122 protein-coding genes (2 of these 122 only partly in view) are annotated in these 109,952 nt (G+C 59.4%); 46 read left to right on the plus strand and 76 right to left on the minus strand.

The features are described from left to right. The 4 genes in view from AABB31_RS11075 to AABB31_RS11090 are tightly spaced (each overlapping or abutting the next) and all read right to left on the minus strand, a layout consistent with a single transcriptional unit that may run on beyond the window. On the minus strand, positions 1-161 hold the start of the coding sequence (locus AABB31_RS11075) for a pyridoxamine 5'-phosphate oxidase family protein (protein ID WP_342078081.1). Its footprint begins 445 nt before the window's first position; 161 of the gene's 606 nt are visible here — the first part of the coding sequence; its start codon is at positions 159-161; its stop codon lies beyond the left edge, outside the window. Further along, entirely contained in the window at positions 154-882 is a 729-nt protein-coding gene (locus tag AABB31_RS11080) for a lysophospholipid acyltransferase family protein (protein ID WP_373635754.1), read from the minus strand. Before AABB31_RS11080 ends, AABB31_RS11075 begins: the two co-directional genes overlap by 8 nt. Next, positions 879-1,766, minus strand: coding sequence for a cell division protein FtsX (locus AABB31_RS11085; RefSeq protein ID WP_373635755.1), 888 nt, complete (start codon positions 1,764-1,766; stop codon positions 879-881). The genes AABB31_RS11080 and AABB31_RS11085 overlap by 4 nt, the downstream gene beginning before the upstream one ends. Beyond that, positions 1,763-2,437: a cell division ATP-binding protein FtsE gene (locus AABB31_RS11090; RefSeq protein WP_373635756.1), complete on the minus strand. Its 675-nt coding sequence runs from the start codon at positions 2,435-2,437 to the stop codon at positions 1,763-1,765. Before AABB31_RS11090 ends, AABB31_RS11085 begins: the two co-directional genes overlap by 4 nt. Positions 2,438-2,606: 169 nt before the next feature. On the opposite strand from AABB31_RS11090, the gene AABB31_RS11095 reads away from it, so the two are divergent. Then, complete coding sequence (locus AABB31_RS11095) at positions 2,607-3,431, plus strand: zinc-ribbon domain-containing protein (protein ID WP_342078080.1); 825 nt, start codon at positions 2,607-2,609, stop codon at positions 3,429-3,431. A 20-nt stretch (positions 3,432-3,451) separates the two neighbouring features. On the opposite strand, the gene AABB31_RS11100 is transcribed toward AABB31_RS11095, so the two are convergent. From AABB31_RS11100 to argH, 6 genes are all read right to left on the minus strand, one after another. Next, the gene (locus AABB31_RS11100) at positions 3,452-6,085 is read right to left on the minus strand and encodes a DUF4175 domain-containing protein (RefSeq protein ID WP_373635757.1); all 2,634 of its coding nucleotides are present in this window, start codon (positions 6,083-6,085) and stop codon (positions 3,452-3,454) included. Between the two features lie 33 nt (positions 6,086-6,118). Then, the gene (gene lysA / locus AABB31_RS11105) at positions 6,119-7,387 is read right to left on the minus strand and encodes a diaminopimelate decarboxylase (RefSeq protein ID WP_342078078.1); all 1,269 of its coding nucleotides are present in this window, start codon (positions 7,385-7,387) and stop codon (positions 6,119-6,121) included. A gap of 69 nt (positions 7,388-7,456) precedes the next feature. Next, positions 7,457-8,659, minus strand: coding sequence for a sugar-transfer associated ATP-grasp domain-containing protein (locus AABB31_RS11110; protein ID WP_342078077.1), 1,203 nt, complete (start codon positions 8,657-8,659; stop codon positions 7,457-7,459). 24 nt (positions 8,660-8,683) lie between these two features. Beyond that, positions 8,684-9,019, minus strand: coding sequence for a DUF2834 domain-containing protein (locus AABB31_RS11115; protein ID WP_342078076.1), 336 nt, complete (start codon positions 9,017-9,019; stop codon positions 8,684-8,686). Next, positions 9,019-9,192 carry a hypothetical protein gene (locus tag AABB31_RS11120; protein ID WP_342078075.1) on the minus strand — a complete coding sequence of 58 codons (174 nt, stop codon included), beginning with the start codon at positions 9,190-9,192 and terminating at the stop codon, positions 9,019-9,021. Before AABB31_RS11120 ends, AABB31_RS11115 begins: the two co-directional genes overlap by 1 nt. Beyond that, positions 9,189-10,577 (minus strand): argininosuccinate lyase, encoded by a 1,389-nt coding sequence (gene argH, locus AABB31_RS11125; protein ID WP_373635758.1) that lies wholly within the window; start codon positions 10,575-10,577, stop codon positions 9,189-9,191. Before argH ends, AABB31_RS11120 begins: the two co-directional genes overlap by 4 nt. Positions 10,578-10,591: 14 nt before the next feature. On the opposite strand from argH, the gene AABB31_RS11130 reads away from it, so the two are divergent. Beyond that, complete coding sequence (locus tag AABB31_RS11130) at positions 10,592-11,146, plus strand: TlpA disulfide reductase family protein (protein ID WP_342078074.1); 555 nt, start codon at positions 10,592-10,594, stop codon at positions 11,144-11,146. A gap of 223 nt (positions 11,147-11,369) precedes the next feature. Here AABB31_RS11130 and AABB31_RS11135 read toward each other — a convergent pair whose 3' ends face one another. Continuing rightward, the gene (locus tag AABB31_RS11135; RefSeq protein ID WP_342078073.1) at positions 11,370-11,939 is read right to left on the minus strand and encodes a YqgE/AlgH family protein; all 570 of its coding nucleotides are present in this window, start codon (positions 11,937-11,939) and stop codon (positions 11,370-11,372) included. 154 nt (positions 11,940-12,093) lie between these two features. On the opposite strand from AABB31_RS11135, the gene AABB31_RS11140 reads away from it, so the two are divergent. Further along, entirely contained in the window at positions 12,094-12,846 is a 753-nt protein-coding gene (locus tag AABB31_RS11140) for a protein-disulfide reductase DsbD domain-containing protein (RefSeq protein ID WP_342078072.1), read from the plus strand. 8 nt (positions 12,847-12,854) lie between these two features. Here the strand turns inward: AABB31_RS11140 and AABB31_RS11145 are convergent, their stop codons facing one another. From AABB31_RS11145 to AABB31_RS11165, 5 genes are all read right to left on the minus strand, one after another. Next, complete coding sequence (locus tag AABB31_RS11145; RefSeq protein ID WP_373635759.1) at positions 12,855-16,250, minus strand: efflux RND transporter permease subunit; 3,396 nt, start codon at positions 16,248-16,250, stop codon at positions 12,855-12,857. Further along, positions 16,250-17,704: an HlyD family efflux transporter periplasmic adaptor subunit gene (locus tag AABB31_RS11150; protein WP_342078071.1), complete on the minus strand. Its 1,455-nt coding sequence runs from the start codon at positions 17,702-17,704 to the stop codon at positions 16,250-16,252. The genes AABB31_RS11145 and AABB31_RS11150 overlap by 1 nt, the downstream gene beginning before the upstream one ends. A 73-nt stretch (positions 17,705-17,777) precedes the next feature. Then, positions 17,778-18,320, minus strand: a complete 543-nt coding sequence (gene moaB, locus AABB31_RS11155) for a molybdenum cofactor biosynthesis protein B (protein ID WP_342078070.1) — start codon at positions 18,318-18,320, stop codon at positions 17,778-17,780. Between the two features lie 10 nt (positions 18,321-18,330). Continuing rightward, positions 18,331-18,897 (minus strand): hypothetical protein, encoded by a 567-nt coding sequence (locus AABB31_RS11160; protein WP_342078069.1) that lies wholly within the window; start codon positions 18,895-18,897, stop codon positions 18,331-18,333. Beyond that, a complete protein-coding gene (locus AABB31_RS11165) occupies positions 18,894-19,688 on the minus strand; it encodes a uracil-DNA glycosylase (protein WP_342078068.1) in 795 nt (264 codons plus the stop codon). Before AABB31_RS11165 ends, AABB31_RS11160 begins: the two co-directional genes overlap by 4 nt. Positions 19,689-19,976: 288 nt before the next feature. Here AABB31_RS11165 and AABB31_RS11170 point away from each other — a divergent pair, with 288 nt between their 5' ends. From AABB31_RS11170 to AABB31_RS11195, 6 genes are all read left to right on the plus strand, one after another. Continuing rightward, positions 19,977-20,558 (plus strand): hypothetical protein, encoded by a 582-nt coding sequence (locus AABB31_RS11170; protein ID WP_342078067.1) that lies wholly within the window; start codon positions 19,977-19,979, stop codon positions 20,556-20,558. Between the two features lie 49 nt (positions 20,559-20,607). After that, on the plus strand, positions 20,608-21,564 hold the full coding sequence (locus AABB31_RS11175; protein ID WP_342078066.1) for an aspartate carbamoyltransferase catalytic subunit: 957 nt from the start codon (positions 20,608-20,610) through the stop codon (positions 21,562-21,564). Beyond that, positions 21,561-22,082, plus strand: coding sequence for a hypothetical protein (locus tag AABB31_RS11180; protein ID WP_373635760.1), 522 nt, complete (start codon positions 21,561-21,563; stop codon positions 22,080-22,082). Before AABB31_RS11175 ends, AABB31_RS11180 begins: the two co-directional genes overlap by 4 nt. Beyond that, entirely contained in the window at positions 22,083-23,366 is a 1,284-nt protein-coding gene (gene pyrC / locus AABB31_RS11185; RefSeq protein WP_342078064.1) for a dihydroorotase, read from the plus strand. It abuts the gene before it with no gap. Position 23,367: 1 nt separating this feature from the next. Beyond that, positions 23,368-23,982 (plus strand): glycerol-3-phosphate 1-O-acyltransferase PlsY, encoded by a 615-nt coding sequence (plsY, locus tag AABB31_RS11190; protein WP_342078063.1) that lies wholly within the window; start codon positions 23,368-23,370, stop codon positions 23,980-23,982. Positions 23,983-24,201: 219 nt separating this feature from the next. Next, entirely contained in the window at positions 24,202-24,915 is a 714-nt protein-coding gene (locus AABB31_RS11195; protein WP_342078062.1) for a hypothetical protein, read from the plus strand. 91 nt (positions 24,916-25,006) lie between these two features. Here AABB31_RS11195 and AABB31_RS11200 read toward each other — a convergent pair whose 3' ends face one another. From AABB31_RS11200 to AABB31_RS11220, 5 genes are read right to left on the minus strand one after another with little or no spacing between them, the layout of a single operon-like run. Continuing rightward, positions 25,007-26,377 (minus strand): glutamate--cysteine ligase, encoded by a 1,371-nt coding sequence (locus tag AABB31_RS11200; protein ID WP_342078061.1) that lies wholly within the window; start codon positions 26,375-26,377, stop codon positions 25,007-25,009. A gap of 60 nt (positions 26,378-26,437) precedes the next feature. Beyond that, positions 26,438-26,956, minus strand: a complete 519-nt coding sequence (locus tag AABB31_RS11205; protein ID WP_342078060.1) for a hypothetical protein — start codon at positions 26,954-26,956, stop codon at positions 26,438-26,440. Next, positions 26,949-27,785: a GNAT family N-acetyltransferase gene (locus AABB31_RS11210; RefSeq protein WP_373635761.1), complete on the minus strand. Its 837-nt coding sequence runs from the start codon at positions 27,783-27,785 to the stop codon at positions 26,949-26,951. The genes AABB31_RS11205 and AABB31_RS11210 overlap by 8 nt, the downstream gene beginning before the upstream one ends. Next, positions 27,782-28,621, minus strand: a complete 840-nt coding sequence (locus AABB31_RS11215; RefSeq protein ID WP_342078057.1) for a GNAT family N-acetyltransferase — start codon at positions 28,619-28,621, stop codon at positions 27,782-27,784. The genes AABB31_RS11210 and AABB31_RS11215 overlap by 4 nt, the downstream gene beginning before the upstream one ends. Beyond that, a complete protein-coding gene (locus AABB31_RS11220; protein ID WP_342078056.1) occupies positions 28,618-29,340 on the minus strand; it encodes a 16S rRNA (uracil(1498)-N(3))-methyltransferase in 723 nt (240 codons plus the stop codon). Before AABB31_RS11220 ends, AABB31_RS11215 begins: the two co-directional genes overlap by 4 nt. 12 nt (positions 29,341-29,352) lie before the next feature. On the opposite strand from AABB31_RS11220, the gene ubiA reads away from it, so the two are divergent. From ubiA to AABB31_RS11240, 4 genes are all read left to right on the plus strand, one after another. Beyond that, on the plus strand, positions 29,353-30,321 hold the full coding sequence (gene ubiA, locus AABB31_RS11225) for a 4-hydroxybenzoate octaprenyltransferase (RefSeq protein ID WP_373635762.1): 969 nt from the start codon (positions 29,353-29,355) through the stop codon (positions 30,319-30,321). Positions 30,322-30,377: 56 nt separating this feature from the next. Further along, entirely contained in the window at positions 30,378-32,276 is a 1,899-nt protein-coding gene (locus AABB31_RS11230) for an OmpA family protein (RefSeq protein ID WP_342078055.1), read from the plus strand. Positions 32,277-32,286: 10 nt separating this feature from the next. Continuing rightward, complete coding sequence (locus tag AABB31_RS11235; protein WP_342078054.1) at positions 32,287-32,613, plus strand: hypothetical protein; 327 nt, start codon at positions 32,287-32,289, stop codon at positions 32,611-32,613. Between the two features lie 131 nt (positions 32,614-32,744). Next, positions 32,745-33,314, plus strand: a complete 570-nt coding sequence (locus AABB31_RS11240) for a hypothetical protein (protein WP_342078053.1) — start codon at positions 32,745-32,747, stop codon at positions 33,312-33,314. Positions 33,315-33,331: 17 nt separating this feature from the next. Here AABB31_RS11240 and AABB31_RS11245 read toward each other — a convergent pair whose 3' ends face one another. Continuing rightward, positions 33,332-34,018, minus strand: coding sequence for a hypothetical protein (locus AABB31_RS11245; protein ID WP_342078052.1), 687 nt, complete (start codon positions 34,016-34,018; stop codon positions 33,332-33,334). Positions 34,019-34,259: 241 nt separating this feature from the next. On the opposite strand from AABB31_RS11245, the gene AABB31_RS11250 reads away from it, so the two are divergent. The 3 genes from AABB31_RS11250 to AABB31_RS11260 all read left to right on the plus strand — a co-directional run bounded on the left by AABB31_RS11250 (position 34,260) and on the right by AABB31_RS11260 (position 37,078). Continuing rightward, on the plus strand, positions 34,260-35,282 hold the full coding sequence (locus AABB31_RS11250; protein WP_342078051.1) for an aspartate-semialdehyde dehydrogenase: 1,023 nt from the start codon (positions 34,260-34,262) through the stop codon (positions 35,280-35,282). Positions 35,283-35,408: 126 nt separating this feature from the next. Next, positions 35,409-36,311, plus strand: a complete 903-nt coding sequence (locus AABB31_RS11255) for a mucoidy inhibitor MuiA family protein (RefSeq protein ID WP_373635763.1) — start codon at positions 35,409-35,411, stop codon at positions 36,309-36,311. Then, positions 36,308-37,078, plus strand: coding sequence for a DUF4139 domain-containing protein (locus tag AABB31_RS11260; RefSeq protein WP_373635764.1), 771 nt, complete (start codon positions 36,308-36,310; stop codon positions 37,076-37,078). The genes AABB31_RS11255 and AABB31_RS11260 overlap by 4 nt, the downstream gene beginning before the upstream one ends. Positions 37,079-37,091: 13 nt before the next feature. On the opposite strand, the gene AABB31_RS11265 is transcribed toward AABB31_RS11260, so the two are convergent. The 4 genes from AABB31_RS11265 to AABB31_RS11280 all read right to left on the minus strand — a co-directional run bounded on the left by AABB31_RS11265 (position 37,092) and on the right by AABB31_RS11280 (position 40,841). Next, complete coding sequence (locus AABB31_RS11265; protein WP_342078049.1) at positions 37,092-37,400, minus strand: DUF3240 family protein; 309 nt, start codon at positions 37,398-37,400, stop codon at positions 37,092-37,094. Positions 37,401-37,403: 3 nt separating this feature from the next. After that, positions 37,404-38,381 (minus strand): sodium-dependent bicarbonate transport family permease, encoded by a 978-nt coding sequence (locus AABB31_RS11270; protein WP_342078048.1) that lies wholly within the window; start codon positions 38,379-38,381, stop codon positions 37,404-37,406. Positions 38,382-38,522: 141 nt separating this feature from the next. Beyond that, the gene (locus AABB31_RS11275; protein ID WP_373635765.1) at positions 38,523-40,157 is read right to left on the minus strand and encodes a leucine-rich repeat domain-containing protein; all 1,635 of its coding nucleotides are present in this window, start codon (positions 40,155-40,157) and stop codon (positions 38,523-38,525) included. A gap of 36 nt (positions 40,158-40,193) precedes the next feature. Beyond that, positions 40,194-40,841 carry a carbonic anhydrase gene (locus tag AABB31_RS11280; RefSeq protein WP_373635766.1) on the minus strand — a complete coding sequence of 216 codons (648 nt, stop codon included), beginning with the start codon at positions 40,839-40,841 and terminating at the stop codon, positions 40,194-40,196. 111 nt (positions 40,842-40,952) lie between these two features. On the opposite strand from AABB31_RS11280, the gene AABB31_RS11285 reads away from it, so the two are divergent. From AABB31_RS11285 to AABB31_RS11295, 3 genes are all read left to right on the plus strand, one after another. Beyond that, positions 40,953-41,375, plus strand: coding sequence for a hypothetical protein (locus AABB31_RS11285; RefSeq protein ID WP_342078046.1), 423 nt, complete (start codon positions 40,953-40,955; stop codon positions 41,373-41,375). Between the two features lie 121 nt (positions 41,376-41,496). Further along, positions 41,497-42,867, plus strand: coding sequence for a leucyl aminopeptidase family protein (locus tag AABB31_RS11290; protein ID WP_342078045.1), 1,371 nt, complete (start codon positions 41,497-41,499; stop codon positions 42,865-42,867). Then, positions 42,864-43,679 carry an NlpC/P60 family protein gene (locus AABB31_RS11295; protein ID WP_342078044.1) on the plus strand — a complete coding sequence of 272 codons (816 nt, stop codon included), beginning with the start codon at positions 42,864-42,866 and terminating at the stop codon, positions 43,677-43,679. Before AABB31_RS11290 ends, AABB31_RS11295 begins: the two co-directional genes overlap by 4 nt. A gap of 44 nt (positions 43,680-43,723) precedes the next feature. Here AABB31_RS11295 and AABB31_RS11300 read toward each other — a convergent pair whose 3' ends face one another. Beyond that, complete coding sequence (locus tag AABB31_RS11300) at positions 43,724-44,041, minus strand: DUF2794 domain-containing protein (protein WP_342078043.1); 318 nt, start codon at positions 44,039-44,041, stop codon at positions 43,724-43,726. Positions 44,042-44,355: 314 nt separating this feature from the next. After that, the gene (locus AABB31_RS11305; protein ID WP_342078042.1) at positions 44,356-44,625 is read right to left on the minus strand and encodes an I78 family peptidase inhibitor; all 270 of its coding nucleotides are present in this window, start codon (positions 44,623-44,625) and stop codon (positions 44,356-44,358) included. A gap of 99 nt (positions 44,626-44,724) precedes the next feature. On the opposite strand from AABB31_RS11305, the gene AABB31_RS11310 reads away from it, so the two are divergent. From AABB31_RS11310 to AABB31_RS11320, 3 genes are read left to right on the plus strand one after another with little or no spacing between them, the layout of a single operon-like run. After that, complete coding sequence (locus AABB31_RS11310; protein WP_342078041.1) at positions 44,725-45,837, plus strand: S-(hydroxymethyl)glutathione dehydrogenase/class III alcohol dehydrogenase; 1,113 nt, start codon at positions 44,725-44,727, stop codon at positions 45,835-45,837. A 31-nt stretch (positions 45,838-45,868) separates the two neighbouring features. After that, positions 45,869-46,849: a serine hydrolase domain-containing protein gene (locus AABB31_RS11315; RefSeq protein ID WP_373635767.1), complete on the plus strand. Its 981-nt coding sequence runs from the start codon at positions 45,869-45,871 to the stop codon at positions 46,847-46,849. A 3-nt stretch (positions 46,850-46,852) separates the two neighbouring features. Further along, complete coding sequence (locus AABB31_RS11320) at positions 46,853-47,587, plus strand: NYN domain-containing protein (RefSeq protein ID WP_342078038.1); 735 nt, start codon at positions 46,853-46,855, stop codon at positions 47,585-47,587. Positions 47,588-47,589: 2 nt separating this feature from the next. Here AABB31_RS11320 and AABB31_RS11325 read toward each other — a convergent pair whose 3' ends face one another. Then, positions 47,590-48,207, minus strand: coding sequence for a TetR/AcrR family transcriptional regulator (locus AABB31_RS11325; protein ID WP_342078037.1), 618 nt, complete (start codon positions 48,205-48,207; stop codon positions 47,590-47,592). Between the two features lie 114 nt (positions 48,208-48,321). Continuing rightward, complete coding sequence (locus tag AABB31_RS11330; protein ID WP_342078036.1) at positions 48,322-48,510, minus strand: hypothetical protein; 189 nt, start codon at positions 48,508-48,510, stop codon at positions 48,322-48,324. Between the two features lie 149 nt (positions 48,511-48,659). Here AABB31_RS11330 and mbfA point away from each other — a divergent pair, with 149 nt between their 5' ends. Further along, the gene (gene mbfA / locus AABB31_RS11335) at positions 48,660-49,637 is read left to right on the plus strand and encodes an iron exporter MbfA (protein ID WP_342078035.1); all 978 of its coding nucleotides are present in this window, start codon (positions 48,660-48,662) and stop codon (positions 49,635-49,637) included. Here the strand turns inward: mbfA and AABB31_RS11340 are convergent. The 5 genes from AABB31_RS11340 to AABB31_RS11360 are packed head-to-tail and all read right to left on the minus strand — an operon-like array spanning position 49,634 to position 54,286. Continuing rightward, positions 49,634-50,212, minus strand: a complete 579-nt coding sequence (locus AABB31_RS11340) for a GNAT family N-acetyltransferase (RefSeq protein ID WP_342078034.1) — start codon at positions 50,210-50,212, stop codon at positions 49,634-49,636. The two genes, mbfA and AABB31_RS11340, sit on opposite strands and share 4 nt — an antisense overlap. Then, positions 50,209-52,305, minus strand: coding sequence for a gephyrin-like molybdotransferase Glp (gene glp, locus AABB31_RS11345; RefSeq protein WP_342078033.1), 2,097 nt, complete (start codon positions 52,303-52,305; stop codon positions 50,209-50,211). Before glp ends, AABB31_RS11340 begins: the two co-directional genes overlap by 4 nt. Further along, positions 52,302-52,793 (minus strand): molybdopterin-guanine dinucleotide biosynthesis protein B, encoded by a 492-nt coding sequence (gene mobB, locus AABB31_RS11350; RefSeq protein ID WP_342078032.1) that lies wholly within the window; start codon positions 52,791-52,793, stop codon positions 52,302-52,304. Before mobB ends, glp begins: the two co-directional genes overlap by 4 nt. Then, positions 52,790-53,377 (minus strand): molybdenum cofactor guanylyltransferase MobA, encoded by a 588-nt coding sequence (mobA, locus tag AABB31_RS11355; protein ID WP_342078031.1) that lies wholly within the window; start codon positions 53,375-53,377, stop codon positions 52,790-52,792. Before mobA ends, mobB begins: the two co-directional genes overlap by 4 nt. A 45-nt stretch (positions 53,378-53,422) precedes the next feature. Further along, the gene (locus tag AABB31_RS11360) at positions 53,423-54,286 is read right to left on the minus strand and encodes a formate dehydrogenase accessory sulfurtransferase FdhD (protein ID WP_342078030.1); all 864 of its coding nucleotides are present in this window, start codon (positions 54,284-54,286) and stop codon (positions 53,423-53,425) included. A 78-nt stretch (positions 54,287-54,364) separates the two neighbouring features. Between AABB31_RS11360 and AABB31_RS11365 the strand changes: the two genes are divergently transcribed. Then, positions 54,365-55,084, plus strand: coding sequence for an AzlC family ABC transporter permease (locus AABB31_RS11365; protein ID WP_342078029.1), 720 nt, complete (start codon positions 54,365-54,367; stop codon positions 55,082-55,084). Continuing rightward, a complete protein-coding gene (locus AABB31_RS11370) occupies positions 55,081-55,416 on the plus strand; it encodes an AzlD domain-containing protein (protein ID WP_342078028.1) in 336 nt (111 codons plus the stop codon). The genes AABB31_RS11365 and AABB31_RS11370 overlap by 4 nt, the downstream gene beginning before the upstream one ends. Here the strand turns inward: AABB31_RS11370 and AABB31_RS11375 are convergent. From AABB31_RS11375 to AABB31_RS11390, 4 genes are all read right to left on the minus strand, one after another. After that, the gene (locus AABB31_RS11375) at positions 55,400-56,014 is read right to left on the minus strand and encodes a hypothetical protein (protein WP_342078027.1); all 615 of its coding nucleotides are present in this window, start codon (positions 56,012-56,014) and stop codon (positions 55,400-55,402) included. The two genes, AABB31_RS11370 and AABB31_RS11375, sit on opposite strands and share 17 nt — an antisense overlap. A gap of 9 nt (positions 56,015-56,023) precedes the next feature. After that, positions 56,024-56,158: an aa3-type cytochrome c oxidase subunit IV gene (locus AABB31_RS11380; RefSeq protein ID WP_342078026.1), complete on the minus strand. Its 135-nt coding sequence runs from the start codon at positions 56,156-56,158 to the stop codon at positions 56,024-56,026. Positions 56,159-56,223: 65 nt separating this feature from the next. Further along, positions 56,224-56,703, minus strand: coding sequence for a DUF6173 family protein (locus tag AABB31_RS11385; protein WP_342078025.1), 480 nt, complete (start codon positions 56,701-56,703; stop codon positions 56,224-56,226). Continuing rightward, positions 56,700-57,161 (minus strand): Lrp/AsnC family transcriptional regulator, encoded by a 462-nt coding sequence (locus tag AABB31_RS11390; protein ID WP_342078024.1) that lies wholly within the window; start codon positions 57,159-57,161, stop codon positions 56,700-56,702. The genes AABB31_RS11385 and AABB31_RS11390 overlap by 4 nt, the downstream gene beginning before the upstream one ends. A gap of 103 nt (positions 57,162-57,264) precedes the next feature. Between AABB31_RS11390 and AABB31_RS11395 the strand changes: the two genes are divergently transcribed. Then, positions 57,265-57,504, plus strand: a complete 240-nt coding sequence (locus AABB31_RS11395; protein ID WP_342078023.1) for a DUF6356 family protein — start codon at positions 57,265-57,267, stop codon at positions 57,502-57,504. Here the strand turns inward: AABB31_RS11395 and AABB31_RS11400 are convergent. Further along, positions 57,501-58,538: an MBL fold metallo-hydrolase gene (locus AABB31_RS11400; RefSeq protein ID WP_342078022.1), complete on the minus strand. Its 1,038-nt coding sequence runs from the start codon at positions 58,536-58,538 to the stop codon at positions 57,501-57,503. The two genes, AABB31_RS11395 and AABB31_RS11400, sit on opposite strands and share 4 nt — an antisense overlap. Then, entirely contained in the window at positions 58,538-60,241 is a 1,704-nt protein-coding gene (locus AABB31_RS11405; RefSeq protein WP_342078021.1) for an acyl-CoA dehydrogenase, read from the minus strand. Before AABB31_RS11405 ends, AABB31_RS11400 begins: the two co-directional genes overlap by 1 nt. 115 nt (positions 60,242-60,356) lie before the next feature. Between AABB31_RS11405 and AABB31_RS11410 the strand changes: the two genes are divergently transcribed. Then, the gene (locus tag AABB31_RS11410; RefSeq protein WP_342078020.1) at positions 60,357-61,304 is read left to right on the plus strand and encodes an L-threonylcarbamoyladenylate synthase; all 948 of its coding nucleotides are present in this window, start codon (positions 60,357-60,359) and stop codon (positions 61,302-61,304) included. A 40-nt stretch (positions 61,305-61,344) separates the two neighbouring features. Continuing rightward, positions 61,345-62,562 carry a Coenzyme F420 hydrogenase/dehydrogenase, beta subunit C-terminal domain gene (locus AABB31_RS11415; RefSeq protein ID WP_373635768.1) on the plus strand — a complete coding sequence of 406 codons (1,218 nt, stop codon included), beginning with the start codon at positions 61,345-61,347 and terminating at the stop codon, positions 62,560-62,562. Here AABB31_RS11415 and AABB31_RS11420 read toward each other — a convergent pair. The 3 genes from AABB31_RS11420 to AABB31_RS11430 all read right to left on the minus strand — a co-directional run bounded on the left by AABB31_RS11420 (position 62,559) and on the right by AABB31_RS11430 (position 65,380). After that, positions 62,559-63,377 (minus strand): transferrin-binding protein-like solute binding protein, encoded by an 819-nt coding sequence (locus tag AABB31_RS11420; protein WP_342078019.1) that lies wholly within the window; start codon positions 63,375-63,377, stop codon positions 62,559-62,561. The genes AABB31_RS11415 and AABB31_RS11420 overlap by 4 nt on opposite strands. Further along, the gene (locus AABB31_RS11425; protein WP_342078018.1) at positions 63,374-64,756 is read right to left on the minus strand and encodes a matrixin family metalloprotease; all 1,383 of its coding nucleotides are present in this window, start codon (positions 64,754-64,756) and stop codon (positions 63,374-63,376) included. The genes AABB31_RS11420 and AABB31_RS11425 overlap by 4 nt, the downstream gene beginning before the upstream one ends. A gap of 165 nt (positions 64,757-64,921) precedes the next feature. Further along, positions 64,922-65,380 carry an Lrp/AsnC family transcriptional regulator gene (locus AABB31_RS11430; RefSeq protein WP_342078017.1) on the minus strand — a complete coding sequence of 153 codons (459 nt, stop codon included), beginning with the start codon at positions 65,378-65,380 and terminating at the stop codon, positions 64,922-64,924. A 137-nt stretch (positions 65,381-65,517) separates the two neighbouring features. Here AABB31_RS11430 and ald point away from each other — a divergent pair, with 137 nt between their 5' ends. Continuing rightward, positions 65,518-66,636: an alanine dehydrogenase gene (gene ald, locus AABB31_RS11435; protein WP_373635769.1), complete on the plus strand. Its 1,119-nt coding sequence runs from the start codon at positions 65,518-65,520 to the stop codon at positions 66,634-66,636. An 18-nt stretch (positions 66,637-66,654) separates the two neighbouring features. Here ald and AABB31_RS11440 read toward each other — a convergent pair whose 3' ends face one another. Continuing rightward, complete coding sequence (locus tag AABB31_RS11440) at positions 66,655-67,494, minus strand: N-acetylmuramidase domain-containing protein (protein ID WP_342078016.1); 840 nt, start codon at positions 67,492-67,494, stop codon at positions 66,655-66,657. Between the two features lie 112 nt (positions 67,495-67,606). Continuing rightward, positions 67,607-68,035, minus strand: coding sequence for a large conductance mechanosensitive channel protein MscL (gene mscL, locus AABB31_RS11445; RefSeq protein WP_342078015.1), 429 nt, complete (start codon positions 68,033-68,035; stop codon positions 67,607-67,609). 156 nt (positions 68,036-68,191) lie between these two features. Here mscL and AABB31_RS11450 point away from each other — a divergent pair, with 156 nt between their 5' ends. Next, positions 68,192-68,887, plus strand: coding sequence for a glutathione S-transferase N-terminal domain-containing protein (locus AABB31_RS11450; RefSeq protein WP_342078014.1), 696 nt, complete (start codon positions 68,192-68,194; stop codon positions 68,885-68,887). Between the two features lie 23 nt (positions 68,888-68,910). On the opposite strand, the gene AABB31_RS11455 is transcribed toward AABB31_RS11450, so the two are convergent. From AABB31_RS11455 to AABB31_RS11470, 4 genes are all read right to left on the minus strand, one after another. After that, on the minus strand, positions 68,911-69,147 hold the full coding sequence (locus tag AABB31_RS11455) for an Lrp/AsnC ligand binding domain-containing protein (RefSeq protein WP_342078013.1): 237 nt from the start codon (positions 69,145-69,147) through the stop codon (positions 68,911-68,913). Between the two features lie 94 nt (positions 69,148-69,241). Next, positions 69,242-69,688, minus strand: a complete 447-nt coding sequence (locus AABB31_RS11460) for a YtoQ family protein (RefSeq protein ID WP_342078012.1) — start codon at positions 69,686-69,688, stop codon at positions 69,242-69,244. 12 nt (positions 69,689-69,700) lie between these two features. Continuing rightward, complete coding sequence (locus tag AABB31_RS11465; protein WP_373635770.1) at positions 69,701-70,141, minus strand: GNAT family N-acetyltransferase; 441 nt, start codon at positions 70,139-70,141, stop codon at positions 69,701-69,703. Between the two features lie 38 nt (positions 70,142-70,179). Continuing rightward, positions 70,180-70,824, minus strand: a complete 645-nt coding sequence (locus tag AABB31_RS11470; protein ID WP_342078010.1) for a methyltransferase domain-containing protein — start codon at positions 70,822-70,824, stop codon at positions 70,180-70,182. A gap of 83 nt (positions 70,825-70,907) precedes the next feature. Between AABB31_RS11470 and AABB31_RS11475 the strand changes: the two genes are divergently transcribed. Then, on the plus strand, positions 70,908-71,789 hold the full coding sequence (locus tag AABB31_RS11475) for a LysR family transcriptional regulator (protein ID WP_342078009.1): 882 nt from the start codon (positions 70,908-70,910) through the stop codon (positions 71,787-71,789). A gap of 10 nt (positions 71,790-71,799) precedes the next feature. Here AABB31_RS11475 and pheT read toward each other — a convergent pair whose 3' ends face one another. The 10 genes from pheT to pyk all read right to left on the minus strand — a co-directional run bounded on the left by pheT (position 71,800) and on the right by pyk (position 80,641). After that, entirely contained in the window at positions 71,800-74,196 is a 2,397-nt protein-coding gene (gene pheT / locus AABB31_RS11480; RefSeq protein WP_342078008.1) for a phenylalanine--tRNA ligase subunit beta, read from the minus strand. Between the two features lie 85 nt (positions 74,197-74,281). Further along, positions 74,282-75,112 carry a polyhydroxybutyrate depolymerase gene (locus tag AABB31_RS11485; protein WP_342078007.1) on the minus strand — a complete coding sequence of 277 codons (831 nt, stop codon included), beginning with the start codon at positions 75,110-75,112 and terminating at the stop codon, positions 74,282-74,284. 79 nt (positions 75,113-75,191) lie between these two features. Further along, entirely contained in the window at positions 75,192-75,620 is a 429-nt protein-coding gene (locus AABB31_RS11490) for an ASCH domain-containing protein (RefSeq protein ID WP_342078006.1), read from the minus strand. A 172-nt stretch (positions 75,621-75,792) separates the two neighbouring features. Further along, entirely contained in the window at positions 75,793-76,254 is a 462-nt protein-coding gene (locus AABB31_RS11495) for a hypothetical protein (protein ID WP_342078005.1), read from the minus strand. 4 nt (positions 76,255-76,258) lie between these two features. Beyond that, positions 76,259-77,332, minus strand: a complete 1,074-nt coding sequence (pheS, locus tag AABB31_RS11500) for a phenylalanine--tRNA ligase subunit alpha (RefSeq protein WP_342078004.1) — start codon at positions 77,330-77,332, stop codon at positions 76,259-76,261. 60 nt (positions 77,333-77,392) lie between these two features. Further along, positions 77,393-78,094 (minus strand): hypothetical protein, encoded by a 702-nt coding sequence (locus tag AABB31_RS11505; RefSeq protein ID WP_373635771.1) that lies wholly within the window; start codon positions 78,092-78,094, stop codon positions 77,393-77,395. Between the two features lie 153 nt (positions 78,095-78,247). Next, positions 78,248-78,610 carry a 50S ribosomal protein L20 gene (rplT, locus tag AABB31_RS11510; RefSeq protein WP_342078001.1) on the minus strand — a complete coding sequence of 121 codons (363 nt, stop codon included), beginning with the start codon at positions 78,608-78,610 and terminating at the stop codon, positions 78,248-78,250. A gap of 12 nt (positions 78,611-78,622) precedes the next feature. Beyond that, complete coding sequence (rpmI, locus tag AABB31_RS11515) at positions 78,623-78,823, minus strand: 50S ribosomal protein L35 (RefSeq protein WP_108386363.1); 201 nt, start codon at positions 78,821-78,823, stop codon at positions 78,623-78,625. Positions 78,824-78,934: 111 nt separating this feature from the next. After that, on the minus strand, positions 78,935-79,159 hold the full coding sequence (locus AABB31_RS11520) for a hypothetical protein (protein WP_342078000.1): 225 nt from the start codon (positions 79,157-79,159) through the stop codon (positions 78,935-78,937). 36 nt (positions 79,160-79,195) lie between these two features. After that, the gene (pyk, locus tag AABB31_RS11525) at positions 79,196-80,641 is read right to left on the minus strand and encodes a pyruvate kinase (protein WP_373635772.1); all 1,446 of its coding nucleotides are present in this window, start codon (positions 80,639-80,641) and stop codon (positions 79,196-79,198) included. Between the two features lie 111 nt (positions 80,642-80,752). On the opposite strand from pyk, the gene AABB31_RS11530 reads away from it, so the two are divergent. Next, on the plus strand, positions 80,753-81,490 hold the full coding sequence (locus AABB31_RS11530; RefSeq protein WP_342077999.1) for an N-formylglutamate amidohydrolase: 738 nt from the start codon (positions 80,753-80,755) through the stop codon (positions 81,488-81,490). Between the two features lie 10 nt (positions 81,491-81,500). Next, positions 81,501-81,794 (plus strand): DUF1244 domain-containing protein, encoded by a 294-nt coding sequence (locus AABB31_RS11535; protein ID WP_342077998.1) that lies wholly within the window; start codon positions 81,501-81,503, stop codon positions 81,792-81,794. 2 nt (positions 81,795-81,796) lie between these two features. Here the strand turns inward: AABB31_RS11535 and AABB31_RS11540 are convergent, their stop codons facing one another. The 11 genes from AABB31_RS11540 to AABB31_RS11590 all read right to left on the minus strand — a co-directional run bounded on the left by AABB31_RS11540 (position 81,797) and on the right by AABB31_RS11590 (position 93,588). Continuing rightward, positions 81,797-83,038, minus strand: coding sequence for a CoA transferase (locus tag AABB31_RS11540; protein WP_373635773.1), 1,242 nt, complete (start codon positions 83,036-83,038; stop codon positions 81,797-81,799). Beyond that, positions 83,038-83,874: a MaoC family dehydratase N-terminal domain-containing protein gene (locus AABB31_RS11545; RefSeq protein ID WP_373635774.1), complete on the minus strand. Its 837-nt coding sequence runs from the start codon at positions 83,872-83,874 to the stop codon at positions 83,038-83,040. The genes AABB31_RS11540 and AABB31_RS11545 overlap by 1 nt, the downstream gene beginning before the upstream one ends. Positions 83,875-84,447: 573 nt before the next feature. Further along, complete coding sequence (locus AABB31_RS11550; RefSeq protein WP_342077994.1) at positions 84,448-85,017, minus strand: prolyl oligopeptidase family serine peptidase; 570 nt, start codon at positions 85,015-85,017, stop codon at positions 84,448-84,450. A 48-nt stretch (positions 85,018-85,065) separates the two neighbouring features. Next, entirely contained in the window at positions 85,066-85,935 is an 870-nt protein-coding gene (locus tag AABB31_RS11555; protein WP_342077993.1) for a LytTR family DNA-binding domain-containing protein, read from the minus strand. Positions 85,936-85,993: 58 nt separating this feature from the next. Beyond that, positions 85,994-87,223 carry an alpha/beta hydrolase gene (locus AABB31_RS11560; protein WP_342077992.1) on the minus strand — a complete coding sequence of 410 codons (1,230 nt, stop codon included), beginning with the start codon at positions 87,221-87,223 and terminating at the stop codon, positions 85,994-85,996. A gap of 102 nt (positions 87,224-87,325) precedes the next feature. After that, a complete protein-coding gene (locus tag AABB31_RS11565; RefSeq protein ID WP_373635775.1) occupies positions 87,326-88,198 on the minus strand; it encodes a hypothetical protein in 873 nt (290 codons plus the stop codon). Between the two features lie 598 nt (positions 88,199-88,796). Then, positions 88,797-89,663 (minus strand): D-amino-acid transaminase, encoded by an 867-nt coding sequence (locus tag AABB31_RS11570; RefSeq protein ID WP_342077989.1) that lies wholly within the window; start codon positions 89,661-89,663, stop codon positions 88,797-88,799. Then, the gene (gene dgcA / locus AABB31_RS11575; RefSeq protein WP_342077988.1) at positions 89,660-90,619 is read right to left on the minus strand and encodes an N-acetyl-D-Glu racemase DgcA; all 960 of its coding nucleotides are present in this window, start codon (positions 90,617-90,619) and stop codon (positions 89,660-89,662) included. Before dgcA ends, AABB31_RS11570 begins: the two co-directional genes overlap by 4 nt. A gap of 42 nt (positions 90,620-90,661) precedes the next feature. Further along, a complete protein-coding gene (gene dgcN / locus AABB31_RS11580; protein WP_342077987.1) occupies positions 90,662-91,663 on the minus strand; it encodes an N-acetyltransferase DgcN in 1,002 nt (333 codons plus the stop codon). A 238-nt stretch (positions 91,664-91,901) separates the two neighbouring features. Continuing rightward, positions 91,902-93,227, minus strand: a complete 1,326-nt coding sequence (locus AABB31_RS11585; protein WP_342077986.1) for an ammonium transporter — start codon at positions 93,225-93,227, stop codon at positions 91,902-91,904. A 22-nt stretch (positions 93,228-93,249) separates the two neighbouring features. Beyond that, the gene (locus tag AABB31_RS11590; RefSeq protein ID WP_342077985.1) at positions 93,250-93,588 is read right to left on the minus strand and encodes a P-II family nitrogen regulator; all 339 of its coding nucleotides are present in this window, start codon (positions 93,586-93,588) and stop codon (positions 93,250-93,252) included. Positions 93,589-93,991: 403 nt separating this feature from the next. Between AABB31_RS11590 and AABB31_RS11595 the strand changes: the two genes are divergently transcribed. Then, positions 93,992-96,151 (plus strand): transglycosylase domain-containing protein, encoded by a 2,160-nt coding sequence (locus AABB31_RS11595; protein ID WP_373635776.1) that lies wholly within the window; start codon positions 93,992-93,994, stop codon positions 96,149-96,151. Positions 96,152-96,199: 48 nt separating this feature from the next. On the opposite strand, the gene AABB31_RS11600 is transcribed toward AABB31_RS11595, so the two are convergent. Next, on the minus strand, positions 96,200-96,523 hold the full coding sequence (locus tag AABB31_RS11600) for a hypothetical protein (RefSeq protein ID WP_342077984.1): 324 nt from the start codon (positions 96,521-96,523) through the stop codon (positions 96,200-96,202). Positions 96,524-96,802: 279 nt separating this feature from the next. Between AABB31_RS11600 and AABB31_RS11605 the strand changes: the two genes are divergently transcribed. The 7 genes from AABB31_RS11605 to AABB31_RS11635 are packed head-to-tail and all read left to right on the plus strand — an operon-like array spanning position 96,803 to position 103,403. Continuing rightward, positions 96,803-98,467, plus strand: coding sequence for a type I secretion system permease/ATPase (locus AABB31_RS11605; protein ID WP_373635804.1), 1,665 nt, complete (start codon positions 96,803-96,805; stop codon positions 98,465-98,467). Continuing rightward, the gene (locus tag AABB31_RS11610; RefSeq protein WP_342077982.1) at positions 98,464-99,777 is read left to right on the plus strand and encodes an HlyD family type I secretion periplasmic adaptor subunit; all 1,314 of its coding nucleotides are present in this window, start codon (positions 98,464-98,466) and stop codon (positions 99,775-99,777) included. The genes AABB31_RS11605 and AABB31_RS11610 overlap by 4 nt, the downstream gene beginning before the upstream one ends. A 53-nt stretch (positions 99,778-99,830) precedes the next feature. Then, positions 99,831-100,292 carry a RidA family protein gene (locus AABB31_RS11615; protein WP_342077981.1) on the plus strand — a complete coding sequence of 154 codons (462 nt, stop codon included), beginning with the start codon at positions 99,831-99,833 and terminating at the stop codon, positions 100,290-100,292. After that, entirely contained in the window at positions 100,289-101,041 is a 753-nt protein-coding gene (locus AABB31_RS11620) for a glycerophosphodiester phosphodiesterase family protein (RefSeq protein ID WP_342077980.1), read from the plus strand. The genes AABB31_RS11615 and AABB31_RS11620 overlap by 4 nt, the downstream gene beginning before the upstream one ends. A gap of 31 nt (positions 101,042-101,072) precedes the next feature. Then, positions 101,073-102,257: a GNAT family N-acetyltransferase gene (locus AABB31_RS11625; protein WP_342077979.1), complete on the plus strand. Its 1,185-nt coding sequence runs from the start codon at positions 101,073-101,075 to the stop codon at positions 102,255-102,257. Beyond that, the gene (locus tag AABB31_RS11630) at positions 102,254-102,553 is read left to right on the plus strand and encodes a 4a-hydroxytetrahydrobiopterin dehydratase (RefSeq protein ID WP_342077978.1); all 300 of its coding nucleotides are present in this window, start codon (positions 102,254-102,256) and stop codon (positions 102,551-102,553) included. The genes AABB31_RS11625 and AABB31_RS11630 overlap by 4 nt, the downstream gene beginning before the upstream one ends. A gap of 1 nt (position 102,554) precedes the next feature. Next, positions 102,555-103,403: a mechanosensitive ion channel domain-containing protein gene (locus tag AABB31_RS11635; RefSeq protein ID WP_342077977.1), complete on the plus strand. Its 849-nt coding sequence runs from the start codon at positions 102,555-102,557 to the stop codon at positions 103,401-103,403. Between the two features lie 54 nt (positions 103,404-103,457). Here AABB31_RS11635 and AABB31_RS11640 read toward each other — a convergent pair whose 3' ends face one another. Continuing rightward, positions 103,458-103,949 (minus strand): peroxiredoxin, encoded by a 492-nt coding sequence (locus AABB31_RS11640; protein WP_342077976.1) that lies wholly within the window; start codon positions 103,947-103,949, stop codon positions 103,458-103,460. 88 nt (positions 103,950-104,037) lie between these two features. Here AABB31_RS11640 and AABB31_RS11645 point away from each other — a divergent pair, with 88 nt between their 5' ends. The 4 genes from AABB31_RS11645 to AABB31_RS11660 are packed head-to-tail and all read left to right on the plus strand — an operon-like array spanning position 104,038 to position 106,659. Beyond that, complete coding sequence (locus AABB31_RS11645; RefSeq protein WP_342077975.1) at positions 104,038-105,252, plus strand: FAD-dependent oxidoreductase; 1,215 nt, start codon at positions 104,038-104,040, stop codon at positions 105,250-105,252. Continuing rightward, positions 105,249-105,806 (plus strand): 16S rRNA (guanine(966)-N(2))-methyltransferase RsmD, encoded by a 558-nt coding sequence (gene rsmD / locus AABB31_RS11650; protein ID WP_342077974.1) that lies wholly within the window; start codon positions 105,249-105,251, stop codon positions 105,804-105,806. Before AABB31_RS11645 ends, rsmD begins: the two co-directional genes overlap by 4 nt. Next, positions 105,796-106,440: an HAD family phosphatase gene (locus AABB31_RS11655; RefSeq protein ID WP_342077973.1), complete on the plus strand. Its 645-nt coding sequence runs from the start codon at positions 105,796-105,798 to the stop codon at positions 106,438-106,440. Before rsmD ends, AABB31_RS11655 begins: the two co-directional genes overlap by 11 nt. A 9-nt stretch (positions 106,441-106,449) precedes the next feature. Then, positions 106,450-106,659 (plus strand): hypothetical protein, encoded by a 210-nt coding sequence (locus tag AABB31_RS11660; RefSeq protein WP_342077972.1) that lies wholly within the window; start codon positions 106,450-106,452, stop codon positions 106,657-106,659. 111 nt (positions 106,660-106,770) lie between these two features. Here the strand turns inward: AABB31_RS11660 and AABB31_RS11665 are convergent, their stop codons facing one another. The 3 genes from AABB31_RS11665 to sfsA all read right to left on the minus strand — a co-directional run bounded on the left by AABB31_RS11665 (position 106,771) and on the right by sfsA (position 109,532). Further along, complete coding sequence (locus AABB31_RS11665) at positions 106,771-107,802, minus strand: TRAP transporter substrate-binding protein (protein ID WP_373635777.1); 1,032 nt, start codon at positions 107,800-107,802, stop codon at positions 106,771-106,773. 162 nt (positions 107,803-107,964) lie between these two features. Further along, positions 107,965-108,777, minus strand: coding sequence for a type I methionyl aminopeptidase (gene map / locus AABB31_RS11670; RefSeq protein WP_373635778.1), 813 nt, complete (start codon positions 108,775-108,777; stop codon positions 107,965-107,967). 53 nt (positions 108,778-108,830) lie between these two features. Then, positions 108,831-109,532, minus strand: coding sequence for a DNA/RNA nuclease SfsA (gene sfsA, locus AABB31_RS11675; RefSeq protein ID WP_342077970.1), 702 nt, complete (start codon positions 109,530-109,532; stop codon positions 108,831-108,833). A 44-nt stretch (positions 109,533-109,576) separates the two neighbouring features. Between sfsA and AABB31_RS11680 the strand changes: the two genes are divergently transcribed. Beyond that, positions 109,577-109,952: the 5' portion of a molybdopterin-binding protein gene (locus AABB31_RS11680; RefSeq protein ID WP_342077969.1), read on the plus strand. The gene runs 347 nt beyond the window's last position; the window shows 376 of its 723 coding nt (coding positions 1-376); it begins with the start codon at positions 109,577-109,579; its stop codon lies beyond the right edge, outside the window.

Genomic DNA, 109,952 nt, shown 5'->3' on the forward strand with positions numbered 1-109,952 from the left:
CCATCCGCGCCCACTGTCGACACGACGCAAAATCGTGACGCAAATATCCATTTTGCATAGAGCGGTGTCAGATGGTCAGCGACCTTGACCAGGGATGCATGCCCTGGGGTGCCATAACGGGCCTCGAGTGTCGCGATATCGGCGATGATGTGATCAGCCATGAAAACCCGCCTCGGCATTCAGCCGGTCACAGGCGGTTTCGATATCGGTCTCAAGCTTTGCCATAAACGCATCCACCTCTAATCCCGGCGCGATCGGCGGCAGAAATTCGAACACCGCTGTTCCGGGCTTGCGGTAGACCCCGCGCTTTGGCCAGAACACACCGACATTTGTCGCAACCGGCACAACAGGCTGGCCCAATTCGCGATAAAGCAGACCGGTCCCGATCTTGTAGGGGCGCTTTTCACCCGGTGGAATACGGGTGCCTTGTGGGTAGATAATCAACTGCCCCGGCAGGGCCCGGCCTGATTTGACATCGGCTAGCATTTTTTTGATGGCCACGCCCCGTTTGCCCCGGTTCACCGGAATACACCCAATCCGCAGCCCGAACTGCCCGATGATTGGCGCGTACTGCAAGATCGCCTTCATGATGAATTTACCGCGCGGGATCGCCCCGTAGATCATCAATACATCCATAAACGATTGGTGTTTCGCGGCCACCATCACCTCTTCTGTCGGGGGGGTGCCGCGGATCTCGCATTTTAGCCCCATGATCCAGCCCGCGCTCCATCGGATATAACGGCAGTATTGGTGACACCCGGCAATGGCCCCGCGACGCGAAATGATTGCTGCCGGCAGATAGGCCACGCCGATCACTAGCATCGCCACATACATCTGGCCGTTGAAGATCAGGGATCGCACCCATTGGATCGCATAACTCATGACTGCTCCCTCAACTTGGTCAACGCCGCATGGCGTGTCGCCAGAAACGACACAATAGCGGCCAGAACCGGGACCGCAAAGGGCCAAACCCAGCTGGCCCCGGCATAGCCCACATCCGTCATGAACCCGCCAACCTGCCCAGCCCCGGGCATCAGCGTCAACGCCAGAACGCCCAGGATGCTGCCACCTGCGGCCCCGGCTGCACTGCGTACCGTAAAGCGGCGCACAAAGGCCCGTGCGATGTAGATATCGCGCGCACCTACCAGCCGCAGCACCTTGATCACAGGCGTATTGGCGGCAAGCGCGGCCTGTGCCGCAAGGGTGATCGTCGCGGCCATCGCGGCCCCGATCAACAGCGTCACAGTGGCCCCCAGCCAACGCAGCCGCCGCGCGGCTGATGTCAGCGGTTCTGTCCAGCGGCCATGATCATCCAGCACGGCCTGCGGCATTTCGGCCGCAAGACGGGCGCGCAACCCGTCCGGGTCATAACCATCATCGGTCGCCACCACCTCGACAAGTTGCGGCACGGGCAAGGCATCAAGCGACATGTCGGCCCCAAGCCAGGGCGACAGCAAGGCCTGCTGTTCGGCATCATCGAGAACCCGCGCATCCGCGATGCCGGGCGTCTGCGCCAGGATTTGCAGCACCCTGTCCAACTCATCCGCGCTGGTCTGCGCAGGCAGACGCAGCGTTGCTGCCTGAGCCAGTTCATCCGCCCATCTGTCCGCAACGCGCCCCGCCGTGCCACCCAAGGCCAGCGAGATCACCGCGAGAAATGCCATCGCGCCCGCAACAAAGATCACCATACGCGCCGTGATCCCCGTGGGCGGGACAACCCGGTCTGCCTGCGGGTCGCCCATCAAAAGATCCAGCGCGCCCTTCACAATGCCGCCCCCGCCTGAACAAGCTGGCCGTCTTTCAGGCGCAAGACCCGGGCCTGCACATCCGCTTTCAACGCCCGGATCATCGGCAGGTCATGTGTGGCGATCAATATCGTCTTTCCCATCTTGTTCAGTTCCACCAGCAGCGCCAATAGCCGCTGGGACATGTCGTCATCCACATTGCCTGTTGGTTCATCTGCGATAATCACGTCGGGTGCCATGATCACCGCGCGCGCAAGTGCCGCGCGTTGCCGTTCGCCGCCCGAAAGCGACGGGGGCAGCTGCCCCGCTTGGGGCCCAAGCCCGACCCAGGACAGCAGTTCCGGCAGATTGCCCGCCGCCTCGGCGACGCGGTCTGCGACGGTCAGCGGCAGAGCGATGTTTTCCGCAACCGAAAGGTGGTCGAGAAACTGGCAATCCTGATGCACAACCCCGATCCGTCGGCGGGTCATTGCCACTGCGTCCCGGTCCAATGCCGCCGCATCCCGCCCAAACAGCCGCACCTGCCCCGATATCGCGGGCAAATCGGCGTAGCACATCCGCAACAGCGTCGTTTTGCCTGCACCTGACGGCCCCGTCAGAAAGTGGAACGATCCCGGCTCAAGTGCCAGCGAAAGCCCTGAAAACAGCAGTTTATCCCCATAGCCGTACGACACATTGTCCAATTCAATCACGGTAGGTCTTCCTTTGCCTTTGGGCGTGTTCTGCCCAAAACTGCAACAGGTTACAATGATCCGGCCCGCCACCTAGGTGCAAATCCTTGGCGTTTCGTCTTCCCCTTGCTAAATTGCCCAAAATAAGACAGGAAAAACTGTTGCTTGACGGGCAGAAGGAAGAACATCAATGCGGCTGATTTGCCCAAATTGCGATGCGCAATATGACATCTCTGATGATGTAATTCCTGAAGGTGGCCGGGATGTGCAATGCTCCAGCTGCGCGCATACATGGTTTCAGACCGACAAACCCAAAGTGCCGGGTCGTCCGACACCGCCGCCCATGCTGGACATGGCCGATGGCCCCAAGCGGGTCAATCTGGCTGACCGCCCCCGTCACAGACCTGTCGAAGACGCCCCGACCCGCAAGCCGCTGGAAAGCTCGATCGCGGATATCCTGCGCGAAGAAGCCGCCCGCGAAAACGCCATGCCTGAGACCCAGGGATCAGCCCCGCATCCGTCCGAGATGGGCAAATCTTCGGAAACGCGCGCCGCCGAAACACGCCGCCGGATAGCCGAGATGACAGATGGTGCGGCCACCCCAGCCGCAATTGCCGCCGCCGCAACCGGGGCTGTTGCGGGCCGTGACGTGCATACCGTTCCAAGTATTGACGAGATCAACGCCACGCTCAGTGCCCGTGCACTGGCGAGCGATCGGTCCGGCCTGACAGAGGAAGAACATTACGAAGTCGTGCAACGGCGTGGCTTCCGGCGTGGGTTCTTTCTTATGCTGCTTTTGGTTGCCCTGCTGATTACGCCCTACTTTTTTGCAGATCAGATCACGCAGAACCTGCCCCAGACCAGCGATGTCATGGCCCAGTATGTCAGCACGGTGGATCAGATACGCGTCTGGCTGAATGATCAGGCTGATACGATACGCGGCATGATCGACAATGCATTGAATGGCGATCCTGCAGCGGCAGACCCATCTACGGCACCAGCCGCAACTGAATAATTTGCCTTAGCGTCAGGACCCTAGAACTGGTCGAGTAACCGGCGCAGGTAATCCCGTTCAACTTCGGGACGGTCCTGTTCGGCAGAGCGCCTGCGGATTTCACCCAGAAGTTCCTCGGCACGGCGGTTGATGTCTTCGCGGCCCAAAAGCTCCTGATCAGTGCCAAGCTGACCTGTATTGCCCATTTCCCGGCCCAAAGGATCGCGCGCGCCGGGGGTCGGACGCCCGCCAGCATCGCCTTGTTCGGTCCCCTGACCCGGCTCGGCCTGATTTTCCGCCAAGGCCTGGCCCAGCTGCCGCATACCGTTGCGCAGCGCATTCATTGCCTCGGCCTGCCGGTCGATGGCTTCGGCCAGATCACCATTTCTAAGCGCATCTTCTGCGCCCTCCATGGCCCCCTCGGCCCGTTCAAGCGATTGGCGTGCAATCTCGCCCGCCTCACCGCTGAGGTTGGGTAGCCCGTCACGCTGGCGCTGCAATTCCTCGCGCAGGGCTTGCTGACGTTCTGCAAGGCTGCGTTCATCACCCTCGCCGCCCGCACCATCACCACGTTGCTGGCCGCTTTGGCCGTCTTCACCAAAGCCCTGACCTTGGCCTTGCTGCCCGTCCTGGCCAGGCTGTTGTCCGTTTTGCCCCTGTTGGCCCTGCTGCCCTTGCTGTTGGCCTTGCTGACCCTGTTGCCCCTGCTGGCCTTGTTGACCCTGCTGGCCGGGCTGTTGCTGGCCCTGCTGGCCATCGCCGGGATCGAACTGGTCCTGCAAATCGCGGAACGCATCGTCTGACAGTTCCTCCTGATCGCGCAATGTCTCGGCAAGGTCTTGCATGGATTGCTGCCCTGGGGTTTGCGGGCCATCGCCGCCTTCGCCCTGGGTCACCTGCATGTTTTCCATCAGCTCGTTGAGTTGTTCCATCAACTCTTGCGCCTCGGCCATGCGGCCTTCCTGCATCAGCTCTTCGATGCGATCCATCAGGGCCTGCAGCTCATCCTGTGAAAACTCGAACGATTCCTGTCCGCTATCGGCCTGATCGGTGCCGTCCTGCGGTTCGGCCTCCTGTGCCAGCATCCGCATGTAATCGTCGGTTGCCTCGCGCAGTTCCTGCATCAGTTCTGCGATTTCCTCGTCAGATGCGCCGTCGCGCATCGCCTCGGCAAGCCGTTCCTGCGCGCGGCGCAAACGCTCGCGCGCATCGGCAAGCCGCCCGTCTTCCAATTGGACCGCCAAATCCCACAATGCCTCGACAATTTCGGCCTGACCGTCATCTGTCATGCCGAACTCTGCCATTGCATCCAGCCTGCGGATAATTGTGCGCAGCCGCAGATAGGTCGTCTCGTTCGAAAACAGCCCCTCGGGCCGGTTCGAGATGGCCCGCAGGACCTGGGTGATCCGCGGGGCGTTCGCCTTGGTCCACATCAGATCGCGCCGCTGTTCAATCACGGCCTTTGCAAATGGCTGAAAGAACCGCCGGCCGGGCAGCACAAGCGCCTCGGGCGGTGTTGATGCGGTCTGACCCGCCGCGTCAAGGACGGTCAATTGCAGGGTCACAGGCAAATTGGCCAGTGGGTGTTCGCTCAGGTTTTCGATCAGAAACTCATCGAAATCCGATCTGTTGCCCGTGAAAGGCATCGGCAAATCCAACACAAGCGGCTCGCGCGGGTCAGGTTCTGCCGCCAGACCAAAAACGCGGTCGACTGCTGCCAGATCCAACGCAATTGTCGCCGTGCCGGTCTCGACCCCGTAGTCGTCGCTGGCATTAAATGGTTGTGACATCTCGCCATAGGCGTCGGCCTCTATAGGGCCGGTCAGTTCGACCATTGGGGCCTGATCGGCGATGGCCGTGATGTTCCAGCTGATGCCGTTCTCGCCCTCAACCGCCAAGGTGCCGGATTGTGCGATCTCGAAATTCTGTTGGGCGTCCGATGCGGGGGTGACCTCACCGGTGCGGCCAGATACGGTTTCCGCCACCGTCAGCGCACCAACCTCGCCATAGAGCCGCAAGGTGATCGTACTGCCAACCGGGACCTGCAGGCCACCTGCCGGGATATCGTTAAGGTATAAAGACGGCTTGCCCGTATAGGCAGGCGGTTCGACCCAGCCTTCCCAGACCGGCCCGGTTGCAAGGGTCTGTTCACCGCCCGCAACAATATCGCCCACCGATCCAACCCGCAAAAGCGATCCAAACAGCAGTGCGGTCACAAAAAACAAAAGCGCAATAAACCGCAAACCGTAGGGGTCGCGATCCGAAATGCGCAAATCCGGCTCAACCGGTCGGGCGGCCTTGGTCTGTTCTTCCATCCGGGCGACATGGGCGCGCCAGACGGCCTCTGACGCGGGGTCGCCGCTGCCGATGGCCTGCGTGTCGGCGATGGCGGCAATCGGGCGTCCGGGCAAGGCCGCATCGACCCGCGCCACTGCCGCCGCATGGCTGGGCATTTTAAACCGCCGGATGCCCCAGATCGCCGTCGCAACAATGGCAAGTATGGCGATCACACCGCCGCCCCAGAGGGCCTCTACCGGCAATTCATCCTGCCAGCCCATCATCAAGGGTGCGAGCGCAACAAATACAGCTGTCCACAGCGGCCAGAAGGCCCGCACCACCTGTTCGGCGACCATACCCGCCCGGGTGCCAAAGACCGGCAGCCGCAGGTGTCGCATCTGGTCAGGTGTCTGGGTCAGAACATCACTCCCTCATTCGAGCCATACAGGGACTGTATCGCGCGCAATCATCTCTTCATAGGTAGGGCGTGCGCGAATAACTGCAAATTGATCCCCGTCGACAAGCACCTCTGGAATAAGCGGGCGCGAGTTATATTCGGAAGACATCACCGCCCCATAGGCCCCGGCAGAGCGGAAAGCGACCAGATCGCCGGGGGTCACCGGCGGCATCTCGCGCGCTTTGGCAAAAGTGTCCCCACTTTCGCAGATTGGTCCGACGATATCATATTTCGCAGGCGTCGCCCCCGGCGCAGGCTCGACCACGGGTACGATATCATGCCAGGCCTCATACATGGCGGGACGGATCAGGTCATTCATCGCCCCGTCAATGATCAGGAAGTCGCGATCCTCGCCGGATTTGACGTAAATCACCTTGGATACCATCAGCCCGGCATTGCCGGAAATCAGGCGCCCGGGTTCAATCTCGATCTCGCAGCCCAGATGGCCAACCGTCCGTTCAATCAACGCGCCGTAATCCGTGGGCAAAGGCGGGGCCTCGTTGGACCGGGCATAGGGAATTCCCAGCCCACCCCCCAGATCGAGGCGGGAGATCTCGTGTCCATCGGCGCGCAACGCCTCGGTCAGTTCAGCCACCTTGCGATAGGCGGCCTCGAACGGGGCGAGATCGGTCAGTTGCGATCCGATATGCACGTCGATGCCGATTACCTTGAGGCCGGGCATCTTTGCCGCCATCGCATAGACCGCGCGGGCGCGGCTGATCGGAATGCCGAATTTATTCTCGGATTTGCCGGTCGCGATCTTGGCATGGGTCTTGGCATCCACATCCGGATTGACCCGGACGGTGATTGGCGCAACCATGCCCAGCGATTGCGCGACCTGATCCAGCACGATCATCTCGGGCTCGCTTTCGACGTTGAATTGGCGGATGCCCCCCTGCAATGCGGTGCGCATTTCGTCAGCCGTCTTGCCCACGCCGGAAAACACGATGCGGTCGCCGGGAACACCTGCGGCACGGGCGCGCATATATTCACCCACCGACACCACATCCATGCCGGCACCGGCATTTGCCAACACCTTGATCACCGCCTGATTGGACAGCGATTTCATCGCGAAGCAGACCAAGTGGTCGGCCCAGTCCAGCGCATCATCAAACAGTTTGAAATGCCGGGTCAGGGTGGCGGTGGAGTAGACGTAAAACGGGGTTCCCACTGCGGCGGCAATATCTGCCACCGGCACATCCTCGGCGTAGAGCGCGCCGTTGCGATAAAGAAAATGATCCAAAGCGATTGATCCTTGTCCGAAACCAGCCACCGACATACCAGATCAGCGGCAAAGACCAACCCTGCCGCGTCAGGTTTTCGTATGCCGTTCCAGATAGGCCTTTTGGGCGGCCGCCTGCACTTTCAGCTGGTTCGCCTGATGTGCTCTTATCTGGTCGAAGACCGCGACAAATTCAGGGTTATTGACCCCGCGCCCGGTGGCGATCTGATAAAGCGTATGGAACGGGTTGAGGTTGCCCTCGATGATCACGGGGCCATCGGCGCTGATGCCCACATCCCATCCGATCACCCCCAGATCGGGAAAGACGCTATGGGTGTCCATCACCAGTTTGCGCGCGGCCTCCCAATGGGGCAGCTTAAATCCGACGATGGGTTGCGCCGATACCGGGTGGGTTTCGATATCTTCCGCGTTCAGCCCAACACCGCGACGGCATTGCGTGACCTTCCCCGCGTTTGCGTCGATATGGGCCAGCATGCTGCCATCCTGCCAGAAATTGTCTGACATCGCAGCGGGGGACGGGATTTTCCACAACGTGTAAAGAACATGGGCGCCTGTGGCGTCATGCACCGTCACCATGCGCACCGATCCCACCGCATCGCCAGCCAGCGCACGCATATCGCCGTGCTGCGTCACCGCATCCTGCAGCAGATACCCTTCGGGATAATCGTCAAAGATTTCCTTGGCCAGCGCCGCGGCATCATGTGTCTGCCCGTTGCCAAACGTGATCAGCCCCGTTTCCGGATCATGAGACTGGAACAGGGCGGAGCCTACGCTTTTGGATCCCTCAACCGGCTTGCCGAATACGGGGTAGCGGGCGTCGTCACGCAAGAAGGCTGCGACATCTTCAGCGGTGCGCAATGTGCGCATGTCGCCAAAGGCGGGCCCGTGGCTGACAACCGCCTGCATCTTTGTCATGGCAAGGCCAAGCCCGTCCATCAACGCGGAAAAAAGCGCCTTTTGTTCAATGATCGCGCCATTGATCCGGCCCCGGTTGTTCGACAGGGACTGGTTCAGAACAAGGTTGCTGTCATTGCCGATAAATTCCAGCCGTTCTGCGGCCGTCAATTCGGGCCGGTAGAGTTGATATTCGTAATATTCGATGGACCGCAACTTGGATTTCTTGGGGCCATACATCCGCTTGAGCTGGTGGCCAAATTGCTTGACCGGGCTGACACCATGAGTTTTTGCCACGCTGACCAATGCCTCGGCTGCAACGGGTTTCTTGGCCGGTGGCGCACCAAGCAGCGCCTTTTTCGGGGTGGAAACAGCCATCCTGCGATCCTTCAAGTTGTCGCGCTAGACGCGGACTGTGTGCTTGTCAGGCGTATAGACGACCCGCGTGCGCAAAAACAGATAAAGTGGCAAACCGCAGCTGACACCGATACAGAACGTGGCCGGGATCGCCAGCAGGCTCAGATAGTTCCGCGATTTGCTGACCTCGGCGATAATCCAGATCGTCAGGGCGATCGCGGCGATGGTCAGATCCCAGACAAGACCGCTGCTGGCCGCATTCGCATGCCAGGCATCAACCATGTTCATCAGGTCCCAGCCTTCGGCCTGAAACCACGTGATGAAATAGTACATCGGATGAATGGCACCCCAGATCGCCAACAGCAAATAGACGACGCGCATCAGAAACCCAGCCCGACCGAAACTGTCCCATTGCTAGCGCCAATGCTGGTTGACGTGCTGACCCCGCCTGACCCAACGCTCAGCCCGACATTTGCGTTTGGGGTAAATGGTGCGCTGTTCGCGCCGCACCCTGCCATCGCCATCACGCCGAGTATCAAGACAATCCGTGTCATTTCAAAACCTCTTTCCAATGCGCCACCTGGGCGCGGACCTGCACCGGTGCCGTCCCGCCAAAGCTTGTCCGGGACGCGACCGAGTTTTCAACCCCCAACACATCAAACACATCATCCCGAATGTCCGCATGCACCGCCTGCATGTCGGCCAGTGTCAGGTCGGGCAGATCGCACCCCTTGTCTTCGGCAAGTGCAACCAGCGTGCCGGTGACGTGATGCGCCTCTCTGAACGGTAACCCAAGTTCGCGCACCAGCCAATCGGCCAAATCAGTTGCGGTCGAAAATCCGGTTGCGGCCGCAAGGCGCAATGCATCCTGATTTGCGGTCATATCACCGACCATGCCGGCCATTGCAGCAAGGGCCAGCATAAGGTTATCGGCCGCATCAAAGGTCTGTTCCTTATCTTCCTGCATGTCCTTGGAATAGGTCAGCGGCAGCCCCTTCATCACGGTCATCAACGCGACATTCGCCCCGAAAATCCGGCCGATTTTCGCCCGGATCAGCTCGGCTGCATCCGGGTTGCGCTTTTGCGGCATGATGGATGATCCGGTCGACCATTTGTCGGACATTTTCACGAACCGGAACTGGGCCGAGGACCAGATGACCAATTCCTCGGCAAGGCGCGACAAATGCATCGCGCAGATGCTTGCCGCGGCCAGATATTCAAGAGCGAAATCCCTGTCCGCCACCGCATCTAATGAATTTGCCATCGGGCCATCAAACCCAAGCGCATCTGCCGTCATCGCCCGGTCAATCGGGAATGATGTTCCCGCAAGGGCCGCAGCACCCAGGGGCGAAAGGTTCATCCGTGCGCGCGCATCTGCAAACCGCGACCGGTCGCGCGCAAACATCTCGACATAGGCCAGCATGTGATGCCCCCATGTCACCGGCTGCGCGACCTGAAGGTGAGTAAAGCCGGGCATCACCCAATCCGCGCCCGCCTCTGCCTGCCCGACAAGTGCTGCCTGCAACGCCGCAAGTGCCGCGTCAGCCTGATCACATTGATCCCGCACCCAAAGCCGGAAATCCACAGCAACCTGATCATTGCGCGACCGGGCCGTATGCAACCGGCCGGCAGGCTCGCCAATCAGGTCCCGCAATCGGGCCTCGACATTCATGTGAATATCTTCAAACGCGGTCGAAAACGGAAATTCCCCGGTTTCAATCTCTGACAACACCGTGAGCAGGCCTTCCCTGATCACCTCTGCATCGTTATCGCTGATGATGCCTGTCGCAGCCAGCATGGCGGCGTGGGCACGCGAACCTGCGATGTCCTGCGCGGCAAGGCGTCGGTCAAACCAGATTGAGGCGTTGATCGCCTCCATAATCGCGTCTGGTCCGGCGGCAAAACGCCCGCCCCACATTGTGTTTGCGGATTTTGTCATAGAGGAAGTCGCCCATGCGGAAATTGAAATCAGCCCTGCTTTATACGGCCCTCGCTGTGGTTGCAAATATGGGTTCGGCACAGGATATCGCAGCGCTGCGCGAAGGCGATATGCGCAAGCTTGCCGTGCACAGCACCCCCATTGCACCGGTGGATACACCGTTTGTCAGCGAGACCGGCGAGGACATGACCCTGGCCGCCTATGAGGGGCAATATGTGGTGCTGAATTTCTGGGCAACATGGTGCGCCCCGTGCCGCAAAGAGATGCCGCATCTGTCCGAATTGCAGGCCGAACTGGGCAGTGACAAAATGTCGGTTGTCACGGTTGCAACCGGCCGCAATCCGGTGCCTGCTATGCAACGTTTCTTTGCCGAGATCGGTGTCGACAATCTGCCGCTGCACACGGATGCCCGCCAGACACTGGCCCGGAATATGGGTGTGTTGGGCCTGCCAGTGACCATCATTCTGGATCCACAGGGGCAGGAAATCGCCCGTCTTCAGGGTGATGCCGATTGGGCAAGCGACAGCGCCAAGGCGATCATGCGCGCACTGGTCGAGACTTTGTCCTAGGCTGTCCAGCTTCCCTGATATAGAAGCTGGCAGAGCGATTTCGGCGCTTGGTCCTTTTATCACCGCGCGTGGGCACATCGGGATGTCTTATCGGCACACCTGCGTCGCATCGCACGGGCACATTTGGCGGGTCTGTTGCCGCACCAATGACGGATGTCAGGCTGTTTGATAACTCTGTTTCGGATGAAAGCCTGTACGTCGAGGCTTACAAATAGGCGCAGGCCTAGGCGCGCCCGGCAGTCGAGGACAACAGGATGGGGTCGATGCCAAGAACCCCCAACGCAGCCTTCCACTTGTGCTCATTGGCGCGACCAAAGAGGATATCTTCACTGGGGTCGCAAATCAGCCAGCCGTTCTGGGCGATCTCATCCTCCAGCTGCCCCGGCCCCCAGCCTGCATAGCCCAGCGCCAGTATCGACGTGTCTGGTCCAACACCTCTGGCAAGGTCCTCGATCACATCCATCGTGGCTGTCATGCCGATATTGTCATCAACCTGCAGCGTGCCCATTTCGGATCGGTAATCAGCCGTGTGCAGCACAAAACCCCGCGCATGATCAACCGGTCCGCCGAAATGGACCCGGATGTCGCGCAGACCCTTGGCCGGCTCGATCCCCAGCTGGTCAAGCAATTCGGAAAACCGAACCTCCATCTGCGGTTTGTTGACGATCAGCCCCATACCGCCATCGTCAGAATGGGCACACATATAGACAACCGTCTGCGCAAACCGCGGATCGGCCATATCTGGCATCGCGATCAATAGCTTGCCTGTCAGGTCTATGGGATCAAAGCTCATGTTTTCCATTATTTGCGAGTGTTAGCCCTGACGCAAGGGAAAGGACAGGCCCGGCTCGCCCAAACGTGACTTCCCATTACAACCCTTCTGTTCCAATACGGTTTCCATGATCAGAAAGTCGCTCATACCTCTTGCTTTGGCCTGTCTTCCGGCCTTGTCTGCCGCAGATCCCTTTAGCGATCTGGCGGAAGTCGAGGTGTTGCCCGGCTGGCGGACAGCGCAAGGCGATCACGTGGCAGGTCTGCGGATCACGTTGGCCGACGGCTGGAAGACCTATTGGCGGGCCCCCGGCCATGCCGGTATTCCGCCCCAGTTTTCATTCACCGGATCCGCGAGCATCGGCTCGATCACCCCGCATTGGCCAACACCGGAAGTCTTCGATCAGGATGGGTTTCGGTCGGTTGGTTATATCGACAGTGTCGTGATTCCCCTGACGCTTGACCATGCCAGCCACGCAGAACCCATCGCGTTAAGCGGCGAGATTTCGATTGGGGTATGCGAAGAAATCTGCATTCCCGTTCATCTGGATTTTGAAGCCGTCCTGCCCCCTGACAGCCAGCGGGATACCTCGATTGCAGCGGCCTTGATTGATCGCCCTCTCAGCGCTGCCGAAGCAAATGTAGGTGCTGTGACCTGCCGCATCGCGCCCATCAGCGACGGTTTGCAGGTCACTACCCAAATCGGCCTGCCAAGCACCGGCATGTCCGAGCATGTGGTGATTGAAACCGGCGATCCGGATATCTGGGTGTCCGAAGCCGACGTGGCCCGCAGCGGCAATCAACTCAGCGCGACCGTCGATATGGTTCATAGCAGCGGCAGCGCATTTGCGCTGGATCGCTCGGCGTTGCGCATTACCGTTTTGGGCAGCGATCAGGCCGTCGATATCCACGGCTGCTCAAGAAGCTGATCCAATACTTACCGGGGTGACCTGCGCATCCCAAAGCTGACCAGCGTCACCGCATAGATCACCAGCAATATCACCATCAGCCCGGCGGCAAAGATGCCCATGGCCGGCCCGATACCGCCTGCCAATGCGGGCAAGGTGGCGGCCAAGGCGCCCCATGGTTCACCATTGATCAGCAGCGGCCCGAGTGTTGCGGCAAACAACCCTGCCGCCAGCGCGGCACCGATAGCGGCAGGCAGGAGCATGGCCGCCCGCCTTCCCCGCAAGGCGCGCTTGGCCGATTGTATCTGCCGGCCCACATCTGCCTGCATCGCCATCAACGATGGCACCACCAACAGCACAAGGAACATTCCCGCCCCCAGACCAAAGACGAGGGTGATCACTGTGGGTTTGAGGAACTCCGCCTGATTTGATCCTTCGTACAACAGCGGCATCAAGCCCAGGACGGTGGTCAGCGTGGTCAACATCACCGGGCGCAACCTGTCAGCCGCCCCGTCAATGATCGCGGGGACAAGTCCCCGATCCTGCGCATATTCATCAATCGTCGTGACCAGCACGATACTGTCATTGATGATGATCCCAACCATGCCGATCATGCCCACAACGGTAAACATGCTCAGCGGAACGCCCCAGACATAATGCCCATAGATCGTGCCGATCAGGCCAAAGGGGATGATGGCCATCACCACAACCGGGCGGGTCCAGCTGCTGAAAATCCACGACAATGTCAGGTAAATCCCCAGCAATACCAGGATCAGGCCCGTGCGTGCATCGTCCAGAAAGGCGCGCTCTTGCTCGCTTTGGCCCGATAGCTGACTTTCGACGGCAAAATTGCTTTCGATTTGCGGCAGGATCGTTTCGTCGATGATCTGCTGGATTTCAGTGGCGCGGGCTGCATCCTCGTCATCCAGATCACCTTGCACGGAAATCAACTGAATGCCGTTTTCGCGGATCACCGAGGAAAAGCCTGTACGGGTCTGCACGGTGACCACATCAGCCAGTGGCACATAGACCCCGTCGCCCGTTCTGATCCGGGTCCGATCAAGAAAGTCAGCAGACAGTTCGGCCTGCGGCAGTTCCACCCGGATCGCGGCAGAGCGGGGACCGTCAGGATAGGTCGCGGCCTCAATCCCCCCCAGACGGTCGCGCAAGACCCGCCCAAGACCGTCAATACCAAGGCCCAGCGCCTGTCCTTGCGGGGTCAGCTCCAGGATCAGCTCTTGCTTGTCATACGACAACGAATCCTCAAGCCCCGAGATTTCAGGGAATTGGCCCAACTCGGTCTTCAGCGCCTCGGCGGCGGCCTTGAGCGTATCACTGTCAGCGCCATAAAGCTGGATATCCAGACTGTCCCCGCCGGGGCCGGAGCCCCAGCTGCGGAAACTGACCGTTTCGGCCATCGGGTGCTGCACGATGGCGTCCTGCAGCGCGCTGACAAAGGCGAAACTGGAATAGGGACGGCTATCAGCGTCAATCAGTTCGATGGTGATGGACCCAAGCTGATCGGCATCCTTGGTTTCGGACCCCGACAAGGCCCGGCCGGAATTCCCGCCGATTTCAGCAACCACAAATTTCAGCGGATTGGCCCCGTGTTCCTGTTCAAACTCGGCCCCCAGCGCCTCGGCCGCGCGCTGCATTTCGCGCATCATCTCAAACGTGTCTTCCCGGGTGGCACCGGGCAGCATCGCGAAATTGCCCGTGACCTGCGACTGCTCTGGCGCATTGAAAAAGCGCCAATTCACATCGCGCTGGATGAACAAAGAGACGGCCGAGGCCAGCGCCAACAGGGCCAGGGCAAAAACCGGATACCGGGCCGTGATGACGACAGACATGAACGGCCGAAAGACCCGGTCACGGAAGCGGTCAAACCCGCGATTGACCAGTTTGGATGGCAGATCATACCAGTGATCCTTGGCCGAATGCGCGATTGCGTGGGACAGGTGGTTCGGCAGGATCAGGAAGCATTCCACAAGACTGGCTGCCAGAACAACAATCACCGTGAATGGGATATCGGCAATCAGATCGCCAAAGCGCCCCCCAATCACGACAAGTCCGAAAAACGCAATGATCGTGGTCGTCGTGGCAGAAAATACCGGGCTGAACATGCGCTTGGCTGCATTTTCGGCGGCCACGGTTGGATGCTCGCCCAATTGCCTGACCCGAAAATCGGCGTGTTCGCCCACGACAATGGCATCATCAACCACAATGCCCAATGTGATGATCAGCGCAAAAAGCGAGATCATGTTGATCGTAATGCCGAATGCAAACATCAGCGCCACGGCGGCCAGCATCGCAACAGGAATGCCCAACGCCACCCAGAACGCCGTGCGCGCATTCAGAAACAGGAACAGCAGCCCCACCACCAGCAACAGGCCGGTCAGCCCGTTATCGAGCAGAATATCCAGACGTCCGGTGATCAGTTCGGCGCGCGCATTTGTCAATTCGATGGAAACGCCCGCAGGCAATGTCGCAGATAGCTGGTCAGCCACCTGTTCGACCGTTTCCTGCATGCCAATCGCATCCCCCTGCGCGGACCGTTGCACGCGGATCTTGATGGCCGGATCATCGCCCACAAAATAGGCCCGGTCGCGATCTGTGCCCTCAACCCGGACAGATGCGATATCCGCAATCGTCAGTTTCGAGCCGTCAGCGTTGGATCGCAGCACAATCGCACCGATATCCTCGGCGCTGCGCTTGGCCACGCCGGTGCGCACACGCGCGCTGGACGATACATCACCCGCCGGATCGGCGTCAGCCTCTTCGCGGATGCGCGCGGCGATGTCGGCCATGCCGATATCATGTTCGATAAGCGACAGGGACGGCACCTCGACAATTGTTGACGGGGCCGCCACACCCTGGATCAGCACCTTGGTCACGCCCTGGGCAAACAACCGTGTGGACATCTCATCGGCGAACCTGCCCAGCTGATCCACGTCGACGGGGCCACTGATGATGACATCCGTGACCCTGTCCGACCAACCGCCGCGCCGCACGGTTGGATCATCGGCATCTTCGGGCAGGTTGGTCGTACTATCCACGGCCAGTTGAACGTCTTCAGCCGCGCGATCAATGTCATAGCCAGGTTCAAATTCCAGCCGGATAGAGGCCCGCCCCTCGGTCGAGCGGGCGGAGGATGACGTCACCCCTTCGACCCCCAGCAAGCTGGGTTCCAGCACCTGCACAATCGCGGCATCCACGTCTTCGGCACCGGCACCCTGCCAGCCAACCGAAACCGTCAGGTCATCTACAACAACATCGGGGAAGAATTGCGCCCGCATATTTGGAAAGGCAAAAAGCCCCGCTGTGATCATCAGCACCAAGACCAGATTGGCAGCGGTGCGATGCCGGGTGAAATAGGACAGGATCCCACCAGCGCCCGCGTTCAATCTGTCAGCCCCGGTTGCCATCAGCTGCCCATCCGGCTTTCAAGACGTGCAATTGTCTCTGACGGGACTTCGTCTTGTTCAAGTTGACCGATAATGCGGGCTTTAACCTCGTCCGGCATGCGGCTTTCGGTGACAAAACTCACCAGTTTCGCCCGCCGGTCCGGGTCAAGCGTGACCATTTCGGGCACGTCCGGCTCTGCGGCCTCGCCCGGCACAATCGGGCGCACTTTGATGCCCGCACCAAGCAGGGGCGAGCGTTCGGCGACAATTGTCGCACCTGCCAACCCGTCAATGCCGATAATGACATCATCGCCCTGCCTGCGCTGCAAAGTGACCTGCGCTGCCTCCAACCGGTCCTCGGCACCGACGACAAGAACTGTTTCATCAGCGGCCACTGCCGTCGCAGGGACAAGTGCGACGCCGTCCAGCATCGGCTCGTCAATGCTGACCGTGACAAAATCGCCGGGTCGAAAGCCGGGTGCGGCGTCAAGTGAGGCAAAAAGCAACCGGCCTGTCTGTCCGTCGCCCACCGTCGCCCCCTCGCGCGTGATCTGCCCCTTGGCGGACAGGTTCACGCCCGAAACATCCAGTGCCACGCGGATGGGGGCATTGATCAGGCTGCCCGAACCATCCAAAAGCCGGGCATATTGCGATGTCGAGACACGAAAAGCGACCTCTAGCTGGGTGGGGTCAACCAGTTGGGCGAACCGTTCGTTTGATGTGACCCGGCCGCCCGGACTGACCGTCACATCGGCAATTGTGCCGTCAAAGGCTGCAAAAACTTCCGTATCAGCGACATTCCGTTCGGCCTCCGATACGTTGATCCGCGCGCGGGCCAGACGGGTATTGGCCTGGTCTATCCGCGCCTCGGCCGACGCCAGGGCCTGCCGCCGGGTCAGCACCGCAGCCTGTGCAGATGATGCAGCAAGTTCCGCCGTTTCAACCGCCGCTGCCGTACCCACGCCCCGATCTGCCAGATCGCGGGCGCGCGTCAGCGCCTGATCGCGCAGGTCGGCCTGCGCCTGTGCGGCGGTCAATTCATCAGCCTCAAGGCCCAGCGATCTTTGTGCATCGCGCAGCTCGGCCTCTGCATCCTGCAGATCCGCCCGCACACGGTCCAATGCGGCCTGCGCCTCGGCCGGGTCAATGCGCAGCAATAGCTGCCCTTCATTGACGGATCCGCCCTCGATCAGATCTGCACTGGCTTCCAGTACCGTACCGCCTGTGGCGCTGCGCAAATCCAGACTACGGCGGCTGCGAAGTTCGCCGAAGACGGTCAGTTCAGGGGTCAGGCTTTGCGGGGTCAGCGTGACGACGTTGACCGCCAGAACGCGTTCGCGCTGCGGAAAGCTGCGCGGCTCCTCGTTCATTCTGGCAACAACCGCCGTGCGCACCGTGTTCGCCGCAATCGCCACAATCGCGATCGTGACGGCCAGCAGGAACACACCCATCAGGCTCCGACGCAGAAAACGCATGTCAAAAATCCTTGATCATCCCGCCCTGAAGTAAGCCAAAAACAGCCTACGTCCAGTTTAACGCACTGAAACGTTATTTCCGGCGCAGATGTTCGTCGAGACGCGGCATTATTTCCACAAAATTGCAGGGCCGGTGCCGATAATCGAGCTGTTTGCAAAGGATTTCGTCCCATGCATCCTTGCACGCCCCCGGGCTTCCGGGCAGCGCAAACAGGTATGTGCCCTGCGCGACGCCCGCAGTCGCCCGGCTTTGCACCGCAGATGTGCCGATTTTCTGCATGCTGACGATGGTAAACACCGTTCCGAATGCATCAATTTCCTTCTCATAGACGTCGCGATGCGCCTCAACCGTGACATCCCGGCCCGTTAGGCCTGTCCCGCCGGTTGAGATGATCGCATCCACCGCAGGGTCAGCACACCAGTCACGCAGCTGTGCGGCGATCATCGCACGTTCATCGGGCAGGATCTTGCGGTCTGCCAAATGATGCCCGGCCGCGCCAATCCGGTCCACCAGCGTCTGACCCGATTTGTCATCTGCCATCTGCCGGCTGTCACTGACAGTCAGAACCGCGATGCGGACGGGCATGAATGCCGTACTTTCGTCAATTCGGCTCATCTGGTCCTCTTCAAAAGCAGGGGTCTGCAACGGGCAGGCGGGGCGCTGATATTGAGGCTGCGAGGGCGGCCCGCCCATCTGGTGCCAAAACCTGTGCGGCATGCGCATCAAACGCGTCAGCGGCCTGACAGGAATTCCCGGCGTCAGCCGCAGATGTCGCAACCAGTGCCGCATACCGCGCATGCACCGCGTCCAGCGTGGTGGCAGGCTGCACATTGCGCCCGTATGCCACCAGCGCGATCCGGCGGTAGGCCTCCAGGCTGGTCTGCTGGCTGGGCGACAATGCGTGCCCGCAGGCACGTTCTGCCGCTTCGATCTGTGCGATGATATCCACAAAACACCCGATAGCGACATGTCCGCTATTGTCCCGACCGACATAGCTTTGCGGGGTGCCATCAATGCGGGTGATGCTGATATCGCCAAGCCGCAGCACGGATCGGGTCGCATCAATCGGCTGAGCCTGTGCCGCATGTTGGGCAAACAGGGCGTCATAGTCGATCAGGCCCAGCGGGTCGGCTCGCCCGGCCCCGCCAGTCACACAGCCTATCACGGCCAGATAACGCCAAACCGTTTTCATGCGCCCGCATCACCCCGCAACCGCGCCTTGAGCGCCAGAAGATCGGCCCAGGCCTCGCGCTTGGCCGGTGGATTACGCAACAGATATGCCGGGTGAAACATCGGCATGCAGGGTTTGCCCAGAACCTCGACCCAGCTCCCGCGCATCCGGGTGATGCCGGTCCGGCTCAGCAAGGCCTGACAGGGTATGTTGCCCATCAACACAATCACATCCGGATCAGCCAGCGTGATATGACGTTCAAGAAACGGCAGCATCATGGCGATTTCGGCCTTGTCCGGCGCACGGTTTGAGGGTGGCCGCCACGGAAGAACATTGGTGATATAAACCGCCTGTGCGGGGTCCGCGTGGGCGCGGTCAAGGTCAATTGCGGCCAGCATCAGGTCCAGCAATTGCCCGGCCCGTCCGACGAACGGTTTGCCGGCACGGTCCTCATCGCGGCCGGGTGCCTCGCCCACGATCATGACCCGGGCCGATGGCTGGCCGTCGCAGAACACGAAACTGCGCGCGCCCTGCTTGAGGTCGCAAAACTCAAAAGCCTGCATCGCGCTGGACAGCGCGGCCAGGTCAGTTGCCGTCGCCGCGGCCTGGGCGGCCAGCGCAGGTGCATCAATCTCGGCCGGTTGCGGGACGGGCGGGGGTGTTTTTGGGGCTGCCGGCGCCTTTGGCTTTGGTGCGGCCACTTCAAGCGCATAGCGATCAACGGGCGCATCCCCAATCGCATCCGTAGCGCCCAGTTCGACCTGCCATTCCAGCGCAGATCGGTCCGCCCAATATGTGTTCGCCGATTCCATATCCCATAAATAGGCCGCTTTGCGCCGGATGTGCAGTGCGGACTGCGAAACAACTGCACAACATGCCCGCAAAAAACCAGTGCCCCGGCCAAGAAAGAGAAGGCGACCTGAAACAGGGTGGCAAACTTGACGTATTTATTCACCTTCGTGCTGTTGACCGTTGGACCTATGGTGGCCTTACCCACCGGCGCCTTGATAAGTTGGCTAAACCTGCTTGTCCTGATCGGCCCGGCAATCTGGATTGCGACACCACGCATTCCGGTAAGCGGACACAGTTTCGCTGACACAATGATGCTGCTCGCGTTCTTGACGACTGTAATGCTGACGGGGGTAGGTCTGATGTTGCGGGCGTTCGTTTATTGGCTATGCGATTGGCCACTATGCGACCCGGACCCATTCCAGATAGGTTCGGTCCTGAAGATATCCAACGGTGTTGCAGCCGGCGTGATCATCGTCGGGATCATCGGCTTACTCAACGCACACAGCGAGCATGCGATCCTTGTTCACGCCAGCCTCGCGGGTCTGAGCGTGGTGGCGTTCCAGTTTCAGCTTGCCGGACGGGCGTGTGCCGTAACAATGGCGCTCCTGACTGCGTATAGCGCGCTTTATCCCTTGCAGGTCATCCACATGGCGCGGGTCGCGGCAGCCGGGGCACCCCACTGTATCTACCTGAATCAGCGCCATCGGATCGCCGATGGTCCAGGTGATCTGACATTCATGACGTTCGACAAAGGCGATTGGACGGCACATGCCATCCTGATCGTCGGCGAAGGGGATAACCGGCGCTATGGCAACTGGTCGTACAGAAAGGGGCAGTTCATGCTGCCATGGGATCTGTGGACGGAACAACCTGATCTGCATTGCCATTGATGCGCCAAGATCGGCTGCTATAACCGGCCAAACAGTCACAGGGCGGCGCATGACATTCCGGCAACAACATCTTTTGGGTATCGAGCAGCTGCACCCGACCGAAATCAGCGCCATCCTGGACCTTGCAGATAGCTATGCCGAACATAACCGGCAGGGCCGCGCCCATCGCGATGTGCTGGCCGGGCTGACCCAGATCAACATGTTCTTCGAGAACTCCACCCGCACGCAGGCAAGTTTCGAACTGGCTGGCAAGCGGCTTGGGGCGGATGTGATGAATATGGGGATGCAGGCCTCTTCCATCAAAAAGGGCGAGACGCTGATCGACACCGCCCTGACCCTCAATGCGATGCGCCCTGATCTGCTGGTGGTGCGACATCCGCAATCAGGCGCGGTCGATCTGCTGGCCCAAAAGGTCAATTGCGCCGTCCTGAATGCAGGCGATGGCCGGCACGAGCATCCGACACAGGCGCTGCTGGACGCATTGACGATCCGCCGGGCCAAGGGACGCCTGCATCGTCTGTCCATCGCCATCTGCGGTGATATCGCACATTCCCGCGTCGCGCGTTCCAACATCATGCTGTTGGGGAAGATGGAAAACCGGGTGCGCCTGATCGGGCCCCCAACCCTGATGCCATCGCGCATCGCCGATTTCGGCGTCGAGGTTTTTGACGATATGCATGCCGGGCTGGAAGATGTGGATGTTGTGATGATGCTGCGCTTGCAGAAAGAGCGCATGGATGGCGGCTTCATCCCTTCCGAGCGTGAGTATTTCCATCGCTACGGACTTGATGCCGCCAAGCTGCGCAATGCCAAGCCGGACGCCATCGTCATGCATCCCGGCCCGATGAACCGGGGCGTCGAAATTGACGGAAATATCGCGGACGACATCAACCGCTCCGTCATTCAGGAACAGGTCGAGATGGGGGTTGCGGTACGTATGGCTGTTATGGATCTACTGGCCCAGAACCTGCGCCGGGCCCGCGGCCCGCAGGAGGTGATGACGTGACCCTGACCATCCCCGCCAATGATTTTGGGCAGATCCGCGTGTTCGAGATGCGCGACCAGCCAAGTGACGCCATCCTGTCCAAATCCTCGGACGGTCTGTTGCAGCTCTTTGGTACGGACGCGCTGGACCCGACCTATGTGGACATCATCAAGATCGCCGATCTCAGCTCTATGCAGCTGACCGACTATATCACCCAAGGCTATGACATGGAGCCCGCGCCGCATGACGTGCAGGCCGTCAACGGGATCGAGGGCTATGCTATACTGGTCATGTCAAGCGCGACCCGCGGGCAGGAGGTCAGCTTGACCCTGCCTGCATCCGTCCGCCACGTGACAACCTACGTGCCAGAGGCGCAGATCACTGTTGTCGAACCCCTTCGCAGTGACGCCGCAGATGGGGTGATCGCAGATCCCCCTGCCAAGCCCGCCAAGTCCGACGCGCGCGTCGGCGGAATGGTTGCCACACTGGCGCTGATTGTCCTGTTTCTACTGGTCGCATTGATGATCTGGGTGGCGTGAATGACTGATACATTCTTTGCAAATGCGCGCGTGATTGATCCGGTCACGCTGACTGACAGCCCAGGCGCGATCCTGGTCCGCGACGGGGTGATCGCCGAGGTTTTTGACCAGCCGACTGCCGCCCCAAAAGAGGCAGCCATCGTTGATTGTGGCGGCATGTGTCTGGCCCCGGGGATCATCGACATCGGCGTGAAAGTCTCTGAACCGGGCGAGCGGCACAAGGAATCCTTTCGCTCTGCCGGGCGCGCTGCCGCCGCTGGCGGGGTCACCACGATTGTCACCCGCCCTGACACATTGCCCGCCATCGACACACCCGAGACGCTGGAATTTGTGGAACGGCGCGCGCAACTCGACGCGCCGGTCCACGTATTGCCGATGGCCGCCCTGACCAAGGGCCGCGAAGGGCGCGAAATGACCGAGATCGGTTTTCTGCAGGATGCCGGTGCGGTCGCATTCACTGATTGCGACAGGGTTGTCAGCGACACCAAGGTGTTCAGCCGCGCATTAACCTATGCGCGCAGTCTGGACGCGCTGGTTATCGCACATGTGCAGGAACCTATCCTGTCAGACGGCGCGGCGGTGACATCGGGCAAATTCGCCTCACTCCGCGGGTTGCCCAGCGTATCCCCCATGGCAGAGCGTATGGGGCTGGACCGCGATATCAGCCTGCTTGAGATGACAGGCGCGCGTTATCACGTGGATCAGATCACCACCGCCCGCGCCCTGCCAGCGCTCGAGCGGGCCAAACGCAACGGGCTGCAAATCACCGCCGGGGTCGGGATCCACCACCTGACGCTGAACGAATTGGATGTGGCCGACTACAGAACATTCTTCAAACTCAAACCGCCCTTGCGCAGCGAGGATGACAGGATCGCGGTTGTGCAGGCCGTCGCCGACGGGCTGATCGACATCATCAGTTCCATGCACACCCCACAGGATGAGGAAAGCAAGCGCCTGCCCTACGAGGAGGCCGCAAGCGGCGCGGTCGGTCTGGAAACGATCCTGCCGGCGGCATTGCGGCTGTATCATGCCGGGATGATTGATCTGCCCCGGCTGTTTCGGGCCATGTCCCTTAATCCGGCCCGGCTGCTTGGCCTTGATGCCGGGCGCCTTCTGCCTGATGCGCCTGCGGACCTGATCCTTTTTGACCCTGATGCGCCGTTTCAGCTCGACCGCACCAAATTGCATTCGAAATCCAAAAATACCCCCTTTGACGGCGCCCGGTTACAAGGCAAGGTGCAAGGCACCTGGGTGAACGGGCAACGGATTTGGGAAGGCGCGTAACATGCCGATGATTGAAAGCACGGGGCTGGTGCTGCTGCTGTGGGCCGCGATGGGGTATCTTTTCGGGTCCATCCCCAGTGGCGTGATCCTTGCGCGTGTCATGAACCTTGGAAATCTGCGCGACATCGGGTCCGGCAATATCGGGGCCACAAATGTCCTGCGGACCGGCAACAAAAAAGCGGCGGCGCTGACTCTGATCTTTGATGCGCTCAAAGGGGCGATTGTCGTGCTGCTTGCCCGCAGCTTTGCCGCCGAAGATGCCGCACAGCTGGGTGCGCTGATGGCGTTTCTGGGTCATTGCTTTCCGGTCTGGCTGGGTTTCAGAGGGGGCAAGGGGGTTGCCACCTATTTCGGGATCATCCTTGCGATTGCCTGGCCCGTTGGGCTGGTGGCATGCGTGCTTTGGCTGCTTGTGGCTGCGATTTCGCGCTATTCGTCAATGGCCGCATTGATCACTGGTGGATGGATACCAGTGGTCTTCATGTTCCTTGGGCTGCCCGGCGGCTTTGTTCTGAGTGCGGTGCTGGGATTGCTGATCTATTGGCGGCATTGGGGAAATATCCAGCGGCTCAAGGCGGGCACGGAAAGCAAGATCGGGGCGGCCGCCAAAACCTGAGCCGCGATGCTTGCCCGGACCGCGCATGTTTCCTAGGGTCAGGACCCATTAATTCCACGCCGCCAGCGCAGATTTCGCTTCATCTCAGCGGCGCGGGCCGCTTGTCCGTAGAAGAACTATGGCCTACGCGTCCCGAACCACTGATATTTCGCGAAATCTGCGCTGGCGGCGTGGAATTAATGGGTCCTGACCCTAGGCTTGGCCAAAAGGAGACAGGTCATGTTATCGCTTCTGCCGGTCTATCGTTTCAGCGCGCTGGTGCTTGCGCTTTGCTGTGGCACCGCCGGTTCCGCACAGGAACTGGTCTTTTCGATCACGGTCGACAACACCATGAGCGGCGCGCGTCCATGGGACGGCACGGGCGTTTCATCTTCCGCACTCGACGGCACTGTCGAGGAAGCGGTGGACAGCGTCGGCCTTGGTGCTGTCGGCGGCCTGCTGCGCGGGGCGCTTGATGCAGGTGGTCAGGTCGCAATCGACGAGGTGAACAGACGCGTCTCGCCCCCTGATCCAATCGTCTGCATTGTTGATCCCAATGCGTCCCCGCAAGATTTCTGTGCCAATGACATCGCCCGGCCCGATACCATAGATTTCTCGTTCACCGTCCCCGAAACTGTCCGAAACGCGCCCTCTTTGGGAATTGTGCTGCTTGATTCCGACGCAGGAAATGTGACCGGCAATGGTGCGCATGACATGATCGGCTACGGTGTTTTCCTTGATGCGCAGACCTATGATGCGCTGATTGCCGGCGATCCGACATCCCGCCTGCTTGCGGCGTCAGCCGAGGCTTATCTTGTCGATTGGGTCGGCAGGCAGGGTTGGGAACGGACCGATCAGGTTGAGGTGGCAAAACTTTCTGCAGCGCGCTGTGACCCGTCTTGCCGGATTGGCAGCGCCACCATTTCCATCCGGCGCAGCGTGGACGGATGGTAGGCTAGCCAGCGGCGTCCTCAGCACTTTGGTCATCCGCGCGTTCAGGGCCTGATCGTCATCCCACGCATCAAATACGCGCCAAAACAACCGATCAGTAGCTGTATTCTGCGTATATCCGGGTCAGATCGCCCGACCAATCGCCGTGATATTGCGCCAAAAGCTCATCCGCAGGCGTGCGGCCGGTTTCGATTGTTTCCTTCAGCGCATTCAGGAAATGTGTTTCATCCGGGACCAAACCGCCCGCACCGGGCATTGCCCGCGCTTTCAGACCAGCCTCGGTGATCGCCACGACCTCGCGGGCCAGATCATGCATGTTGATCCCGTCAACCCGCGCCTGCAACCCATCAACAGAGGCACCCACCCGAAGCGCCTCGCGCTGTTCGGCGGTCCAGCCCTTGCAAAGGTCCCACGCCGCGTCCAGCGCCGTCTGATCATAAGTCAGCCCGACCCAGAAAGCCGGCAGCGCGCATAGCCTGCGCCACGGGCCGCCATCGGCACCGCGCATCTCGATGAACTGCTTGACCCGGGCCTCGGGGAAGACGGTGGTCAGGTGGTCAGCCCAATCCGACAATAGCGGTTTTTCACCCGGTAGCGCCGGCAATTCCCCTTTCAGAAAATCCCGGAAAGACATGCCCAGCGCATCAATATATTTGCCGTCGCGATAGACGAAATACATTGGGACATCCAAAACCCATTGCACCCACGCCTCAAACCCGAACCCATCTGCGAAGACGAATGGCAACATGCCTGTCCGATCCGCGTCCAGATCCCGCCAGATACGGCTGCGCCAGGACTTATGCCCGTTGATCTTGCCCTCAAAGAAGGGCGAATTGGCAAAAAGCGCGGTGGCCACGGGCTGCAATGCAAGTGCTACGCGCATCTTTTGCACCATGTCGGCCTCTGACCCGAAATCAAGGTTCACCTGAACGGTGCAGGTCCGCCGCATCATTGCGGTCCCCATGCTGCCCACTTTTTCCATGTAATTATTCATCAGCTGATAGCGCCCCTTGGGCATCAGCGGCATTTGTTCGTGGGTCCATTCAGGGGCCGCGCCAAGGCCGATGAACTTGACCCCGATCTCGTCGGAAACGGCTTTGACCTCGGCCAAGTGGACATTCACCTCGTCGCAGGTCTGATGAATGCTTTCCAGCGGGGCGCCGGACAGTTCCAGCGCGCCACCGGGTTCCAGGCTGACATTGGCCCCACCCTTGGTCAGGCCGATGATCTTGCCATCCTCGGCCACCCGGTCCCAGCCGAACCGGGTTTCCAGCCCTTCCAGAACGGCCCGGATCGACCGGTCCCCCTCATAGGGCAGCGGTTTCAGCGTATCCTGACAATATCCGAATTTTTCATGTTCGGTTCCGATCCGCCAATCGGCTTTGGGCTTGCACCCTTTGGCAAGCAGTTCGGCCAGCTGATCATGATGCTCAATCGGCCCACCGCCGGACTGGGGAATAGACATGATCGCTTGCTCCGTGTCGCAGATCTGAAGTGTCTTGGGTGACCTGAACCAACAGGGGTGTCAATGCAAGACCGGACGGGTCCGCGCCCAAATGATAACATGCGCATCAGGTGTGCGTGATAACACATCCAGCATCTTGTGCGTGTTGATCCCCGGCAGACTGGCAAAGACGTCAAAAAGGTCATCAGACCCGGCCGCATTCACCGGGATCGCAAGCCGTTGCCCACCGGCGCCGGTGATCACCCAATGCGGCGCGGGGTACCCCGACGGATCAAGCGCAAGGCTGATGACGTCCTCGACATCCATCACACCGCCATCGAGGGGGCCAAAATAGGCCAGCCTGCGCTCGCGGATCTGGACCACCCCGGGTCCATCCGCACCTTGTGCAAACCGCACCCGCTGCACCCCGGCAAAGCCCCAGGCGGCCCCGATTGCGATGCACAGAAATCCCAGCCACCGGGTGATCCCGACGCCGGTCGCCCCCCACCAGACACCCAGCACAGCCAGACCGGTGGCAAGCAACACCTCGCGCCAGCGCCAAAAGAAGGCCCGAACCTCGGGGCGGAGAAAATCAGTCACGTCGCACCTGCGGTTCTTCATACATGGCGATGGCATAATGGCCGATATGGGCAAAGCCGATGGCCTGATATGCTTTCTCGGCTGCCGGGTTGGCGGCAAACAAAAGTGCATCCGTCACCCCCTTTTCAGCGGCCTCGGCCAGATGCAGCGCAACAGCCCGGCGGGCCAGACCACCGGATCGCGCTTCGGGCGGCGTATAGACACCGCCGATCTGGACAACATGGGGAAGTTCCGCGTTGAAACCGGTCATCGCGACGGGTTTGCCATCTTGCATTAACACCCTGTGACTATCCTTTGCGATGTAGCCCGCGATATCGCGAGCGGCCTGCGCGGCGGCGCTATCCTTGGGATAAGCGAGAAGTTCAATATTATAGGCCGCCCGCCACCCTTCGATCAGGTCGCGCGGCGCATCTTGCAATTGGCGTAATTCGGTCAGCCCGTCCGGTATCTGCAGGTTCATGAGTGACAGATGGTAAAGCGGCTCGACCACATCAAGGTCGGGGGACGCCGGCAGTCGTAATGTCCCACGCAGGCTTGCCACCTGATCTGCAGCCCCCAGAATACCCTTGATGCCGATATCGGACAAAACGGTCACCACATCCCCCCATGGCCCGGTGGGGCATTGGGGAAAGATCATTCCTTCATCACTGACGGTCAGCACGTCTGTGATCTGTCCGGCTTTCCAGCGGATCCAGCATGTCACCGCGCGTGGATGCCCGCCCGACATGCCGTGGTTGATCAGATTGACCAAGGGAAACATCGAGGTTTCGATATGTTTGGCCAAAAACGCCTCAATCGCGGGTTGGTCGGTTGCAACGGCGCGTATCATGATGTGATGACCTGCGGGGCTGGCGCCAACAGGATCAGGCTCCAGGTTCCGATCTGCTGAAAGCCGATTGCGCGATAGACGCGTGCCGCCGCAGCGCTGGCCGAAAACAATGTTGCCTGCCTCACGCCCCGGGCGGCCGCATGTGCCAAATGCAGACCAACGGCGCGCCGTGCATGCCCCCGACCGCGCATGGCGGGTGGCGTGTAGACCCCGCCGATCTGGACGATATCGGGCAGTTGCGCGTTAAAGCCGGTCATGGCGAGCGGTGTGTCCCCATCCATCAGCACAACATGGCTGCCGGTTTCGATATAGGTGGCATACGTGCCGTCCACCTGCGCCCGCGCGATGTCGGGGGATGCGTTCAGCGTGTTGACATCATAGTCATAGATCCAGCCTTTGATCAGATCGGCGGGCGCGTCCTGCAGTGGCCTGATCCGGCCCGGCCCCTGCGGGACGACAAGGTCGGATATATCCAGCCCGAATTGCGGCTCATCCTTGTCAAAGCTTGGCGTCCGATCTGCCAGACAGATCACGCTCAACCCGCGCACATCCCGTTGCGGCCCAGCCATACCGGTCACGGTCACATCCCGCAGCAGATCTGCGGCCTTGGTAAATTCACCAGATGGCAGCAGCGGCATCACCATGCCCCCATCTGTCACCGTCAGGACATCGGTGGTTTTCCCGGCCTTTCTGGAGATCCAGAACCGGACCGCATAGTGATGCCCGCCATCCATCCCATATTTCGACAGATTACTAAGCGGGAACATCGCCTGCATGATGCGGGCGCGCAGGAAATCTGCGATCTCTGGCCGGTCGGTTGCGGTGGCGGCTATCATTTCCAGTCGCCCAGCGCCTGTTGCCACATCGTCAGTGCCGCAACCGCGGCGGTATCCGCCCGTAAAATTCGCGGCCCAAGGCTGACCGGGTGGGCGAATGGTAGGTCTTGTAACGTGGCACGCTCGGCGTCGGAAAACCCGCCTTCGGGCCCGATCAGAATGGCCCAGGGACCCGGTAGCGCCGGCAGGGTTTGGGGTTTGTCCAGCAGCATCTCGTCACAGAACATCAATTGCCGGTCATGGGGCCAGTCCGCCAGGACCTGGTCCAGCTTGTGCAACCCGTCCACCGGCGGCAGGAATGTCCCGCCACATTGTTCGGCAGCCTCGACCGCATGCGCGCGAAGCTTGTCGATCCGCAGCCGGTCGGCATTTTGGGTATAGGCTGTTTGCACAGGGCAAAGACGCGCCGCCCCCATCTCGACCGCTTTTTCCACGATAAAGGCGGTCCGTTCCTTGCGGATGGGTGCAAAGAGCAGCCACAGATCAGGCGGCTGTTGCAGGGGTCTTGTCTGCACAACGCATTGCAACAGGCCTGCCTTCTTTCCGGCCTTGATGACGGCGGCATCCCATTCGCCATCAGTGCCGTTTATCAAGGACAGTACGGCGCCTTCTGCCAGCCGCATGACACCAAACAGATAATGCGCCTGTTCCCGCGACAGCGGAACAGATTGCCCTTCGCCCAGTGCATGATCTACATAAAGCCGAACCTTGGATGCCATAAGGCGGACCATATGACCGAGAATGCCCAGATGCCAGAGCCTACAGACAGCGTCGCGGATGCTGTGAAAGGCAATTGGGTCGACCGGTTCGCGCCCGGCCCGACCCGGCCCTTTCTGCGGCTCAGCCGCGCGGACCGGCCGATTGGAACATGGCTGTTATTCCTGCCATGTATGTGGGGGCTGGCGCTGGCCATTCTGGCCACAGACCGGTTTGCCAACCACGACCTGTGGACGATTGTCGGCTGCGGGATCGGCGCGTTTTTGATGCGTGGTGCGGGTTGCACATGGAATGACGTCACCGACCGACATATCGACGGGAAAGTCGCCCGCACCCGATCCCGGCCTATTCCGGCAGGACAGGTCACGGTCAGGGGGGCAATCATCTGGATGATCGTCCAGGCGGTGTTGGCGTTCTTTATCCTGATCACCTTTTACCCCACCGCGATCATTCTGGGGGTCGTGGCCCTTGCGCCCGTCGCCATATACCCGTTTGCAAAGCGGTTCACGTGGTGGCCGCAGTTGTTTCTGGGGCTGGCATTCAATTGGGGGGCGCTGCTAGCTTGGGCGGCGCACACGAACAGTATCGGGCCTGTCCCGCTGGTTCTTTATATGGCGGGTATTGCCTGGACCCTGTTCTATGACACGATCTATGCGCATCAGGATATCGAAGACGACGCACTGATCGGGGTACGCTCGACCGCCCGGCTGTTCGGGGACGACACGCACCGGTGGCTGCGTCTGTTTCTGACCATCATCGTGATCCTGTTCGGGGTTGCGGTGGTTCTGGCCTGCTGGAACCGGTCGATCCTGTCACTGGTCATCGCGCTAGGCGGGCCATGGGCGATGGGCTGGCACCTGACATGGCAGCTCAGCCGCTTTCGGGCCGACGGGGATGGCGACAATCTGTTGCAGCTGTTTCGGTCGAACCGGGATGCGGGCTTAATTCCCCTGCCGTTTTTCGCCATTGCACTATTGGTATGATTGAACCCCGCTGGCTGAGCGCCTATGCAAAGGGCCAGCTTTAAACACGGATCCGCATGCGTCTGTCATCATTACTCATTCGATTGGTTGTCTTTGCAATTGCGGCTTTCGGGGCGTTCTTTGCCAGCCGCGCCGCCGTCACCGTGGTTGAGACACGATCCGTGATTGCAGTGCAGGAAACCCTTGTAGATCAGGGCTATGAATGGGCATCCGTTCTGGGTGACGGTCTGCAGGTCATTCTGGAAGGACAGGCGCCAACCGAAGCCACACGTTTCCGCGCGATCTCGGCCGCGGGTGAGATGGTGGATGCCAGCCGGGTTATCGACAACCTGTCCGTCGCCGATTCGGCTGTCCTTGCCCCGCCGGAATTCGCGATTGAGATTTTGCGCAATGACAGCGGTGTCTCCCTGATTGGTCTGATCCCCGCTGAAACCAACCGAACCGATCTGGCCGCCCGGATCGCCGACATCGCCGACGGCCAGCCCGTCACCGATCTGCTGGAACAGGCGGACTATCCCGTCGCACCCACATGGCGTTATGCGTTGAACTATTCGCTTCGCGCGCTTGAGATGCTGCCACGCTCCAAGATATCGGTGAACGCAAACCGGGTGCGTGTCAGCGCGATCTCTGACAGTCCCGAGGAAAAACGTCGGCTGGAAACCGCATTGGCCCGCAACACACCCGACGGCGTGTCGCTTGCGGTCAGCATTTCGGCACCGCGACCGGTGATTTCGCCCTTCACGACCCGTTTCGGGATTGATGCGGAAAACGGCGCGCATTTTGACGCCTGCGCAGCTGACACGGAACAATCGCTGCGCATGATCCTTGCGGCCGCCTCGGATGCGGGCTTTACCGAACGGGCCAATTGCACCATGGCATTGGGCGCGCCGTCACGCACCTGGGGTGATGCTGTTGCACTTTCGATCAGCGCGATTGGCGAACTGGGTGGCGGCACGGTCACGATTGCCGATACCGACGTGATGCTCGTCGCCCCCCTCGGCACCGGGCAGGGCACATTTGATGACGTTGTGGGCGAGTTGCAGAATGCGCTGCCTGACGCCTTTGCACTTGCCGCCGAATTGCCCGAGCAACCGCAGGTGTCCACAGAAGGCCCACCGCAGTTTACCGCAACGCGCAGCCCGGAAGGCGAGATCCAGTTGCGCGGGCGGGTCCCTGATGCGGTCACCAACACGGTTGCAGCCAACTATGCTATCGCCAAGTTCGGCCAACGCAACCTGACCATGGGCACACGCGTGGCCGAGGGGCTGCCTGCTGGCTGGTCCGTCCGGGTCCTCGCCGGGATCGAGGCATTGTCCGAACTGTCCAATGGTGCTGTGATCGTGCAGCCCGACAAAATCCAGGTGCGCGGCAACACAGGCAATCAGGATGCCAGCGCCGCGATTTCGCGCCTGCTGATTGACAAGCTCGGGCAAGGTGCGGATTTCGAGATTGATGTGACCTATGTCGAACAGCTTGACCCGATTGCCGGGTTGCCGACACCCGAAGAATGCGTCGCGCAAATCAAGGTGGTCACGGAAAACCGCAAGATCACTTTTGACCCAAGCTCGGCCGATATTTCCGCGTCAGCCCAGGCTGTCGTTGATGATATCGCCGAAATTCTCAAACGTTGTGGCGACCTGAAAATCCGTGTTGCAGGCTATACTGACAGTCAGGGGCGCGAGGAAATGAACCTGAACCTGTCGCAGCAGCGCGCCGAGGCGGTTCTGGCCGCCTTGCGCACACGACGTGTCCCTGTCGGAACCTTTGAGGCAATTGGCTATGGCGAAGCCGACCCAATTGCAGATAATGACACCGACGCGGGGCGCGAAGCGAACCGACGGATTGAGTTCAGCCTGATCGTTCCTGAACCAGTGGTCGAAGAAGAAAGCACGCTTGACGCGATCGCAGACGACGTACCGATCGAAGACAGCGCTGACGACAGCGAGACAGAGTGAAGGCAAGACCGTGAATAGAACCGAATTCATCATTGCGACCGCCATCATCCTGTTTGTCGCCTTCATGCTGGGCTGGTTTGCCAGCTGGCTGGTCAACCGGTTTACCCGCGTGACCAAGGCCGAAATCGGCGAATTGGACAAAATGGCCCAGGCCCTGCACGAGGCCGAAGAAACCCGCGATCAGGCGATCACCTATCTGCAGCAGCGCGAGGCTGAGATGACAAATCAGCTGTCGCAAACCGAGGCAGAGTTGCGCGCCGCCATGGACGGTTTGCGCGAGGCCCGGCACGAAACCGAAGAATTGCGCGCCTATATCGAACGCCAAAACGTCGGCTGACCTGCCCTATCTGCCTGAATTTATGGTGGAATACCCGCCTTGCGCTGGTCCATGCGGTCAAAATGCTTGCATCATACGGCGATCACGCCCAGCCTCGTCGCATTTGAAACAATGACCGGGCGGTATTGGCAGTGATTAACAGTATTATTCTTCATGACAGCCGATTGGAGGGGACCATTCGCGTCGACGATGAACGGCGCGTCTACAGGGTTGGCCCATCGGCCAGCGTCCCGACTTTGGCCCGCCATGTCTGGGCGGGCACACAGGAAAACGGGGGCAATCCGGTGCCGGTGCTGAGCATCGCAGCCCATGGCACAACGCATCCCGAACCAGGCCACCGGGTCGCCGGGCCGCAGGGCAGCTATGATTTTGTCATTCAGCTGGGCGAAACCCTGCACCCCGACAATGCCGCGCAATTCGGGCGGCTGATCAATGGTCGCATCTCGGACCGGATCAGGCTTTTGGTGTGTAGTCCGGTCCGGTATCGCGACGGGATCCGCACCTGCGGTGCTCTGGCGGTCAGCGCAGGCGTTCCCGTCTACGCATCAAGCATGGTGCAGGACTATGACCATGACCGGCTCTTTGGCATCGGTCAGCCGATGAACTTCGGCGCCTGGGAAGGCATGGTCTACCGCTTTTCGGAACGGGATGGCAGTTACACACATTGCTTTACCGGACCGGATTCAACAACCTTCGACTGAATGCCAGGGTCAGGACCCTAATCCGGCAGTCCCGCCGGTGCCGCCGCTGCAGCAGCCATCATATCGGGTGGGGCGGGCATGGTGCCGCCGCAAAACGCCCGAAAATGGGCATCTGCGGCAAGCGTCGGGTCAGCCATCGGATCACCATTGGCATAGGCCACATTCCGTTGAATAATCCCGTTAAAGGATGGCCGATCCGCCTGCGCCTCGTATTTGACAGGCCGGGCCGCATAAATATGGGACCCGGGCAGTGCCAGCCCCCCGTCAGGACCGCGCAGCATGATCTCGCCCTGATAGCGTGACATCGTCCAACCGCCCTTTTGTGTCATGTTGCGTTCGCCCTCGGCAGCCCAGGCGTAATTTTCCAGAACAATGCAATAAACCCATCCTTCACCAGCGGAGCCATCGCGGTTCACCGCCGCCCAATGCGAGGCCATCGTGACCCCCAGGCCGGTTGAGATCACCCCGCGTGTGGTCCCCTCTTCGGAATTTACAGCCGGTACGGTGGTCTGCTGACGGCCATTGATCACCTCTTGTGCCTCGCGGATGACAAATCCGCGGGTAAACACGGTGCCGGGGCCGGTTTTGCTGCCGCGGTAGACGATGCCGCTAAATGACGCCTGGCTTCCGTTTCGGTGAAATCCGGATGTTCCGCCGCCCCGTTGATGTCCCAATCCAAAATGAATGCTCTGATCCCATGCCATAATCTCATACCTCCTGATAATCGGGCGATGCCGGTCAAATCGGCGAAAAATGTGTAAGCTGTGTGTAAACCGGCGATCACAACCCGCGCAGTGCCGATCCGCACAGAAAAGGTTAATTGTCCGCCTTGTGAGGATCTGCGCGGGCGCGAGGGTCACACAGCTGTCAACCGGATCGCGCGCCCCCTTTCCCTTACCCGCCGCCGGGTGTAACAGGCCCCATCTGAAACCAAGGAGTCAGCCAATGGGCTACAAAATCGTCGTCGTTGGCGCCACAGGCAATGTGGGCCGCGAAATGCTGAATATCCTCCACGAGCGGGCTTTCCCCGTGGATGAAATCACCGCACTTGCCAGCCGGAAATCGCTGGGCACGGAAGTCAGCTTTGGCGATACCACCCTGACCACCAAGGATCTCGATACGTTCGACTTTGAAGGCTGGGACATCGCCCTGTTCGCCGTCGGTTCGGACGCAACAAAAATCTATGCGCCCAAGGCCGCAGCCGCAGGCTGTGTGGTCATCGATAACTCGTCGCTTTATCGCTACGACCCCGATGTGCCGTTGATCGTCCCCGAGGTGAACGCCGACGCGATCCATGGCTACACAAAGAAAAACATCATCGCCAACCCGAATTGTTCGACAGCGCAGATGGTCGTGGCACTCAAGCCGCTGCATGACCGCGCCCGGATCAAGCGGGTTGTGGTCAGCACCTATCAGTCCGTCTCTGGTGCGGGCAAAGGCGGCATTGATGAGCTGTGGGACCAGACAAAGTCGATGTACAATCCCACCGACGACAAGCCGCCCAAGCAGTTCACCAAGCAGATCGCCTTTAACGTGATCCCGCATATCGACAAGTTCATGGATAGCGGCGAGACCAAGGAAGAATGGAAAATGGTCGCCGAGACCAAAAAGATCGTGGACCCCGCGATCAAGGTCACCGCCACCTGCGTACGTGTGCCCGTTTTTGTGGGCCATTCCGAGGCGGTGAACATCGAATTCGAGGACTTCCTTGATGAGGATGAGGCACGCGATATCCTGCGCGAGGCACCCGGCGTGATGGTCATCGACAAGCGCGAGGATGGCGGCTACGTCACCCCCGTCGAATGCGTCGGCGACTTTGCCACATTCATCAGCCGCATCCGGCAGGACAGCACAATTGATAACGGGCTGAACCTATGGTGCGTCTCTGACAACCTGCGCAAGGGCGCCGCCCTGAACGCGGTACAGATCGCCGAGACCCTTGGCCGCGAGTGTCTCAAAAAGGGATAGGCCGCTCTTAGGGTCAGGACCAAGGGGCGCATCATTTGCGCCCCTTTTTTGTTGTCCGCGCCAAGGATACCCTCCCCCGATCCGTCAAACAGATATAGGCTAAGGCAAAACAGCAGGAGAGCCGCCATGTTTCGTCCCTTTCTGACCGCCAGCCTGATCACATTCGCCAGTTCGGCGCTGGCCGACACATTTGTGGGGCAAGCCCGGGTTGATACCGTCACCATCTATCCCGGTGTCGCGACGGTCAGCCGTGAAATCACGCTGACCCTGCCTGCCGGCCAACACGACATTATCGTGCCCGACCTGCCCCAAAACCTGCGCGCGCAGGGCATGCGCCTTTCGGCGACGAATGATGCGGTGATTGGTGCCGTCAATTTGTCCGATGGCCGGTTGCCCGTAACCCCTGACCAATCCTCGCCTGATATCGTCGCCGCCAAGGCCGAGATTGAGCGGCTCGAGGCCGTGCTGCGCGAAAGTGCGGCAACGGTGGAGCGTATCAAGCTGCGGGTCAAATCCGCCGAGGAGCAGATCACGTTCCTGCAAAACCTGTCACAAGCCAGCGTGGGTGAGGCGCTGGATGCCGATAGCATTGCCCAAATTCAGGCCATGGCCCAGATGGTCGGCGCAGAAACACTCGCCGCACGTCAGGCCGCATTTGCAGCCCAGCAAGAGGCCGACGCAGCCGAGCGCGCGCGCAAGGATGACATTGATGCGCTGGCGGACGCCCGCAAGGCGCTTGCCGCACTGATGGCCCCGCAGACAGATGGTGCTGCGCTGAACTTCACACTGACGGTCCCGTCACCGGGCGATTATGCCGTGACGGTCAGCACCCTTGAAGGCTTTGCCAATTGGTCCCCGGTCTACGATATGCGCCTTTCAACTGCTGACACCGCGACACTGGACGTGGATCGGTCGGTTGTGGTCAGTCAGGAAAGTGGACAGGACTGGCTGGATATCAATCTGATCCTGTCGACCGCCCGTCCGGGCGAACAGATTACCCCGGGGGACGTGTTCCCCCCCGTCGCGTGATCATTTCCCAAGAAGAGCTGGAGCGGCAAAATCTGCAGAACTTTCAGGCCCAGACGCGCGGTCTGAGTCTGGAAATGGCGGAAGAGGCAGACATGATGGCGGCGCCTGCCGTCATGGCCGAAGCGCCAGCCGCGATGACAGCCGATTTCAGCGGTGCGACCGTGACCTATCGCTATCCCGTCAAGGTCGATATCCGCAACGGCGTCGATGATCTGCGGCTGCCGCTCGACACGTTGCGTTTCGATGCGCGAGTCTGGGCGCAGGCGGTTCCAAGCCGGGATCAGATCGCGTACCGGATGGTCGAATTTACCAATGATGGTCAGGAAATCCTGCTTCCGGGTGAGGCGTTGATCTTTGCCGACGGAACGATGATCGGGTTTTCATGGCTTCCCTTGCTGGCTGCCGGGGCCGATACGGAACTAGGCTTTGGCCCGCTGGACGGGTTGCGGCTGACCCGCCGTACCCCCAACCGGTCAGAGGGTGATACGGGCGTCTTCTCCAGCAGCAATCAGTTGCGTGAAGCGGCCGTGATTGAGGTTGAGAACCTGACCGGGCAAGACTGGGATGTGTTGCTGCGCGACGCGATCCCGTTTTCAGAACAGGACGATCTGGAGGTCAGCTTTGAGGCCACGCCAAACCCGGCCCGTGTCGCACCGGACGGCAAACGCGGTGTTCTGGAATGGGATCTGGATGTAAGTGCGGGTGCAACGCAAACCATCCAGCTTGATTACACGCTGCGCTGGCCGAACGGGTACGTGCTGCGCTAGACGACGGTGCCGTCTAGAACCGCTCGGCGCGTAACACTTGCGCATCGGTGATGCTGACGACACCGATATGTTTTTCAACCACCGCAAATGCGGCCTCAAGAAGCGGATCAAGGCGTTCGGGTTTGATCAGGCACACAACGGCAACCATCCCCGCACGACCGACCTGCCCTTCGCGCGTCCATTTGCCGGACCGACCGGACCCGCCCCGCACGGGCAGCACGGTGTAGCCGGTCACCCCCGCCTCTGTCAGCGTGTCGGTCAGGCGGCGTTCCAACGGGGCCTCGATCACGATTTCCACGCGTTTTGCGATATGGGTCTGCATGGCTCAGCCTCCGGTCATCATTTGAGCAAGGGCAAGGTAGATCGGAATGCCCAAGGTCAGGTTAAACGGAAATGTCACCCCAAGCGAGAGGGTCAGATAGACCGACGGGTTCGCCTCTGGCAGCGCGACCCGCATGGCGGCAGGCACAGCGATATAGCTGGCCGAAGCCGACAGGATCATCAACAAAACGATCCCGCCCAGTGAAAGGCCGATCATCATGCCAAGACCCAACCCGATCAATGCGCTGATCAGCGGCATCACAATGGCAAAGCCCACAGCCCCCAGACTGACCACCCCTTTTGACTGCCGCAGGCCCCGCCCGGCGATCAGCCCCATATCCAGCAGGAACAGGCACAGCACCCCTTTGAACGGGTTGACGATGAATGAACTGATCTCTTCCAGCCCCTTTTCGCCAGTAATCGCCCCGATCGCAAAGGACCCCACCAGCAAGACAATGGACCCGTTCAGCAGGATTTCCCGCATCAACCCGTCTTCCATCTTGCCGCCGCCCCCGCCGCGAGCCACCAACCACAGGGCGGACAGGATCGCGGGTGCTTCCATCGCTGCGGCGACGGCCACCATGTAGCCTTCGGCGTCGATCATGCGGCCTTCCAAAACGGAGGTCCCCGCCACAAAAGTCACAATGCTGATAGAGCCGTAATGCGCCGCGACCGCCGCCGCATCCGTGCGCGACAGCCCGGTCATCACCTTGAGCAAAGCAAAGGCGATCAGCGGCAGACCAAAGGACAAAACAATCCCCGCGATCACCGTGAGGATCAGGGTCGTATCCACCCCATGGGCGCTGACGGCCACACCACCCTTGAACCCGATAGCAAAGAGCAGATAGATCGACATCCCCTTGGCCACGGCTTCGGGAATTGTCAGATCAGATCGGGCCAGCGCCGCCGCCAGTCCCAGCGCAAAGCTAAGAATAATCGGAGAGATCAGGTTCGATCCGGCAAGTGAAAGTATCTCGTTCATATGCTGCCCCTACGTCATTTAGGCTTAATTAGCTGCGCAGGCGTATTTTGCAAGTGCAGCATTTGCTCGGGTTACCAACAGCGCGCGTCGGCTGGCGTCGGTAAGGCAAGGCACCACCCGGCGCAGCCATCTGAAATGGCACTAGAAGGGGAGTGGTAAGTTCCCGATCAGTCGCCACAACTTTTCAAAGACCGGTCCGATCTGCGCGACGACCCAGATTGCCGCCGGCACCAATGTGGCGACGGTCGCAGCACTTGTCGCCGGGTTTTCTTTTACATGATCACCCTGCTTGGCAACCCATTGGGTGAGACGCCCCTTGATCCGGCCCAGATATGATGTGACCAGCACTGCGGTACGGCGCAATTCGGCGACCGCCGCATCCCGCTCTGGCCCGTCCGGCAATGTGATCAACCCCTTGCGCGCGCCTTCTGCACGGCGGTGCAACATCTCGAGCGCGTCGCTGACCGAAGGGGCAAAGAGGCCTGCATCTGCATCGGCGAGTATCTTCGAAGCAGCATCTAATTGAGGGAAGAGTTCGCGCGCCAGCATGTCGGGGTCTGTATCTATTTCAAAGGATGGCGGCGCGATGGAATGGGCGAAATACCCATTCAGAAGGGCGTCATTTTCCTCAAGAAACCCGTTGATCAACGGCAGATCAAATCCGTCCAACGCCTCGACAGTATCGGCGCTTGAAATCGCGCCGCGAATACTATCCGACAGATATTTAAGAATGCGAGGGTTCAGCGCCTCTTGCCGCACGAAGTTACGATATTCGCGGAAACTCTCGGCAACATCGCGCCCCAGCCTGTTTTGCACATCCGTCGCGCCCAGTTTTCGGGATGCTAACTGTAGCGTTTCGACAATTGATTGGAATTTCTCGTCGGGGTCTTTGTCGGGACGCTCGGTCAGTGTTGTTGCTTCGAAATGATCCTGTTGCTTTGTGACATCTGCCAGCGTGTCAGACAGGATGGGTCCGCGGAGAATGCCATCAATGCTCAAAGCTTTTGGTGGATTTGTCCGGTTTTCCCAATCTGGGTCCAGGTAGTCGAATAAGGCACGGGCACGCTCAGCGTTGTTTGGGATCTCGGCAATTTTAGCGATGCGCGGATCAGAGTCCGCGGCAGGAGTTCTGGAAAAACTTAGTCCAAATATTTTAGGGTTGAGTACTAGTTCTTCCAAGCCGAGAAGTGGCGCCAGATCGCTCACCTGCGTGTCGTCGAGTTCGAGCACCCTCAAACCTCTCAACCCGGCTAAATGCGTCAGATCGCTCACCTGCGTGTTGTTGAGGTAAAGTTCCGTCAAGCCTTTCAGTCCCGCGACATGCGTAAGATCGCTCATTTGCGTGTTTGCGAGGCCTAGCCCCATCAAGCCTTTCAGCCCAGCAACATGCGTCAGATCGCTCACCTGCGTGTTGTTGAGGCCTAGCCCCGTCAATCCCGTTAATCCAGCAATATGCGTCAGATCGCTCACCGGCGTGTTGTTGAGGTTGAGCTCCGTCAACCCAGTCAGCCCCGCGATGGCGGAGAGGTCGGTGACAGGCGTGTTGCTGAGGTGAAGCTTCGTCAACGCGGTCAGTCCCGCGATGGGGGACAGGTCGCTGACCTGCGTGTTGCTGAGGTCAACCCCGGTCAAATTTGTGAGGTCGGCGATTTCTGGCGGTACCGTAGTCAGGGCGTGTGTTTCATGGGTGTCGAAGTCTAGTTCGTCCAATCCATCCTGCTTCGCCCGCGCGATCATCTTTTGCGCCCGCGCGTAGGCCTTGTCTGCGTCACTCATCACACCGCCCCTTGCGCCCTAGATGAGCACCCAAAATCAGATCGCCACAAACCCGTCGCTGGCGGGGTCGTAGGCCTCTAGCCCGCCTTCACCGATATTGTTCCACAGCCCGTGCAATGCCAGCATGTCATCCTCGACCGCCTTTTTGACAAAAGGGAAGCTCATCAGGTTTTCCAGCGAGATCAGCACCGACGCCTTTTCCAGCGCCCGTTTGCGTGTAGCGTCATCGCCCTGGGGCAGGTCTTCAAAGCCCGGGCGCAGGATATCCATCCAGCGGCCGATAAAGCTTGCACTTTCTTCCAGATGCGGGGCGTTGCCGGAACACATGTCATAGCAGCCTTCCACCCCGCCGCAGCCGGAATGGCCCAGCACCACCAGATGCGCGACCTTCAGCCCCGTCACCGCATATTCAATCGCCGCCGACGTGCCGTGATGATGCCCGTCGGGGTTAAAGGGCGGGACAAGATTGGCGATATTGCGGTGAATAAAGACCTCGCCCTGATCCGCCCCGAAGATCGAGGTGACATGCACCCGGCTGTCGCAGCAGGAAATCACCATTGCGCGGGGGTGTTGCCCGTCTTCGGCCAAACGCCTGTACCAACCCTTGTCCTCGGCATAGGTAGTGGCCTTCCAACCATGATAGCGTTTGGTCAGATAGGCAGGCAGCGGACGGGCGTATTTCATCACTTTTCCTCTTGTATTACCCCCGTAGATACGTCGCATTTTCCAGAATTTCGAGCGATTTTTGCTATTGGCCTCAACCTTCTGGGAACCTTGTTGCGGTAGTTCGGGGTCATGGAAAATATCACGCATCTCCGGCCTGCGGCCCCCGAACCCGATTTTGATGTTGTTGTCCTGTGCTGTCCTGACAGGCTGCATTTTGACCCGGCACCTCTGACCCGTCTTTTCAGTGAACGGGATTTCGCCGAAGCGGAGGAGGTTGTTTGCCGCGCGCTAGAGGATATCGCCCTGCGCCTGGAAATGCTGCAGAACTATCTGGCGGCGTCCGACTTCGACAATATGGCCAAACCGGCCCGCCGGATCGGGCTGGTCGCCGATCAGATCGGCCTGATGGAAGTATCCATCGCCGCCCACCATGTGGCAATCTGCCTGCATCAACGCGAAGGCGTGGCACTTGAGGCGACGATGGCCCGTCTTGAACGCAGCTTTGACGTGGCCGTGGCCGAGGTCTGGAATTTCCGCGAATATGAGGACTAGGGTCAGGACCCTAAGAATACCTTGCGCGACTGGCCGATATTCCAGGTCGCGCCGATCACTGCTTGCGGGCAGCATCAGGCAAGATAGTCTAGCGGTCGATGATCTCTGACAGGACTTGCCGATGCCCCTTGCCTTTGCGACCGACACTGATGCCGCCATCCCGATACATGTGATTGACGCCGATAAGGCCGATAGCGCCATCCCTGCGGCGGCCAAGGCATGGGCCGCAACACATGGCTTCAAAGGGGGCCTTGGTAAGGTCCTGACGGTTCCCGGCGCCGATGGACAGATCGCGATGGCGCTGGTCGGCTATGGCACAGCCGCAAAACGGGCGCGCGGGCGTTTTCACATGGGCACGGCAGCCGCCCGGCTTCCCAAAGGCGTGTACCGGATCGCAGCGGGACTGAATGACGCGGATCTGGAAGAGGCGGCACTCGCCTGGCTACTGGCGGGCTACAGCTTTGACAGATATCGCAAACCCAAGGATCCCATTGCCGCCCTCGTCCCGCCTGAGGGAATTGATGCCGAAAGGATCGCGACAATCGCCAATGGCGAGGCACTGACCCGCGATCTGATCAACACGCCGGCCTCTGACATGGGCCCGGACGAGCTGGAAGAAGCCGTGCGCGCCCTGACGGCAGATCACGATGCGACGCTGAATGTGATCACCGGCGACGATCTCATACCGGCAAACTTTCCCATGATCCACACGGTTGGCCGTGCCTCGACCCGCGCCCCTCGCCTGCTGGATATGCGCTGGGGGGAGACCGGGCCACAGCTGACCCTTGTCGGCAAAGGTGTGTGTTTTGATACCGGCGGGTTGAACATCAAGCCGGGCGGATCAATGGGGCTGATGAAAAAGGATATGGGCGGGGCGGCGACGGTGCTGGGGCTTGCGCATATGATCATGGGGCTGAACCTGCCCATCAGGCTGCGCGTTTTGATCCCGGCTGTCGAAAACAGCATTGATGGGAACGCGTTCCGGCCGCAGGACATCCTGACATCGCGCAAGGGGCTGACGGTCGAGATTAACAATACCGATGCCGAGGGCCGGTTGGTACTGGCCGATGCCCTGACCCTGTCGGATGAGGACGATCCGGATCTGGTAATTTCGATGGCCACGCTGACAGGTGCTGCAAGGGTTGCGGTCGGCCCGGATCTGTCGCCCTTTTTCACCGACAATGACGCGCATGCCGCCGCGATTGCGGCGGGCGGCGCGCAGGTCGCTGACCCGGTCTGGCGCATGCCGTTCCATGACCCTTACGAAGCGATGATCGAACCCGGGATCGCTGATCTGGACAATGCTCCAAAGGGCGGTTTTGCAGGTTGCATTACCGCTGCCCTGTTTCTGCGCCGTTTCGTTGAAAGCCCCTATGTCCATTTTGATATCTACGGCTGGCAGCCCAAGGCCGCCCCTGCCCGCCCGGCTGGCGGCGTTGGGATGGGGGCAAGGGCGGTGTTAGCGGCACTTCCCAAGCTGCTATCGCTATGACGGACCGGCGACTGACGCCCGCCAATGGCAGGGTCGCGGCGCTGCATCTGGCCGGACAGGTCGCGGCCGAAAAATACGTTGCAGGCACGGCAATGCAGATCGCAACGCCGGTGACTGATCTTTGCGCAGCACCCGAAGGCGCACGGGATCGGCAACTGTTGCTTGGTGCCGATGTCACCGTTTTCGAAGACCGGGATGGGTGGTCCTTTCTACAGGCCACCGACAATTATGTAGGCTACGTGCGCAGCGCTGATCTGGGACAAGTGCAGCCCGTCAGCCATTTCGTCGCAACCATGGGGACACATGCCTACAGCGCCGAGGATTTCAAATCACCCCAAGCACAGGCCCTGCCCTTCGGAACCCGCGTTGTGGTGCGGGACGAGCGCCGCAGGTTTTTTGAAACCAATGTCGGCTTTGTTCCGAAATCGCATCTGCGCAGCCTTGATCGGCCCTTTGCCGACCCAACCACAGTTGCACAACTGCATTTCGGCGTTCCGTATCTGTGGGGCGGAAATTCGACACGTGGGATTGACTGTTCAGGACTGGTGGCTGCCGCTTTGATGGCTTGTGACATCGCCTGCCCGGCTGATAGCGACCTGCAACGCGCGGGGCTGGGGGCGCCATTCGATGATGCCCCACGGCGCGGCGATCTGATTTTTTGGGAGGGGCATGTCGGGATGATGGTTGATGCAGATACCTTGCTGCATGCCAATGCACATCACATGGCGACCGTCTACGAACCGCTGGGCAAGGCGATCCTGCGGATCAGCGCGCAGGGGGACGGGCCTGTGCTGGTCCAAAAACGGCTTTAATCTATTTCGAGAATGATCAGCGCCATCGGCCCTTCGCGCCGTACCTAATCGACCGCGCGGATCAGTTTACGTTCCAGCACCCGCAGCACCTGGCGCAGATCGTTACCCCGCTTGAGGATTTGCCCATCCATGCCAATCACCGCGTATTGCCCCTGGCGCAGGCGCAGTTTAGGGCGTTTCTCAATCCGGTAGAGCGGGTTTTCCGCCGTGCGTCGAAACACCGAAAAAACTGCCACGTCGCGTAGATTGGACATGCCGTAGTCACGCCATTCGCCAGCGGCAACCATGCGACCGTAAAGGCCGAGAATCACGTTTAGCTCTGTCCGGTGAAAGGCGACTTGGGTTGGGAAATGCAACGTCATGCCTCACCGTTGCGCTAATTTCCTTGAAAATCAAGGACCCCGCGCACGCCGCCTTTTTTTCGACGCAAAATGACCTCTGCGGCGCCTTTGGGACAGCCCACAACAGACACAAGTCACGCGCAGATTAGGGTCATAGCGAAATGCTACTCCGGTGTCGCGGTCAATAGCCCCCACCCAGTTCGCGGCACCGGAGACTTCGCTTATCCCCCTACTATAGCGTTTGACGAAATACCTGATACATCGAGCATCACGTAACGCGTTGAAATCTTTGATTTCAGGCAGCGTTACGTGATTCAGGTTTTTCGCATAACGCTTTAGCCGCAGGTAATGTCGCTGACCTTTTCGTCAGGGCCGATCTGGAAATTGATCCGCTCGGGCCGGAAATCCTGTGTTACCGCATCACCGGGCCGGATCACCCGGACCATGCGCATGATCAAAACCCGTTCCAACGCTGTGGCGTCCTGTCCGATCAGCTCGGCAAAGCGCGCGGCGCCGCACGTATCTGGCAGTTCTGGCGCGCTGCCAGGTATTTCGGTGGCGGGCGCACATGCGGCCAGCATCAAAAGGATCAATATACGTCTCATGCTCCTGATCCTGCCGCCGATTGGCGTGTCTGACAACAGCATGGTTGAAACTTGGCGACCTTTGCGTAATGTCCGCCACAATCATGAAGGAGACAGAATATGCGGACACGTGCAGCAGTTGCCATGGCGGCCGGTCAACCCCTCGCAGTGATGGAGGTGAATCTGGACGGCCCCAAGCACGGCGAAGTTCTGGTGGAAATCAAGGCCACTGGCCTGTGCCATACTGATGAATTCACCCGGTCCGGGGCCGACCCAGAAGGCGCGTTTCCCGCCATTCTGGGACATGAAGGCGCGGGCGTGGTGGTTGAGGTCGGTCCGGGCGTGACCAGTCTGGCGCCGGGCGATCACGTCATCCCGCTTTATACGCCGGAATGTCGTGAATGCGATTATTGCCTGAACCCCAAGACCAATCTTTGCCAAAAGATACGCAGCACCCAGGGCGCAGGCGTGATGCCTGACGGGACCAGCCGGTTTTCGATGCTCGATGGCACGCCCATCCTGCACTATATGGGCTGTTCCACCTTTGCCAATCACACGGTTCTGCCCGAAATCGCACTTGCCAAGGTTCGCAAGGACGCGCCGTTTGACAAGATCTGCTATATCGGCTGCGGCGTCACCACCGGCATCGGGGCGGTGATCAACACCGCCAAGGTCGAAATCGGCAGCCGTGCCATTGTCTTTGGGCTTGGCGGTATCGGCCTGAATGTGATCCAAGGCCTGCGGCTGGCGGGCGCCGATCAGATCGTGGGCGTTGATCTGAACCCCGGAAAGGTCGACATGGCGACCCATTTCGGCATGACCGATTATGTGAATCCCAAGGATGTCAGCGGCGATATGGTGGCCCATCTGGTTGAGCTGACAGGCGGCGGGGCTGACTATACGTTTGATGCCACAGGCAATGTCGATGTGATGCGCACAGCACTTGAGGCCGCCCATAAGGGATGGGGTGAAAGCATCATCATCGGCGTCGCGCCCGCCGGTGCCGAGATTTCAACCCGGCCATTTCAGCTGGTCACCGGGCGCAGCTGGCGTGGTACCGCCTTTGGCGGCGCCTCGGGCCGGACAGATGTGCCGAAAATCGTGGACTGGTACATGCAGGGCAAGATCGAGATCGACCCGATGATCACGCACAAACTGTCGCTGGATGAAATCAACCACGGCTTTGATCTGATGCATCAAGGCAAAAGCATCAGGGCCGTTGTCGAATTCTGATCACACCGCTCTGAACGCATTGGCCCGGTCGATGACCGGGCCTTTTGCATTTTGCGGGATCGCAGTGGCGCTGAACGGGCGCCGTCAATTTGCGACCAGTACCGCGCCGGGCATTGCCGCCCACGAAGAAAGCGCCTTCAGGGTCGCATCCATTTCAAAGGTCGCGGTGGGGCAGGCGCTGGCCAGCTTACTGAAAACAGCCCGGGTCGGATGGGATACTGATATCAGCGATCTGCTGGGCTGGTCACTGCGCCATCCCAATCCAGCCGCCCGACCTGTCACCATCGGCATGGTCGCCAGCCACAGCGCCGGCTTAACGGACGCTGCAGGCTATCTGATCCCGCCCGCGATGACGCTGCAAGACTGGTGCCAACACCGATCTGTCTTTGATGCCGAACCGGGGGCGCGGTTCGCTTATTGCAATCTGGGCTACATTGTTCTGGCGCAAGTGCTGGAAAAACTGTCAGGCAAGGCCTTTCCTCAAATGCTGACCGACTTGCCACAAGGTGCCGGGTTCAACTGGGCTGGTGTCGCAAGCGCCATACGCGCCGGCCGGTTGCCCACTTATCGGCAGCAACAGGGGAAATTTCAGCCACAGATAGACCACACCATCACGACGCCACCTGATGACGGGCAGCATCCGGGCATGTTTTCTCCGCAAGGGGGGCTGCGCTGCTCATTGCGGGGCTTGCTGGATATGGCCGAGGCGCTGGAAACGGCCGATATGACGCCGCTCTGGACACCCCAGATGGGCCCGGGCGACTATCTGGACGGCGCTTTTGAAAGCTACGGCGCGGGCCTTCAGATTTTTGAGCATCCTCGTTTCTACCCCCGCCCGCTGATCGGGCATTTCGGGAATGCCTATGGGTTCGCGGGCGGGATCTGGTTTGATCGCAAACGAGGCTGCAGTTTTGCCTATGCATTGAACGGGTTGCCAATGGGGGCAGAAAGTGATGCGGTTTTGGCAGAAGAAAACCGCATCTTTGATGTGATTGCAGAACTGGAAGGATAAACCATGGCAAAGGACCGCATGCTATTTGCTGTTCTGATCGACGCCGACAATATCCCGGCGAAACACGCCGGTGATATCCTGCGCGAGATCACGACATTCGGCGAACCGGCCCTGCGCCGGGTCTATGGCGACTGGTCCAGCAGCAATCTGAGTGCCTGGAAAAAGCAGGTGGTCGAATTGGGTCTGGTCGCCAATCAGGAAACCGCAAACACCAAGGGCAAGAATGCCAGCGATATCGGGCTGGTTATTGACGCAATGGACATCCTGCATACCGGCCGGTTCGATGGCTTTGTGCTTGTCAGTTCGGATAGTGATTTCACAGCCCTCGCAAACCGGTTGCGCGAAGACGGGGTCGAGGTGATCGGGATCGGCGAAAGCAAGGCCCCCATCAGCCTGCGCAATGTCTGCAACAGGTTTATCCTGATCGAAAACATCGTAGGGCCCGAAAAAGACACACCAAGCCCTGCAAAGCAGGATAAGGCGACTGGGCAAAAGACCAACAGTGGACAGACCGCCCTCAAAGCCGCCCCGCTCGTCGTGAAGGCGATGAACAGCATTGATCCAGAAGGCGAATGGTATTCGCTGGGTCAGCTGGGCCAGTATATCACGCGGGCAAACCCGGATTTCGATCCGCGCACCTATGGCAGCGCAAAGCTAAGCGATCTGCTGTCAAAGAGCGGGCGGTTTGAACTGCGCAAGGGTCAGGGCAACCATATGGAAGTGCGCCGACTGGATTAGGGTCAGGCCCCGTACCGGGCCAGGAACACATCAACCGCACCATTCACGACCCTGTCCTTTTCAGCCGGGGTGAACTCATCCGCCATGTTGAAGACCATGCGCGGGAAAAGGTCAGCTTTGCAAAGCTCGTGGAACTGGTCTGCGGCCAGGGTCATGTCATCAATCTTTAATTCCCCGCGCGCGACCGCCTTTTCGAAAAAGTCGACGATACGCCCCCGGATCAGCATCGGACCGCTTTCATAGAATTCCCGGCCAAGCTCGGGGAACCTGTCGCTTTCGCCGACGCAAATCCTGAAAATGCGCTTGCCAAACTGCGACGTGATGAAATTGACCATCTGCATCGCAATGCTTTGCAACACATCCTGCACCGGCGCATCCATGTCGATGCTTTCCAGCGCGCGATCTGCCTGACGCTGGCATTCCGTCCGGGCGACCTGCATGAAAAGAAAGCGTTTGTCTGGAAAATAACTATAAAGCGTCGCCTTCGAGACATTCGCAGCGCGCGCAATATCATCGACAGAGGCACCTTCGAAACCATCAGACATAAAGACCTGCCTGGCACCATCCAGCACCTGATCAAACTTCCGGCCTTTTTTTGGTTCTGCTGACCCGTCAGGCATATGTCCCCTCTCTCCCCCGTGCTGGAGCATCATAAACTGAACGGTTCACTTCGGGCAAGGCGTTTGCGGCAGCGGATCGCCAGGGGATGCTGGTGATCCGCTGCCATCAAGGCGCTAGTTTGCGGGGATGGCGCAAGCGGCACCTGTGACGGATGTCAGTTCCACACAGTTCTGCGTGGCCTCTGGTGCGGGTTTTTCCGGATATGTCAGAACCGGAAAATCAACAATCAGTGAAATTGCAGACGCTGGCGCGGCAATTGTCAGACCTGCAGCGGCGAGAGCGGCGAAAACAAGATGTTTCATCGGTGATTCCTTCAGATTTCGATAAAAACTAAACTAAACTGATCAGTTTAATTATCAAGTAAAAAATGAACTGAGTAGTTCAGTTTTTTGGATTGCCACTTTGGCGGGATCGTCTAGTTTAGAACCATTCTAATAAATGAGGTGCAGTGATGATCCCCGGATTTGCAAACCGCCGCCGGTTCAAGGACTTGTCAGAGCAGGAAATTCTGGCCCTTGCAATCTCGTCTGAAGAGGATGACGCGCGGATCTACCGATCTTACGCGGGGCTGTTGCGAGCAGACTATCCTGCATCTGCGGCCGTGTTCGATGGCATGGCCGAAGAGGAAGATGATCACAGGCGTCGTCTGATTGATCTTCACACTGCGCGTTTTGGTGCGGTGATTCCGCTGATCCGCCGTGAACATGTCTCTGGTTATTATGCACGCCGCCCCGTCTGGCTGGTGGAAAATCTGGGGCTGGCGCGCATGCGCGACGAAGCCGCCGGTATGGAAAGGGACGCACAACGTTTTTACGAAACAGCCGCCGCGCAGACATCGGACGCGGCAACGCGCAAACTGCTCGGCGATCTTGCAGCGGCCGAGGCAGGGCATGGCGAAAGGGCTGATGCCTTGGCCGATGAACATCTGGCCGGCGATACCCGGACCGAAGAAGAGGCCGCCGCGCACCGGCAGTTTATCCTGACCTGGGTGCAGCCCGGCCTTGCCGGTTTGATGGATGGATCCGTCTCGACCCTGGCGCCGATATTTGCCGTTGCCTTTGCAACGCAGGATACATGGACCACATTTCTGGTGGGGTTGGCTGCATCTGTGGGTGCGGGCATTTCCATGGGCTTTACCGAGGCTGCATCAGATGATGGGCAAATCTCGGGGCGCGGATCACCCTATAAACGGGGGTTGGCCGCCGGGGTCATGACCACGATCGGCGGGTTGGGCCATGCGCTTCCTTATCTGATCACGGACTTCTGGACGGCGACGATCATTGCGCTGATCGTTGTGTTTGTCGAACTTTGGGCCATTGCATGGATACAGAACCGCTATATGGAAACGCCCTTCGTCAAGGCCGTCTTTCAGGTCGTGCTGGGTGGCGCGCTTGTGTTTGCCGCGGGTGCCCTGATCGGGTCTGGCTAGACGTCACGCACCATCGTGGTGGATGCGTTAAACCGAAAGATCAGCCGCAACATGCCAATGGAACGGGTCCGCTGTTCGACGAACCCTTCATGAAGATACAGCGCCCGCGCCCGTGGATTGGTGTCGATCACATCCAGCCGGACCTGCCGATACCCTCGGCTGCGGGCCTCGGCGTAGACGGCGCGCAACAGTGCCGTGCCAACCCCTTGGCCCCGCGCCTCGGGGGCGACAAAGATGCCGTCCATCAAAAATCGCTGATTTTCGACATCCCGTTCCAACAGCGCAAGAATCAGAATGCGGATCGAGGCACCCACCACCCCATAGACCATGCGCAGATCGGAAAAACCGCCCCCCACAAGCGCGCCCTGCGCCGTTTTGAAGCCAGCCACACCCAGCAAGCGGCCATTGTCATCATGCGCACATATCCCGTGGTCGGATCGCATGACATTGCCAATAAATGTCAGTGCCCGGTATTTTGGCCCCATCACAAAGCCAAGCTTTTCGCCAAAGGCCTCCCAATACAGTGCGGCAACCTCTGCCCTGTTTGCGGCTGGAATACCCGTGGTAACCTTCATATCCCAAAACTGCTGAACGGGATAAAGCGGATCGGATCGCCGGGCTTGATATCGCGCGCACGCTCGTCAAGCTCGACCAGTCCGGTGGCCCAACTGGCGCCCGAGACACGCCCGGACCCCTCGAAAGGGAAGATCGCGACACGCCCGTTGCTGATCCGGGCGCGCAGGTATTCCCGGCGCCCCGCCTTCTTTTTCTTGGTGAAATTGGCACGGGCGGTGAATCCTTCGGGCGCGGGCCATCTTCCACCTGCAAGAACCTCCAGCGCTGGCCGGGCAAAGACCAGCGCACAGACCAGTGCTGCGACCGGATTACCGGGCAGGCCAAAGACAGGCTTGTCCTGCCACAATCCCATCGCCATGGGACGCCCCGGTTTCATCGCAATCCGCCAAAGTGCAAATGTGCCTGTATCCTCCAGCAAGGATGACATGTGATCTTCATCACCCGCAGAGGCACCGCCAGAGGTGATGATGACGTCGCATTGCCCGGCCCCGTCATCCAGGATGCCGCGCAACTTGGCCTTGTCGTCTGGCGCCCGGCCAAGATCGACAACCTTATGCCCCCAGGCTGCTACAATTGCCGACAACATTGGGTGGTTGGCATCAAAAATCTGCCCGGCCCCGGTTGGCTGACCCGCCGTAACAAGTTCGTCACCGGTCGACAGGATGCCAACGCGCAACTGGGTCTGGACCTCAAACGCGCCAATCCCGGCAGAGGCGCCCGTTGCAAGATCGGCGGGTGTCAGGCGCCGCCCTGCCCGCAAAATTCTCTTGCCTGCGCGCATGTCTTCTGCAGCCTGCCGCACATTGGCCCCCTGACGCAGCGGCCCTTGAAAGGTCACCCTTTTGTCGGTGACATGGGCGTCTTCCTGCAAGATGACAGTATCCACACCCTTTGGCAGATCAGCACCGGTCAGGATACGCAGCGCGTGGCCTGCCTTGACCTTGCCCTTGAACGGGTGGCCAGCAGCGGCCCGCCCGGACTGCAGCGACATGATATGGTCACCCTCTTCGGCTGGTCCGGCAAAGCCATAGCCATCAACCGCAGCATTTGATGTTGGCGGGTGCGACCGCGCCGCGATGACATCCGTGGCCAGAATACGCCCGGCCGCCTCTGCCAATGGCACTGTTTCCACATCGGTCGTGGCGGACAGATTTTCGCGCAGATGGCGCAAGGCCGTTGCAACAGGTGTCCAATCCACCCCCGGTGGCAACGCAAAGCAATCATTGCGCAAGGGCGGGGCCGCAACAGGGCCGACCGCTGCCTTGGTCAGCAACTTTTCCTGCCCCAGACCAAGGATCGACCCTTCGGCGGTGATCGGAACATCCAGCAAATTCTGCAGCTCGGCGGGCGAAAGGGCCGACAGCGCCTGCGCCAGGGTAAAGACCTGATGGGCATCCTTGATCCGGTCATCCGGCTGGGTCACGGCGATGACTTTGCTCAGCAAGGATGGCCAGACCTCGACCAAGGCGATGTCGCCGGACAATGGCTCGAACGGCCAGACGAATGCGTCAAAGGCCTTGCGCAGACGCGACAGCATTGGCAGCCCCATGATCACCTGGGACCCGACCGCCCCAGCACCCGCAAGCTGCCAGACAGGAAAGGCACCCTTGGCCATCTCCTCGGCAGCGCGTTTTTCGGGCATGCCATGCCCCCGGCGGCTATTGCCCTTGCGCGGCAGGCGCTTGATATCGCGTTTCAGCCCATTGCCCCAGAAAGGCCCCGCACCCGGAAACATCGCATTGATCTCGCCGGCCAGATCGAACCGGTTATTGGCTTTCGGGCTGTCTTCAACCCGGTCGGCAAACCAGTCCCAGATGGCAAACGGGTCATCCGATCCGGTCAGAACCTTGCCAAAACCGGCCGGATAGCCAAAGGCAAAATCAAAACCGGCCATGACGCGGCGCTTGGCCTTGCGTTCATCTGACAAAAAGGCCGTGATCCATTCCTCGGCGACTTGACGGTTGCGCAGGTAGACGGGTTCTTCGGCCTTTCCCTTGCGGGCGACTCCGGCCCAGATCGCATCTTTCTTGGGGGCCAGCCCGCGATCATTGCCACCGGACCAGTCCACGATCAGGAAAGTATCAAAATTCATAAACCTACCTCTGACAAAATGAAGTCTGCCACCGCCCGCGTCGCATCAAGATCGAAAACAGGGCGGTCCAGGTCAAGCGGCACGTCACTTGCGACCGCACGGATGGTCGGATCGTTGCGCGCAATCAACGGATTGCCGGTTTCCTGACGGTAGGCTTCCACTTTTGGGTGGGCGTCGCGTTTATATCCTTCAACGAGGACCAGATCGACGGGATCAAGCTTGGCCAAGAGGTCGGTCAGCGATGGCTCGGCCTGATCGCCAAGTTCGCTCATCAACGCCCAGCGCGTATTTGATGCCAGCAAGACCTGACTTGCGCCCGCAGCGCGGTGCCGGAAACTGTCCTTGCCAGGCTGATCGACGTCAAAACGGTGGTGGGCGTGTTTCAGCGTCGACACCTGCAAGCCACGCCCGGTGATGTCGGCCACCAGCCGTTCCATCAGGCCCGTCTTGCCCGCATTTTTGTAACCGACGACCCCGTAAACTCTCATAGCATTGCCTCTGCGGTTTTCAGATCATCGGGTGTGTTGACGTTGAAGAATGCCGCGTCATCGGGAAATTCGGCCGTTGCGGCACCATGTGCATCGGTCCAGGCCACAACCTTCCGCAAACCGCCCTGCAAGGCGGTGCGCAGATCCGCGCGCTTTGCAACCGGCCAGAAACCAAAGGTGGGATGCCGCCCGTCAGGGGTTGCCGCGAGTGCCAGATCAGCGCCCGCCTCTTCGGCGGCGCGCATCAGTTGTGGCACCAGATCACACGGGAAAAACGGGGTATCGGCCGCGGCCGTGACGATGTGATCTGCGCCCTGTGCAGCAGCCCAATCCAGTCCGGCCAGAACGCCCGAAAGCGGCCCGGCAAAGCCGCCGATACTGTCCGGAATGACCGGCAGCCGCAGATCGGCAAATCGGGTCGCGTCACCATTGGCATTCAGTGCCAGACCAGCCACCTGCGGTTCCAGCCGGTCGATGACATGAGACAGGATCGTCCCCTGCCCCAGGCGCAGCAGCCCCTTGTCCCCACCGCCCATGCGGGTCGCCTGGCCGCCGGCCAGAATAACGCCAAGTGGTTGCATCATCCTAACACGCTGCCCCACAGGCGCGTCGGGGCCAATGGATCGCCATCATGCCGCTCCCTTTCGCCCGCTCTTGCGCGGCTCATCAGCCACCTGCGCGGGATCGGCATCGCGGATCAGCCGGTTTTCCCCTGACAGGCAGACAAAGCGCTGCCCCTTCATGCGGCCAATCAGCGTCAGCCCGACTTGCTGTGCGATCTCAACACCCCATGCGGTAAAACCCGAGCGGGACGCCAGCACCGGAATGCCCATCAGGGCGGTCTTGATCACCATCTCCGAGGTCAGCCGCCCGGTTGTGTAAAGCACCTTGTCAGCGGCAGACACGTCTTCGGAGAGCATCCAGCCTGCAATCTTGTCCACTGCGTTGTGACGACCCACATCCTCCATATAGACAAGCGGGCGGGACCCCTGACACAGGACCGTGCCGTGAATTGCACCGGCTTCCAGATACAGCGACGGGGTCCGGTTGATCCGGGCCGCCAGGGCATAAAGATCGGTGGTGCGGACCTGCATGTCAGGCAACACCACGTCATCCAGCCCATCCATCATGTCGCCAAAAACGGTGCCAACCGCGCAGCCGCTGGTGCGGGTCTTCTTCTTCAGCTTGTCTTCGTAGCTTGTGGTCCCCGTGGTGCGCACCACGACGGTCTCAAGCTCTGCGTCATAGTCGACGCCCTTGATCACCTCATCTGCCAGAAGCATCCGTTGATTGCGCAGGAACCCAAGGGCCAGATATGCGGGGTAATCCCCAATCGTCATTGCCGTAACAATTTCCTGCCCATTCAGGAATATGGTCAGCGGGCGTTCCTCGACCACATTCAAGGTTACGGGCTGGCCGTGGTGATCGGTGCCGACAACGGCGCGGGTCAGACCTGCCCCCGCCGGGTCAGGCGCAATCAGATAATCGGACATGTCGTCAAGTCGCGCCAATTGTCATTCTCCCATGGCCCGGCTAAGCCTGTGTCAGCGCGCTCAAGCTAGGGCAATCACATGACAGTTTCCACCGCCAAAGCACCCGCAAGAAACGCCTTTTGGGCAGGGTTTCGCGACGGGCTGCCCTTTATCTTTGTCGTCATCCCGTTTTCGATGTTGTTCGGGGTTGTGGCAACAGATGCCGGACTGACGCTTGCCCAGGCGATGGGATTCACCGTTTTGGTGATCGCGGGGGCGGCCCAGTTTGCGGCGCTGCAAATGATGATGGAAAACGCGGCCTTGCCGCTGGTCATGCTGGCGGCCCTTGCGGTGAATTTGCGCATGGCGATGTATTCAGCCTCGCTCGTGCCCTATCTGGGGGCGGCCCCGCTATGGAAACGCGCGCTGGTGGCTTATCTGAATTTTGACCAGACCTATCTGACCAGCATCACCCGGTACGAGGCGCGGCCCGAGATGTCCGTCTCGCAGCGGTTTTTGTACTTCATGGGTGTCGCCGCACCGATTACGCCACTTTGGTATGGGATGACCCTGTTGGGCATCCTTCTGGGATCGTCCGTGCCTGACAATTGGGCGCTGGATTTCATCCTGCCGATTACATTCCTGGCGATGGTCGGGCCAATGCTGAAGTCGCTGGCGCATCTTGCGGCCGCGGCAGTATCGGTTGTGGTCGCCCTGCTGCTGATCGGGCTGCCATCGGGAACCGGATTATTGATCGCGGCAGGGGCGGCCATGGTCACGGGCGCCGCGGTCGAAACCTGGCAGGAGCGCCGGCAATGACCTACACGACCGGGGAAATCTGGCTGACCATCGGCGTTCTGGCCATCGGCACATTCCTGATCCGTTTCTCATTTCTTGGATTGATCGGCGACCGGCCAATGCCCGCAATCGTGTTGCGGCTGTTGCGGTTTACGCCTGTAGCGGTCCTGCCCGGCATGGTGGCGCCACTGGTGCTGTGGCCAGCGGCGACCGGCGGAACGCCTGATCCGGTACGGATGATTGCGGCGGCCGCAACCATGGGCATCGCCCTTTGGACCCGGAATGTGCTGTGGGGAATCATCGGCGGGGCCGCGACACTTTACGCAGGTCTGGCCATCACTCCGTTTCTTTGAGAGCTTCGGCGATTTCGCGGGCGGCGATGCGTTTGTCATCCGCATCGGTCTCGCGATACTCGCGGGTCGTGACCCCGGGCAATTCGCCGAATGCGTCCGACAAGGTGCCGGGAAACCACGTCTGCGGTAGGCTTTGAAACCCCGGAAGCGCGCGCAGGATGCGTGATGTTGTCCGGGTGCAATTGGCCTGCGCCACTGGCCCGGCCTTCATCGACAGGTTCAGCGCCATTTCTGCGACTTCGGGGCTGACCTCTATCCGTTGCCCGACAACATAGTAGGTCACCCGCGCATGAAAGCTAACATAGTAGCGTTCAAGTTCCGGTGTGACGCCGAACAGAACATCGTTGCGTTCAGGCATCCGCGACTGCACCCAGGATCCGGCCGGATCCCACATCACCCGCTGGCTGGCATCAATCATCAATGCGGTATGCGCCCCGTTGTCGGAGCCCACATTCCGCATCGTATAAAGTGTCAGTGATTTGGGGCCTGTGCCACGATAAATTGCGCGCGCCACAACGTCATCAGGGGCCCACACCTCTTGCGCGGTGCAGGCCGACAGCGCCAATGGCAGCCCGATCAGAAACTGGCGTCGTTGCAAGGGAACAGTCTAGCCGTTCACAAGCGCAATAAAGATCAGCACCAGAATGCAGATAATCGTACCCTTGGTGACCATGCTGATGAACCCGGCAAAGGTCTTTTCCTGAACGCTGATGTCCATTTCACCATGTTTATGTTCAGCCATGTCGCGGCCCTTCTCTATCCTGTTTCGACAATCGCATAGACCATAAATATCGCGCTGTCACCCGGTCAGGTGGTCACATCCTCTGATCGTTCCAGCCCTGCCGCCAATCGAAAGCCGATCCGCTTGGGCTCGGGCTGATCAATATGCTTGGGGCTGGCAATCAGGGTGACGTTCAACTGGCTGACATGCTGGATCAACTGGGTCTTTGCGCCCGCTTCGCTGGTTCCGTAATAGGTAACGATATCGGGGTCGTAATAACCCAACCCTTCGATCCGGATCACGCCCGTATTGCCCCCTGCCAGACCCATGCCAACCTCGTGATCATTATCCAGCTGCTTTTCGAAGTTCTGGATATACATGATGATCCGCTCATAGGCCCATTGGGCGGGGCTTTTCTTGGCGACAGGTTCGGCCAGGGCCTTGGGCATGTCACCTTGCGACGCGCAAGGCACATCAGGGTCGGTATGCACCTCGCGGATCATCGGCAGGATATCGTTTTCCAGCAGTTCCGCCGAGGTATCAATGCTCATCGTGTCTTTGGTCATAAGGGTACCGCCGTTGTTTCCTTGATTTCTTCCATAACGAAACTGGCAGAGATATCCGAGACAGAAATCCGTGATGTCAGGCGTTTATAAAACGCATCATAGGCCGGCACATCCGCCACCCGGACCCGCAGCACATAGTCCAGATCACCCGTCATACGATACGCCCCCACCACTTCGGGCAGGCTGCGCAAGGCTGTCTGGAACTTTTCCATCCATTGCGCATCATGTGCATTCGTCCGGATCATGACCATGGCGGTCAGCGGCACGCCAGCCTTTTCCGGATCAACCAGCGCAACCCGTCCGGTTATGATCCCCGCCTTTTCCATCAATTTGATTCGCCGCCAGCAGGCATTGCGGGACAGGTTCACCATTTCGCTGATGTCATCGACCGAAAGCGCGGCATCATTTTGCAAAAGCCGCAAGATCGCACGATCAATGATGTCTATAATTTCTGCCATTATTGGGATGGTATCCCAATAATACAGCAAAGGGCAATCATATTTGGGATCATTCTAACTGCTTCTTCGCATAATCTATGCTGACCCAGCAGAGGATTTTGCCATGTCAGACGTCAGCCGCCCAGCCGCCCGCAACAACCCGCTGATTGCGATATTCTGCGATCACCCGGCCACCGTGAACGAAAGCTATCTGGGCCACATGCGCTTTGCCCTGAGCTTTGCCTTTTGGTTGGGTATGGCGACGGTCGCGGCACTGATCCATGCGCTGGTGCCGGCATTGTGCGAAACAACGGCCAGCCGCATTCTTAAACGGTTACATGCAAAAATCGCGCAGCGGCACTAGATCGTCTGATACAGCCACGCACCGTCATCGTTCAGCTGACGGCTGACCTGCCCCGCATGATACAAGTGGTTTACATGGGCCACCGCCTCGACCAATGCCAACCCATATTCGCCAGCGCCGATCTTGCGCTTGAATAGCGGCGCGAAACACTCGCCCGCGCTATGCGGGACGGCCAAGTGATCCATAAGCCGCGCCAAGGCGCCGTGGTGGTTGTCGGTCATCTGCTGCAAGCGCAGCGGAAGCCCGGTAAAGGGCAGTTTGTGCCCGCCCAGAACCAGTTGATCAGCATGGGCAAAGGGGCGCAACCGCTCGCATGCCTCCAGCCAATCTGCCACCGGGTCGGCCTCTGGCTCTGTCGGATAGACGCCCAGATTGGGGCTGATGGATGGAAGGAGTTGATCACCACCAATCACCAAATTGTCGTCGCGGCACCAGAATGTGGCATGCTCAGGCGCGTGTCCATTGCCCATCCTGATGTCCCAGACACGGCCGCCAATGGTGATGGTCCCGCCCTCAACCAGGCGCGAGAACCCCAGCGGCAAGGGTGCCACGCAATCTGCAAAGTTGAACGGGCGTTCCGCCTGACGCTTGGCCAATACGGCAGGGTCCATCCCGGCCCGGCGATAAAACGCCATAGTTTCGGGCGGATAGCTATCCTGTACATCCAGCGTCAGCATCCGTGCCATCAGCCAACCGGTGCGTGGCATATGCAAGGTCGCCCCATTGCCCACGAACCACCCCGCCAAGCCAACGTGATCAGGGTGATGATGGGTCACAATCACCCGGCTGACGGGCTTGCCCGCAAGCGGGCCTTCCAGCAATGCGGCCCAGATCGCACGGGTCCGCTTGGACGCAAAGCCCGTATCAACCATTGTCCAGCTGTCGCCGTCATCCAGCGCGTAGACGTTGACGTGATCCAGCGCCATTGGCAGCGGCAGGCGCATCCACAGCACACCATCGGCGATCTGCGTAGCTTCACCTTCTGCAGGCGGTTCCGGAAACGGGTACCGGATACCGCTGGACCCGTCAGGCATCAGGCCGCAAGCTCGTCTGCTGTGATTGCCATCAGGTCATCGGCCCCTTCACGTGCATGGGTCAACAGACCCGCATGTTCCGGCAATAGCCGCTTTATGTAGAAAGCCGCAAGTCTAGCGCGTGCCGCATCGCCGGCCATGGCAGCGGCAAGGTGAACATGGCCACCCAACACCCGCGCAAAGGCACGCAGGTAAGGCACCGCCCCTGCAAACCGGTTATTCAGGTCATCCTGCGCCACGAGCCATTCCGTTGTCTCGCGCAGGGTCTCTGCGGCCTGCCAGACCGCTTCGGCCAATGCGGGATGCGTGGCTTTTGCGGCTTCTGCGCCCTGTTCGATCTCTTCGAGCAGGCGGAAAGCGGCGTCGCCGCCATCCATCAGCTTGCGTGCGACCAGATCCATGGCCTGAATGCCATTTGTGCCTTCGTAGATTGTCGCAACCCGAACATCCCGGGCATATTGGGCTGCGCCGGTTTCTTCGATGAACCCCATGCCGCCATGTATCTGAATACCGGTCGCCGCCGATTCGACCCCGATATCCGTCCCAAAAGCCTTGCTGATCGGGGTCAGAAACGCCGCACGGGCCTGCCACATGTCGTCACCGGTCGCCGTTGCCATATCAATGGCGACCGCGTTCATCAGGGATATCGCGCGGGCGGCGAAAACCTCTGCCTTCATCGTGGCGAGCATCCGGCGCACATCTGCATGTTCAACGATCATGCCCGATCCGGGCGCACGGCCCTGTTTGCGGTCCTGCGCATAGGTCAGCGCATGTTGAAACGCCGCCTCGGCCACGCCGATCCCCTGGGTCGCAACGCCAAGGCGCGCGTTGTTCATCATCGTGAACATCGCGGCCATCCCGCCATGTTCCGGACCCACCAACCAGCCGGTCGCCTTGTCATATTCCATCACCGCGGTGGGTGAGCCATGCAGACCCATCTTGTGTTCTAGGCTGACCACCCGCAGGTCATTACGCTTGCCCAATGTGCCGTCAGCGTTGGGAATGATCTTTGGCACCATGAACAGGCTGATCCCTTTCGTCCCCGGCACACCATCTGGCAAGCGCGCCAACACCAGATGGCAGACGTTTTCGGTGAAATCATTGTCGGCCCAGCTGATATAAATCTTCTGGCCGGTGATCGCATAAGTGCCATCGCCATTCGGCTCGGCCTTGGACCGCAAAGCGCCCACATCCGATCCGGCCTGCGGTTCGGTCAGGTTCATCGTGCCGCACCACTCGCCGGAAATCAGTTTCGGCAGATAGAGGTCTTTCAGCGCGTCAGATGCGTGATGTTCCAGCGCCTCGATCTGGCCTTGGGTCATCAGCGGGTTCAGCTGCAACGCAAGGCAGGCCCCCGCAACCATGTCATTCACCGCCGTGGTCAGCGTTATGGGCAGTCCCATACCACCCACCGCAGGCGCAGCTGACATGCCGATCCATCCACCCTCTGCAATTGCCTTATAGCCATCGGCAAACCCGGGGGACGTGCGCACGACGCCATTTTCCAGATGCGCCGGGTGCAGATCACCCTGCCGGTTCAACGGCGCCAACACATCGTCACACAGCCTGCCGGCCTCTGTCAGGATCGCGTCAACCATATCAGGCGTGGCTTCGGCAAAGCGGTCAGTGCCGCTGACATCGGCAAAACCAACCACATGATCCATCAGGAACCGAAAATCATTCACAGGAGCGCGATAAGGCATTTGGATATCTCCGATTTGGGCGCGTCTTGGCAATGCCAACAGGTCCGGCTATGCATCAGATCGTCGGATCACACCCTAAACCACCCCCACAGCCCATCAACAGAAACGCCACGTCATGACTGATGCGCCAGAGAACACAATACGGCCGGACGCAGCAGGATTGGACGCAGCCGCCGCAATGTTGCGCGCAGGCCAGCTTGTCGCCTTCCCGACCGAGACGGTCTACGGGTTGGGCGCCGATGCACGCAATGATCATGCGGTCGCGCGCATTTTTGCGGCCAAAGGCAGGCCCAGTTTCAACCCGCTGATCGCACATGTTCCCGATATGGCATTTGCCAAAACGCTTTGCGTTTTTGATGCGGCCGCCAGCAAACTTGCCAGCACGTACTGGCCGGGGGCGCTGACGCTGGTCTTGCCCATGCGGGATGATGCGGGCATATCGCGTCTGGTGACTGCCGGTCTGGGCACGCTGGCGATCCGCGTTCCCGACCATGAAGTGGCCCACGGGCTGCTTGCGCGTTTTGCGGGGCCCATCGCAGCCCCATCCGCCAATCCATCGGGCCGTATCAGCCCCACAACTGCGGCGCATGTCCGGGGCGGGCTGGGCCCCAAGGTCGATGCGGTGATTGACGGCGGACCGTGCGGCGTTGGTGTGGAATCCACGATTGTCAGCTGTGTCGGCACACCCACATTGCTGCGCGCAGGGGGTATCCCGACCGAGGCATTGGAAGCCTGCCTCGGGCAGCCGCTGGCAGCACCAGCCGCGCAGGATGCGCCGATTGCGCCGGGACAGCTTGCCTCGCATTATGCGCCGCGCGGGTCGGTGCGCCTGAATGTCACAACACCGGAAAGCGACGAAACCCTGCTTGGATTTGGCCCGGTCGAGGCCGCACTGAACCTGTCCCCAACAGGGGACCTGACCGAAGCAGCCGCACATCTTTTTGCCTATCTGCACCAGCTGGACAGGAAAGGCGTGCGGCGCATCGCGGTTTCCCCCATTCCGGAACACGGGCTTGGTCGCGCAATCAATGACCGGTTGCGCCGGGCTGCGGCCCCCCGGTAACACCACTGGACAGGATCACGACGCACGCTAGGCTGCGGGCATGAGCCACACACCCCATTTTGCCGATCCCGCACCCCGTGGGTTATGCACCGATTGCGGGGTGTCGCGCATGGCGAACCCGGGCGATTGCGGACATGCCTGCCAATTCATCAAGCCCGACTATCCAAAATTCGAGGCCCGGGTACATGGGCGCATCGCGGGATCAGACGCGGATGAACCCTTTTTCGGGGTCACATCCACCATGTATCGCGCGGCATTACGCCCCCCGCGCGAAGGGGCGCAATGGACCGGCCTGACCACGCGCCTGGCAGAACGGTTGTTGCAGACCGGGGCGGTCGACGCAGTCCTGACAATGGTGCCGGATCCGGATGACCGCTGGCGCCCACGCCCTGCTTTGATCACCGACCCCGACGACATGACCGAGGCGCGGGGGATGCGTATGGGCTACGCGCCGCTGCTGGCACTCCTCGAACCGGCCCGCGAGGCCGGGCATAGCCGGATCGCGGTGATCGGCATTCCGTGCCAGATTTACGCATTACGCGCACTTGAGGAAAAACTGGGCTTTGATCGAATTTATGTGATCGGCACCCCATGCTCGGACAACACTACGACCGAGAACTTTCATGGCTTTCTGGCCCGGCTGACGGACCAACCCGAGACGGTGACCTATCTGGAATTTCGCGCGGATTACCATGTCGAACTGCGGTTCGCGGATGGCACGCAACGGCTGATCCCGTTTCTGAAACTGCCGATCAGTGACTTGCCGCCGGATTTCTTTCCGCTGACCTGCAGAACATGCGTCGACTATACCAACCGGCTGGCGGATATCACGGTCGGCTATATGGGTGGCGAAGGTCTGCAATGGGTGATCGTGCGCAATGCGCGAGGGCAGCAGATGCTGGACGCTTTGGGAAAAGAGGTGGCGTTACAGGCACCCGGATCATCGGGCAAACGCGCTGGATCCGTGAAGGGTTTCGTTGAAAATACCCGCCGCGCGGCAGGCGGTCTGCCGCTGCGACGCATGCCCAACTGGCTGCGCGGTATCATGGGGTGGCTGATGCCAAAGATCGGCCCGCGCGGGCTTGAATTTGCGCGGGCGCGGGTCGAAATGAAAGCGGCTGAAACCGTCCTGCATCTGCGCCGGGAAGAACCGGCAAAGATGAAAAACATGGTGCCGAAACATGTCTGGAACCTCGCCCAGCCCTACGGGCTGACGCCGGAAGCAGGCGAAAAAGTAGACCCGGATGCCAACGGTTAGTCGGCGCTGTAGACCCCAAAAATACTGCGCCCGCCGCCACTTTCAGTGACGCGTACGACGCCGCCTATTTCGGCACCTTCAGGCCCAAAGAACTGACCACTTGTTCCGCCGGTGGAGCCACCACCATCGAGTTCAAATGCCTCACCCGTTGTCGTCACCGACCCGCCGGTAAAGCGGGTTCCCGACAGGACACCATTGGTGATGGTGATCGTGCCTGCGTCGGTCACGCTGGTCGTGGTGCCACCGTCGGTACGGGTGCCGTCGAAGCTGTCAAAATCGCTGCGAATACGGCTGTTTTCGAAATCCGCCGTGATGCGTACATCGCCGTCCAGGTTATAAAGCTCTGCACCATCGGCAACGGTCAGCGACACGCTGCCCCGATAGACCGGATTTCCAGTCGTGGGCAGATCGCCCGTGTTCGTCACCTGCCCGACGACACCAAACAAATCATCCGTGGCGGTGCCGGCGGTCCGGAAAATGCGCAGGTGGTCCGTGCCGTCTGGATTGGTCAATGTGGCTGTCCCACCACCATCCAGCGTCACAGTCGTGCGGGCGGCGTTGATCGCGCCGCGCAACGTGCCGCTTGTGACGGTGTTGGCGTCATGATCCAGTGTTCCCGCGTCACCGCGCGCAAGTGTGCCATCATTTGTGATGGCAACAAATTGCAGGTCCGTTGCCTCGGTCGCGGTCGTGTCAGCAAGCGGGACGTAGACCTGATCGACAGGCATGCCCGTATTGTCGCTACCGCCGCCGCCACCACCGCAGGCCGCAAGACCAATCATCGCCATGGGCGCCAGCCACTTGCCCGTCATCATAGCAGGAAATCCCCTGATGTGAGGTCGGCCGCAACCAGCCCGATAAAATGAATTTCCGTGCCTTGATCGGCGAATACCGCATGTCCGCCAATATCGTCGATGTGATCAAAAACATCCGCCCCGGACCCGTAACCGAAATCTGTCAGGTCGATCAGGTCAATGCCGCTTTCAAAATCGGCACCGATTGCCGTTGTCGCGGCTGGATTGTCCGCCTGGATATCAAGCGTGGCAATTGTGTTCACGCCCCCGGCCGTCACAAACACGAATGTGTCCGCACCACCGCCACCCTCAAGGAAGTCATCGCCGGTTCCGGCGATGAGCGTGTCACGCCCGTAGAAAAACGCACCAGACGGATCGCCGCGCAAGCTGTCCTGCCCCGCGCCGCCATCCAGCTGGTCATTGCCGATCCCGCCCAGCAGGATATCGTCACCCGCATCGCCGCTGCCAATCGTGCGCCCGATCCCGCCAACAATCAGATCGTTGTCTTCGCCGCCCTGCAGGGTATTGGTGCCCAGCGTATCGACGATGACGTCAGCACCCCCGGCACCGGATACTGTGTCATTGCCGGCTCCGCCGTAAACGACATCGGCATCCGCACTGCCGATCACCGTATCAGCACCTGCAAGCGCATAAATCGGGTCGAGCGACCCACCACCGGTCAGGTCAATCGTGTCGCGCCCGTCGGTGCCTGTCTGACTGGACCCACCATCACCGGGCGGGCCGCCGCCGATCGTGCCGCCCCCGCCGGGGCCATCGCCACCGCCATCACCGCCACCGGTATCTTCCCCTTCGGCCGCGCCATATAGCACACGGATACCCGCAATATCGCCATCGCCCAGATCCGAGGTCGAGACAAAATCGTTCATGATCTCGCTGGTATCGTCGACATGATCCAGCCCCAGCGCATGCCCGATCTCATGCAGGACAACAGCGTAAAAGTTAAGGCCTGCTGTGCCAAAGGGGCTCCAATTGGGTTGCAGATCCATATAAACGTCGGCGGCAACAATTTCACCCACCGTGTTGCTGCGGTTCGCACCATTGCTGTACGAGTAGCTGGCGAGGCCCACTGTATTCCCTGCCAAATATGGCACCTGCTGTTCAGTCGCCGTCATTACATCAATATCCGCATCATTGTCGGGGTCGCCGGCGATGCCTGGGATAAATTGAAAGCTCAGATCAGCGACTGCCGCCCATGCGTCGAACGCAGCCGCAACAGCTGCCTCGAAATCAGCGTCTGTAAAAAGGGTGGTATCGTAGCGCAGACCGCCCAGCGCCATGGACCAGGTGATTTCACCGCTTTCACGCCCAAGCGCATCTTCACCCCATTTGATGTTAAGGTCCCGGCCATCAAAGGGAACCGACAAGAGTTCGTAGGTCATTTTGTTGCTCCACCGCCTGTCATGGCGTTGTCACAACCGACCCCGCGCGTTCCAGCCTTGGTTAACTCTCAGCCGAAATGGACTAAAATGTGACTAAAGCGAGAAGACTTCTGACTACATTTGGCAAATCAGCCGGGATTGTGCGGTTTCCCGCCGATGGATGGACTAGATCGGCATCGCCGTGGTCTGCCGCACCGTTCGCAAGGCGAACGATGATTGCATCTGCGCAACCCCAGGCAGTGTCGCCAGATAGCGCCGATGGATGCGCGCAAAATCATCGGTATCGCCCGCAACCACTTTCAGCAGATAATCGGCAGTTCCGGCCATCAGGTGGCATTCCAGGACATCGGGAACCCGCGCCACTGCCTGTTCAAAGGCGTCGAGAACCTCATCCGCCTGACCGCTTAGCGTGATCTCGACAAAGACGGTTGTGGGTCGCCCCACCTTGCGCGGATCGACAAGCGCGACATAGTCGCGAATATAGCCGTCCTTCTCCAGCCGTTGCACCCGCCGGTGGCAGGCAGAGGCCGACAGATTGGCCATGTCGGACAATTCGGCATTCGACATGCGGCCTTTATTCTGCAGCACCTCGAGGATTCGCTTATCAATACTGTCCAGGCTCATATGACGCTCGATTCTTCGAAAATTCCACCAATTTTCGCGACAACCTACCGATGATACCGCAAACAGCAAGCAGATATCCCCAAGCATTTGCAATGAAAGGCACCCATGATCGCAGCAATCAGGGAAGGAACCAAAACATGCATATCGGATGCCCAACAGAGATCAAACCGCAGGAATTTCGCGTCGGTCTGACACCCAATGCCGCCCGTGAGGCTATCGCCCACGGCCATAAGGTCACGGTGCAGACCGGTGCCGGTGATGGGGCAGGTTTTCCAGACGCGGATTACGAAAGCGCCGGCGCCCAGATTGCTGGCAATGCGGCTGACGTCTTCGCGCAAGCCGACATGATCGTAAAGGTCAAGGAACCGCAGGCGGTCGAACGCAAGATGCTGCGCGAGGGCCAGATCCTGTTTACCTATCTGCACCTCGCTCCCGATCCTGAGCAAACCAAAGATCTGATCGCCTCTGGGGCGACCTGCATCGCCTATGAAACGGTCACCGATGACCGGGGGGGGCTGCCGTTGCTCGCCCCCATGTCAGAGGTGGCCGGCCGGTTGGCCCCGCAAGTCGGGGCATGGACATTGCAAAAGGCCAATGGCGGGCGGGGTGTGCTGATGGGCGGCGTTCCCGGTGTCGGCCCGGCGCGGGTGGTTGTGATCGGTGGCGGGGTTGTCGGCACCCATGCCGCCAAAATCGCCAGCGGCATGGGTGCGGATGTGACTGTGCTGGACCGATCACTGCCGCGGTTGCGCTATCTTGACGATGTCTTTGGCGGCCAGTTCAAGACCAGCTATGCCAGCGCAGGCAACACCATGGACCTTGCGCGCGAGGCTGACCTGATCGTCGGTGCTGTCCTGATCCCCGGGGCGGCCGCACCCAAATTGATTTCCCGGGCGCAGCTGCAAGAGCTCAAGCCTGGTGCAGCACTTGTGGATGTCGCCATTGATCAGGGTGGCTGCTTTGAGACATCCAAGGCCACAACCCATCAGGATCCGGTCTACGAGGTTGACGGGATCATGCATTATTGTGTGGCCAACATGCCGGGGGCTGTGGCACGGACATCCACCATCGCGCTGGGGAATGCGACCATGCCCTTTATGCTGGCACTGGCCGACAAGGGCTGGCGGCAGGCCTGCGAAGACGATCCGCATCTGCTGGCCGGTCTGAACGTGCATGCGGGCCAGTTGACCTATTTCGCTGTCGGCAAAGCGTTGGGGATCGACGTGCTGTCGCCTGCGCTTGCGCTTAAGACCTGAAAAGGATGAAAGGCCCCGCTATTCGCGTTTGATCGGACCGGACAATGCCTCGATCCGCGCCTGGGTCGCGGCACCGGCGATCCCGTCGGCGGTCAAGCCATGTTCAGCTTGAAACTGTCGGACCATCCGGGCAGTTGCGGGGCCATAATCGCCATCCACATGCAGATGAAAGCCCAAGCCCCGCAGCTTGCGCTGCAATTCTGCGACATCATCGCCGGATGCGCCGATCCGCAGGGTAACCGGCCCCTCGTCGCTTGGCTTCCAGTGATCACCTGCATGGCGTTTATAGGCTGATGCCATGCGGCCTGCGTAAAACTTCACTTGGCCGGGGCCGTTATAACGACGGGCAAAGGCGCGCCAATCGCGGTTTTCAAGCGCAGGCATGATGCCGGACTTGCGCACAAAGGCGAGCATCACCGCAATCTGCCCCGCGACGCCGGAAATCGTTGTCTCGGCCAAGGCCTTTGGGGTACCAAAACCAAGCCATTCGGCATTTTCGCCCAGCACCTGACCAACACCCCAGGAACAGGCTGCATAGGCCGCCTGCTCGTCAATCTTTGCGGCCCGCGCCAATTGCGCATAGCGACCCGATTGCGATTTGACATAAGGAATGTCGCCCCAACGCCGTGCTGCAAGCTTGCGCGAAACGGCTGTTTTGCGGTTGGTGGCCGACAATCCAGGATAACGATAGAACACATGATATTCATAAAGGATGATGGGCATCAGCTTGCCATCAACCTTGCTTGCGGCACGACCACCGCTTTCAACCTCAATCACGGCCTTCAGCGCAGCGGGTTCAATCCCCTCGGCCTTTGCAACCGCATCAATTTCGGCAAGCACATCACTGGAAAATGCCATCGTCTGATCCCCAATCCATTTCAACAATGGGCAAAGCCTAGCAGGGGAAAAACCAAATCCAAAAAGAAAAGGGGCCCGTCACTGGCGGGCCCCTTCGCATATCCGATTATCTTTAGGACTGTTTGGCCAGCTGGTCCCGGATCTCAAGCAGAACTTCCAGTTCGGTCGGGCCCTTTTCTTCCTCGGCTGCCGGTTCTTCTTCTTTTTCCGCGGCATCCTTGATCCGGTTCACCATCTTGACCAACAGGAAGACAACAAACGCAACAATCAGGAAATTGATGATCGCCATGATGAACTTACCGATAGCAAAGACAGCAACGCCCGCTTCGGTCGCGGCATCAACAGATGCAAATTCACCGTCACCCAGCACATAGAACCAGCCCGCAAAATCAATCCCGCCGGTAAACAGCGCAATGATCGGGTTGATCAAGTCGCCCACAAGCGATGTCACAATCGCCGTAAAGGCCGCCCCGATGATGATACCGACGGCCATGTCCATGACATTGCCCTTGGCGATGAAATCCTTGAATTCGTTGATCATGTTATTGTCCCCACAATAGCTACACTGGTGCACAGGTCTTGTGCCTGTCGCACAACTGCGCACAGTGATACCTGATTAGGCACACAGAGCCAGCACTTTATTAACCTTTTGTTAGGGCTAACTTATGCTGGTCTCATTTTGCAAAGGATACACCTTATGACCGAACTGTCTGCTTTTCCTGTCACCGAACGCTGGCCTGCCAAGGATCCTTCGATCATTCAGCTTTATTCATACCCGACGCCGAATGGGGTAAAGGTCTCCATCGCGCTGGAAGAGATGGAGCTGGCCTACGAACCCCATCTGGTCACGCTCAGCGATACCGACGTCAAAAGTGAGGCGTTTTTGTCCCTGAACCCGAATAACAAGATACCGGCCATCATTGATCCAAATGGGCCAGACGGACCGGTGGGGATTTTTGAAAGCGGGGCGATCCTGCTCTATCTGGCCGAGAAGACTGGCAAGTTTCTGGGCACAACGGCATCTGACAAGGCACATGTGACACAATGGCTGATGTTCCAGATGGGCGGATTGGGGCCGATGCTTGGGCAGCTTGGATATTTCACCAAATTTGCGGGCGCAGAGATTGAGGATCCACGTCCGCGGACGCGCTTTAAGGATGAAGCCATCCGGCTTCTGGCTGTGGTGGACAAGCAACTGGACGGGCGCGACTGGATTGTCGGGGATTACTCAATCGCGGATATGGCGATCGCGCCATGGATCAACGCGCTGGAATTCTATGGCACCAAGGATCTGCTGGGCTATCACGATCTGAAAAACGTACCGGCCTATGTCGACCGGTTCTTCGCGCGGCCTGCAGCGGCCAAAGGCCGGGGGATTCCCGATCCGTCGTAGGATGGATTTCAATCCATCCCCGTTCAAAACGCCCTGAATGTCAGGGTCGTGAGAGAGCGTTCAATATTGGGGATGTCGAGCAGCTTGTCATTGATGAATTTGCCGACATCCTCACCATCCGGAATATACAGCTTAAGCAGCAGATCGTATTCGCCGCTTGTCGAATAAAGCTCTGAATGCAATTCGCGCAGGGCAATCGCATCGGCCACATCGTATGTTTTACCGGGTGTGCAGCGGATCTGGATAAAGACGCAATTCATGGCAGGTTCTTTCAACACGTAATGGCCCGTGCTCAGTCTGACCTGATCTTGCAGTGACGGGAAGGGGTGATTTTCGCAGGCGCGGCCAGGCGTTCTATGGCAGCTTTCCATCCAGAACATATTTGAGGATGTCGACCACCTGTGCCGGGGTTTCCACCACGGCCAGCGCGGCGGCGTCCACTTCCTTGAGGGGGTGCTGGTGATCAGGGCCATGCATCACGATCAGTGATTTACCAAGGGCAGCTGCAAAGCCCGCATCAAACGCCGCATTCCATTGTTTGTATTTGTCGCCAAAGCGCACAACAACGATATCTGCCGTCTCGATGCCGTGTCGGGTCCGGATCGCATTCAGCTTTGCGCCCTTGTGATCATGCCAGAACTTGTCAGGCTCTTCGCCCATAATGGCCACGCCGCAATCATCCGATGCGGCATGATCCGTCACTGGCGCGCTGAACTGCACATCCAGCCCGGCGGCGGCCGCGGTGATCTGATCGCGCCAATCCGTATGGATTTCGCCTGAAAGATAAATCTTAAGTGTCATAGCGGCCCCTTTTCATGCGTCATTCAGTCGATACTCAAAGTAGACCTTGTTGCCATCACGGCCAGCCTCGGTCCAGCCCAGACGCAAATAAACGGCCTGTGTGGCAGTCATTTCCGCGTGGGTTGCAAGCTGAACTCTGTCATATCCAGCCGACCGGGCCGCCGATATTGCCTGACCGATCAGGGTCTTTGCGATCCCCTGCCCGCCTGCCGCGGGATGAACCGCGAGATTGGCGATATGGGCAGCCGCAGCCAGCACAAGGACGATGCCGCCTCGGACCACGCCGTTTTGTGTGGCAACCCAGACCGAATGGGTTTGGATATCGTCCGCAATGCCGGCACCGACAGGGGGTAGATCAAGGCCACGATCAATATGGGGGGCGTAAGCGGCGTCAATGCAGGCCACAAACGCCGCCGCATCCTGTGTCATCGCTCGCCGGATTTCAAATGCCATGCTGCAACACGCCTCCCCCGGCTGCGATCATACAAAGGTCACCGCTTGCGGGCCACAATATAGCGGGCCGGCGGTGGGCCTTTGGGGTGATTGCTGCTTTCAATGATCTCGAAACCGGCGCGGGTGATGGCGTCTTCAAGTTGGCGAATGGGAAAAACCCGCACGGCAGGTGCCTTACCAAACAAGCGCATGAGGGGGATCACCAATTTGACCATTACCAGGATCAGCCAGCTTTTGGGATTGCGGTTCAACTGCCGCAAACATGGCGTCTTTGAGATAAAATAACCCCCCGGTTTCAACTGTGCGTGGGTCTGGGCAAAGGTTTGCTGCATATCGTCCAGCAGATGAAACAGGTTGAACGCCATGATCACATCATAGGGTGGTTCGGGCGTTGCATCATCCGTCCGCGCAAAGGTGATATTGGCGATATTGGCTTCCCGGGCCTTGTCGCGGGCAATCTCGATCATGGCGCCTGAAATATCAGTTGCAAGGATATGCGTCACTGCGGGCGCCAACAGCAAGGCGGTTGATCCGGTACCGCAGCCCAGTTCTAACACCCGATCAGTGGCTTGCAGGTAGCTGCGGGTGCGGCCAAGCGTGTAATCGTACGAGGCCTGATCGGTTACAGGGGATTTTGCGTATTTGGGGGCAATCTTGTCCCAGAATGCAGCAGTTCTGTTCATGGCACTCTCCTTTCAGCCCACCATAGCCTGATACGTCACCGCATAATATTGACCAAAATCGTAGCGTATATATACGTTTTCGTATGGATAAGCCATTTGACTGGAACCGGATGCGCGCCTTTCTGGCCAGCGCCGAGGCTGGATCGCTCTCGGCTGGGGCCAAATCCATTGGTTCAACCCAACCCACGCTCAGCCGTCAGATCGCTGCATTGGAAGAAGAGCTGGACGTCATGCTGTTCGAAAGGGTCGGGCGGGGCCTGCAACTGACATTGGCGGGGCAAACCATGCTGACCCATGTGCGCGAAATGGGGGCCGCTGCGGACAAGGTGGCGCTGGCCGCAATCGGGCAGTCAACAACCATCGAGGGCGCGGTACGGATCACGGCGATCAACCTGCTATCGGTGACATATCTTCCAGCGGCCTTGGCCAAAATCCGGGCCGCCGCCCCGCGATTACGGATTGATGTCATTGCCACCAACGATATCCGTGATCTGATGCGGCGCGAGGCGGATATCGCCATCCGCCATGTGCGCCCGGATCAACCTGATCTGGTCGCCCGTCTGCTGCGCGAGGCGCAGGCGTCCCTTTATGCGTCCGAAGGATATGTACAGGCACACGGTCTGCCGCAAACACCCGCGGATCTGGCCAACCACGACTTTGTTGCATTCGGCGATCCAACAGAATTGCTGGGCTATCTGACCGATCTCGGCCTGCCGATCACCCTCGACAATCTCATGATCGGGTCAGAAGACGGGCTGGTCGCGTGGGAAATGGCCCGGGCCGGGCTGGGCATTTGCATCATGGATCAGGCGGTCGCCAAACACTATCCCGGGATGGTCCGCATTCTGCCCGACATGCCACCGGTCACCTACCCGGTCTGGCTGACCACCCATCGCGAAATCCATACCAGCCCGCGGATCAGGCTGGTCTTTGATATTCTGGCCGATGTGTTTGCCCGACCTTAGGGTCAGGACCCTAGCCGCGCAAACTGCCACCGGTCGCCTTACCCACCTTTTCGACGATTTTCGCGCTGACGGCCTCGATATCGGCATCTTTCAGCGTCTTGTCGATCGGCTGCAAACGCACGGTCACAGCGAGCGATTTCTTACCCTCGCCAAGGCTGCCGCCAATGAATTCGTCAAACACGCGGACATCGGAAATCAACGCCTTATCCGCACCTGCAGCGGCATTCACAAGCGTCAGCGCCTCGACATCGGCATCGACGACAAATGCAAAATCACGCTCGACCGCCTGCAAATCCGTGGCCGTCAACGCAGGTCGAGTGGCCGATTTGGTGCGGGGTAGCGGAACCTCATCAGGCCAGATTGTGAAACCGACGGCTGGACCCTTGATATCCATTTCGCGCAGCACTTTTGGGTGCAACTCGCCAAACAGTCCCAGCACTTTCTTGGGGCCAAGGCAAATCTTGCCATGTCGGCCCGGATGCCACCAATCGGGGGCGCCGCGCAAAATCTGCACCTTTGCCGGGGCGCCGATGGCTGACAGGATCGCTTCAGCATCGGCCTTGGCGTCATAGACATCAACAGGGCGAGAGGCGCCATGCGTGTCCTTCGGCCCGGTGCGTCCAATCAGGATGCCGGATACCAGCGTGTGCTGTTCACCGGGCTCACCGCCATGAAAGCCCGCGCCAACCTCGAACAAGGCCATATCCATAAAGCCCCGGGCCTGATTGCGGGCTGCGGCGCGCAAAAGACCGGGCAAAAGGTTCGGACGCATATGCGACATTTCCGAACTGATCGGATTTTCCAGCATCGTCGCATTGTCACCCCCGCCAAACAGCGTGGCGGCCGTCTGATCAATAAAGCTGTAGGTGACGCATTCATTATACCCAAGCGAGGCAGCCGTGCGCCGGGCCATTTGCTGCCGAGACTGGCCGGGCGTCAAAATCGGCTTCGGGACACCTGCGTGAATGCGCGGCAGCGGCTTGCCCTTCAACTTGGTCAAGGATGCAATCCGTGCGACCTCCTCAACAAGGTCTGCCTGACCCTGCACATCCGGGCGCCAGGACGGGACATGCACCATGTCGCCTTCCAACTTAAAGCCCAGCGCGGTCAGCGACTGACGTTGCGCAGCTTCGGGGATATCCATGCCGACCAACGAAATCACACGCGCTGCATCCAGCGGATAGGCGCGGGCTGTGTCCGGTACTGCGCCAGCCTGGATCAGCTCTGACGCCTCGCCGCCCGCATGATCAACAATCATGCGCACCGCGTGTTCCAACCCTTCGGGGGTAAAGGCGGGATCAACACCCCGTTCGAACCGATACCGCGCATCCGAATTGATCTTTAACGCGCGCCCGGCATAGGCGATCTGTACGGGGTCCCAATAGGCGCTTTCAACAAAGACATTAACCGTGTCCGCCGTGCAGCCCGTCGCGGCCCCGCCCATGATACCCGCGATGCTTTCAGGGCCGTTATCGTCCGAGATCACCATCTGGCCCTTTTGCAGCGCATAGGCCTTGTCATCGAGGGCGGTAATCGTCTCGCCGCCCGCGGCCCGATGGACCCGCAGATTGCCCTGGACCTTGTCGGCGTCAAATACATGCAGCGGCCGGTTCAGATCATATGTGAACCAGTTGGTGACATCGACCAGAAAGCTGATCGGACGCAGACCGATGGCGCGCAGCTGGTTTTGCAGCCAGTCGGGGCTAGGACCGTTCTTGACGCCCTTGATCAAACGACCACAGAAAATTGGACATCCATCAAGCGTATCGTCATCAATTGACACTTTCATATCCGCAACAAAACCGGCGGGAACAACCGGGACGTCGCAAGGTTTCAAGCTGCCGAGACCGCGGGCGGCCAAATCCCGGGCCACGCCGCGTACGCCCAGCGCATCGGGGCGGTTGGGCGTGATCGCAATCTCGATCACCGGATCAACCTTGTCGGGGTCATGTTCGACCAGCCAATCGGTGAACAGGTCACCGACCTCGCCGGAAGGCAACTCGATGATGCCATCATGTTCGTCTGACAGCTCCATCTCGCGTTCCGAGCACATCATCCCATAGCTTTCCACGCCGCGGATCTTGCCAACCCCGATGGTCGTGTCGATCCCGGGAACGTAAGTACCGGGCGATGCGATAACGACGGTGATGCCTGCGCGCGCATTGGGTGCACCGCAGATGATCTGGGTCAGCCCATCCTTGGTTTCGACCTGACAGACCTTAAGCTTGTCCGCATCAGGATGCTTTTCGGCTGACTTCACATGGCCAATGGTGAAATCGGCCAGCCGAGCGATGGGGTTTTCGACGCCCTCAACCTCAAGACCCAGATCGGTCAATGCTTCGGTGATCTGATCCACGGTGGCGGTGGTTTCCAGATGGTGTTTCAACCATGACAGGGTGAATTTCATGATGCGTGATCCGTCAGAACTGCGTTACCCGGTCCCATACCGCAATTGAGGCAGGTGGGAAAGCAGACAGGTGCCGTCAAACGCCCTACGGATAGCGGGGCGCACGGTCCAGCAATTCATCCAGTTGCCGCCCGATCCAGCCGCGCGGGATGAAGTGGCCCCTTGCATGCAGATCCAGCACCACCCGTTTGCCGGTGGTACAGCGTTCCCAGGCGTGGCGGGTAAAGGCATCCTGCGCAGTGACGGACCATTCACTGACCTGGCCACTGGCACCGCATCCAAATTGCTGCCGCCACAGCGCCACCGGATAGCGCTGGTCGCCATCGGGGCCAAAGGGGAAATCCATCACATTATCGCGCAGGCCATGCACATGGCGCACCTCGCCCGGCCCCTGCGCGCAATCCTCGCGTTGATCCAGCGTGCCCGCAACGGCGATCAAGGCCGCAACACCATCGCCGTTTTCACAAACATATCGCCAGGCCATGGCGGAACCGAAAGAGTATCCAGACACATAGATGCGGCTGCGGTCGATCGGATAGCGGGTGGCTGCATCCTCTAACACGGCGGCTGCAAAATCGACGTCGCCACTGCGGCCTGTCCAGAAATCCCAGGTTTTGTTGATCCCGGTTGGAGCGAGCAACAAAACACCCCGCCGGCGCGTCGCCCCTGAAATGCGGCCATGATAGACCGGGACAGCGCCAGTGCGCGCCCATCCATGAAAGTGCAGCATCACAGGCAGCGGCGATACCCCGTCCCAGCCATCGGGTTCCTTGACGTGATAGGTTCGCCCGTCCAGTGCGCAAGGGGTCTGCCCATGGCACGGATTTCCGGGCAGGATGGACCTTGGATTGGTGTCCTGGGCAAAGGCGGCGGTGGTCAGAAGGCTGAGCCAGATCAGAAAAGCACGTATCATCATATGCTTGCTTGTACTTGGAACTGCGCGCCTGTCACATGACAATTCTGTCAAAGGGGGATGGGTTAAAACCCATCCTACGTCATAACTCTCTGCCGGCCAGGTCTTCGACCAGTTCGAAATGTTCAAAGATCAGCATCATCTCGGGGTCGAACCCGCCATTTCGCTTGAAATAGGCCTTATGGTCCTTGCGCCAGCCCAGCAGGCTGTCGTTTTCGCCCTCGGCCAGCGCCATGTCTTCTGTCACGTCGCAGAACCGGATTTCGGTGACCTTGGTGGTTCTTATGACCAACGCCGGGGTGCCATCCCAGTTTGTTGCGATGTCGCAACGCCCAACAACGGGCATCGCCTCTGGTTCGTCAGCGAAATCCGCCGCCGCCCCGCAGGTCGCGGTTTTCTTGCCTTGACGGACAAGGGCGATGAGATGCTGGCAGAGTTCTTGGCTGTCCCCGAATTTGAAGGTTCCCGCGCCGGGGTAGGTTTGTTGGAGATCTTCGGTGTTGTCGGTCATTTATGGGGCTTTCAAAACTGGGGGCGACGCAAGGTGAGGCTTACCCCATCATTCGTGTTGTGCACAACGGAGGGCAACGCCCGGACCTCGGGGATGGCGCACAGACGGTTCTGTTTGGCAGGACCTGCGGTTTGCGAGCGACGATTGTGTCGATTGCGATGCCGGGCCGGAGTTAGCCGCTGCGGTTTTTCGGATTCAAAGGTGACGCGAACCCATCACGCGGTTGCTTTTTTAATGAGAACAATGTCCATGCCATGACATCTCTGCGCATGTCGTATAGCATGAGGTTATAAGCGTGAGCTGCGTCCGCAAACTTGGGAGCGGAGCCAAAATCGCCCGACTGTCCCGACTTCGACGCGATGTCCAGAGTATCAAAGTAAGTCTTACACCGCATCAAGACATCATGTGACGCATAAATACTCAACAAACCGATCGCCGGGAAGACTATCTCCGATATCTTTCTTTCAAGCTCCGCTGATTCAGTTGTTGCTGCATCATTCGCCGTCGGACAGATAGCTAAGAACTCTCGATAAACCTCCTTTTTTTGTTCAATCACCTTTTCAGACTGACTAAGCATCTTTCCGATCACAAAAGTAAGCCCGGAGAGTAATAGCCCTCCTACTATGCTAAGCATTTAATCACCTACTCAACCCGCCATGCAGCGTCGGCTGATCCAGCGCGCTGAACCCGTAGTGCCGCAGCCACCGCAGGTCTGAATCAAAGAACGCCCGCAAATCCGGGATCCCGTATTTCAGCATCGCAATCCGGTCGATGCCCATGCCGAAGGCAAACCCTTGCCACTCTGACGGGTCGATCCCGCCTGCCTGCAGCACTTTGGGATGCACCATGCCGGATCCGAGGATCTCCAGCCAGTCATCGCCCTCGCCCACTTTCAGTGTGCCGCCTTCCCATGAACAGCGGATATCAACCTCGGCCGATGGTTCGGTGAACGGGAAATGCGAAGCCCGGAAGCGGATATCGACATTATCGACCTCGAAATAGGCCTTCACGAATTCCTCCAGCACCCATTTCAGGTTGGCCATGGAGATATCCTTGTCGATAGCCAGCCCCTCGACCTGATGGAACATGGGCGTATGGGTCTGATCGTAATCCGCACGATAAACCCGACCGGGGCAGATGATCCGGGTGGGGGCGCCTGTGGCCTCCATCGACCGGATTTGCACGGGGCTGGTATGGGTGCGCAAGACATGGGGCGGGCGGTTATCGCCTTCGCCGCGGTGGGTGTAGAATGTATCCATCTCGGCCCGGGCGGGGTGGTGGCCGGGGATGTTGAGCGCGTCGAAATTATACCAGTCACTTTCGATCTGCGGGCCTTCGGCGACGGAAAAACCCATATCAGCGAAGATGGCGGTCACCTCTTCGGTGACCTGACTGATCGGATGGATCGAGCCCTGACGGCGGTCACGCGCGGGCAACGTGACGTCAAGCCATTCTGTGCGAAGACGCGCATCAAGCGCCTCATCCGCAAGTGCGGCCTTCTTGGCGGACAGGGCGCTGTTGATCTCGTCCTTGAGCGCATTCAGCGCGGGGCCTGCGACCTGCCGTTCCTCGGGCGTCATCTTGCCCAGCTCGCGCATTTTCAGGCTGATCTCGCCCTTTTTGCCGACGGCCTGCACGCGCAGGTCCTCGACGGCGGTTTCATCCGCCGCATCCGCAATCAGTGCGAGGTATTTCTGTTTGAGATCGTCCATGATGCGCCTCTTGTCCTTGACCATCCTCGGTTAGCGAAAGGGCGCTGTGGTTGCAAGCGATCAGCCGGGTCTGATCTTTGCAATCTCGGATTGGAAATAAGCCAATGTGACGGTTGCCCGGTTCCCCGCAAACCCATGATATTTGGACCGACCGTTTGATGTGGGCAGGCCCGCCCAGATCGCAGCGAGATTATTGATGAACCTCTCCTGGCTTAATCGTCCGGCCATGAAATCAGGAAAGCCCGCATCCGCCAGCAGGACATCAGCCAACCGGTCCTGCAATGCAGGCGTAAACCTGTCACGCCGATCCGCCCCCACCTGCCGCACAACCCGGCGCAGCGTGTCGGGGATGAACTGATAGCGCCCGATGGCGTGCGGCTGGCCCGGTGTTGCATCAATCCAATCGTAGATTTCGCCGATTGTCATCTGCGTTGGCAGCTTGGCAGGCTTGATCCGCGCACCATGCTGGACGGCATCATAGCCAGCCCGCGGCGATTCCGCCTGACCGATGATGTGGCGCAGCCGGTGGACAGCGCTGCCCGCAAAGTTGAGCGGCATGACCCCCGACACCGGGGCCGATTGCCGCTGAATAGGCGCAAAGAAGCTACCCCCTGATTGCCCGGCAAACAGGCTTGCCCCGTTTTGCGGCGCCTGCTGTGTCGCGCGCGGCTGAAACAAGGATCCACGCCCCTGCGCAAGGGTCCCCCCGTCCAGCAGTGACCCCACCTCTGCCCATGCGCCGATGGGCGCAAGGCATATCATTAGAACAAAAACGCAGCGCATCGACATCCTGCCTGACAAACCGATACGCCGCTTATCAGTCATAGAGGTTGCGTTTTGGTTTCGAAGGGGCAGAACAACAAAAAAGGGCCGCCTGATCAGGCGACCCTTTCAAATCTCACATCCGGTCAGCGCTTAAGCGGCAAGCGCGTCCTTGGCCTTGCCCACGATTGTGGCAAATGCGTCGGGTTCGTTCACGGCCAGATCAGCCAGAACTTTCCGGTCAACTTCAATCCCGGCCAGGTTCAGACCATTGATGAACTTGGAATAGTTCAGTGTTTCATCAACGGAACGGACACCTGCGTTGATCCGCTGGATCCACAGCGCGCGGAAGTTGCGCTTGCGGTTATGCCGGTCACGGGTTGCGTATTGGTTGGCTTTGTCGACGGCCTGCTTGGCGACCTTGAAGGTCTTGGAGCGACGATCGTAATATCCTTTGGCAGCGTCGAGAACTTTCTTGTGACGACGATGCGTGACGGTTCCACCTTTAACTCGCATATCAAATTCTCCTTAGCGCGCGTAGGGCATCATAGGCTTGATGATACCTTCATCAGCCTTGCACAGGGTTGTTGTGCCGCGTGCGTTACGCAGGAACTTGTTGGTACGCTTGATCATACCGTGGCGCTTGCCCGCCTGGGCGGCAACCACGCGGCCAGAGGCCGTCACCTTGAACCGCTTTTTGCAGCTCGACTTTGTCTTCATCTTCGGCATTTCCGTCTCCATCTTTTTGGTCGGTCGGACGCGCGACTCGGCATGCCATATCGGCCGGCCACGCGGGTTCAGAAGCGTCCCTATAAGATGCCCCCAAAAATCATGCAAGGCTTAGTTCAGGTATTTGGCAACGACGCTGACAAAGATATCCGGCACAGCCTCGACCGAGTAGGCACCGGGCGCCGATTGGATGGCCAGATAGATCAACCCCGCCCCAACCGCGATCATGCCCAGCGCAAGCCGTGGCAGAAGACCGTCGGAAAACGCATTCACCAGCGCCGGAATAGAAAATACGGCCAGCAGGACACCAATCACGAATATCAGGTCGTAATCCATGTAACTGTGCCTTTACGCTGTTTGGGTCAGCGTAACTTACTCTGGATCATGGGCGTAGATCAAACGCTCTGCGCAGGGGGCGACGCGCAGAATATTTGTCGAGCCGGGGGTGTTGAACGGAACCCCTGCAGTCACGACAACCATATCCTTTTCCGTCACCAGACCCTGGGCATGCGCAGCGCGCACCGCAGCGATAACGGCGTCCTTAAAGCGGTTCACCTCACCGGTCACGACACAGTTGGTCCCCCATGACAGGCACAGACGGCGGGCCGTCTCGATATAGTTGGTCAGGGCGATGATCGGAACCCGCGGGCGTTCGCGCGAGACCAGCAAAGCGGTTGTCCCTGACTGGGAGAAACAGCAAATAGCCTTAACGTCGGTGGTCTCGGCGATTTCGCGTGCGGCGGAGACGATACCGTCGGCAACGGTCTTGCCCTCGGCCTTGCGCGAGGCCTCGATAATGTCGGTATAGGTCGGATCGGATTCGACCTCCCACGCGACGTTGTTCATCGTCGTCACCGCCTCGATCGGATAGGAGCCTGCGGCAGATTCGGCCGACAGCATGATCGCATCTGCGCCTTCATAGATGGCGGTCGCCACGTCAGAGACTTCGGCACGGGTCGGCATCGGGGAATCAATCATTGATTCCAGCATCTGGGTTGCCACGATCACCGGTTTGGCAGCCGCGCGGCACTTGCGGACCAACTGTTTCTGGATCGGCGGGACGTTCTGCACAGGCAGTTCGACGCCCAGATCACCCCTTGCCACCATGATCCCGTCGCTGACGTCCAGAATTTCATCAAAGGACTTCACCGCATTGGGCTTTTCGATCTTGGACAGGATCGCAGCACGGCCATTGGCCAGTTTGCGGGCCTCTTCCACGTCGGCAGGACGCTGGACAAATGACAGGGCCAGCCAATCAACACCCAGATCACAGACAAATTCCAGATCCTTGCGATCCTTGGGTGACAAGGCCGCCACGGGCAATGTCACGTCAGGCACGTTCACGCCCTTGCGGTTGGAAATCGTACCACCCACGATCACTTCACAATCCGCGAAATCCGCGCCGCAATCCTTGACCTTCAGTTTGATCTTGCCGTCATTGACCAGCAAATGCGCGCCCGGCTCCAGCGCGTCAAAAATTTCTTTGTGGGGCAGTTTGACCCGGTTCACGTCACCGTCGGCATCATCCAGATCAAGGCGGAAGGACGCACCTTCGACCAGTTCTTCCTCACCATTGGCAAAAACGCCAACGCGCAGCTTTGGGCCCTGCAGGTCGGCAAGGATGGAAATCGGGCTATCAAGATCCTTTTCGACCTGCCGGATAATGGCGTGCCTGGCCTTGATCTCGGAATGGTCACCATGGGACATGTTCAACCGAAACACGTCGGCGCCAGCCTCGTGCAGGGCGCGTATCATCTCGTAATCGTTTGATGCAGGGCCAAGGGTTGCGACGATCTTTACGTTACGGTGGCGTCTCATCGGTCAGGTCCTTCGTATGGGTGACAATCCGTTAGCGGTAACGGCATAATTGGCGTCCTTATTGCGCAATTCCCTTCTGACGACAACTGGCCTAAACGGGCTGACATGCAATTGTCACATCCCGCATATGAAATCATCGGACAGGACCGGCCCGGGCGCTGGATCATTAGCTGCGATCACGCCTCGAACCATGTACCGGATTGGGTGAGTGGCGGCGATCTTGGCCTGCCCGCAGAGGATATGCAGCGACATATCGCCTATGATATCGGGGCCGCTGCCGTGGCCACCGGGCTGGCCGCGGCGCTGGACAGTCCGGCCCTTCTCAGCCGGTTCTCGCGGCTGGTCATCGACCCCAATCGAGGCGAACGTGATCCAACCCTGCTGATGCAGCTTAATGATGGCAGCATCATTCCGGGCAACCGATTTGCGGATGCGTCTGAAAAGGCGCGCCGTCTCGAAAAGCTCTACCACCCGTATCACGCCGCCTATGCGGCACTTGCGCAGACCCGCGACCGGCCGGTGATTTGCGCCATCCACAGCTTTACCCGCCAATATAAAGGTCGCGCACCCCGCCCTTGGGAGGTTGGCGTGCTTTACGGACCTGACCCAAGACTGGCCAAGCCGTTTTTGCAGGCCTGCATTGCGCAGGGCTGGTGTGTGGGTGACAATCAGCCGTATCAGGGCCACTTTCCCGATGATGCAGTTGATAAACACGCATTGCAGAAAGGCCGCCCCAACCTGTTGATCGAGATCCGCCAGGATTTGATCCAGGATCAGACCGGTCAAGCCCTTTGGGTCAACCGATTGGCCCCTATATTAACCGCAGTTCTGGCCGAAACCGGCCTTTAGGAGTGACAGCATGGATGACCAAACTCGGATCGAACTGGAAGCAGCCGCCTTTCGCCGGTTGCAGCAGCACCTGATGCAAGACCGGCCCGACGCGCAGAATATCGACATGATGAACCTCGCAGGGTTCTGCCGGAATTGCCTTAGCCGCTGGTATCAAGAAGCCGCGAATGAGCGCGGAATCCCAATGACCAAGGATGAAGGGCGCGAGGCCTTTTACGGCATGCCATTCGCCGAATGGAAAGCAAAGCATCAGACCGATGCCAGCCCAGAGGCCCAGAAAGCGTTCAAAGCCTCACATAGTTAGGGTCAGGCGGCGTTACGGGCTGTACCATAAAGCGGGCTTTGCACGACGCCGCCGTCAAACAACTGCGCGATTTCCGTGTCAGTCAGACCAACGACGTCACCCAGGACCTCCTCAGTATGTGCCCCAAGGGCGGGGGGCGCCACTGGCGCCTGTCGGGGATGGGCCGAGAATTCCAGCGGCGATCCCGGTACCGGGAAACGGCCCATATCCGGCACATCAAGCGTGGAGAACATCGGATTGTCATCGGTCAGGTCGGGGTCTTCGGCCAGGGCTGTCTCAAAATCGCGGAAAACCGACCATGTCAGCCCTGCCCCCTCGAAGGCCGCGGCAAAGTCACTGACAGCCCGTTTCGCAAAATAGGGGCGCAGCACGTCGGTGATGTCATGCCGGAACCGGTAGCGGGTCCCCTCGTCGGCCAGATCAATCCCGTGGCGGCTTTCGATTTGTGCCATCGCGGCTTGGGTTCCGGTCACCTTGACCAGACCATCCCACTGGCGCCGTGTCAGACCAATGACCATGACCCGCTGTCCATCCGCACAGATAAAATCCTGGCCATAGGCGCCATAAAGCGCATTGCCACACTTTTCCCGCTTCGCACCACCGGTCAACGTATCACCGATAATACCCAGATGACCAAGCATCGCGGCGGCCACATCTTTCAGCGCGAACTCTACATTTTGCCCGGCACCGTGGCGCAGGCGGTGCCGTTCGGCGGCCAACAGGCCGGACACCATCATATTCCCGGCAATGCAGTCCCATGCAGGCAGCGCGTGCGCGACCGGTTCCGCGGACCCTTCCGGCCCCGTAATTGCAGGAAAGCCCAACGCGGGGTTGACCGTGTAGTCGACCGCCGGCCGGCCATGCCGGTCGCCTTTGAGGGTCAGCATGATCAGGTCACTGCGATATTTGGTAAGGGTTTCGTAATCCATCCAGCCGCGCACCTTGAGGTTGGTCAGGAACATCCCCGCATCCTTGCCTGGGGCGGTAATGATCTGCGTGATCAACTCTTTGCCGCGCGGGTCGCGCATATCAACGGCGACAGATTTCTTGCCCTTGTTCATCTCCGCCCAGAAATGACTAAGCCCGTTTTTCGCAACCGGCCACCGCCTGGCATCCAGCCCGCCACCAATGCGATCAAAGCGGATCACCTCGGCCCCCATCTGCGCAAGCGTCATGCCCGCCAGCGGAACAGCCACAAATGCAGAGCCTTCGACAATGCGCATTCCAGTCAGTGCGTTATTCATCAGCTTTCCTTCCAGGTTACGGTGGCCTGCATGCCCTGGTGGGCCTCAGGAATACCGGTACACACCGTCATGCCGGTGGCGGTCTCTTGTCCGAAGATATGCAAATCATCGGTGTGAAAGATCGGATGCACGCCCCGATAGGTGAATGTCGCGGGGCTGCGGCCCGCATGCGACATAGCGGCCTGCAGCATCAATGTGGCCTGCAGCGGCCCATGCACGACCAGCCCCGGATATTTTTCCACCTCACGCGCATAATCGAGATCATAGTGAATGCGATGACCATTGAAGGTTGCCGCCGAATACCGAAACAGGCGCAACGCGGACAACGGTGCTGCATGAACAAAGTCAGCAGATGCCGGGACCGGGCGCGGCGCGGGGGGCGAAAACCGATCCGGAATTTCCAGATAGACGATGTTATGGTCCTCGCTCAGGCATAGCTGACTGTCTTGATGGATCTCGTGATGCACGGTGACAAAAACCATCGTGTCGGATTTTTCGACCACATCCCTGATTGTCGATGTCTGCCGCAGCGCTGTACCAATATGGAGCGGCGCATGAAAATCCACGCGGCCCCCGGCCCACATCCGGCGCGGCAACGCAACGGGTGGCAGAAAGTCACCGCGATGCGGATGGCCGTCATCTGCAATCTGCGACATCGGCAATTTCTGTGTGAAGGCGGCCCAATGCCAAAGTGGCGGCACCACGTCGCCGGTCCGGGGGGAAGGCAGCTCATCATCCCGCAAGGTCGTATGCAGCATGGCGGCGATATCATCGCCCAACCGGCCATCATGTGACTGCTGCTTGCCGATCCAACGGGTGATGTCGGTCTTGAGCATTTCTCCTCCCAAAAGAAAGTCTCCACTGCCGACATACATGACCCCAACATCATAAAAAATCAAATGATTTTAATATGTTACGTGAATACAACGGTATACAAATCTGATAGAGCGCCACCGCGAATGACATATTCTGACGCAATTTTAAGGTGTTGCACCGACGCTGCATTTGCAGCAATTCGGAATAATTCATCTGATCCTGATCGCATTGTTGCGCGTTCACGGACAACCGCCGCATCTGGCCTCGGAAAGCGCATTGACGGATTCGTTCGACGACTCGCACGCTGCCGGGCGCCTCACCAGCACCTGTAGAGCGGACGGGCCAGGGCAGGTTGAACGGACACCGCTCAATTCGTGAGAAATCCGGACAGACGTCCCGTGCCTCGACAGGTCGGTAACTCTTACGCAGAACGGCCTTCGCGGGGCGGATTTCAAGGCGTTACGACCATGTGCAGGCGGTTGCACGCGGAACTTCGGCAGACGGTTGGGATATGTCCGGTTTGAGCGCAGGGCGGCCGACCCGAACCCAATTAGTCGCAGCGCACATAGTTGCCAAACGCGGCGAGTGAAGGATCAAGCCCGATCCAAAATTTGCGTCGGCAGACCCGCCCTAAGAACCTTCGCAATTTGTCCGAAAGGTCGACGCGTTTTCAAGCATGTGTCGGTCAAATTGGCTGGGCGAGACGTGGGGCCAAAGCTCAACGCATCCATGACGGCCCAGCCACCATTTGACCATCCGAACAGAGCCACTTTTGAAGGGTCGATTGCAGGTTGTTCTTTGATGTAGGTCGTGGCCGCAACGACATCTGCCGCACGTTCAAACCCCCAAGGTCGCCCACCTTCACAGACCGGCTCAATCTCCTCTACGCCCAGCATCCCACGGGGCGTGAAACTATCGACGATGACGGTTGCCCACCCTTCTGACGTCAACCACTCAGCCCAGTTTCGATGCTGCGTGTGTGGCCCGAGGCAACCTGGAACCAATATCGCCACAGGCACCAGATTTGCAGTGTCCGGGATCGTGACCTCAAAGCTGGGCACGACCAAAGAGCGGTGGTCTTCAAGCGTGAGTTTCGGCGTAAACCAACCTCCCAATACATACCCATAAACCAGCGTACAGGCAGCAGCGATTACGGCGGCCAAACCGCCTGTAAATTTCCATATCATTATTGTCTCCGTTCTTTCGCAGCCTTACGTTTCGTCGAGTGAATGCGCGGCTTTCTGCAGGTGTCGTGCCTCGAACCTGGCACTGACATCATGTTGATTGTTGCGGCTGACGGGCAAAAGATTTCCGCCTGGCAATATGCAACCCATCTTCGCGCCGTCTTTTTTGAGGCCCTGAACATGTTTGAGCGCGACCCAGTGCGATCGGTGGATGCGCATGCCGTCAACGCGTGCAACGGCCTCGATGGCCTTGCCGATAGGGAACAGGATCAAGCTATGCCCAACCGTTGTTTGGACATGCAGATAGTGTTGTTCCGCGCTGAGTGAGATGATGTCAAAGCCAAGGCTGCGTGGCACCTTGGTCCAGAACGCCCGTTCAATGTCCGATAGTTCGGCTGTGTCGCTTGGGTCTTCTTCGGGTACATCCTCAATGACCGCGACCGACAGCATCGACAGGCGGGTGATGTTGATCAGGCTCCAGACGCAAAAGATCGGAACGACAAGCGCTATGATCTCTTCCGCGATCACAAGACCGATCTGGAAATTCTCTGCCGCAATGTCGTTCACGGGCGAAAACAACCAATCCAGCGCCAGAGCAATGGGCGCACAGGCAATTGCCGTTGCCAGAGAGGTCAGCCCGACGAGTATGAAAGTGTTCAGATTTCGGGCCGCCAAGGCTTCGCTTATCACGTCCTGAAAGAACATCAGCAGCGGCAGCAAAAGGGAAACGTGCAAAAACCAAAACGCGATGCGTTCAAACGCGCCAAGTTCGGCTGTCAGGACAGGGTCAAAGCTAAGGATCAGGATCGTCAGCACGGGGGACCAAACAGCCAGAAACAGAACCGGATTGTGCCAGGTCTCTTTATCGAGGCGATTGAGAAAGCGCTGAAATGTCATCGCTATGTTCTTTCCGATTATGCGATGGCAGCCCCGTCAGAGGCTGCCAGAAACGAAATTACCCTTGCACAACTGCAAGCTTGTCTTCCAGCCAATCGGCGATCTGGGGCATCACCTCAAAGCGGTCTTGCGGGCAGTGGTCGCCTTCACCGTTCCAGATGATCTGACCATCTGTTGTGGAACCGGTCGCAAGTTCCATGTCAAATTCGGGGGCAACGTAATCCCCGCGGGCGTTGACCGACAGGATCGGCACGTCAGTTGTTGCCTCACCCGGTGTCACGATACCCTGATCAATCAGGGAAAAACCGCGCATGTGGGCCAGGAACGCGTCGGGTGCCACGCTGCCGTCGATTTCCGTCCGATCATAAAGCGCCAGGCGATACATCAGTCCGACATTTTCCAATTGATCAGCAGGCAGTTGGAAGGCCGCATGCAACGGACCACAGAAATTCACTGCGGCAGCAATCAGATCAGGCCGGGTGTGGGCCAGTTTGACCACAGCGTTGCCGCCGAAACTGACGCCCAGAACGGCGATGCGATTTGCATCAAACGCATCTGTTGCGCCCAGCGTTTCGGCAAACGAAACCGGAATCTGATCGTAGTCAGGCGTCAGCTGAAATTCTGCGTTCGTCCCGGTGCCTGCGATATCATACATCAGGAAGGCCATGCCCCGATCTGCAACCATTTCGGCGAAGGTAAAGAACTCGCCCTGGTTCACATCAATACCGTTGGACGCGATGACCAGCGGCCAGCCACCAGCAGGCGTTTGACCCGGCGGCGTCAGCAGATGTCCATCGGCCATGCCGTCCATGAAGGGCGCCGTGACGCGCGCGACGTCATAGCCACGCAGCTTATAGGCGCGGTGCAGCGTATCAAGGCTGGCCTCGAAAGCCGCACTTTCCTGCGGGCTTGGATCAATCAGCGGGTACTTGGCCAAGGTGTAGTTCGCCGACGCCCGCATGTAGAGTTCGGCTGCAGCACCCGTCAGACCCAACGCCTCTTGTTCCTCGGCCATGGCCACGAAACCGTCGCCGATCTGGTTGAATTCCTCCAGCCAGATGGTTGCACCCTCGCCGTCTGCCAGATCAGAATATTCAGCATCAGGAGACGCAGCGCGCACGCGGGCCAGTACTTCGTTTGTGGTGTTGGGGTCCGCGCCGTTCCAGACCCAGTGGTTCGGACGGATGTCCCGGAAAAAGCCTGTGCCCTCGGCAACCGAAACCGTCGGAACTGCTGTGGCCAGTAGCGTCCCGCAAAGCAGGCTGGTCGTGATCGTGGAAATTTTCATTTGGTCTCTCCTAAGTTGGTGCGGGCACGCCGCGTTCTGTCGAGTGCCTAACAATCGAATTTCATGTGATCTGCTGTGTATTCACGAATGGTCAGGGTGGGTTCACGAACGGTCGGGCCGGCTCAGGGCAAAAACCTGCAGCCCTGGCGCGGGCTCTGTGTATTCGTGATCTACAGTGACAAAGGCCTCGCCTGCGCGGACGGCCAGCCCTGAAGGGTCTTTGATACCTTGCAGCGCCCACGCGTCCTCGATGACGCCCGAGGCTGGATCTATTGCAAGGATGTTGTGGTGGTAGCTGGTCAGCGCGTAGAGCGTTCCATCAGCATAGGACAAGCCCGTGATCGTATATTCCGAAAGAGTCCGGCCATCTTTGGTAGCCCCTTCGAGAACCAGCTGTGTCTGAGACTGCGCAACAAGATCAACCGCGTTAAGGTTGCCCCCTTCGTCAGCATAAAACAGCGTGCGGCCCGTCGGATCGACGGCCATCGCCATGATGTCGCCGTCAGGTGAGAGAGCATCCGCGAAGGGTATCACATCACCTTCTTGCCAGGCTTCATCCAGATAGCTCCATTGCTTGATGTGCGAATGGCCGCCCGCGATGTAAATCGCGCCATCCGCCATCGTGACCGTCTCCGTATGGCCTTGACGGAGCAAAAGCGGCCCGGCTTGCACAACGGTGGCGTCCTGAACGCCAGACAGGTCAGATGGCAATATAAACAGGTCCGCCTGATCAGTGACCAAGGCAAAACGCCCACTGGCCGCGTCCCAACTGATCCCTGAGGGCTGCAAGACCTTTGACGGCAATGGCAAAACCGTGGCTGCGACGGTCCGAGGCGTCGCCGCAAGCGGGGCATCCGCACGCTCATGTGGGCGGGTTTCGGTGTATTCCCCGATCCCAAAGGTGGAAAATACAAGATGTACACCACTGCGCGTGTCCGCCAGCGCATAGAGGCCGGTCCCAAGTGCAAATGCCATTGGGACACCAATGAGCCATTTGCGGTGCGGGTGCTGAGAGTTGGAAAGGTTGGCGCTTGATCTCGGCGATGTGGTAGCGGTCAGTTTCATGTTCTTCCCTTTCAAATGGTGATCGCGTTGAAAGATCGGGTTGCGACCATCATTGGCCGTGACCCAGAGCTAGCGACCGATTTGCGAGGGTTCAGTCAGCGTTTCACCAACGGGTGCAACGGCTTCACCAACGGTGGATACACTTGGCTGAATGAAACTGAGCTTCATGGACGGGTGGAATGAGGGGACGCGCAGCACGTCGTCAAGACGCGATCAAGACTGACCAAACATGGGCTGGGCTGTCCCAAAAGGGACAGCCAAGTAACGTCTTGTTAGGCTTTCCACTTATCGCATGTCTGCACTCTTGCGTCCTGACCTTGCGGTCAGAGTCCCCCGCGAAAGTCAGCATTTCCGCCTACGGGGTTATTCGCGGCGATACTAAAGTGCTTCTGGCGGTCATTGAGCGTCAGTAACTGGATGGCAGCACAGTCCCGGCCTGCGCGCCGACTATGCGACGTCCCACGACGCAGCTGGCTGGAAATAGCGCCACACCGCCGCGTCGTAAGTGTCAGACGGCGACCTTGCGGCTTTCGTCCAGATAGATCTCGCGCAGGCGGGTCGCCACCGGGCCGGGGGTACCTGTGCCCACTGCCACATCGTCGATCTCGACAACGGGCATCACAAACGTGCTGGCGGAGGTGATGAACGCCTCATCTGCATCCTGCGCCTCTGCGATGGTAAAGCTGCGTTCCTCGACCTGCATCTGCGCCTCTTTGGCAAAGCGCAGGACGGCGGCACGGGTGATCCCGTGCAGGATCTCATTGCCCAGATGCCGGGTAATAATCTTGCCGTCCTTGATAATATAGGCGTTGTTTGACGTCCCTTCGGTTACGGCGTCATCTTCGACCATCCATGCATCATCCTTGCCCGCTGCCTTGGCCATCATCTTGCCCATGGATGGGAACAGCAATTGCACGGTCTTGATGTCGCGACGGGCCCAGCGCTGATCCTCGATCGAGATCACCTTCATCCCTTTCTTGGCCGCCGGGCTATTGGCCAGACCCGGCTTATTCTGGGTGAACAGAACAACTGTGGGCGTGGTGGTTTCCGGATCCGGAAATACAAAATCGCGATCATCTGGCGCGCCACGGGTTATCTGAAGATAGATCATGCCTTCTTCGATCCCATTCAGGCGGACCAGTTCGCGATGCACCTCCAACAGATCAGGCAGCACATCGGGATGCGGCATGTTCAATTCATTCAGCGACCGTTCCAGCCGCTTTGCGTGGCCCGCAAAATCAATCAACTTGCCGTCCAGCACGGATGTGACCTCGTAGACGCCGTCAGCCATCAGAAACCCGCGATCAAAGATCGAGATCTTGGCTTCGTTTTCCGGTAGATACTCGCCATTGACGTAGACTGTGCGCATGGTCATCCCCATAGGTTGGCAGCGGGCGGATGCACGCCACGCTCATCAAATTGCAAAGGTTCGGCCCGGTCTTCGGCCAGAAGAAGCGGCCCGTCAAGGTCCGTAAACGCCACGCCCTGGGCGAGGATCGTGGCAGGCGCCATGGCCAGCGAAGACCCAACCATGCATCCGACCATGATACCGTAACCTTCGGCGATGGCCTGCTGCTTGAGCGCCAGCGCCTCTGTCAGCCCGCCTGTCTTGTCCAGTTTGACATTGACCATGTCATATTTGCCCTTCAGCGCAGGCAGGCTGGCCCTGTCATGGCAGCTTTCGTCAGCGCAGACAGGCAGCGGCCGATCCATTTCGCCCAGCATGTCATCTGCCCCGGCAGGAAGGGGTTGTTCCACCATCTGCACACCAAGCCGGATAAGATGCGGGGCAAGCTCGGCATAGACCTCGGCTGTCCAGCCTTCGTTGGCATCCACAATAATGGCCGCGTCCGGCGCACCCCGGCGGACGGCCTCAAGCCGGGCCATGTCATCGGGCGTCCCCAGTTTGATCTTCAACAGGGGGCGATGGGCGTTCTGGGCGGCTTGTGTTTCCATCGCCTGCGGTGTGTCGAGCGACAGTGTATAGGCGGTGATCTCAGGACCCGGGGTCTGTAAATCAAGCAGATCCCAGACCCGTTTGCCCGCCTGCTTGGCCGCATGATCCCACATTGCACAATCAATCGCGTTGCGGGCGGCGCCGGCTGGCAGCAGATCGGGCAGATCGGCCCAGGTTCCGGAAAACCCCGCAATCTGCGCCGTCACGCTGTCCAAGGTCTCATCATAGCGGGCGTAGGGAACGCATTCGCCAAGCCCCGTCACACCGCCGTCGGATACGGTGACCGTCAGGACCTCGGCCTGCGTGCGCGACCCGCGACTGATGGTAAAGACCTGCGCCAGGCGGAACACATCGCGGGTCACGTCAATCTTCATCTTGTTCTCACCATATCGCTGCCAAAAAAGATCCCGCCGACGTTACAGCCCGGCCAACGCATCCACCAGCCGCGCAGCACCCTGGCGGTAGGTATCAACCGTCGGCAGACCCATCTCCTCTTCGATGCCGGCCATGTATTTCAGGGCCTCATCCTCTGACAGATGCTGCGTGTTGACCGAGACACCAACAACCTGACAGGCCGGATTGGCAATCCGGGCAATCGGCAGAGCCGTGTCGCGCAGGGTCTGCAGGCTTGGCAGATCGTAGTCAGGCAGGCCGCGCATATGCTTGCGGGTGGGCTCATGGGCCAGAACAAGCGCATCGGGCTGGCCGCCATGGATCAGGGCCATGGTTACACCGGAATAGGACACATGGAACAGGCTGCCCTGCCCTTCGATATGGTCCCAATGGTCAGGGTCGTTATCGGGTGTGAGGTATTCAACCGCGCCCGCCATGAAATCGGCGATCACAGCATCCAGCGGAACACCGCCACCGGTGATCAAGATGCCGGTCTGACCGGTGGGCCGGAAGGTCGATTTCATGCCGCGCTTTTGCATTTCGGCATCCATGGCAAGACCGGTATACATCTTTCCAACGGAACAATCCGTGCCGATGGCAAGACAGCGCTTGCCGGTGCGTTTCTTGCCATTGGCAATCGGGTAGGCCACCGATGGGATCCGCACGTCAAACAGGGTGCGGCCACTGACCCGGGCCGCCGCGACCAGCTCGTCCTCGTCGCGCAGCAGGTTGTGCAGGCCGGATGCGACGTCAAAGCCCATTTGCAACGCCTTGACCAGCACTTCCTTCCAGGCAGCCGAGATATACCCGCCCCGGTTGGCGACACCGATGACCAGTGTCTGGGCGCCGGCGGCTTTGGCCTCTTCCAGGGTCAGGTCTGCAATTCCCAGATCGGCACCGCAACCTTTCATGCGGAATTGACCCACTGCATTTTCCGGACGCCAGTCCTTGATACCTTGGGCAACCTTGGCGGCCAACTGATCGGGGGCGTCGCCCAGAAACAAAAGATATGGGGTCTGGATCATGGGAAAGCTCCATCTGGCAAGAGAATCATTGGGTTTGCGCGATAATTGCGCTGTCTCACTCGGATTTCATCGCGCATTCATCCGATTGACAGGGATAATGCAGGATAATCTTGCGCCAATTCGGAATTCGACGCAGGTTCATCCCGCGATATGGTCGTAGGATGGGTTTTAACCCATCCCGGTCAAAAAGAAACCCGGGCGCGAACGCCCGGGCCAAAAACAAACGCTGTTCTCAAGGTCACCCTTTGGAGAATTCCGGATAGGCTTCCATACCCAATTCCGAGCTGTCGAGACCGTTGATCTCGGCCTCTTCAGAGACACGGATACCCATCACACCTTTCAGGATGATCCAGACGACCAGGCTGACGATAAAGACAAAAGCGCCGATTGCCGCGAAGCCGATGAACTGTGTCACAAAGCTTGTCCCGCCGGTGTAGAATGGAACGGCCATTGTGCCCCAGAAACCCGCCAGAAGGTGAACGGGGATCGCACCTACAACGTCATCAATCCGCAGCTTGTCAAGGAATGGCACCGCAAACACGACGATAACACCGCCAATGGCACCAATCCACAATGCACCAAAGAGCGACGGATCAAGCGGCCCGGCAGTAATGGACACCAGACCGGCCAGCGCGCCGTTCAGCACCATGGTCAGGTCAACCTTGGTATACATGACCTGTGTGAGGATCAGTGCAGCAACCGCACCGGCAGCCGCGGCCATGTTGGTATTGGCAAAGATCCGGCCAACATCCGTGATGTCACCAACAGTCCCCGCAGCCAGCTGCGACCCGCCGTTGAAGCCAAACCAGCCAAGCCACAGGATGAATGTACCCAGCGTCGCAAGGGCAAGGTTTGAACCGGGCATCGGAATGACCTGTCCTTCCTTGCCATATTTGCCAAGACGCGGGCCAAGGATGATCGCACCGGCAAGTGCGGCGAAACCACCGGCGGCATGCACAAGGGTCGAACCTGCGAAGTCGCTAAAGCCCATTTCGGACAACCAGCCACCACCCCACTGCCAGGACGCTTCGATCGGATAGATGAAGCCCGTCAGCACAACAACAAAGATCAGGAACGGCCACAGCTTGATACGTTCAGCCAATGTACCAGAGACGATTGATGCGGTCGTGGCACAGAACATCAACTGAAAGAAGAAGTCCGACGCAACAGAGGCATAATCCAACGTGGCATCCGCAGCAGCCAGGCCAACAGGCTCAAGCGATGTGACGCTGAAAAACGGACCCATCCAACCGGCCACAAGCCAGCCATCACCCGGATACATCAGGTTGAAGCCGACCAGCCAATACATGATGGAGGCAATGGAAAACAACGCAATGTTCTTGGTCAGCTGGGTCGTGACATTCTTGGACCGTACAAGACCAGCCTCGAGCATGGCAAAACCGGCCGCCATCCAGAACACCAGAAAGCCGCCCACAAGGAACAGCAGCGTGGTCATGATATAGGGGCCGATCTCGTCGAACCCGGGCGTGGCGTCCTGCGCCATCGCAAGTGTCGGCAGCAGCGTCAGTGCCGCGCCGAAAGTGATGAGTTTGGTAAATTTCATTGATTTGTCCCTCGTTACGCGATCACAGCGCGTCGTCATTTGTCTCGCCCGTGCGCACGCGCAACGCGCCCTCGACGTCGAGTACGAATATCTTGCCATCGCCGATCTTCTCGGTTTTGGCGGTCTCGGCGATCGTCGCGACCACCTGTTCGGCCATGGCATCTGGCACCACGATCTCGAGCTTGACCTTCGGCACAAAATTCACGGCATATTCGGCGCCCCGATAAATCTCTGTATGGCCGGATTGCGATCCGAACCCCTTGATTTCAGACACCATCATGCCGCGCACGCCCACGGTGGTCAGCGCCTCGCGCACCTCCTCGAGCTTGAACGGTTTGATTGTTGCAATGATGAGTTTCACATTGTTCCCCTTGCAATTTTTCGTCTGGACGCGCCGAAAGCATCGCCCGCTTGCAGGGGGAGAAAGAGCCTGCGGAAACCCGCAGGGCAAGGTTCCAGCCCTACTTAATCGGATGTTAACCATTCCAATTTGCACAATTTTTGCACAAAAAATATACTTTGCTTATTTTTTGGGCATTAGACGAAACCAACATGGCGGACCAGCTCTGCCGAATCCCCATCGTTCCCGGCAAAACACAAGCAGCCCATCTGCCGCTCCTGATTTTGTCGGCAAATACTGCTGCAAAACTGCATGTCGGCGACATACCCCCGGGGTCAACCGGACCGGTCGGCAAACCGACTGGTCGCCGCACCCGGCACTGGTTATAGTAGGTGAAAATGACAAACAGTCAGACGAGCGGTACATGAGCGAAAATGGCAAGAAACGGCCCCCCTTGGTGGCCGAGCGTCGCTACCCTGCCAAACCGGCAGCAAAAAAGCCGACCCAAAAGAAGGCCGCAGCAAAACCTGCGGCCAAACGCCGGAAGGCTGCGCCCAAAGCCCGAAAACGGGGGGTGATTGGCTGGCTCCTGTTTCCGTTTGAATGGACGTTCCGCATCATTTGGGCGGTCAGTTGGCGTCTGGGCCTTGTGATCGCGCTGATTATCGCCGGGTTTTCGTTCTATTTTGCCCAGCAGATGCCGCCAATGACGGAATTGATCGACGGGCGCACGCGCGGCTCTGTCACGATGACCGACTACAAAGGTGACGTCTTTGCGTGGCGGGGCGACCAGTTTGGTGGCTTGATCCGCGCCGAGAATGTCTCGCGCCATTTGCGCAACGCGGTTGTGGCCACCGAGGACAAGCGCTTCTACCGCCATTTTGGTATCTCGCCCCGCGGGATTGCATCTGCGGTCCGGATCAATCTGCGCGAAGGCCGTGGCCCGCTATCGGGCAATGGCGGCTCTACCATCACACAGCAAACGGCCAAACTGCTATGTCTGGGCGTGCCGTTCGATCCGCAACAATGGGCCAGCGAGGCGGAATACGAAAACGACTGCCGGCAGGGGTCAATCTGGCGCAAGGCCCGCGAAGCGGTCTTTGCGGTTGGTATGGAAATTGCCTACACGAAAGACGAAATCCTGACCATCTACCTCAACCGCGCCTATCTTGGCGCCGGTGCGCGTGGTTTTCAGGCCGCGTCCGAGCGGTATTTCAGCAGCAATGCAGCCGAACTTGAGCCCGCCCAGGCGGCCATGCTTGCAGGCCTTCTCAAGGCCCCGTCGACATTTGCCCCCACTAACAATCTGGCGCGCGCCCAGGATCGGGCCGACACCGTCATTCGGCTGATGCAGGAACAGGGATACCTGACCGATGCAGAGGCCCAGGATGCCCGCGCCAATCCCGCGACCTTGTCCGCAACCGCCCGGGCCAATGCCGCAACATTCTTTGCTGATTGGGTCATGCGCAGCGGGCCTGAATTCTTCACCCGCGACACAACCGAAGACGTGATCATTCGCACCACGCTGGATCAGGACATCCAGAAAGCGGCAGAAGAGGCGATGCTGACCGTGTTTGACCGCGACGTGCGTGCCGGATCAGAAGCACAGGCCGCCATCGTCGTGATGTCTGCCGATGGTGCTGTGCGCGCCATGGTGGGCGGGCGAAACCTGGGCGAGACCGGTGCATTCAACCGGGCGACACAGGCAAACCGGCAGACCGGATCGGCCTTCAAGCCGTTCATTTTTGCCGCCGCCCTGGATCTGGGGATGTCCCCATATTCGCTGGTGGATGATCAACGCACCTGCTGGCAGCGGCGCGGGTCCCGCGACTGGTGTCCCGAAAACTACGACCGGGCGTTCAAAGGGCCTGTGACATTGGTGCAGGCACTGGCGGAAAGCCGGAACATCCCGGCCATCTTGCTATCCGAAGAGGTCGGGCGCGAACTTGTGCGCGTCGTGGCCGAAGGGTTCGGCTTTAGCGGTGATCTGGCAGCGGGGCCCGCGCTGGCGCTTGGGGTTTCGGAAAGCAACCTGCTGGAAATGACCGGGGCCTTTGCAGGTATCCTGAATGGCGGCTCTGCCGTGACACCGTTTGGCCTGACCGATCTGCGCATTCAGGGCGATGATGCGCCACTGATGGACGCAACCGGCACCGGGATCGGCGAGCGTGTGATCCGGCAAGAGGCCGCCCGCACTCTGACATGGATGATGAAGAAAGTCGTCGACGAAGGCACCGGCGCCCGGGCGCGGATCAACGGCTGGGAAATCGCCGGGAAGACCGGCACGACACAGGGCGCGCGCGACGCGTGGTTTATCGGCTTTACGGGCGACTACGTCACTGGCGTCTGGATGGGCTATGATGACAACCGGCCCCTGAGCGGGGTAACCGGGGGCGGGCTACCCGCCACGATCTGGAAAGAAACCATGACGCGGGTCCTTGCGGATAAATCACCAACCGCCCTGCCCATGCTGGAACCACAAGCACCCGCTGCAGCACCCATCCTTGAAAGCGAGGGGGGTGAGGTTGTCGATGATGACATCCTGAACCTGCTGGAATCCATCATGACGGACACGACCAACTGAAATTGTCCCGCACTGGCGCGCGGTCAAACCGTTCCGGACCGGCTGTTCTCAGAATTCGCCCGCTTCGCAGCGGTCATAGCGAAACACATAGCCGTCCCACATCATGAACAGCCCGTCTTCACTGGCATCATTCATGAGAATGGCCCTTTCGGTCCATGTCTGGTCTTCGCCGGAACATTCCATCGTATAGATCGTGGCATCCATATTGTTGATATCAACGGGCAAGGTCAGACGGCATTCCAGCTCCACCCCGTAGAAAATGCCCTCTTCGATTTTGATTGATCCACCATCTGCCCCGACCAGCGCGCATTCGGCGTTAGCAGTTTGTTTATAGACGCCATCATAGGGTCCGGCGATGCTTGCAGCGGGCATGATCACACACAGGCTGAAGAAAATAGGAGATATCAAACGGCACATGACCGGATGGTCTGATCTATTTCCGTCGCCAAATCAATGAAATATGCTAAGTTCTGAGCGATATACGGCTATGTGAAGCCTGCAGCCGCAAATGTATCTTGAATTTCACGTGCGTGCTGCGCATCAAAGCCAGAGATTTTAAAAGGCCAGACGGGGCGCATTTTGGAAGAAATCAGAAAAAAGGGCGAGGCCGAGCTGATCGCCGCTCGCCGCGAAAGCCGCCATTTGTACTGGATGGTGGCCATCTTCAGCTTTTTCGTAAACCTGCTGATGCTGACCGGCCCGCTTTACATGCTGAACGTCTATGATCGTGTGCTCAGTTCACGCTCTTTCGAAACGCTGATCGCACTGTCGGTATTGGTGGCCTTTCTCTACGCGGTGATGGGTGTGCTTGATTTTGTGCGCGGCCGTGTGATGGGCCGGGTTGGTGCCCGGTTTCAGGCCCGACTGGATCGCCGCGTGTTCAGCGCGGTGCTGAAAGCCACAACGCTAAACCGCGCCCCGCGCGAGGCTGCAACCGGCTTGCGTGATCTGGAAGCAACGCAGCGGCTGATCACCTCACCCGCCCTGATGGCTTTGTTCGATCTGCCATGGGCGCCCTTGTTTTTCTGGGGCATTTTCATTTTCCACCCGCTGATGGGGGTTCTGGCCCTTGTGGGTGCGACGATCCTGATCGGGGTCGCGATTTTCAACCAGCTGACAACAAAGAAGCCGTTGGAAGAGGCGAACGCAGCCTCTTTTGCGTCTGACCAACTGGGCAGCCAGATTCGCAGTGAAAGTGAAATGGTCCACTCGCTGGGGATGCGCAATGCATCCTTTGACCGGTGGCAGGTTGCCCGCGGCAAATCACTAGACTCGACCATTGGCGCAGCGGACGCATCTGGCACATTCACCGCATTGACCAAGTCGTTCCGCCTGTTCCTGCAATCCGCAATGCTGGGTCTTGGGGCCTATCTGGTGCTGATCAACGAACTCTCGCCGGGCGCGATGATTGCGGGTTCAATCCTTCTGGGCCGCGCCCTGGCCCCGATCGAGCTGCTTGTTGGCCAATGGGCGGTGTTCCAAAAGGGGCGCGAGGGATGGCGCAACCTTGGCATGCTTCTGGGCAGCGTCAGCGAGGAAGAGCAGCGGATGAACCTGCCCAAGCCCAAGGCCCGCCTGTTGGCGGATCAGGTCACGGTTGTCCCGCCGGGTGAAAAGCAGGCGTCGCTGCGTCTGATCAGCTTTGAGGTCAAACCGGGCCAGGCCGTGGGGGTCATCGGAACGTCTGGCGCCGGGAAATCGACCCTTGCCCGCGTTCTGACGGGTGTCTGGCAACCGGCTGGCGGGAAAATCCGTCTGGACGGGGCCGCGCTTGACCAATACGACCCGGACGTTCTGGGCCAGCATATCGGCTACCTGCCCCAGCGGGTGATGCTGTTTGACGGCACGATCAAGGAAAACATCGCCCGCATGTCGATGCAGCCCGATGACGCCGCCGTCGTTGCCGCAGCCAAGAAGGCGGCAGCCCATGAAATGATCCTGAAATTGCCCGACGGCTATGACACGCGCGTTTCGGCCAATACGGGCCGCTTGTCAGGTGGACAGATCCAGCGGATTGGTCTGGCCCGCGCGATGTATGGCGATCCTGTGGTGCTGGTTCTGGATGAACCCAACTCCAACCTTGATAATGATGGCTCTGCCGCATTGAACAAGGCGATCAAGGCATTGAAAGCCGAGGGGCGGATCATCTTTATCATGGCACACCGTCCCGCCGCCATTCAGGAATGCGATCTTTTGCTGGTCATCGAGGCGGGGGCGCGCCGTGCCTTTGGCCCCAAGGACGAGGTGCTGTCCGAAATGGTCAAGAACCACACCGAAATCAAACGGAGTGCCGGCCAGACAGGAGGCGTGTCATGAAAAAGCCAAATGACCCCGCCGCAAAACGCTGGTCCGCCAGCCGCCATTTGGCGTTTGGCATCGTCGCGCTGATCATCCTTGTGGGTGGTTTTGGCACATGGTCCGTGATGGCGCAGATTACCGGCGCTGTCATCACCAGTGGCCAGATCGAGGTCGACCGCAACAGACAGGTCGTGCAGCACCCCGATGGCGGCGTGGTCGAGGAAATCCTCGTCGATGAGGGTGATACCGTCGAAACGGGGGATCTGCTGATCCGTCTTGATGCATCGGTACTGCGGTCCGAATTGGCGATTGTCGAAGGGCAGTTGTTCGAAATTCTGGCCCGCCGCGGCCGGTTGGAGGCCGAACGGGACGGGCTGGAAACACCTGCGTTTGATCCACTATTGCTGGACGCCGAGGATGAAGAGGCCGAAAAACTGGTCAGCGGGCAGGTCCGTCTGTTTGAGGCGCGCCTTGAATCAAGCGAGCGCGCGGTCGAACAATTGACCCAGCAGCGCGCCCAGATTGCCAGCCAGCTGACCGGGATCGCAGCCCAGCAAACCGCGCTCAAGACCCAACAGGACCTCATCACCCAAGAGCTGGCCGATCAGCAAAGCCTGCTTGATCGCGGCTTGGCGCAGGCCAGCCGGGTCCTGACCCTGCAGCGGGAAGAGGCCAGCCTTTTGGGCCGCGTCGGCGAGTTGACCGCGCAAGCTGCGCAGGCGCAGGAACGCATGACGGAAATCGAAATCCAGATCCTTGGCCTGTCATCCAGTCGCCGCGAAGAGGCGATCACGCGCCTGCGCGATCTGCAGTTCAACGAACTGGAATTGTCCGAACGGCGGCGCACGCTGACCCGTCAGCTGGATCGTCTGGATATTCGCGCACCTGTGTCCGGGATCGTCTATGGGCTGCAGGTCTTTGCAGAACAATCGGTGATCCGACCTGCTGATCCCGTGCTTTACCTGATCCCGCAAGACCGCCCACTGGTCATCGCCACGCAGGTACAGATCGTCGATATCGACCAGATTCACCTGGGCCAGGAAGTCACCTTGCGCTTTTCCGCATTTGACCAGCGACGCACGCCGGAATTGAAAGGCGCGGTCACGTTGATTTCGGCCGATGCGTTTCAGAATGAGAATTCGGGCCTGTCCTACTACCGAGCCGAGGTGCAGTTGAACGAAGGCGAGGTGGGGCGCCTGCCGCAGGATATGACGCTGATCCCCGGTATGCCGGTCGAGGCGTTTGTCCGGACGGCAGACCGGACCCCGATGGGATATCTGCTGAAACCGCTGGCTGATTATTTCGCAAAGGCATTCCGCGAGTCCTGATTGCACCGCCCTGCGTTGCCCGCTAGCGTGCGCGCAAATGAACGGAGGATGCGATGTCTGCGATTGAAACCAAACTGGCGGAACTAGGCGTTACCTTGCCCGACGCCCCCGCGCCTGCGGCAAACTATGTGCCTTATGTGATCGTGGGCGATCTGGTCCATGTTTCGGGGCAGATTGCGGCCACTGCCGACGGGATGATCGTCGGCAAGCTGGGGGCGGATATGGATGCAGACGCGGGTGCAGCGGCGGCCAAGACCTGCGCAATCAGCCTGCTGGCGCAATTGAAAGCAGCCTGCGGCGGCGAGATTGATCGTCTGCAGCAGGTCGTCAAGCTGGTTGGCTTTGTCAACTCAACCCCGGATTTCGGAGACCAGCCCAAGGTGATCAATGGGGCCTCGGATTTCATGGTCGCGGCCCTCGGCGACAAGGGGCGGCATGCCAGATCGGCCGTCAGCGCCGCCAGCCTGCCCTTCGGCGTCGCCGTCGAAATCGAAGCCATCTTCCAGATCGCATGAGCCTGCCCGCCGCCTTCTTTGACCGCCCGCTTGCGCATCGTGCCTTGCATGACCGCAAGGCCGGTCGCGTCGAAAACAGCGTGAAGTCCATCGAGGCTGCGATTGCCGCCAATTATGGCATCGAAATTGATGTGCAGTTGACCAGTGATGGCCACGCCATGGTGTTCCATGACGACATGCTTGACCGGCTTACCGCAGCGGCCGGACCCGTGCGCGACAAAACCCGCGCCGAGCTCGAAGAAATTGCCTTGTGGGACGATGGCGGAATGATCCCTGCCTTTGTGGATGTCTTGTCCATTGTTGCGGGCCGGGTGCCGTTGCTGGTCGAGATCAAGGATCAGGACGGTGCCATGGGGCCGAATATCGGCCCGTTGGAACAGGCCACCACGGACGCCCTGGCCGGATATACCGGCGATGTCGCGCTGATGTCTTTCAACCCGCATGCCGTCGCCCGCTGCGCGACGCTGGCACCAGATATCCCGCGCGGTATTGTCACCTCGAGCTATCTGGCCGAGTTCTGGCCAGAGGTTCCGGAGCAGGTCCGGGACAGGCTGCGTGATATTCCAGACTACGACCAGGTTGGCGCAAGCTTTATCAGTCACGAGGCGTCTGATCTGGACAGGCCGCGCGTCGCGGCGCTGAAATCCCAAGGTGCTGCAATCCTGTGCTGGACCATCCGATCACCCGAGGCCGAAAAAGACGCCCGCCGGATCGTGGATAATGTCACGTTTGAGGGATATCTGGCTTGACGGCGGGCAGCCGCCCCCCAAGTTGCACTGCATGACAGACGCCGCCATTGAAATCACAGCCCATTCCGATCTGGGCGCGGTCGATCCCGCCGATTGGGATGCCTGCGCCTGCCCCGAGGCTGTTGATGGCAGGCCCTATGACCCGTTCACGACATATCGGTTTCTCAAGGCGTTGGAAGATAGCGGATCGGTTGGTCCCGGTTCCGGCTGGCACCCACGCTATCTGGTTGCCCACCAGCATGGGCAGGTCATTGCCGTCACCCCGCTTTATGCAAAGGCGCATAGTCAGGGCGAATACATCTTTGACCATAACTGGGCGCATGCATTCGAAGGTGCCGGCGGGGAATATTACCCCAAACTGCAAATCGCAGTCCCGTTCACGCCCGCCACCGGGCGCCGGTTTCTGACCCGCCCGGGCGCCGAAACCATCGGCATGTCAGCCCTCGTTCAGGGTGCGGTGCAAATTGCCGCGGAAAACCAACTGTCATCAGTGCATGCCACATTTTGCACCGAGGCCGAGGCAATTGCCGGGCAGGAAATGGGATTGCTCGCCCGGATCGGGCAGCAATTTCATTGGGAAAACGCCGGATATGACGATTTTGATGCGTTTCTGGGTTCGTTATCGAGCCGGAAGCGCAAGAATATCCGCAAGGAACGCAATCAGGCCAATGCTTTCGGGGGCGAGATTATTGAGCTGACCGGCGATAAGATCGCGCCGGAACATTGGGATGCGTTCTGGCGGTTCTATCAGGACACCGGACATCGCAAATGGGGAAGCCCATATTTGACCCGCGATTTTTTCGATCAGGCACAGGAATATCTGCGCGATGACATGCTGCTGGTCCTGGCCATGCGCGACGGGCGGGCGGTGGCCGGGGCGTTGAACTTTATCGGGCGCGAAACCCTTTACGGGCGCTATTGGGGCTGTGTCGAACATCACCCCTGTCTGCATTTCGAGCTGTGCTATTATCGCGCGATTGATTATGCGATCCGCACCGGTATGGCGCGGGTCGAGGCAGGGGCGCAGGGCGAACACAAGCTTGCACGGGGCTACCTGCCCGTCACCACCCATTCATTGCATTGGTTCGGCGACTCCGGTTTTCGGGATGCGGTGGGCAAATACCTGAAAGCTGAACGTAATGCCGTGGATCACGAAATCGAAGTTCTGACCAGCTATGGTCCTTTTCGCAAAACCGACATGGAGGAACAGCAATGACCGACAAACTTACCCCGGCCGAGCGCACGGAAATGATCGACCCGCTGCTGCAATCTGGCTGGCAATTACTGGACGGGCGCGACGCGATCCACAAAAGTTTTGTGTTCAAGAATTTTGTCGAGGCATTCGGCTTTATGACCCGGGCTGCCCTGTGGGCCGAAAAGTGGAACCACCACCCTGAATGGTCGAATGTCTACAAAACGGTCGAGGTCACCTTGACCACACATGACGCCGACGGTCTAAGCGCGCTCGACGCGAAACTTGGCGCGAAGATGGACACACTCGCAGGAGACTGACTTGGAAGACCTACTCAATACTGTGATTTGGAACGGTAAAACCGTTGGCGACCTGTTGTCGCCCGAGTTTCTGGCATCGGTTGTGGGCAGCGTGATCGCAGCCCTTTTCATCCTGTTCGTCGGCTTTGTCGTCGGGGGCTGGATTCGCAAGCGCCTGATACGCCTGGGCGAAAAGCACAAGCATCTTGATAAGACGCTGTTCAACTTTCTGGGCAACGTAGCCCGCTACGTCGTCATCGCCTTTGCGGTTCTGTTTGTCCTGAACACATTCGGGGTGCAGACCACGTCGGTCGTGGCGGTCATCGGTGCCGCAGGTCTGGCCATTGGTCTGGCGCTGCAGGGGACGTTGTCCAATGTTGCGGCGGGGGTGATGATCGTCTTTTTCCGCCCGGTCAAAATAGGTGATTTCGTCGAGGTGAACGGACAGATGGGCACGATCAAGGATGTGACCCTGAACTTTATCGAGCTTGCATCAATCGGGAACGTCCAGATCATCATCCCCAATTCGGCGGTCTGGGGAAATACGATTGTCAATTATTCCAGCTACCCGACCCGCCGGGCGGAATGGACATTTGGCGTCGGCTACGGGGCGAACCTGAAACAGGCCGAAGACGTCATTCGCGATACGATCATGGCTGACGAGCGGTCCAAGACCGAACCGGAGCCGTTCATTCAGGTCAACAACCTCAATGACAGTTCCGTGGATTTTCTGGTGCGTGTCTGGTGCGATGCGGCTGATTACTTCGCGTATCAGGCTGATATGAAACGCAAGGTCAAAGAGGCGCTGGATAGCGCGGGCGTCGATATCCCCTTCCCCACGCGGACAATCCTGCAGGCGGCGGCCGAATAACAAAAAGGCGGCGCATCTTGCGCCGCCCCTACCCGCCCGATCTGGCCGGCGTGCCTATTCCATGGCTTCCAGTAACGTCTCGCCCGCTGAAATCTCACATTCGCCGGGGTTCGATTCTGCATTCAGAATTTTCACCTCGCCATTTTCAACCAGCATCGAATAGCGCTTGGATCGGTTGACGAAACCAACGGGCGACGCGGTAAAGTTCATGCCGATAGCCGTGGTGAACTGGCTTTCCGCATCGGCCAGCATCGTGATGCCCACATCATTGGCGCGGGTCGAATCGCCCCAGGCCTTCATTACAAACGGATCATTGACCGACACGCAGATGATCTCTTGCACGCCCTTCTCTTTGAAGTCGTCAAAGGTGATCATGAAGCTTGGCACATGGGCGGTCGAACAGGTGCCGGTAAATGCCCCGGGCAGGCCGAAAATTACGACTTTGCGGTCCTTGATCTTGTCGGCCATCGACACCTGCCGGGGGCCGTCTTCGCCCATTTGCAGCAGTGTTGCGTCAGGTACCGTATCACCCGTCTTAATTGTCATAGTCTTCCCCCGGTTCGCAATTGTATCTCTTGACCACTCGCATATAGAGTTTTGTTCAGCAAGGGACCAGCTTTCAAAGGGATCAGTGATGAACCATGTTGTCGTCGTGGGTGCCGGACAGGCTGGTGCAGCACTTGTCGCCCGGCTGCGGACCGAAGGGTTTACCGGGCAGATTACGCTGATTGGTGCGGAAAAAGTGCCCCCTTATCAACGCCCGCCCCTGTCCAAGGCCTATTTGCTGGGCGATATGACGCAAGAGCGGCTGTATCTGCGCCCACCGGCGTTTTATGCCGATCAGGACATTAAACTGCGGCTGGACGTGTCTGTTACCGCAATTGATCCGGCGGCGAAGACCCTCACATTGTCGGATGCGCAGGTATTGCACTACGATCAGCTGGCGCTGACGACAGGCGCAGAGCCGCACAGATTGCCGGCAAAGATCGGTGGCGCGCTTGGCAATGTGTTCACGATGCGGGATCTCGCAGATGCGGACGCAATCGCCCCGGCATTCGCGCCGGGCCGCAAGGTGCTGATCGTTGGTGGCGGCTATATCGGGCTGGAAGCGGCCGCCGTCGCATCCAAGCGTGGGCTTGACGTGACACTGGTCGAAATGGCGGACCGTATTCTGCAACGCGTCGCGGCGCCTGAAACCTCTGACTATTTCCGGGCGCTGCATCAATCCCACGGCGTCCGCATCCTTGAAGGGACCGGCCTGAAGGAATTGCGCGGCAATGATACCGTAACAGGCGCTGTCCTGACAGATGGGACCGAGATCGCGGTCGATTTTGTCGTCGTGGGCGTCGGCGTGAAACCTGCAACAGCACTGGCCGAGGCCGCCGGGCTGGAGGTCAGCAACGGCATTACCACCGACGATTTCGGGCGCAGCTCTGATCCGCATATCTGGGCGGCGGGGGATTGCGCGTCATGTTTGTTCGAAGGCGAACGCATCCGCATCGAGAGTGTCGGCAACGCCATTGCCCAGGCCGAGGCGGTTGCGTGCAACATCCTTGGTGCCAACAGCCCCTATCAGCCCAAACCATGGTTCTGGTCGGATCAGTACGACTGCAAGCTGCAGATCGCGGGCCTCAATCTGGGCTATACGGATGTCTACATGCGCAAGGGTGACGCGCCGGGCGTGCAATCAAACTGGTATTTCAACGGCCCCCGGCTAATCGCGGTGGATGCCATGAACGACCCGCGCAACTACATGATTGGCAAACGACTGATCGAAGCCGGGCGGAGCCCCGCCCCCGCGGCCCTTGTTGATCCGGCGACCGATATGAAGGCACTTTTGCGGGCGTGAGGATCATCGGGGGCATTCACCGCGGCACGACACTGACCGAGGTCGGCAAAGGCGACGCGGCGGCGCATTTGCGCCCCACAACCGACCGGGTTCGCGAAAACCTGTTCAACATGCTTGATGGTGGGCGTTTTGGCGATCCCGTCCGCGAAGCACGGGTGCTTGATCTGTTTGCCGGAACCGGTGTTCTGGGGCTCGAGGCATTGTCGCGCGGCGCGGCCCATGCGACCTTTGTCGATAGCAGCCGAGCCGCCCAGAAACTGATCCGCGCAAATATCGCAAAACTGCGCAGGCAGGCAGACACGACATTGATCAGCGCTGATATCGAAAAGCTACCGGCAGGCGATGCGTGTGATCTGATCTTTCTCGATCCGCCCTACGCGATGAATATGGGCCAGGCGGCCCTGCAAATAGCCCTGACGCAAGGGTGGATCGCACCGCAGGCCATTATCGTCTGGGAAGAGGCCAGCGCGCAGATCGCACCACCCGGATTTACGCAACTCGATCAGCGCCGTTATGGCAGTACCTGGATAAATGTGATGCGCCATGACCCCTGAATTAGTGATCTTTGATTGTGACGGCGTTCTTGTTGATACCGAACCGGTCACAGATGCGGTTCTCTCGGCCGATCTGACCAGACACGGCTACGCGGTATCACCGCAAGAGATCCACACCCGTTTCGCGGGCGGTACCATTGCGGGCATCGCACGGGAGGCCCGTGAAAAGGGCGCGGACTTGCCCGATGACTGGATTGACCGGATTTACGAAACCGTCTTTGCTGCGCTGCGCAAAGGCACGCCCGTCATCCCGGGCGTGATGGAACTGATCCATGCCTGTGATCGTGCAGGCATCAAACGGGCCATTGCGTCGAACGGTCCGATGGCCAAGATGGAGATCACGCTGGCGCCAAACGGGCTATGGAACCTGTTCGAGGGCCGGATTTATTCCGGGCATGATCATCCGCCAAAACCGGAACCCGGGATGCTTTTGCAGATCATGGCGGATGCGGGCGTGGCCCAGGACAACGCGGTGATGATTGATGACATGCCCGCAGGGTTCAATGCCGCCAAGGCCGCAGGTATCCGATGCTTTGGCTATGTGGCAGAGGGTGGCCCGGCCCGGATCGGTGACACAGGCGCGATACCTGTCACATCAATGGATGAAATTGCGCGGGCCATCGGGATAAGTTAGCCTGCCTGCATGTCGGATATCGCAGACATTCCGTTCATCGCAACGCGCAGCACAGAAGAAACGCCGTTGCCGGCACCCGTGCCGTTTGGCGCGCCGGTGCTGATTGGGGACTGTGTCAGTCCTTTGGCGGGCGAAACGATACTTGGCCTGCTATGGAAACGGTTGGACGAAAAGCGCCGGGACAAACAGCCCCGGCGCGATCACGACTATAGCGTTTGACGAAATACCTGATACATCGAATATCACCTAACGCGTTGAAATCTTTGATTTCAGGCAGCGTTAGGTGATTCAGGTTTTTCGCATAACGCTTTTAATCCGTTGTTATCACGATCACTGGGCGATATTGCCGGCGACGTAACCCTGTGCGGCGTCGACCAATGCGGCCCCATCAAACCCCTTCTCGTCCATCTCGACGATCCAGTTTGCAGTGACGATCTCGCCCAGCGCCTTGATCCGGTCCGTTTCAGCGACAGACAATTCGGCAATTTCGTTGCCATCAGCGGCCATAAGCTCGTGTCCGACCACATCACCGGTATCATGGGCCCGTCCGGCCCACATGCTGGCCATCATCCCCGAATTGGCATCAATGATCGCACGCAGGTCCTCCGGCATGCCGTCATAGACGTCCTTGTTCATCGCCCAGATGAAATAGAGGTTATAGAGCGCCCGGTCACCGGCCACATCGGTGTGGCTGTCGGTTAGTTCGTTCAGTTTCAGTGATGGGGACATCTCCCAGGTGATGACACCGCCATCAACCACACCCTTAGACAGCGCCTCGGGGAATTGAGGGACAGGCATCCCGATTGGGGTCGCCCCCAGCTGATCAAGCAACAATGTCGCCGGGCGGGACGGACCGCGCAGTTTCAGACCAGCAAAATCCTCGACCGTGGCCACGCTCGCGCCGCGTTTGTGGACGATACCGGGCCCATGCATATGCGCTGCGATCACATGCACATCCGCAAAATCATCCATGAGGAATTCCTGCGTGAACTCCCATGCGGCGGCTGATGCCTCCTCGCCTGACTTGGTTGTCATGAACGGCAGCTCCATCGCCTCGGCCTCGGGGAACCGGTTGGGCTGATAGCCAGGGATGACCCAGCCACCATCAATGGCACCGTCGCGGATCAGGTCATATTGGTTCGGGGCGGCCCCGCCCAATTGCATGAACGGATAGAGTTCGACCTTGATACGGCCCTGTGACTGTTCCTCGATCGCATCTGCCCAAGGCTGCATGAAATAGGTCGGGTTGGCGCTTGCAGGGGACACAAAATGCTGGAACCGCAAGGTGACCTCCTGCGCGGCGGCAGATGTCGCGGTCATGGTGAAGGCGGCCGCAAAAGCGGCGTGTTTGATCAGGTGCATCGCATGCATCCTTTCATCTTTGACTATGTTGGGAGGGGGTGTCACCGCTAGCGACACCTGATAGGTAAGCGGCACTGCCACAAAGCGCAAGAACACATTTTACGGGGAATTCAGCCGCGCATTTCCCCGCTTTCCGCCGGGCCCAACCGCGGCAGGCCGTTTTCAACTTTCCCATGTCGGGTGATATTTCCCGCCGGGTGACAAGGTAAAGATCTCGCCCCCATCCGCCGTGATACCGATGGAATGCTCAAACTGCGCAGAGAGGGACTTGTCACGGGTCACGGCTGTCCAATCATCTGCCAGCACCTTGGTATCCGGGCGGCCCAGATTGATCATCGGCTCGATGGTAAAGAACATCCCTTCCTCAAGGGTCGGGCCGGTTCCGGGGCGCCCATAATGCACCACGTTGGGGGGGGCGTGAAACACACGGCCCAGGCCATGCCCGCAGAAATCGCGCACGACCGACATCCTGTTACTTTCCGCATAGACCTGGATCGCGTGGCCGATATCACCAAACGTGTTACCCGGCTTTGCCGCCTCGATACCCTTCATCAGGGCGTCATGGGTCACCTGAATAAGCCGCTCTGCCTTGCGTGGAAGATCGCCCGCAACATACATGCGGCTTGTGTCGCCAAACCATCCGTCGACGATAACCGTGACGTCGATATTCAGGATATCGCCATCCTTGAGCTTTTTGTCGCCCGGAATGCCGTGACACACCACGTGATTGACCGAGATACAGCTGGCATGCTGATACCCTTTATAGCCAATCGTGGCAGAGGTCGCACCGGCATCATCGACCATTTGCGTGATCAGCCGGTCTATTTCGCCGGTCGTCTGACCGGTGAATACATGTGCCGCGATATCATCAAGAATCTGGGCCGCAACCCGACCTGCCGCATGCATGCCGGCAAAATCGCCCGGTTCATAAATCCTGATGCCGTCTTTGGTGATGCGCCCACGATTGGTTTGCACGTCGATTGTCCTTTGTCGGTTTTCTGGCACATAGGGGAATTGGTGGCAGAGTTCTAGAGCCTGATGGGTATCTGGGCGTCGGGGATAATTCTTTGCGGTGAAATGGCGCAGCGCAACGCCATGGCACCAACCCCCGCCTTTTGGGCGGCTTCAAACGCTGCGGCATAGGCCGGATCAATATCGTGGGCCAGTGTCATCGCGTCGCAATCGGTGCGCTGCACCAGATATAACATGATGGCCCGGTGACCTTCCGCCACCATCTGCGCCAGCGCATTCAGGTGCTTGGTGCCACGTGCCGTGACGCTGTCGGGAAACTCTGCCAGCCCCGATTGGCGGGACAAGGTCACGCTTTTGACCTCGACATATGTCGCCGCGCCATCGCCGGTCAGCAGGAAATCAATGCGGCTGTTCTCGCCATATTTCACCTCGGACCGGACAAGGGTGTAGTCGGGCAGCCCCGGCACCTCATGGGCGATCAATGCGGCCTTCAGCGCCTTGTTCGGCACCGAGGTATCGACCCCCGTAAAATGACCATTCTCATGATCCACCAGACGCCAGCCGAATTTCAGCTTCTTTTTTGGGTCGTCATTTGGTTCCAGCCAGATCTTTGTCCCCGGCGCGGCCAAGCACATCATCGAACCCGGATTGGCGCAATGGGCGGTAACCTCGCGCCCGTCTTCCAGCCGCACATCCGCGAGAAACCGTTTGTAACGGCGGATCAGACGCGCGGGGACAAGAGGCGTGGAAAAATGCATGGCCCCGCTCTATAACCGCTTGAAACGCGAAGGAGAACCCAAGGATGCCAAACCCCACTGCCGCGATGCTGGTCATCGGGGACGAGATTTTGTCAGGCCGCACGCGCGACGCAAATATGCACCATTTGGCGGGCGAACTGACCCAGGCCGGCATCGACCTAAAGGAGGTCCGTGTGGTCAGCGATGACGCGCCTGCGATCACGGCCGCGGTCAAGGCGCTTGCGGATACCTATGACACCGTCTTTACCAGCGGCGGGATCGGCCCGACCCATGACGATATCACTGCAGATTGCATCGCTGCGGCCTTTGGGGCAGCGATTGATATTCGCGATGACGCGCGCGTCTTGTTGCAGGCCCATTATGATCGCAACGGGCAGGAATTGAATGCCGCCCGGCTGCGCATGGCCCGTATTCCCGATG

Source organism: Yoonia sp. SS1-5, from assembly GCF_038443705.2.
In the GTDB taxonomy this organism is placed as follows: domain Bacteria; phylum Pseudomonadota; class Alphaproteobacteria; order Rhodobacterales; family Rhodobacteraceae; genus Yoonia; species Yoonia rhodophyticola.

What these genes read in the sequence shown, in the direction of transcription:
- AABB31_RS11555 (WP_342077993.1), bottom strand. Translation starts at nt 85,935, where the DNA reads ATGACATTTCAGCGCTTTCTCAATCGCCTCGATAAAGAGACCTGGCAC.
- ubiA (WP_373635762.1), top strand. Translation starts at nt 29,353, where the DNA reads ATGACCGAGAATGCCCAGATGCCAGAGCCTACAGACAGCGTCGCGGAT.
- AABB31_RS11270 (WP_342078048.1), bottom strand. Translation starts at nt 38,381, where the DNA reads ATGAACGAGATACTTTCACTTGCCGGATCGAACCTGATCTCTCCGATT.
- AABB31_RS11495 (WP_342078005.1), bottom strand. Translation starts at nt 76,254, where the DNA reads ATGCTTAGCATAGTAGGAGGGCTATTACTCTCCGGGCTTACTTTTGTG.
- AABB31_RS11145 (WP_373635759.1), bottom strand. Translation starts at nt 16,250, where the DNA reads ATGGCAACCGGGGCTGACAGATTGAACGCGGGCGCTGGTGGGATCCTG.
- AABB31_RS11220 (WP_342078056.1), bottom strand. Translation starts at nt 29,340, where the DNA reads ATGGCATCCAAGGTTCGGCTTTATGTAGATCATGCACTGGGCGAAGGG.
- glp (WP_342078033.1), bottom strand. Translation starts at nt 52,305, where the DNA reads ATGAATTTTGATACTTTCCTGATCGTGGACTGGTCCGGTGGCAATGAT.
- AABB31_RS11310 (WP_342078041.1), top strand. Translation starts at nt 44,725, where the DNA reads ATGCGGACACGTGCAGCAGTTGCCATGGCGGCCGGTCAACCCCTCGCA.
- AABB31_RS11485 (WP_342078007.1), bottom strand. Translation starts at nt 75,112, where the DNA reads ATGATGATACGTGCTTTTCTGATCTGGCTCAGCCTTCTGACCACCGCC.
- AABB31_RS11215 (WP_342078057.1), bottom strand. Translation starts at nt 28,621, where the DNA reads ATGATAGCCGCCACCGCAACCGACCGGCCAGAGATCGCAGATTTCCTG.
- AABB31_RS11365 (WP_342078029.1), top strand. Translation starts at nt 54,365, where the DNA reads ATGACAGTTTCCACCGCCAAAGCACCCGCAAGAAACGCCTTTTGGGCA.
- AABB31_RS11305 (WP_342078042.1), bottom strand. Translation starts at nt 44,625, where the DNA reads ATGAGACGTATATTGATCCTTTTGATGCTGGCCGCATGTGCGCCCGCC.
- AABB31_RS11265 (WP_342078049.1), bottom strand. Translation starts at nt 37,400, where the DNA reads ATGCAGACCCATATCGCAAAACGCGTGGAAATCGTGATCGAGGCCCCG.
- AABB31_RS11490 (WP_342078006.1), bottom strand. Translation starts at nt 75,620, where the DNA reads ATGACCGACAACACCGAAGATCTCCAACAAACCTACCCCGGCGCGGGA.
- AABB31_RS11170 (WP_342078067.1), top strand. Translation starts at nt 19,977, where the DNA reads ATGATGCTGCTCGCGTTCTTGACGACTGTAATGCTGACGGGGGTAGGT.
- rpmI (WP_108386363.1), bottom strand. Translation starts at nt 78,823, where the DNA reads ATGCCGAAGATGAAGACAAAGTCGAGCTGCAAAAAGCGGTTCAAGGTG.
- AABB31_RS11505 (WP_373635771.1), bottom strand. Translation starts at nt 78,094, where the DNA reads ATGATATGCCTTGCGCCCATCGGCGCATGGGCAGAGGTGGGGTCACTG.
- AABB31_RS11285 (WP_342078046.1), top strand. Translation starts at nt 40,953, where the DNA reads ATGGAAAATATCACGCATCTCCGGCCTGCGGCCCCCGAACCCGATTTT.
- mbfA (WP_342078035.1), top strand. Translation starts at nt 48,660, where the DNA reads ATGATCCCCGGATTTGCAAACCGCCGCCGGTTCAAGGACTTGTCAGAG.
- plsY (WP_342078063.1), top strand. Translation starts at nt 23,368, where the DNA reads ATGCCGATGATTGAAAGCACGGGGCTGGTGCTGCTGCTGTGGGCCGCG.
- AABB31_RS11295 (WP_342078044.1), top strand. Translation starts at nt 42,864, where the DNA reads ATGACGGACCGGCGACTGACGCCCGCCAATGGCAGGGTCGCGGCGCTG.
- AABB31_RS11080 (WP_373635754.1), bottom strand. Translation starts at nt 882, where the DNA reads ATGAGTTATGCGATCCAATGGGTGCGATCCCTGATCTTCAACGGCCAG.
- AABB31_RS11620 (WP_342077980.1), top strand. Translation starts at nt 100,289, where the DNA reads ATGAGCCTGCCCGCCGCCTTCTTTGACCGCCCGCTTGCGCATCGTGCC.
- AABB31_RS11470 (WP_342078010.1), bottom strand. Translation starts at nt 70,824, where the DNA reads ATGAACAGAACTGCTGCATTCTGGGACAAGATTGCCCCCAAATACGCA.
- mobA (WP_342078031.1), bottom strand. Translation starts at nt 53,377, where the DNA reads ATGATGCAACCACTTGGCGTTATTCTGGCCGGCGGCCAGGCGACCCGC.
- AABB31_RS11280 (WP_373635766.1), bottom strand. Translation starts at nt 40,841, where the DNA reads ATGAAATACGCCCGTCCGCTGCCTGCCTATCTGACCAAACGCTATCAT.
- AABB31_RS11315 (WP_373635767.1), top strand. Translation starts at nt 45,869, where the DNA reads ATGACCGGGCCTTTTGCATTTTGCGGGATCGCAGTGGCGCTGAACGGG.
- AABB31_RS11200 (WP_342078061.1), bottom strand. Translation starts at nt 26,377, where the DNA reads ATGTCTATTCCCCAGTCCGGCGGTGGGCCGATTGAGCATCATGATCAG.
- AABB31_RS11130 (WP_342078074.1), top strand. Translation starts at nt 10,592, where the DNA reads ATGCGGAAATTGAAATCAGCCCTGCTTTATACGGCCCTCGCTGTGGTT.
- AABB31_RS11230 (WP_342078055.1), top strand. Translation starts at nt 30,378, where the DNA reads ATGCGTCTGTCATCATTACTCATTCGATTGGTTGTCTTTGCAATTGCG.
- sfsA (WP_342077970.1), bottom strand. Translation starts at nt 109,532, where the DNA reads ATGCATTTTTCCACGCCTCTTGTCCCCGCGCGTCTGATCCGCCGTTAC.
- AABB31_RS11150 (WP_342078071.1), bottom strand. Translation starts at nt 17,704, where the DNA reads ATGCGTTTTCTGCGTCGGAGCCTGATGGGTGTGTTCCTGCTGGCCGTC.
- AABB31_RS11330 (WP_342078036.1), bottom strand. Translation starts at nt 48,510, where the DNA reads ATGAAACATCTTGTTTTCGCCGCTCTCGCCGCTGCAGGTCTGACAATT.
- AABB31_RS11250 (WP_342078051.1), top strand. Translation starts at nt 34,260, where the DNA reads ATGGGCTACAAAATCGTCGTCGTTGGCGCCACAGGCAATGTGGGCCGC.
- AABB31_RS11110 (WP_342078077.1), bottom strand. Translation starts at nt 8,659, where the DNA reads ATGGCTGTTTCCACCCCGAAAAAGGCGCTGCTTGGTGCGCCACCGGCC.
- AABB31_RS11605 (WP_373635804.1), top strand. Translation starts at nt 96,803, where the DNA reads ATGGTGGCCATCTTCAGCTTTTTCGTAAACCTGCTGATGCTGACCGGC.
- AABB31_RS11560 (WP_342077992.1), bottom strand. Translation starts at nt 87,223, where the DNA reads ATGAAAATTTCCACGATCACGACCAGCCTGCTTTGCGGGACGCTACTG.
- pyk (WP_373635772.1), bottom strand. Translation starts at nt 80,641, where the DNA reads ATGAGACGCCACCGTAACGTAAAGATCGTCGCAACCCTTGGCCCTGCA.
- AABB31_RS11585 (WP_342077986.1), bottom strand. Translation starts at nt 93,227, where the DNA reads ATGAAATTTACCAAACTCATCACTTTCGGCGCGGCACTGACGCTGCTG.
- pyrC (WP_342078064.1), top strand. Translation starts at nt 22,083, where the DNA reads ATGACTGATACATTCTTTGCAAATGCGCGCGTGATTGATCCGGTCACG.
- AABB31_RS11395 (WP_342078023.1), top strand. Translation starts at nt 57,265, where the DNA reads ATGTCAGACGTCAGCCGCCCAGCCGCCCGCAACAACCCGCTGATTGCG.
- AABB31_RS11595 (WP_373635776.1), top strand. Translation starts at nt 93,992, where the DNA reads ATGAGCGAAAATGGCAAGAAACGGCCCCCCTTGGTGGCCGAGCGTCGC.
- AABB31_RS11340 (WP_342078034.1), bottom strand. Translation starts at nt 50,212, where the DNA reads ATGAAGGTTACCACGGGTATTCCAGCCGCAAACAGGGCAGAGGTTGCC.
- AABB31_RS11625 (WP_342077979.1), top strand. Translation starts at nt 101,073, where the DNA reads ATGACAGACGCCGCCATTGAAATCACAGCCCATTCCGATCTGGGCGCG.
- AABB31_RS11405 (WP_342078021.1), bottom strand. Translation starts at nt 60,241, where the DNA reads ATGCCTTATCGCGCTCCTGTGAATGATTTTCGGTTCCTGATGGATCAT.
- AABB31_RS11165 (WP_342078068.1), bottom strand. Translation starts at nt 19,688, where the DNA reads ATGGAATCGGCGAACACATATTGGGCGGACCGATCTGCGCTGGAATGG.
- AABB31_RS11290 (WP_342078045.1), top strand. Translation starts at nt 41,497, where the DNA reads ATGCCCCTTGCCTTTGCGACCGACACTGATGCCGCCATCCCGATACAT.
- AABB31_RS11325 (WP_342078037.1), bottom strand. Translation starts at nt 48,207, where the DNA reads ATGCCTGACGGGTCAGCAGAACCAAAAAAAGGCCGGAAGTTTGATCAG.
- AABB31_RS11655 (WP_342077973.1), top strand. Translation starts at nt 105,796, where the DNA reads ATGACCCCTGAATTAGTGATCTTTGATTGTGACGGCGTTCTTGTTGAT.
- AABB31_RS11120 (WP_342078075.1), bottom strand. Translation starts at nt 9,192, where the DNA reads ATGACACGGATTGTCTTGATACTCGGCGTGATGGCGATGGCAGGGTGC.
- argH (WP_373635758.1), bottom strand. Translation starts at nt 10,577, where the DNA reads ATGACAAAATCCGCAAACACAATGTGGGGCGGGCGTTTTGCCGCCGGA.
- AABB31_RS11210 (WP_373635761.1), bottom strand. Translation starts at nt 27,785, where the DNA reads ATGATACGCGCCGTTGCAACCGACCAACCCGCGATTGAGGCGTTTTTG.
- ald (WP_373635769.1), top strand. Translation starts at nt 65,518, where the DNA reads ATGCATATCGGATGCCCAACAGAGATCAAACCGCAGGAATTTCGCGTC.
- AABB31_RS11255 (WP_373635763.1), top strand. Translation starts at nt 35,409, where the DNA reads ATGTTTCGTCCCTTTCTGACCGCCAGCCTGATCACATTCGCCAGTTCG.
- AABB31_RS11385 (WP_342078025.1), bottom strand. Translation starts at nt 56,703, where the DNA reads ATGACCAAAGACACGATGAGCATTGATACCTCGGCGGAACTGCTGGAA.
- AABB31_RS11360 (WP_342078030.1), bottom strand. Translation starts at nt 54,286, where the DNA reads ATGTCCGATTATCTGATTGCGCCTGACCCGGCGGGGGCAGGTCTGACC.
- AABB31_RS11135 (WP_342078073.1), bottom strand. Translation starts at nt 11,939, where the DNA reads ATGAGCTTTGATCCCATAGACCTGACAGGCAAGCTATTGATCGCGATG.
- AABB31_RS11245 (WP_342078052.1), bottom strand. Translation starts at nt 34,018, where the DNA reads ATGGCATGGGATCAGAGCATTCATTTTGGATTGGGACATCAACGGGGC.
- AABB31_RS11630 (WP_342077978.1), top strand. Translation starts at nt 102,254, where the DNA reads ATGACCGACAAACTTACCCCGGCCGAGCGCACGGAAATGATCGACCCG.
- AABB31_RS11665 (WP_373635777.1), bottom strand. Translation starts at nt 107,802, where the DNA reads ATGCACCTGATCAAACACGCCGCTTTTGCGGCCGCCTTCACCATGACC.
- mscL (WP_342078015.1), bottom strand. Translation starts at nt 68,035, where the DNA reads ATGATCAACGAATTCAAGGATTTCATCGCCAAGGGCAATGTCATGGAC.
- AABB31_RS11440 (WP_342078016.1), bottom strand. Translation starts at nt 67,494, where the DNA reads ATGGCATTTTCCAGTGATGTGCTTGCCGAAATTGATGCGGTTGCAAAG.
- AABB31_RS11450 (WP_342078014.1), top strand. Translation starts at nt 68,192, where the DNA reads ATGACCGAACTGTCTGCTTTTCCTGTCACCGAACGCTGGCCTGCCAAG.
- dgcA (WP_342077988.1), bottom strand. Translation starts at nt 90,619, where the DNA reads ATGAAGATTGACGTGACCCGCGATGTGTTCCGCCTGGCGCAGGTCTTT.
- AABB31_RS11430 (WP_342078017.1), bottom strand. Translation starts at nt 65,380, where the DNA reads ATGAGCCTGGACAGTATTGATAAGCGAATCCTCGAGGTGCTGCAGAAT.
- moaB (WP_342078070.1), bottom strand. Translation starts at nt 18,320, where the DNA reads ATGAGCCGAATTGACGAAAGTACGGCATTCATGCCCGTCCGCATCGCG.
- AABB31_RS11645 (WP_342077975.1), top strand. Translation starts at nt 104,038, where the DNA reads ATGAACCATGTTGTCGTCGTGGGTGCCGGACAGGCTGGTGCAGCACTT.
- AABB31_RS11420 (WP_342078019.1), bottom strand. Translation starts at nt 63,377, where the DNA reads ATGATGACGGGCAAGTGGCTGGCGCCCATGGCGATGATTGGTCTTGCG.
- AABB31_RS11160 (WP_342078069.1), bottom strand. Translation starts at nt 18,897, where the DNA reads ATGAAAACGGTTTGGCGTTATCTGGCCGTGATAGGCTGTGTGACTGGC.
- AABB31_RS11370 (WP_342078028.1), top strand. Translation starts at nt 55,081, where the DNA reads ATGACCTACACGACCGGGGAAATCTGGCTGACCATCGGCGTTCTGGCC.
- rplT (WP_342078001.1), bottom strand. Translation starts at nt 78,610, where the DNA reads ATGCGAGTTAAAGGTGGAACCGTCACGCATCGTCGTCACAAGAAAGTT.
- AABB31_RS11460 (WP_342078012.1), bottom strand. Translation starts at nt 69,688, where the DNA reads ATGACACTTAAGATTTATCTTTCAGGCGAAATCCATACGGATTGGCGC.
- AABB31_RS11320 (WP_342078038.1), top strand. Translation starts at nt 46,853, where the DNA reads ATGGCAAAGGACCGCATGCTATTTGCTGTTCTGATCGACGCCGACAAT.
- AABB31_RS11565 (WP_373635775.1), bottom strand. Translation starts at nt 88,198, where the DNA reads ATGGCATTTGCACTTGGGACCGGCCTCTATGCGCTGGCGGACACGCGC.
- AABB31_RS11600 (WP_342077984.1), bottom strand. Translation starts at nt 96,523, where the DNA reads ATGCCCGCTGCAAGCATCGCCGGACCCTATGATGGCGTCTATAAACAA.
- AABB31_RS11610 (WP_342077982.1), top strand. Translation starts at nt 98,464, where the DNA reads ATGAAAAAGCCAAATGACCCCGCCGCAAAACGCTGGTCCGCCAGCCGC.
- AABB31_RS11100 (WP_373635757.1), bottom strand. Translation starts at nt 6,085, where the DNA reads ATGCGACACCTGCGGCTGCCGGTCTTTGGCACCCGGGCGGGTATGGTC.
- AABB31_RS11415 (WP_373635768.1), top strand. Translation starts at nt 61,345, where the DNA reads ATGAGCCACACACCCCATTTTGCCGATCCCGCACCCCGTGGGTTATGC.
- AABB31_RS11520 (WP_342078000.1), bottom strand. Translation starts at nt 79,159, where the DNA reads ATGGATTACGACCTGATATTCGTGATTGGTGTCCTGCTGGCCGTATTT.
- AABB31_RS11115 (WP_342078076.1), bottom strand. Translation starts at nt 9,019, where the DNA reads ATGCGCGTCGTCTATTTGCTGTTGGCGATCTGGGGTGCCATTCATCCG.
- AABB31_RS11390 (WP_342078024.1), bottom strand. Translation starts at nt 57,161, where the DNA reads ATGGCAGAAATTATAGACATCATTGATCGTGCGATCTTGCGGCTTTTG.
- AABB31_RS11275 (WP_373635765.1), bottom strand. Translation starts at nt 40,157, where the DNA reads ATGAGTGACGCAGACAAGGCCTACGCGCGGGCGCAAAAGATGATCGCG.
- dgcN (WP_342077987.1), bottom strand. Translation starts at nt 91,663, where the DNA reads ATGATCCAGACCCCATATCTTTTGTTTCTGGGCGACGCCCCCGATCAG.
- AABB31_RS11195 (WP_342078062.1), top strand. Translation starts at nt 24,202, where the DNA reads ATGTTATCGCTTCTGCCGGTCTATCGTTTCAGCGCGCTGGTGCTTGCG.
- AABB31_RS11380 (WP_342078026.1), bottom strand. Translation starts at nt 56,158, where the DNA reads ATGGCTGAACATAAACATGGTGAAATGGACATCAGCGTTCAGGAAAAG.
- AABB31_RS11475 (WP_342078009.1), top strand. Translation starts at nt 70,908, where the DNA reads ATGGATAAGCCATTTGACTGGAACCGGATGCGCGCCTTTCTGGCCAGC.
- AABB31_RS11570 (WP_342077989.1), bottom strand. Translation starts at nt 89,663, where the DNA reads ATGACCATGCGCACAGTCTACGTCAATGGCGAGTATCTACCGGAAAAC.
- AABB31_RS11465 (WP_373635770.1), bottom strand. Translation starts at nt 70,141, where the DNA reads ATGGCATTTGAAATCCGGCGAGCGATGACACAGGATGCGGCGGCGTTT.
- mobB (WP_342078032.1), bottom strand. Translation starts at nt 52,793, where the DNA reads ATGAGAGTTTACGGGGTCGTCGGTTACAAAAATGCGGGCAAGACGGGC.
- pheS (WP_342078004.1), bottom strand. Translation starts at nt 77,332, where the DNA reads ATGGACGATCTCAAACAGAAATACCTCGCACTGATTGCGGATGCGGCG.
- pheT (WP_342078008.1), bottom strand. Translation starts at nt 74,196, where the DNA reads ATGAAATTCACCCTGTCATGGTTGAAACACCATCTGGAAACCACCGCC.
- AABB31_RS11545 (WP_373635774.1), bottom strand. Translation starts at nt 83,874, where the DNA reads ATGCTCAAGACCGACATCACCCGTTGGATCGGCAAGCAGCAGTCACAT.
- AABB31_RS11300 (WP_342078043.1), bottom strand. Translation starts at nt 44,041, where the DNA reads ATGACGTTGCATTTCCCAACCCAAGTCGCCTTTCACCGGACAGAGCTA.
- AABB31_RS11175 (WP_342078066.1), top strand. Translation starts at nt 20,608, where the DNA reads ATGACATTCCGGCAACAACATCTTTTGGGTATCGAGCAGCTGCACCCG.
- AABB31_RS11410 (WP_342078020.1), top strand. Translation starts at nt 60,357, where the DNA reads ATGACTGATGCGCCAGAGAACACAATACGGCCGGACGCAGCAGGATTG.
- AABB31_RS11660 (WP_342077972.1), top strand. Translation starts at nt 106,450, where the DNA reads ATGTCGGATATCGCAGACATTCCGTTCATCGCAACGCGCAGCACAGAA.
- AABB31_RS11535 (WP_342077998.1), top strand. Translation starts at nt 81,501, where the DNA reads ATGGATGACCAAACTCGGATCGAACTGGAAGCAGCCGCCTTTCGCCGG.
- AABB31_RS11615 (WP_342077981.1), top strand. Translation starts at nt 99,831, where the DNA reads ATGTCTGCGATTGAAACCAAACTGGCGGAACTAGGCGTTACCTTGCCC.
- AABB31_RS11095 (WP_342078080.1), top strand. Translation starts at nt 2,607, where the DNA reads ATGCGGCTGATTTGCCCAAATTGCGATGCGCAATATGACATCTCTGAT.
- AABB31_RS11640 (WP_342077976.1), bottom strand. Translation starts at nt 103,949, where the DNA reads ATGACAATTAAGACGGGTGATACGGTACCTGACGCAACACTGCTGCAA.
- AABB31_RS11540 (WP_373635773.1), bottom strand. Translation starts at nt 83,038, where the DNA reads ATGAATAACGCACTGACTGGAATGCGCATTGTCGAAGGCTCTGCATTT.
- AABB31_RS11455 (WP_342078013.1), bottom strand. Translation starts at nt 69,147, where the DNA reads ATGAATTGCGTCTTTATCCAGATCCGCTGCACACCCGGTAAAACATAC.
- AABB31_RS11400 (WP_342078022.1), bottom strand. Translation starts at nt 58,538, where the DNA reads ATGCCTGACGGGTCCAGCGGTATCCGGTACCCGTTTCCGGAACCGCCT.
- AABB31_RS11425 (WP_342078018.1), bottom strand. Translation starts at nt 64,756, where the DNA reads ATGACCTACGAACTCTTGTCGGTTCCCTTTGATGGCCGGGACCTTAAC.